This is a genomic window from Vibrio sp. Y10_XG_PY6 (assembly GCF_024181795.1).
GTDB lineage: Bacteria > Pseudomonadota > Gammaproteobacteria > Enterobacterales > Vibrionaceae > Vibrio > Vibrio diabolicus.
Map to the genome: position 1 here is coordinate 1 of NZ_JAMZAQ010000004.1, position 115,343 is coordinate 115,343.

The 115,343-nt window shown below is 43.6% G+C and carries 102 protein-coding genes, 3 tRNA genes and 1 pseudogene (1 of these 106 running past the window's edge); 49 read left to right on the plus strand and 57 right to left on the minus strand.

From position 1 onward, the window contains the following. The first annotated feature begins 32 nt into the window (after positions 1-32). Both NL644_RS18540 and NL644_RS18545 read left to right on the plus strand, forming a co-directional pair. A tRNA-Tyr gene (locus tag NL644_RS18540) sits at positions 33-117 on the plus strand. An 84-nt stretch (positions 118-201) separates the two neighbouring features. Next, positions 202-286 (plus strand) — tRNA-Tyr (locus NL644_RS18545). Positions 287-705: 419 nt separating this feature from the next. On the opposite strand, the gene NL644_RS18550 is transcribed toward NL644_RS18545, so the two are convergent. Next, complete coding sequence (locus NL644_RS18550; protein WP_114322546.1) at positions 706-1,578, minus strand: Tim44 domain-containing protein; 873 nt, start codon at positions 1,576-1,578, stop codon at positions 706-708. A gap of 378 nt (positions 1,579-1,956) precedes the next feature. On the opposite strand from NL644_RS18550, the gene NL644_RS18555 reads away from it, so the two are divergent. The 3 genes from NL644_RS18555 (at position 1,957) to NL644_RS18565 (ending at position 5,487) form a co-directional block, all read left to right on the plus strand. Further along, positions 1,957-2,547, plus strand: coding sequence for a TetR/AcrR family transcriptional regulator (locus NL644_RS18555; RefSeq protein ID WP_006743255.1), 591 nt, complete (start codon positions 1,957-1,959; stop codon positions 2,545-2,547). A gap of 13 nt (positions 2,548-2,560) precedes the next feature. Beyond that, entirely contained in the window at positions 2,561-4,435 is a 1,875-nt protein-coding gene (locus NL644_RS18560; protein ID WP_114322547.1) for an MFS transporter, read from the plus strand. 116 nt (positions 4,436-4,551) lie between these two features. After that, positions 4,552-5,487: a YeiH family protein gene (locus tag NL644_RS18565; protein WP_104974325.1), complete on the plus strand. Its 936-nt coding sequence runs from the start codon at positions 4,552-4,554 to the stop codon at positions 5,485-5,487. Here NL644_RS18565 and NL644_RS18570 read toward each other — a convergent pair. From NL644_RS18570 to NL644_RS18600, 7 genes are all read right to left on the minus strand, one after another. After that, positions 5,477-5,665, minus strand: coding sequence for a hypothetical protein (locus NL644_RS18570; protein ID WP_005390556.1), 189 nt, complete (start codon positions 5,663-5,665; stop codon positions 5,477-5,479). The two genes, NL644_RS18565 and NL644_RS18570, sit on opposite strands and share 11 nt — an antisense overlap. A gap of 100 nt (positions 5,666-5,765) precedes the next feature. Further along, positions 5,766-7,193 carry an o-succinylbenzoate--CoA ligase gene (menE, locus tag NL644_RS18575; protein ID WP_114322548.1) on the minus strand — a complete coding sequence of 476 codons (1,428 nt, stop codon included), beginning with the start codon at positions 7,191-7,193 and terminating at the stop codon, positions 5,766-5,768. Further along, on the minus strand, positions 7,178-8,167 hold the full coding sequence (menC, locus tag NL644_RS18580; RefSeq protein WP_114322549.1) for an o-succinylbenzoate synthase: 990 nt from the start codon (positions 8,165-8,167) through the stop codon (positions 7,178-7,180). The genes menE and menC overlap by 16 nt, the downstream gene beginning before the upstream one ends. Before the next feature lie 126 nt (positions 8,168-8,293). Beyond that, entirely contained in the window at positions 8,294-9,160 is an 867-nt protein-coding gene (gene menB / locus NL644_RS18585; protein WP_005390550.1) for a 1,4-dihydroxy-2-naphthoyl-CoA synthase, read from the minus strand. After that, complete coding sequence (gene menH, locus NL644_RS18590; protein WP_114322550.1) at positions 9,153-9,980, minus strand: 2-succinyl-6-hydroxy-2,4-cyclohexadiene-1-carboxylate synthase; 828 nt, start codon at positions 9,978-9,980, stop codon at positions 9,153-9,155. Before menH ends, menB begins: the two co-directional genes overlap by 8 nt. Continuing rightward, positions 9,967-11,685: a 2-succinyl-5-enolpyruvyl-6-hydroxy-3-cyclohexene-1-carboxylic-acid synthase gene (gene menD, locus NL644_RS18595; RefSeq protein WP_114322551.1), complete on the minus strand. Its 1,719-nt coding sequence runs from the start codon at positions 11,683-11,685 to the stop codon at positions 9,967-9,969. Before menD ends, menH begins: the two co-directional genes overlap by 14 nt. Further along, a complete protein-coding gene (locus NL644_RS18600) occupies positions 11,682-12,989 on the minus strand; it encodes an isochorismate synthase MenF (protein WP_114322552.1) in 1,308 nt (435 codons plus the stop codon). The genes menD and NL644_RS18600 overlap by 4 nt, the downstream gene beginning before the upstream one ends. 217 nt (positions 12,990-13,206) lie before the next feature. Here NL644_RS18600 and NL644_RS18605 point away from each other — a divergent pair, with 217 nt between their 5' ends. The 3 genes from NL644_RS18605 to NL644_RS18615 all read left to right on the plus strand — a co-directional run bounded on the left by NL644_RS18605 (position 13,207) and on the right by NL644_RS18615 (position 16,434). Beyond that, entirely contained in the window at positions 13,207-14,421 is a 1,215-nt protein-coding gene (locus NL644_RS18605) for a pyridoxal phosphate-dependent aminotransferase (RefSeq protein WP_005390543.1), read from the plus strand. Positions 14,422-14,511: 90 nt separating this feature from the next. Then, the gene (yfbR, locus tag NL644_RS18610) at positions 14,512-15,096 is read left to right on the plus strand and encodes a 5'-deoxynucleotidase (RefSeq protein WP_170892960.1); all 585 of its coding nucleotides are present in this window, start codon (positions 14,512-14,514) and stop codon (positions 15,094-15,096) included. Positions 15,097-15,111: 15 nt separating this feature from the next. Further along, positions 15,112-16,434, plus strand: a complete 1,323-nt coding sequence (locus tag NL644_RS18615; protein WP_005390538.1) for an anti-phage deoxyguanosine triphosphatase — start codon at positions 15,112-15,114, stop codon at positions 16,432-16,434. A gap of 6 nt (positions 16,435-16,440) precedes the next feature. On the opposite strand, the gene NL644_RS18620 is transcribed toward NL644_RS18615, so the two are convergent. Beyond that, positions 16,441-17,055 (minus strand): tRNA-uridine aminocarboxypropyltransferase, encoded by a 615-nt coding sequence (locus NL644_RS18620; RefSeq protein ID WP_114322553.1) that lies wholly within the window; start codon positions 17,053-17,055, stop codon positions 16,441-16,443. A gap of 3 nt (positions 17,056-17,058) precedes the next feature. On the opposite strand from NL644_RS18620, the gene rrtA reads away from it, so the two are divergent. Beyond that, on the plus strand, positions 17,059-17,610 hold the full coding sequence (gene rrtA, locus NL644_RS18625; protein ID WP_005390532.1) for a rhombosortase: 552 nt from the start codon (positions 17,059-17,061) through the stop codon (positions 17,608-17,610). A 98-nt stretch (positions 17,611-17,708) separates the two neighbouring features. Here rrtA and NL644_RS18630 read toward each other — a convergent pair whose 3' ends face one another. The 8 genes and pseudogenes from NL644_RS18630 to NL644_RS18665 all read right to left on the minus strand — a co-directional run bounded on the left by NL644_RS18630 (position 17,709) and on the right by NL644_RS18665 (position 27,100). Further along, the gene (locus NL644_RS18630) at positions 17,709-17,993 is read right to left on the minus strand and encodes a ComEA family DNA-binding protein (protein WP_031780151.1); all 285 of its coding nucleotides are present in this window, start codon (positions 17,991-17,993) and stop codon (positions 17,709-17,711) included. A gap of 224 nt (positions 17,994-18,217) precedes the next feature. Beyond that, positions 18,218-20,077: a peptidylprolyl isomerase gene (ppiD, locus tag NL644_RS18635; protein ID WP_253658706.1), complete on the minus strand. Its 1,860-nt coding sequence runs from the start codon at positions 20,075-20,077 to the stop codon at positions 18,218-18,220. A 201-nt stretch (positions 20,078-20,278) separates the two neighbouring features. Next, on the minus strand, positions 20,279-20,551 hold the full coding sequence (locus NL644_RS18640; RefSeq protein WP_005382341.1) for an HU family DNA-binding protein: 273 nt from the start codon (positions 20,549-20,551) through the stop codon (positions 20,279-20,281). Between the two features lie 191 nt (positions 20,552-20,742). Beyond that, positions 20,743-23,094, minus strand: coding sequence for an endopeptidase La (gene lon, locus NL644_RS18645; protein WP_114322554.1), 2,352 nt, complete (start codon positions 23,092-23,094; stop codon positions 20,743-20,745). A 129-nt stretch (positions 23,095-23,223) separates the two neighbouring features. Further along, on the minus strand, positions 23,224-24,504 hold the full coding sequence (gene clpX, locus NL644_RS18650) for an ATP-dependent protease ATP-binding subunit ClpX (protein ID WP_005390528.1): 1,281 nt from the start codon (positions 24,502-24,504) through the stop codon (positions 23,224-23,226). Between the two features lie 70 nt (positions 24,505-24,574). Then, complete coding sequence (clpP, locus tag NL644_RS18655; RefSeq protein ID WP_005382347.1) at positions 24,575-25,201, minus strand: ATP-dependent Clp endopeptidase proteolytic subunit ClpP; 627 nt, start codon at positions 25,199-25,201, stop codon at positions 24,575-24,577. Positions 25,202-25,306: 105 nt separating this feature from the next. Then, positions 25,307-26,614 (minus strand): trigger factor, encoded by a 1,308-nt coding sequence (gene tig / locus NL644_RS18660; RefSeq protein ID WP_114322555.1) that lies wholly within the window; start codon positions 26,612-26,614, stop codon positions 25,307-25,309. A 273-nt stretch (positions 26,615-26,887) separates the two neighbouring features. Next, positions 26,888-27,100, minus strand: a pseudogene (locus NL644_RS18665) (hypothetical protein). A gap of 40 nt (positions 27,101-27,140) precedes the next feature. Between NL644_RS18665 and NL644_RS18670 the strand changes: the two are divergent. The 3 genes from NL644_RS18670 to NL644_RS18680 all read left to right on the plus strand — a co-directional run bounded on the left by NL644_RS18670 (position 27,141) and on the right by NL644_RS18680 (position 30,549). Continuing rightward, complete coding sequence (locus tag NL644_RS18670; protein ID WP_114322556.1) at positions 27,141-28,946, plus strand: ATP-binding protein; 1,806 nt, start codon at positions 27,141-27,143, stop codon at positions 28,944-28,946. Positions 28,947-28,950: 4 nt separating this feature from the next. Continuing rightward, positions 28,951-30,288: a sigma-54 dependent transcriptional regulator gene (locus tag NL644_RS18675; RefSeq protein ID WP_005390512.1), complete on the plus strand. Its 1,338-nt coding sequence runs from the start codon at positions 28,951-28,953 to the stop codon at positions 30,286-30,288. Positions 30,289-30,366: 78 nt separating this feature from the next. Continuing rightward, positions 30,367-30,549, plus strand: coding sequence for a hypothetical protein (locus NL644_RS18680; RefSeq protein ID WP_041853050.1), 183 nt, complete (start codon positions 30,367-30,369; stop codon positions 30,547-30,549). Between the two features lie 42 nt (positions 30,550-30,591). On the opposite strand, the gene NL644_RS18685 is transcribed toward NL644_RS18680, so the two are convergent. The 9 genes from NL644_RS18685 to NL644_RS18725 form a co-directional block, all read right to left on the minus strand. Next, positions 30,592-31,953: a TRAP transporter large permease gene (locus NL644_RS18685; protein WP_047009484.1), complete on the minus strand. Its 1,362-nt coding sequence runs from the start codon at positions 31,951-31,953 to the stop codon at positions 30,592-30,594. A gap of 3 nt (positions 31,954-31,956) precedes the next feature. Continuing rightward, positions 31,957-32,631 carry a TRAP transporter small permease gene (locus NL644_RS18690; RefSeq protein WP_005390505.1) on the minus strand — a complete coding sequence of 225 codons (675 nt, stop codon included), beginning with the start codon at positions 32,629-32,631 and terminating at the stop codon, positions 31,957-31,959. A 70-nt stretch (positions 32,632-32,701) separates the two neighbouring features. Continuing rightward, positions 32,702-33,700, minus strand: coding sequence for a TRAP transporter substrate-binding protein (locus NL644_RS18695; RefSeq protein WP_005390503.1), 999 nt, complete (start codon positions 33,698-33,700; stop codon positions 32,702-32,704). A 212-nt stretch (positions 33,701-33,912) separates the two neighbouring features. Then, a complete protein-coding gene (locus NL644_RS18700; protein WP_150918332.1) occupies positions 33,913-35,382 on the minus strand; it encodes a protein adenylyltransferase SelO in 1,470 nt (489 codons plus the stop codon). Positions 35,383-35,558: 176 nt separating this feature from the next. Continuing rightward, positions 35,559-36,371 (minus strand): sugar transporter, encoded by an 813-nt coding sequence (locus tag NL644_RS18705; RefSeq protein WP_253658707.1) that lies wholly within the window; start codon positions 36,369-36,371, stop codon positions 35,559-35,561. Positions 36,372-36,544: 173 nt separating this feature from the next. Then, complete coding sequence (locus NL644_RS18710) at positions 36,545-39,529, minus strand: M6 family metalloprotease domain-containing protein (RefSeq protein ID WP_191907413.1); 2,985 nt, start codon at positions 39,527-39,529, stop codon at positions 36,545-36,547. Positions 39,530-39,885: 356 nt separating this feature from the next. Further along, positions 39,886-41,253: a TrkH family potassium uptake protein gene (locus NL644_RS18715; RefSeq protein WP_114322562.1), complete on the minus strand. Its 1,368-nt coding sequence runs from the start codon at positions 41,251-41,253 to the stop codon at positions 39,886-39,888. After that, positions 41,250-41,912, minus strand: a complete 663-nt coding sequence (locus NL644_RS18720; RefSeq protein ID WP_074191034.1) for a TrkA family potassium uptake protein — start codon at positions 41,910-41,912, stop codon at positions 41,250-41,252. Before NL644_RS18720 ends, NL644_RS18715 begins: the two co-directional genes overlap by 4 nt. A 253-nt stretch (positions 41,913-42,165) precedes the next feature. Continuing rightward, complete coding sequence (locus NL644_RS18725) at positions 42,166-43,374, minus strand: DEAD/DEAH box helicase (RefSeq protein ID WP_046874220.1); 1,209 nt, start codon at positions 43,372-43,374, stop codon at positions 42,166-42,168. A gap of 176 nt (positions 43,375-43,550) precedes the next feature. Between NL644_RS18725 and NL644_RS18730 the strand changes: the two genes are divergently transcribed. Then, positions 43,551-44,855, plus strand: a complete 1,305-nt coding sequence (locus NL644_RS18730; protein WP_012842026.1) for a hemolysin family protein — start codon at positions 43,551-43,553, stop codon at positions 44,853-44,855. A gap of 9 nt (positions 44,856-44,864) precedes the next feature. On the opposite strand, the gene NL644_RS18735 is transcribed toward NL644_RS18730, so the two are convergent. The 4 genes from NL644_RS18735 to NL644_RS18750 all read right to left on the minus strand — a co-directional run bounded on the left by NL644_RS18735 (position 44,865) and on the right by NL644_RS18750 (position 48,571). Next, on the minus strand, positions 44,865-45,605 hold the full coding sequence (locus NL644_RS18735) for a transglycosylase SLT domain-containing protein (RefSeq protein WP_079855598.1): 741 nt from the start codon (positions 45,603-45,605) through the stop codon (positions 44,865-44,867). A 220-nt stretch (positions 45,606-45,825) separates the two neighbouring features. Next, the gene (locus NL644_RS18740; RefSeq protein ID WP_114322563.1) at positions 45,826-47,070 is read right to left on the minus strand and encodes an NAD(P)/FAD-dependent oxidoreductase; all 1,245 of its coding nucleotides are present in this window, start codon (positions 47,068-47,070) and stop codon (positions 45,826-45,828) included. A 7-nt stretch (positions 47,071-47,077) separates the two neighbouring features. Next, entirely contained in the window at positions 47,078-48,145 is a 1,068-nt protein-coding gene (locus NL644_RS18745; protein ID WP_181869460.1) for a methyltransferase, read from the minus strand. Between the two features lie 27 nt (positions 48,146-48,172). Beyond that, the gene (locus NL644_RS18750; protein WP_005390458.1) at positions 48,173-48,571 is read right to left on the minus strand and encodes a hypothetical protein; all 399 of its coding nucleotides are present in this window, start codon (positions 48,569-48,571) and stop codon (positions 48,173-48,175) included. A gap of 77 nt (positions 48,572-48,648) precedes the next feature. On the opposite strand from NL644_RS18750, the gene NL644_RS18755 reads away from it, so the two are divergent. From NL644_RS18755 to NL644_RS18835, 17 genes are read left to right on the plus strand one after another with little or no spacing between them, the layout of a single operon-like run. Further along, positions 48,649-49,377 (plus strand): beta-ketoacyl synthase chain length factor, encoded by a 729-nt coding sequence (locus tag NL644_RS18755; protein WP_114322565.1) that lies wholly within the window; start codon positions 48,649-48,651, stop codon positions 49,375-49,377. Continuing rightward, positions 49,374-50,141, plus strand: coding sequence for a 1-acyl-sn-glycerol-3-phosphate acyltransferase (locus NL644_RS18760; RefSeq protein ID WP_006742871.1), 768 nt, complete (start codon positions 49,374-49,376; stop codon positions 50,139-50,141). The genes NL644_RS18755 and NL644_RS18760 overlap by 4 nt, the downstream gene beginning before the upstream one ends. Positions 50,142-50,154: 13 nt before the next feature. Continuing rightward, positions 50,155-50,415 carry a phosphopantetheine-binding protein gene (locus NL644_RS18765; protein ID WP_005382278.1) on the plus strand — a complete coding sequence of 87 codons (261 nt, stop codon included), beginning with the start codon at positions 50,155-50,157 and terminating at the stop codon, positions 50,413-50,415. A 15-nt stretch (positions 50,416-50,430) separates the two neighbouring features. Next, positions 50,431-50,688: an acyl carrier protein gene (locus NL644_RS18770; protein ID WP_005382279.1), complete on the plus strand. Its 258-nt coding sequence runs from the start codon at positions 50,431-50,433 to the stop codon at positions 50,686-50,688. Further along, entirely contained in the window at positions 50,688-51,248 is a 561-nt protein-coding gene (locus NL644_RS18775; protein WP_012842028.1) for a hypothetical protein, read from the plus strand. The genes NL644_RS18770 and NL644_RS18775 overlap by 1 nt, the downstream gene beginning before the upstream one ends. A gap of 4 nt (positions 51,249-51,252) precedes the next feature. After that, positions 51,253-52,653: an AMP-binding protein gene (locus NL644_RS18780; RefSeq protein ID WP_114322566.1), complete on the plus strand. Its 1,401-nt coding sequence runs from the start codon at positions 51,253-51,255 to the stop codon at positions 52,651-52,653. Positions 52,654-52,663: 10 nt separating this feature from the next. Further along, a complete protein-coding gene (locus NL644_RS18785) occupies positions 52,664-53,032 on the plus strand; it encodes a 3-hydroxyacyl-ACP dehydratase (protein WP_114322567.1) in 369 nt (122 codons plus the stop codon). Beyond that, positions 53,025-54,731 carry a glycosyltransferase gene (locus NL644_RS18790; protein WP_181869461.1) on the plus strand — a complete coding sequence of 569 codons (1,707 nt, stop codon included), beginning with the start codon at positions 53,025-53,027 and terminating at the stop codon, positions 54,729-54,731. The genes NL644_RS18785 and NL644_RS18790 overlap by 8 nt, the downstream gene beginning before the upstream one ends. Next, positions 54,715-56,268: a histidine ammonia-lyase gene (gene hutH / locus NL644_RS18795; protein WP_017448720.1), complete on the plus strand. Its 1,554-nt coding sequence runs from the start codon at positions 54,715-54,717 to the stop codon at positions 56,266-56,268. Before NL644_RS18790 ends, hutH begins: the two co-directional genes overlap by 17 nt. After that, entirely contained in the window at positions 56,268-56,714 is a 447-nt protein-coding gene (locus NL644_RS18800; RefSeq protein ID WP_005388315.1) for a thioesterase family protein, read from the plus strand. The genes hutH and NL644_RS18800 overlap by 1 nt, the downstream gene beginning before the upstream one ends. Continuing rightward, entirely contained in the window at positions 56,714-57,334 is a 621-nt protein-coding gene (locus tag NL644_RS18805; RefSeq protein ID WP_017819935.1) for an outer membrane lipoprotein carrier protein LolA, read from the plus strand. The genes NL644_RS18800 and NL644_RS18805 overlap by 1 nt, the downstream gene beginning before the upstream one ends. After that, positions 57,306-59,648 (plus strand): MMPL family transporter, encoded by a 2,343-nt coding sequence (locus NL644_RS18810; RefSeq protein ID WP_114322569.1) that lies wholly within the window; start codon positions 57,306-57,308, stop codon positions 59,646-59,648. The genes NL644_RS18805 and NL644_RS18810 overlap by 29 nt, the downstream gene beginning before the upstream one ends. Next, positions 59,645-60,256: a DUF3261 domain-containing protein gene (locus NL644_RS18815; RefSeq protein WP_114322570.1), complete on the plus strand. Its 612-nt coding sequence runs from the start codon at positions 59,645-59,647 to the stop codon at positions 60,254-60,256. Before NL644_RS18810 ends, NL644_RS18815 begins: the two co-directional genes overlap by 4 nt. Before the next feature lie 20 nt (positions 60,257-60,276). After that, positions 60,277-61,464: a beta-ketoacyl-[acyl-carrier-protein] synthase family protein gene (locus NL644_RS18820; RefSeq protein ID WP_114322571.1), complete on the plus strand. Its 1,188-nt coding sequence runs from the start codon at positions 60,277-60,279 to the stop codon at positions 61,462-61,464. After that, on the plus strand, positions 61,457-61,921 hold the full coding sequence (locus NL644_RS18825; protein WP_017634799.1) for a hotdog family protein: 465 nt from the start codon (positions 61,457-61,459) through the stop codon (positions 61,919-61,921). The genes NL644_RS18820 and NL644_RS18825 overlap by 8 nt, the downstream gene beginning before the upstream one ends. After that, the gene (gene fabG / locus NL644_RS18830) at positions 61,918-62,643 is read left to right on the plus strand and encodes a 3-oxoacyl-ACP reductase FabG (protein WP_114322572.1); all 726 of its coding nucleotides are present in this window, start codon (positions 61,918-61,920) and stop codon (positions 62,641-62,643) included. The genes NL644_RS18825 and fabG overlap by 4 nt, the downstream gene beginning before the upstream one ends. Next, the gene (locus tag NL644_RS18835) at positions 62,640-63,863 is read left to right on the plus strand and encodes a beta-ketoacyl-ACP synthase (protein WP_114322573.1); all 1,224 of its coding nucleotides are present in this window, start codon (positions 62,640-62,642) and stop codon (positions 63,861-63,863) included. The genes fabG and NL644_RS18835 overlap by 4 nt, the downstream gene beginning before the upstream one ends. A 44-nt stretch (positions 63,864-63,907) precedes the next feature. Here the strand turns inward: NL644_RS18835 and NL644_RS18840 are convergent, their stop codons facing one another. Then, entirely contained in the window at positions 63,908-64,498 is a 591-nt protein-coding gene (locus NL644_RS18840) for a membrane lipoprotein lipid attachment site-containing protein (protein WP_114322627.1), read from the minus strand. A 343-nt stretch (positions 64,499-64,841) separates the two neighbouring features. Between NL644_RS18840 and NL644_RS18845 the strand changes: the two genes are divergently transcribed. Next, the gene (locus NL644_RS18845; protein ID WP_140087470.1) at positions 64,842-66,164 is read left to right on the plus strand and encodes a site-specific integrase; all 1,323 of its coding nucleotides are present in this window, start codon (positions 64,842-64,844) and stop codon (positions 66,162-66,164) included. A gap of 191 nt (positions 66,165-66,355) precedes the next feature. Here the strand turns inward: NL644_RS18845 and NL644_RS18850 are convergent, their stop codons facing one another. Together NL644_RS18850 and NL644_RS18855 are read right to left on the minus strand one after the other, a co-directional pair. Beyond that, positions 66,356-67,684, minus strand: coding sequence for a type II toxin-antitoxin system HipA family toxin (locus NL644_RS18850; RefSeq protein ID WP_114322575.1), 1,329 nt, complete (start codon positions 67,682-67,684; stop codon positions 66,356-66,358). After that, positions 67,678-67,917 carry a helix-turn-helix domain-containing protein gene (locus NL644_RS18855; RefSeq protein WP_025787161.1) on the minus strand — a complete coding sequence of 80 codons (240 nt, stop codon included), beginning with the start codon at positions 67,915-67,917 and terminating at the stop codon, positions 67,678-67,680. Before NL644_RS18855 ends, NL644_RS18850 begins: the two co-directional genes overlap by 7 nt. Before the next feature lie 506 nt (positions 67,918-68,423). Here NL644_RS18855 and NL644_RS18860 point away from each other — a divergent pair. After that, entirely contained in the window at positions 68,424-72,077 is a 3,654-nt protein-coding gene (locus NL644_RS18860) for an ATP-dependent RecD-like DNA helicase (protein ID WP_114322576.1), read from the plus strand. A 1,145-nt stretch (positions 72,078-73,222) separates the two neighbouring features. On the opposite strand, the gene NL644_RS18865 is transcribed toward NL644_RS18860, so the two are convergent. Continuing rightward, positions 73,223-74,407, minus strand: a complete 1,185-nt coding sequence (locus tag NL644_RS18865; RefSeq protein WP_114322628.1) for a hypothetical protein — start codon at positions 74,405-74,407, stop codon at positions 73,223-73,225. Positions 74,408-74,512: 105 nt separating this feature from the next. Between NL644_RS18865 and NL644_RS18870 the strand changes: the two genes are divergently transcribed. Then, complete coding sequence (locus tag NL644_RS18870; protein WP_072612274.1) at positions 74,513-74,704, plus strand: AlpA family transcriptional regulator; 192 nt, start codon at positions 74,513-74,515, stop codon at positions 74,702-74,704. Between the two features lie 14 nt (positions 74,705-74,718). Continuing rightward, entirely contained in the window at positions 74,719-75,513 is a 795-nt protein-coding gene (locus NL644_RS18875) for a hypothetical protein (RefSeq protein ID WP_013571352.1), read from the plus strand. Between the two features lie 425 nt (positions 75,514-75,938). Here NL644_RS18875 and NL644_RS18880 read toward each other — a convergent pair whose 3' ends face one another. After that, positions 75,939-76,448 (minus strand): DNA repair protein, encoded by a 510-nt coding sequence (locus tag NL644_RS18880; RefSeq protein ID WP_229652707.1) that lies wholly within the window; start codon positions 76,446-76,448, stop codon positions 75,939-75,941. Between the two features lie 149 nt (positions 76,449-76,597). On the opposite strand from NL644_RS18880, the gene NL644_RS18885 reads away from it, so the two are divergent. The 3 genes from NL644_RS18885 (at position 76,598) to NL644_RS18895 (ending at position 81,391) form a co-directional block, all read left to right on the plus strand. Then, positions 76,598-76,828: a helix-turn-helix domain-containing protein gene (locus NL644_RS18885; RefSeq protein ID WP_074544459.1), complete on the plus strand. Its 231-nt coding sequence runs from the start codon at positions 76,598-76,600 to the stop codon at positions 76,826-76,828. Between the two features lie 189 nt (positions 76,829-77,017). Further along, positions 77,018-79,462, plus strand: a complete 2,445-nt coding sequence (gene hsdR, locus NL644_RS18890) for an EcoAI/FtnUII family type I restriction enzme subunit R (RefSeq protein ID WP_114322629.1) — start codon at positions 77,018-77,020, stop codon at positions 79,460-79,462. 651 nt (positions 79,463-80,113) lie between these two features. After that, positions 80,114-81,391, plus strand: coding sequence for a hypothetical protein (locus NL644_RS18895; protein WP_114322579.1), 1,278 nt, complete (start codon positions 80,114-80,116; stop codon positions 81,389-81,391). A gap of 38 nt (positions 81,392-81,429) precedes the next feature. Here NL644_RS18895 and NL644_RS18900 read toward each other — a convergent pair whose 3' ends face one another. Continuing rightward, on the minus strand, positions 81,430-82,104 hold the full coding sequence (locus tag NL644_RS18900; protein ID WP_114322580.1) for a site-specific DNA-methyltransferase: 675 nt from the start codon (positions 82,102-82,104) through the stop codon (positions 81,430-81,432). Positions 82,105-82,769: 665 nt separating this feature from the next. After that, positions 82,770-83,144 carry an elongation factor Ts gene (locus NL644_RS18905; RefSeq protein WP_114322581.1) on the minus strand — a complete coding sequence of 125 codons (375 nt, stop codon included), beginning with the start codon at positions 83,142-83,144 and terminating at the stop codon, positions 82,770-82,772. 74 nt (positions 83,145-83,218) lie between these two features. Here NL644_RS18905 and NL644_RS18910 point away from each other — a divergent pair, with 74 nt between their 5' ends. Further along, positions 83,219-83,368 carry a hypothetical protein gene (locus NL644_RS18910; RefSeq protein ID WP_017790133.1) on the plus strand — a complete coding sequence of 50 codons (150 nt, stop codon included), beginning with the start codon at positions 83,219-83,221 and terminating at the stop codon, positions 83,366-83,368. Positions 83,369-83,535: 167 nt separating this feature from the next. On the opposite strand, the gene NL644_RS18915 is transcribed toward NL644_RS18910, so the two are convergent. Beyond that, entirely contained in the window at positions 83,536-83,934 is a 399-nt protein-coding gene (locus NL644_RS18915) for a hypothetical protein (protein ID WP_025506819.1), read from the minus strand. A gap of 163 nt (positions 83,935-84,097) precedes the next feature. Between NL644_RS18915 and NL644_RS18920 the strand changes: the two genes are divergently transcribed. Genes NL644_RS18920 through NL644_RS18940 form a run of 5 tightly spaced genes read left to right on the plus strand, consistent with a single transcriptional unit; the run spans position 84,098 to position 90,846 of the window. Next, positions 84,098-85,588 (plus strand): N-6 DNA methylase, encoded by a 1,491-nt coding sequence (locus NL644_RS18920; RefSeq protein ID WP_114322582.1) that lies wholly within the window; start codon positions 84,098-84,100, stop codon positions 85,586-85,588. After that, complete coding sequence (locus NL644_RS18925; RefSeq protein ID WP_253658708.1) at positions 85,588-87,213, plus strand: restriction endonuclease subunit S; 1,626 nt, start codon at positions 85,588-85,590, stop codon at positions 87,211-87,213. Before NL644_RS18920 ends, NL644_RS18925 begins: the two co-directional genes overlap by 1 nt. 2 nt (positions 87,214-87,215) lie before the next feature. Then, positions 87,216-89,126 (plus strand): AAA family ATPase, encoded by a 1,911-nt coding sequence (locus NL644_RS18930; RefSeq protein WP_114322584.1) that lies wholly within the window; start codon positions 87,216-87,218, stop codon positions 89,124-89,126. A gap of 20 nt (positions 89,127-89,146) precedes the next feature. Continuing rightward, positions 89,147-90,148 carry a hypothetical protein gene (locus NL644_RS18935; protein ID WP_114322585.1) on the plus strand — a complete coding sequence of 334 codons (1,002 nt, stop codon included), beginning with the start codon at positions 89,147-89,149 and terminating at the stop codon, positions 90,146-90,148. 11 nt (positions 90,149-90,159) lie between these two features. Then, positions 90,160-90,846 carry a hypothetical protein gene (locus NL644_RS18940; RefSeq protein WP_114322586.1) on the plus strand — a complete coding sequence of 229 codons (687 nt, stop codon included), beginning with the start codon at positions 90,160-90,162 and terminating at the stop codon, positions 90,844-90,846. 111 nt (positions 90,847-90,957) lie between these two features. Here NL644_RS18940 and NL644_RS18945 read toward each other — a convergent pair whose 3' ends face one another. Both NL644_RS18945 and NL644_RS18950 read right to left on the minus strand, forming a co-directional pair. Beyond that, positions 90,958-91,905 (minus strand): hypothetical protein, encoded by a 948-nt coding sequence (locus NL644_RS18945; protein WP_098416155.1) that lies wholly within the window; start codon positions 91,903-91,905, stop codon positions 90,958-90,960. 48 nt (positions 91,906-91,953) lie between these two features. Beyond that, the gene (locus NL644_RS18950) at positions 91,954-92,145 is read right to left on the minus strand and encodes a hypothetical protein (protein ID WP_114322587.1); all 192 of its coding nucleotides are present in this window, start codon (positions 92,143-92,145) and stop codon (positions 91,954-91,956) included. Positions 92,146-92,933: 788 nt separating this feature from the next. On the opposite strand from NL644_RS18950, the gene NL644_RS18955 reads away from it, so the two are divergent. Beyond that, entirely contained in the window at positions 92,934-95,033 is a 2,100-nt protein-coding gene (locus tag NL644_RS18955; protein WP_021485392.1) for an AAA family ATPase, read from the plus strand. A 152-nt stretch (positions 95,034-95,185) separates the two neighbouring features. Here the strand turns inward: NL644_RS18955 and NL644_RS18960 are convergent, their stop codons facing one another. The 6 genes from NL644_RS18960 to NL644_RS18985 form a co-directional block, all read right to left on the minus strand. Then, entirely contained in the window at positions 95,186-95,824 is a 639-nt protein-coding gene (locus tag NL644_RS18960; protein WP_021485386.1) for a hypothetical protein, read from the minus strand. Next, on the minus strand, positions 95,821-96,621 hold the full coding sequence (locus NL644_RS18965) for a hypothetical protein (RefSeq protein ID WP_182019074.1): 801 nt from the start codon (positions 96,619-96,621) through the stop codon (positions 95,821-95,823). The genes NL644_RS18960 and NL644_RS18965 overlap by 4 nt, the downstream gene beginning before the upstream one ends. Before the next feature lie 226 nt (positions 96,622-96,847). Continuing rightward, positions 96,848-97,024, minus strand: a complete 177-nt coding sequence (locus tag NL644_RS18970; RefSeq protein ID WP_182019075.1) for a hypothetical protein — start codon at positions 97,022-97,024, stop codon at positions 96,848-96,850. 944 nt (positions 97,025-97,968) lie between these two features. After that, positions 97,969-98,754: a recombinase family protein gene (locus NL644_RS18975; protein ID WP_025555050.1), complete on the minus strand. Its 786-nt coding sequence runs from the start codon at positions 98,752-98,754 to the stop codon at positions 97,969-97,971. 373 nt (positions 98,755-99,127) lie between these two features. Further along, complete coding sequence (locus tag NL644_RS18980) at positions 99,128-100,003, minus strand: site-specific integrase (RefSeq protein WP_182019076.1); 876 nt, start codon at positions 100,001-100,003, stop codon at positions 99,128-99,130. 50 nt (positions 100,004-100,053) lie between these two features. Continuing rightward, positions 100,054-100,130 (minus strand) — tRNA-Arg (locus NL644_RS18985). A 203-nt stretch (positions 100,131-100,333) separates the two neighbouring features. Between NL644_RS18985 and folD the strand changes: the two genes are divergently transcribed. Continuing rightward, positions 100,334-101,194 carry a bifunctional methylenetetrahydrofolate dehydrogenase/methenyltetrahydrofolate cyclohydrolase FolD gene (folD, locus tag NL644_RS18990; protein WP_005396027.1) on the plus strand — a complete coding sequence of 287 codons (861 nt, stop codon included), beginning with the start codon at positions 100,334-100,336 and terminating at the stop codon, positions 101,192-101,194. Between the two features lie 68 nt (positions 101,195-101,262). On the opposite strand, the gene NL644_RS18995 is transcribed toward folD, so the two are convergent. From NL644_RS18995 to NL644_RS19010, 4 genes are all read right to left on the minus strand, one after another. Then, entirely contained in the window at positions 101,263-102,462 is a 1,200-nt protein-coding gene (locus tag NL644_RS18995) for a NupC/NupG family nucleoside CNT transporter (RefSeq protein ID WP_065645448.1), read from the minus strand. Between the two features lie 257 nt (positions 102,463-102,719). Next, complete coding sequence (locus NL644_RS19000) at positions 102,720-103,664, minus strand: LysR family transcriptional regulator (RefSeq protein WP_005396032.1); 945 nt, start codon at positions 103,662-103,664, stop codon at positions 102,720-102,722. A gap of 91 nt (positions 103,665-103,755) precedes the next feature. Continuing rightward, on the minus strand, positions 103,756-104,727 hold the full coding sequence (locus NL644_RS19005) for a lytic transglycosylase domain-containing protein (protein ID WP_047009509.1): 972 nt from the start codon (positions 104,725-104,727) through the stop codon (positions 103,756-103,758). A 48-nt stretch (positions 104,728-104,775) separates the two neighbouring features. Further along, entirely contained in the window at positions 104,776-105,057 is a 282-nt protein-coding gene (locus NL644_RS19010; protein WP_005382303.1) for a YcgL domain-containing protein, read from the minus strand. A gap of 197 nt (positions 105,058-105,254) precedes the next feature. On the opposite strand from NL644_RS19010, the gene minC reads away from it, so the two are divergent. Genes minC through minE form a run of 3 tightly spaced genes read left to right on the plus strand, consistent with a single transcriptional unit; the run spans position 105,255 to position 107,013 of the window. Beyond that, complete coding sequence (gene minC, locus NL644_RS19015; protein WP_005382304.1) at positions 105,255-105,917, plus strand: septum site-determining protein MinC; 663 nt, start codon at positions 105,255-105,257, stop codon at positions 105,915-105,917. Positions 105,918-105,934: 17 nt separating this feature from the next. Then, entirely contained in the window at positions 105,935-106,747 is an 813-nt protein-coding gene (gene minD, locus NL644_RS19020) for a septum site-determining protein MinD (protein ID WP_005388331.1), read from the plus strand. Positions 106,748-106,749: 2 nt separating this feature from the next. Beyond that, a complete protein-coding gene (gene minE / locus NL644_RS19025) occupies positions 106,750-107,013 on the plus strand; it encodes a cell division topological specificity factor MinE (protein ID WP_005396037.1) in 264 nt (87 codons plus the stop codon). 78 nt (positions 107,014-107,091) lie between these two features. On the opposite strand, the gene rnd is transcribed toward minE, so the two are convergent. The 7 genes from rnd to NL644_RS19060 form a co-directional block, all read right to left on the minus strand. Next, positions 107,092-108,210 (minus strand): ribonuclease D, encoded by a 1,119-nt coding sequence (gene rnd, locus NL644_RS19030; RefSeq protein WP_147269922.1) that lies wholly within the window; start codon positions 108,208-108,210, stop codon positions 107,092-107,094. A 79-nt stretch (positions 108,211-108,289) separates the two neighbouring features. After that, on the minus strand, positions 108,290-109,981 hold the full coding sequence (fadD, locus tag NL644_RS19035) for a long-chain-fatty-acid--CoA ligase FadD (protein WP_006743343.1): 1,692 nt from the start codon (positions 109,979-109,981) through the stop codon (positions 108,290-108,292). Between the two features lie 106 nt (positions 109,982-110,087). Beyond that, positions 110,088-110,942 (minus strand): alpha/beta fold hydrolase, encoded by an 855-nt coding sequence (locus NL644_RS19040; RefSeq protein ID WP_006743344.1) that lies wholly within the window; start codon positions 110,940-110,942, stop codon positions 110,088-110,090. 6 nt (positions 110,943-110,948) lie between these two features. Continuing rightward, positions 110,949-111,506: a Slp family lipoprotein gene (locus NL644_RS19045; protein ID WP_048626136.1), complete on the minus strand. Its 558-nt coding sequence runs from the start codon at positions 111,504-111,506 to the stop codon at positions 110,949-110,951. Positions 111,507-111,547: 41 nt separating this feature from the next. Next, positions 111,548-111,853, minus strand: coding sequence for a hypothetical protein (locus NL644_RS19050; protein WP_005396047.1), 306 nt, complete (start codon positions 111,851-111,853; stop codon positions 111,548-111,550). A 60-nt stretch (positions 111,854-111,913) separates the two neighbouring features. Then, on the minus strand, positions 111,914-112,615 hold the full coding sequence (tsaB, locus tag NL644_RS19055; RefSeq protein WP_114322591.1) for a tRNA (adenosine(37)-N6)-threonylcarbamoyltransferase complex dimerization subunit type 1 TsaB: 702 nt from the start codon (positions 112,613-112,615) through the stop codon (positions 111,914-111,916). A 29-nt stretch (positions 112,616-112,644) separates the two neighbouring features. Further along, the gene (locus tag NL644_RS19060) at positions 112,645-114,585 is read right to left on the minus strand and encodes an ATP-dependent DNA helicase (protein ID WP_005382210.1); all 1,941 of its coding nucleotides are present in this window, start codon (positions 114,583-114,585) and stop codon (positions 112,645-112,647) included. Positions 114,586-114,803: 218 nt separating this feature from the next. Between NL644_RS19060 and purU the strand changes: the two genes are divergently transcribed. Then, positions 114,804-115,343, plus strand: partial view of a formyltetrahydrofolate deformylase gene (gene purU, locus NL644_RS19065; protein ID WP_253658709.1) — the 5' portion only. The gene runs 294 nt beyond the window's last position; 540 of the gene's 834 nt are visible here — the first part of the coding sequence; its start codon is at positions 114,804-114,806; the stop codon falls past the right edge of the window.

The following is a 115,343-nucleotide window of genomic DNA, read 5'->3' on the forward strand; positions in this document are numbered from 1 at the left end:
TGGGAAACTATCTTTTAAGTATAAAACACCCTGGAGGGGTTCCCGAGTGGCCAAAGGGAGCAGACTGTAAATCTGCCGGCACTGCCTTCGATGGTTCGAATCCGTCCCCCTCCACCATATTCTTTCTTGTGTTTTTCCTTTAAACATAAGAACAACTTGGAAGCTAGGTTGGGAAACTATCTTTTAAGTATAAAACACCCTGGAGGGGTTCCCGAGTGGCCAAAGGGAGCAGACTGTAAATCTGCCGGCACTGCCTTCGATGGTTCGAATCCGTCCCCCTCCACCATATTGAAAAAGCCAGCTCATTGAGCTGGCTTTTTTCGTTTCGGATTCTTGATAAAGTAACAAGCCCTTCCTTATTTAACCCAGCTTCTTCGCTATTCTCCCTCTGTTTGGATCCTACTTTAACAACTGGGCCGAAGCGAATCTCCGATGGCCAAAGTTCGGATTTGGTCGTTATAATACAAACAACACTTTGTCCTTGTTTTATCGCAATGATCATAATGTGAATGCTAAAAACATTCAGTAAAGCACTTGAGGACTAGCTAGCAAAAAAGATATTCGGCAGAGTTAAGCGCGAGCTATGATGAAGGCTCCACCTGGAAGGTTTTATAAAAATATCTTTCGTAGATACAAACGACAGATACAAAAAATCCCGCAGGGGGCGCGGGATTTTTATTAGTGACTAAATTGGTTTAAAGGTGACTAGCCTTGAATACCGACAATTAACCATGGTGCATTAGGCACAGTCAGGTCACGCTCTAGGTGCCAGATATCTTCGATTTCTTCTTCAACACCTTCTACTGTGTCACGGTAACGACCGCTAAACTGTAGGCTAAGCTGTGCTTTATTTGCATCGTAATCGGCACGGACGATCTCTGCATCAACGTACATTACATCAGTATGCTGCTCACCGTCGAGCTTCGCGCGCTCTGCTTTCAGATCTTCAAACAAGCTTGGAGAAACATATTCTTCAATGGTTTCCAGTTGATTGTGATTCCACGCACCTTGCAGGATTCGGTAGTGTTCACGAGAGCCGTTAATAAACGCTGCTTGGTCAAAGCCCGGTGGGTAGTTATGTGGTACGTCCGTTTGAGCGCCGAAACCACCAAAGCCACCATTATTTGTGTTTGGCTGTTGCTCAAAGTTTTGCATGTTTGGTTGCTCAAACTTAGATGCGTTACCACCAAATGCAGGTTGCTGACGATGCTGGTTCATACTGCCCTGCTTCGCACCTAGCATACCGCGCATTAATTTATAGATGACAAAGGCAATCAAACCAATAATTAGGATATCCATAAATTGGATACCTTCAAAAGCACCGCCAAAGAATGCAGCAAGTAGACCACCAGCAAGAAGTCCGCCTAGCAGACCACCCATTAAGCCTTTTTTACTTGAAGACTTCGCCGTCTGATCTTTGCCGACCGTATTGGTGTTTTGTTGCTGTTGTTTTGGTGCCGGCGCTGTTTTGTAGCTCTTACCGAAAGACTTACTGCCACCAAACTTCTTCGCTTCCGCGATAGGCGTTACAGCAACGGTAAACATCAACAGAGCAACAATAGAAAATAAACGTTTCATCGTTATCCTTAAAGTTAGCTATCTAAGATTGTGCTCTATCAGACGAAACAACGATTGTTTCAAACAGTAGCACGCCAAAGATGATTGTTACGTCATCATACTCTGTATGCCTGTTGATGAAAACAGCTTACAGAAGCTGACATGTATCAGAATATTGCCAAAGATACAGACTGCTCTCGGTTAACTTCGAGATACTTGGTTCGTTTAGAAATGCTGGGAATGAACTCGCTACTACTCGGGGATGTTTTACTTGAATTAGAATCAGTGACACAGCTCAGAATCCTGGACCTTGACGTCACTTGAGTATATTGCCTTGTTGACGGTTAATAGGTAGCTGACTATCATATTGAACGATGTTCAATAAAGCAGTTTGAGAGTATGGCGCGCAGAAACGATCACACCAGAGAAGAGTTAGTGAATTTGACTTTAACAACAGTCAAAAACTTTTTAGATGAGAATTCTTACCACGAACTCAGTCTTCGTAAAATCGCTAACATGATTGGTTACGTGCCAAGCACATTAGTCAACATTTTTGGCAACTATAACCTGTTACTTTTACACGTAGTCGCGCAAACTTTAGACGAACTCTCCCAAGAAGCACTGAAGGCGACCAATAGCAGTAAAGACGCTCATCAAGCTCTATTTGAACTGGCTTATTGCTACCACGATTTCGCTCAAAAGCACCCTTACCGTTGGCAGTTAGTGTTCGAGCACAACATGAATGGTGCAGAACTTCCAGAATGGCATGCCAAACGTATCGACGGGATGACAGGAATGCTGGAGTCACTATTGGCTCAAATCGCACCACATCGTACCGAGTCCGAAGTGATTCAAGCGAGTCGAGTGCTTTGGTCTGGCGTACACGGTATTACTTTACTCAGTGTTGATGATAAATTTTTCTCTAGTGAACCAATTGATGGTAAAGAATTAATCAGTAACCTGCTTTCTAACTACCTCACAAACTGGTAACAAAGGATTATCCATGTCGTCCGACAGACAGCCGTCCTTACTTACGCAAAGAAAGTTCCTACCCTATTTCATTACTCAGTTTTTTGGCGCTTTCAACGACAATATTTTTAAAAACGTTTTGCTGCTGTTTGTCGCCTTCGCGGGATCCAGCGCACTACCTATTTCGAGCAACTTGTTCATCAATTTAGCGGCTGGCTTGTTCATTCTACCGTTCTTTCTATTCTCCGCTTCAGCTGGCGTATTAGCCGATAAATATGAAAAATCATGGTTTATTCGCAAGGTAAAGCTGTTTGAAATCGCCATCATGCTTTTGGGTGCCATTGGTTTTATAACCGAAAGTTATGGTGTACTTTTGCTGCTACTGTTCTTAATGGGCACACAGTCAGCATTCTTTGGACCGGTTAAATATGCCCTTTTGCCCCAAAAATTAAACGCGAAAGAGTTAGTGCCAGGCAACGCACTTGTTGAAGCTGGTACCTTTATCGCCATCCTTATTGGTACCCTAGGTGCTGGAATTATCGCCTCAGCAGACAACGCAAAATACCTTGCCGCATTTTGTGTCGTACTCTTTGCATTGTTGGGATACTTGTCGAGCCGATCAATACCCTTTGCAGCCGCCAGCGCACCTAATCTTTCTTTTCGTTGGCAACCGTACAAACAAACTAAACACACGCTATCCATCGCAAAATCAGATCGTGTTGTTTTTCAATGTATTATGGCGATAAGCTGGTTTTGGTTTTTAGGCGCCGCCTATCTAACCCAGTTCCCGAATTTCACCAAGATTTACCTAAATGGCACCGAGAGTGCGGTGTCTTTCTTACTTGCTCTGTTTTCTATTGGTATCGCGCTAGGGTCGCTACTTTGCAATTGGATCTCGAATCATCGTATCGAAGTCGGTATTGTGCCTATTGGCGCACTTGGCATTACGGTATTTGGGTACTTGATGGCAACCTCCATTCCAAGTGACCTACCTATCTTCCATAACTTTGTAGACTTCTTTAGATATGAGCCTTTTTGGCCATTATTTTTCTATCTATTGATGATTGGCGCCTCTGGCGGGCTGTTTATTGTACCGCTTTACGCATTAATGCAGCATAGAGCAAAGGAAACCGAGCGCGCACAAGTCATCGCAGGGCTCAACATCTTTAACTCTCTGTTTATGGTCGGCAGTGCTATCTTAGGTATTGTGTGCCTGAGTGTAATCAAGATGACAATTCCTCAGCTGTTTGCATTGTTAGCCATTTTGAATTTCTTGGTCGCCGCTTACATTTTTTTGCAAATACCGATATTCGTTGTCCGTTTTGTGGTTTGGATGCTAACTCATACTATTTATCGAGTGAAACATAAAAACCTACATAACTTGCCAGAACAAGGCGGTGCGTTGATCGTATGTAATCACGTGAGCTATATGGACGCCTTGCTACTTAGCGCAGTATGCCCAAGGTTGATTCGTTTTGTGATGGAGGAAGATTACGCCAACCTACCGCCACTAAGACGCTTTTTACGCAGAACTGGGGTAATTCCGATTTCAGCGAGTAACAGAAACTCCATCAGGCGTGCATTTAATGATGTAGAAAGCGCATTAAGCGAAGGGCATATCGTCTGTATTTTCCCAGAGGGGAAATTAACCTCAGACGGTGAAATGAATGAATTCATGCGTGGCATTGATATTATTCTGCGTCGCAGCCCGGTACCTGTCATACCCGTGGCACTCAAAGGCTTATGGGGAAGCTATTTCAGCCGCGCGAAAGGCCGCGCATGTTGTGGCTTACCGACTCGATTTTGGTCAAAGCTAGAAATTGAAGCCGGACAGCCAGTTCCACCAAATGAAGCAACGGCAAAAACGATGTTCGATAGAGTGCATCAACTCAGAGGCGACTGGCGATAAAAATACATTTGAACACATGTTTAGAATAACTGAACATGTGTTCAAATCATTAAGACAAACTGACCACACTTAGTGCGATATACTCGCGCTTTCATTCACAACAGCGAATAAAAACCTTGAATAGAAACTACCTCTTGTTTGGATTGGCGTTACTCTTTTGCTTAACCCCTTTTGTCTCCTCTCCTATTGCCCTAGTTATTGGTTTTCTACTCGCAAGTTTTGGTTTTGTGCCTTCAGAACTGCCCATTGCTTCTTTTACTAAAAAGCTGCTGTCCTACTCGATTATTGGTTTAGGCTTTGGCATCAACTTTGAGCAAGCACTCTCTGTTACATCGGATGGTATCGGTCTGATTATCGCCACGATTGCGGGCACACTGATCATAGGCACTATCATTGCCAGAATAATTAAGTTGGAGCGAGTAACCGCATACTTAATCTCGTCAGGTACAGCAATTTGTGGTGGTAGTGCAATTGCCGCGGTGGCACCAGCGATTAAAGCAAAAGACGAACAGATTGGATTAGCACTGGCAACGGTATTTGTCCTAAACTCCATCGCACTATTCGTGTTTCCTGTGGTTGGGCATGCTTTAGGGCTAGATCAACACACATTTGGTACATGGGCCGCGATTGCTATTCATGACACTTCTTCTGTTGTTGGGGCTGCCTCAGCCTACGGTGAAGAAGCACTAACTACAGCAACAACGTTAAAACTCGCACGAGCTTTGTGGATCATCCCTGTCGCACTGATCAGTGCCGTGATCTTTTCGAGAGACCAGAAAGAGAATGGGACGAAAAAGTTAGTTATTCCTTATTTCATTTTTTGGTACTGCGCAGCCATCGCGTTTAGCGACTTCTTCCCTCAATTTGAAATGGTCTATCACGGTATTTTCGTTGGAGCGAAACAAGCTTTGGTGGTGTGCCTGTTCCTGATTGGTTGCAGCATTTCAATTTCGAAGCTGAGGTCTGCTGGAGCTAAGCCACTGTTGTTTGGTGTAACTCTGTGGGTGTTAATTTCAACCACTTCTCTAAGTTGGTTATTGTTTAGATATTAGTGGTCTTCTCATCGTGTTGAGATGACGACGGCTCAAGTTTGCTGTTTTTGTATGTAACAACCAATGCGATAGCGATCAAAAAGGCCGTCAGCTCTGCAAGAGAGCGGGCGAGCCCTTCACTGCTTATTGCAATACCAATTTGTAGTGCTACCGCCGCAATTAATACTAGCTTTACCATCCTGAACCTTATGCCTTTTCTCTCTTCGAAGAAGCATAATTATGATTCAGAGTTATAAGGATACGAAATTCCCTTTCTGACTAATACATAGCAAAATTGACTAATGCTGAATTGATGGCAATAGCCACTCCTTCACTGCCTTCCGAGAAACTTTGATCCCACTTTCTAGTAGCACTTGTGGCATTAAATGGTATTCCACTGGCCATTTAAACTTCTCTAATCTGGGTTGCAAATGCAGGTCATATTCCGCTTTGCTGCGCAAATCATTGGTCTGAATCACAGCAACAGGGCGATGACCAAATTCCGCATCTTCGACTGGAACCACTATGCTCTGCACCACGCCATCAATTTGGTTCAATGCTGCCTCAATCTCTTCACAATGAATGTTCTCACCACCAGAGATAAATTGATTGTCGGCACGGCCGATGATCTTTAACTCGTCACCTTGCCACTCACCAAGATCCTTGCTGTCAAACCAGCCTTTCTCATCCAGAAACGGAGTAACATGACCTTGATGAAAATACCCTGCCGCTAATGTTTTACCACCGACAAAAATGCGTTGGTCAACCAACTTTATCTTACGATGATTCAATACGTGTCCAGCATTACTGGTACTGTCAATTCTCTTTGCGGTAACGGTAGAGGCTGCTTCCGTCATCCCATAACCTAACCACGCCTCAATCCCTCGTCCTGTTGCTCGCAACGCCAACTCGTGAGCAACGTGGCTGCCGCCCAATAGCACATGCGTCAATGACAAGTGAGCATCATCATCCAATAGCCGTTTGAGCTGCGTTGCAACCAAAGAGGCGTGTGACACGCCCTGAATATCTTCGACAAGTTTTCCTGTACCGATTTTCAATGTCGCTCCGACATATAGCCAACGATATACAATCGCCAATCCAGAGACGTGATAAAGCGGAAGCGACAATAACCAAGAATCTTGCTGAGTGAAAATGAACTCTTGCAGCAAGCCTTCTGCGGATGCAAGGTGTTGTCGATGTGTATGAACCACAGCTTTAGGCTCTCCTGTCGAGCCAGAGGTAAATACCACTGAAGCGAGCCTGTCATGGTGATAGGCATCTTCAATCACCGCATCACGCTCTTGTTGTGAAACTAAGGGCGGTGAAAGCAATGTTGCCTTGAGTTTTTGTGTATCATGTTCAGAAAAGGTCGAAGCGCACTCCTGAGCAAACCAGATAAACCGAGTTTGTTCAGGTTTATAAAGGGTCGCAAGTTTACTCTGTAGCGTATCGAGTGGTTGTACCATGGTCAGCGCGGCAAGTGCGCCTAACTGCTTGGAAGCAAGATAAAACAGCAGAGTTTCGACTTGGTTTTTACCTACCAAAGTCAGCACATCTCCCCGCGTTACGCCCAAGTCATTCAAATAGTGAGCGTATTGGTCAATACGTACTGAGAGTTGTTGCCAGTTTAATGTTTCTGTTGGTGTCTTGAGTGCAATAGAAAAAGGGCTCGTTTGAGCCCAATATTTCCACGGTGCCTTCGCAACATTATCTATGCAGAATGCCACACAATCTCCTGATCTTTCAGAGGAAGAACGGGAAGTTCACACTTAGGCCAGCCTTGCTCTAACTGAGCTTTGAATAGGCCAATCGTATCCAAACCTGGAACTTCATCAGGCAGCTGCCATTGGGCAAAGCGCGCTAATTGCGTTAAACCGAGACTGGATTCAATGCTCGAGCTAATAACCGCTTTCATCCCCAGTGACTTCGCCTTCTCTATCAGTGTAATACAAAAATCCACCGAACCAATGAGTGTGGGTTTGATGATGATCGTTTTCACACCAGTTAGATCTTCAAGACGGAAATCCTCTCGACGAACCGCATCTTGCAACGTTTCATCCCAAGCAATCGCAATACCAGTATTGATAGCAAAAGAGAGACTATCGCCAGGAGAGCGGCACGGCTCTTCCAAAAAGGTAATGCGCTGACGCAGAGACGGAGTAATGTATTTAGCAAACTGCTGCGCTTTTTCTGGTGTCCAAGCGCGGTTTGCATCAAGTCGAAGCGTTAATTGAGGGATAGATTCAAGGAAAAGGTTCACAAGCATGCCATCGCGAATTGGCTCATAAAGCCCGACTTTTACTTTCGCGACTTTCTCGCCTTCCATTTCGTTCAGCTTTGGAATGAGCTCGTCTGGGTCACCAGTACACAGCGGCGCTGTTTGATACTTACCTTGTTGGGGTAAGCCACCAGCTAACTCTAACTGTGCCATCGATAAACCAAACGCGACCGATGGATACATGTTGGTGTAATCCACATCCAATCCTGCTACCCAACGCTCCGCTTGTTCCTGTAGCTGAATACCAGCATCTTCAGTGCTCTCTAAACTAAAACCAGGAAGAGGAGCGACTTCTCCAAGCCCTATTTGGTCACCTTCAGAAAGCGCAACAACATAACCAACACGTTCAGTTAGCTTATTGTCTCGCAGGATGACACCACTATCCATGGGCAAGATATAACGATAAATTTTCGCTTCACGCATAATTCGAGTCCTATGTAATGCCGTATATTTGAGCGTTCTGGCGAGCAATCCCACCAGCCTCCCAGAGGGCGAGGCGCTCAGGAAAAATGGAACAGAGGAGCTGAAACACTCCTCTTTTTATACGGATTATGGGTTACGAGGGAATTTGTCGAAGTCTGGGCGACGTTTCTCGTTGAATGCGTTACGACCTTCTTGGCCTTCATCGGTCATGTAGAACATCATCGTTGCGTTACCCGCAAGCTCTTGAAGACCTGCTTGACCATCACAGTCCGCATTCAATGCAGCTTTCAGGCAGCGTAGCGCCATTGGACTATGCTGAAGCACTTCACGACACCAACGAACAGTTTCTTTCTCTAGCTCTTCTAGCGGCACAACCGTGTTGACCAAGCCCATGTCTAACGCTTCTTGCGCGTTATAGAAACGACATAGGAACCAGATTTCGCGAGCTTTCTTCTGGCCTACGATACGAGCCATGTAAGACGCGCCCCAACCACCATCAAATGAACCCACTTTAGGGCCCGTTTGACCAAACTGTGCGTTGTCCGCTGCAATTGTTAGGTCACACATCATGTGCAGTACATGACCGCCGCCAACAGCCCAGCCGGCAACTGATGCGATCACAGGTTTTGGACAAGTTCGAATATCGCGTTGGAAGTCCAATACGTTTAGGTGGTGTGTACCTTGCTCATCTTTATAGCCGCCGTAGTCGCCACGGATCTTCTGGTCGCCGCCAGAACAGAATGCGTCTTCACCTAGACCTGTCAGAATGATCACGCCAACACCAGAGTCATAACGCGCATCTGCCAACGCATCAATCATCTCTTTTACTGTTTGAGGGCGGAATGCATTACGCACTTGTGGGCGTGCAATGGTAATTTTCGCGATACCATCTTCAGATTTATGGTAGTGAATATCCTCGTATTTCTCGCTGCAATCTTTCCATTGAACCGGAGCGTAAAGTTCTTCTTCAGAAATGCCTACTGTTTTAGCCATGGTGATTCCCATTGTTCTCGTTACTCTCACCAAAGTGAGATTGAATTATTTGCTTAATATGCATCGCAAATTGTTGGGGCTGCTCTTGATGAACGTTATGTCCTGCGCCTTCAACTTGTCGATACGCCAACCCGCTACGTTGTGCCAGTTGGCTAAATTTTTGGTCTTTCGCGCCACACAAGTAATACATCGGTATATTCTGCTTTTTCAGTGTGGGCAACAAATACGCCTGCTTGGCTAACGATGTTGCCATCAGCATGCTCGCGACCGCCGAGCCAAGATTATCACTTCGCTTCGCAATTAATGTTTGTCTTTGCTCATGGTTTAGTGAAGAAAACACCGCTTGCTGATACCAATCGTTCAAAACACGTTCAAGTGGTTCTGTTTTGAAACGCTTTGCCCAGCGAGCATCATTCTCCAATCTCACCTGTTTCTCTGACTCAGTTTGAAGCCCGAAGTTTCCCCCTTCAACAATTGCGCCCACAATATTGAGATCTGAGAAGCATTGATTGGCAATACCATGCATCGCAATACGGCCGCCCATCGAGTAACCAATCAAAATAAGTGGTTGTTGCGGAGGAAATAATAAAGATAGTGTGGAATTAAGAAGTTTGCAGCAATCATCGAGATCGTTGCACTTTGTAAACTGACTGCGACCATGACCAGGAAGGTCTATAACGACTCGTTCAAACTGAGTCAGCTCATCCAAACAAGCTTGCCAATCAGCACCATTTCCTAAAAGGCCATGCAAAAACACCAGAGTGGGAAGATCACCACTTTGGTGTTTTTCAGTTGGAGAGAAACGCTCAGAGTGAAGCATGCAGGCTCTTATTAAATGCCTTTATCAACTCTGCGGCTTGGCTTGGTGGGGTTTTAACTTCCACCAGCAGTGTGCCTTGGCCGCTCGACAGGTGCTCGGCAACCATTGCTTGATACATTTCTAACGTAGTTGGCTTCTCATACTTTAAACCAAACTGTTTGGCTGCATGTTCAAACTGATAACCGTGGGGCATTTGGTAGTACGCAGTGCGATGCTCATGAGGCACCGGTAACATATCGAAAATTGCGCCACCATCATTGTTTGTGACCACAAGCACCGTCGGCAGTTTATTGTGAGAAAACAGCGCTAGTGAATTGAGATCATACAGTGCTGATGTGTCACCAATATACATCAGTAACGGATTACCTCTTGCTCGCTGCACACCTGATGCGGTAGCAAACAAACCGTCAATTCCTGACGCGCCTCGGTTAGTGAACACTTCTACATCATCAAGTTTGCCGTACATATCGACAAGTCGAACAAACAAACTGTTACCCAAAAAGACATCAGCGTTTTTAGTGCGCTCGTTGATGTCTGCTGCCAACGCAATTTCGTCAATGGCAGACGCTGAATCAGATAGGAAAGCTTCTTCGATACGTTGATGAACTCGCTTAACTCCATTCGCTAACCTATCAGCCCACCCAGCAAATATTGGCTTCTCAAAGCTAATGCGAGAAATCCAAGTTTGAGGAAGCTCAACCCAGTGCATTTGCGCCAGATGATTTTGGTTATTACGGTCCATACGCGGCGAGATATACCAGTATTGAACGTCTTTATCTTGTTGACTCTGCGAAACTTGTTTATCAATCCACTGGTTCAAACGTTTGGAGATGATTCGGCTACCAAATTGGATAATAAGTTCACAAGATTCAAGCTCGTTTGCGAACTCGGGAAGTTGAAGCCATACATCGTAATGCGCCCAATCCGAACTGAGACCACTTTGCGGGTCTGCAAGTACTGGCCATCCCATCTTTTGTGCAAATGCCTGCGCCGACTTCGCTTGTTCAAGCGGTAAGCTGCCAATCACAACCAAGCCTTTTTTATCCGCACAAGACGGGATTTTCGCCTGTGACAAGTGGCTAAAACGCTGGGTATAACTACCACTTCCTTTTCGCCATCCGGCTACCGAGTCTAAGTAGGTTTGATAATCCGCTTTTGCACCATTGGAATACAAAGGTTCTGGAAATGCACAGTTAATATGAACAGCACTGCCTTTCAGCTGCTGAGTAAACATCACTTCGTCAACAGAGGTCAGCAACCAATTAAGCGATGTTGTTAAAGTTGGGCTTGGTAAATTCAAGCTGGCCGAGACATGATGTGAAAAAATACCCAACTGGTTAATCGCTTGGTTTGCGCCACAGCCAACGAGCTCCATCGGACGATCCGCAGTGAGCAGCACCAGCTTTTCACCAGTAAGCCTAGCCTCCGCAACGGCTGGTAATAAATTCGCCACTGCCGTACCAGAAGTAACGATGATTGCCACTGGCTCCTGGGTAGCTTTCGCTAAACCAAGAGCCATAAAGCCGAGACCACGCTCATCAAAGTGAGTATGAATAGAAAAATTGGACTGTTCTGCCGCCTCTAAAGTTAAAGGAGTAGAACGAGAGCCAGGAGCGATACAAACATGCTTAACGCCAAATCGCTGAAGCTCAATCAATATGGTTTCTGACCAAATTCGATTGAGCACCGCTTGGTCATGATTCATGATGCGACTCCCAACGGAGGGTGATCAGAAATAAGCGTAAGTAACGTCGACATTTTCTTATCAAGTTCCGCCCACTCATGCTCTGCCACAGAGCCTGGCACAATACCTGCGCCCGCAAACAGTTGTACTTGGTCACCGAGCACAAGCGCGCTTCTGATCGCGACACAAAACTCTGCTCGTTCATGGCTTATGTAACCCATTGACCCCGCGTACCAGCCGCGTGCAAAGGGCTCATTGTCCAGAATAAACTGCATGGATTCTTGTCGAGGTAAGCCAGCAACCGCGGCCGTTGGCTGAAGCGCCGATAACAACTGAACACCGTTTATTCCCGTCTTTAGGCTCGCGTGAATATTTCGCTTGAGGTGTTGCACTTTTCGTAGCCTAACCAAACTTGCCTCGGCCTCCACTTCAACCGCTTCGGAATGCGGTGATAGGCGATCAATAATGTCATCAACTACGTATTGGTTTTCGTTGAGGTTCTTTTGGTCTTGGGATAACCAATTCGCCAACTCCATATCGTGAGTGGCATTGTCCCCTCGACCAATCGTGCCTGCTAACGCTTCGGTATGAAGTTCATGCCCTACGCGAGAATACAAACGTTCTGGCGTAGAACCCATAAAGCTGTGTTTGCTGTCTAAGCTCAGCATGAAATGGAAACTATGATGGTTATTTAAGTAACTCGCTTTCAGCAATTGTGCAGCACTTAATGTGTTATCAAGCTGCACGGTAGAGCGACGCGCCAATACCACTTTCTTAAAATCATCATTCTCTATACCAGTCAAAACCCTATGAACTAACTCATTCCATTGAGGCTGACTTGGCGTATGAACAATAGAGCGGATGTGAGAAGAAATCGGAGCTAAGGTCGCGACCTCACAAACCAGTTTATTCAGTCCTGCTAGGGTTCGTGCTTTATCTTCTGAAATATTAACTGCGAGAGACCATTGTTGGTCAAAACGAATTAACTCAATTTGAGGCAAAAAGAAGAAAGAAGGCATACAGCGACGATTCTTCTCATGCTGGCCGTCAAAAGAGCGTCCGCCCCAGACTCGTTGCCCTTCACCTAGAATGGTATAAGCAGGGCCTGGCTCAACAAAAGCGTGTAATTGCCCTAGTGCAACGACCTCTTCACGAGTATCGCGGGACTGCCAGTAGAATTTAGGGAAAAGTGGTTGTGCATCAAGCCAATCAATAAATGAGAAATTAGGTTTCTCGCTCAGGGGCTCGACCAGACGTGTTTGATTGCCTTCCGCTTGCTGAACTCGCTCGATAATTCTCTTTACGGCTTGATGGAACTGTGACAAATCAACCTCGTAGTATGTGAGGATAAATGGTAACTGACGGCTACTCTAAGTTTAGACCCAAAGCAAATCAAGGTCGTATGCGATCTTTTGCAAAATCCTGTGATAGCAAACGAGCAAAACTTAACCAGCAAACAGATAATTTACAGATATATATTCTAATAAAAAACAAATTATTGTATTTTAATAAAGAAATTAACGAATTTTTAGGAATTATACAATGCAAAATATCGGGATGTCGTCAAAACTCGATAATGTCTGCTACGACATTAGGGGTCCTGTACTCAAACATGCTAAGCGCATGGAGGAAGAAGGGCATAAAATCCTAAAGCTAAACATTGGTAACCCTGCCCCATTTGGTTTTGACGCCCCTGATGAGATTTTAGTCGACGTGATTCGTAATCTGCCGACTTCTCAAGGCTATTGTGATTCCAAAGGCATTTACTCTGCTCGTAAAGCCGTGGTTCAACACTATCAACGTAAAGGTATCCGCTCTCTAGATGTCGAAGATGTGTATGTGGGTAACGGCGTGTCTGAGCTGATCGTGATGGCCATGCAAGCGCTGTTAAATAATGGCGACGAAATGCTAATCCCAGCTCCCGATTACCCGTTGTGGACAGCTTCAGTTGCACTATCAGGCGGTAAGCCGGTTCATTACCTATGTGATGAAGGTGCAGACTGGTACCCAGACCTTGAAGACATCAAAAAGAAAATCACACCAAAGACACGTGGCATTGTTCTGATCAACCCGAACAACCCGACAGGTGCGGTATACAGCCGTGACTTCCTACTCGAAGTGATTGAGATCGCGCGCCAGCACAAACTGATCATTTTCGCAGATGAGATCTACGACAAAGTGTTGTACGACGGTGCAACACATACCTCAGTCGCCACACTCACTGAAGATGTGCTAGTCATGACATTCAATGGCCTTTCAAAAGCCTACCGTGTTTGTGGTTTCCGTGGTGGCTGGATGTTCCTAACGGGACCTAAACACCTAGCTCAAGGGTACGTGAATGGCTTGGAGCTGCTTTCATCGATGCGTTTATGTGCAAACGTACCAATGCAACATGCGATTCAAACCGCGTTAGGTGGATACCAGAGTATCAATGAACTGATTTTACCTGGCGGACGCTTATTAGAGCAGCGCAATAGAGCGTATGAACTGATCAATCAGATTCCTGGTGTTTCTTGTGTCAAACCTAAGGGTGCGATGTACCTCTTCCCGAAAATCGACACAAAAATGTACAACATCAAGAACGATCAGCAGATGGTTTTAGATTTCTTAAAACAAGAGAAGGTCTTACTGGTGCAAGGTTCCGGCTTCAACTGGCCGAAACCAGACCATTTCCGCATCGTGACACTGCCGCACGTTGAAGATCTAGAAATCGCCATTGGACGTTTTGAGCGATTCCTATCAACCTACAGCCAGTAATGAATCACTGGTAGTAATTAGTGCTGATCTCTCATATGCTTAGAGGAACTCCTAGTGAGTTCCTTTTTTACACCAGAAACGGAGAAAGCCATGAAAGAAAGCCATTTTTTCGCTCACCTGGCTCGAATGAAGCTGATCCAACGCTGGCCTTTAATGCGGTCCGTCTCACCAGAAAACGTTTCAGAGCATAGCTTACAAGTTGCTTTTGTCGCTCATGCCCTTGCCCTAATTAAAAACAAAAAGTTCGGCGGCAACCTTAATCCAGAACGCATCGCGATTCTTGCTATGTACCATGACTCCAGCGAAGTATTAACGGGTGATCTTCCAACCCCAGTGAAGTATTACAACCCTGAAATTGCCAAAGAATATAAGAAGATAGAATCGGCAGCGGAACAAAAATTGCTTTCAATGTTACCGGAAGAGTTCCAAGATGACTTTGCCCCCTACCTTCTTTCCCACTCTGCACACGGAGAGGACGCAAAAATCGTCAAGCAAGCCGACTCCATCTGTGCCTATTTAAAATGTCTCGAAGAACTAAGCGCCGGTAACCATGAGTTCGCTCTGGCAAAAAAACGCTTAGACATCACTTTGCAAGAACGTAGAACGCCTGAAATGGATTACTTCCTCAATACCTTTGCCCCAAGTTTCGAATTATCGTTAGATGAAATCAGTTAGCTTACGGAGATAATCGTGTCGTTTGAATTACACCCGCAATGGCAAGAGCGCCATGATGATGAGCATAAAATACGTCGTGACGACCATCGAAGCCCGTACCAAAGAGACCGAGCGCGCATTCTTCACTCGGCTGCATTTCGACGCTTACAAGCAAAAACCCAAGTACACGGCAATAGCTTGGAAGACTTTCACCGCAGCCGGTTAACACACTCCTTAGAAGCGTCGCAACTCGGGACCGGTATCGTCGCCCAGTTGAAGAAAAAACAACCAGAGTTTCGTGATCTATTGCCATCAGACAGCTTAATTGATTCATTATGTTTGGCGCACGACATCGGGCATCCTCCATACGGTCATGGGGGAGAAGTCGCTCTAAACTACGTAATGCGCGAACATGGCGGTTTCGAGGGAAACGCCCAAACCTTTCGTATCGTCACTAAGTTAGAGCCTTATACTGAGCATTTCGGAATGAATTTATCACGCCGCACACTGCTTGGTTTGATCAAGTACCCTGCCCTTATTAGTCAAACACGCTCCGTCAAGTTGCCTCAACCAGCCGAGCATCAACGCAAACTAAAAGCCAAAGATTGGAGCCCAGCGAAGGGCATTTATGATTGTGACAAAGACTTATTTGATTGGGTAATTGCACCGCTTTCTGACAACGACAAGGCATTGCTTAGCTTAATGCGCTCAAAACCAGAATCGGAGTTTGAGCACAGTAAAACGCGTTTTAAATCACTCGATTGCTCAATCATGGAGCTAGCGGACGATATCGCCTACGGCGTTCATGATTTAGAAGATGCAATCGTGCTTGGTATGGTGACACGTCAGCAATGGCAAGAAGGCGCAGCAAGTCAATTAGCGGACTGTGGCGACCCGTGGTTTGAAGCACATATCGATTCCATCGGACAGATGCTATTTAGTGGTAAGCATCATGAACGGAAAGATGCCATCGGTGGTATGGTTAACGCCCTCCTGACCAGCATTTCAATCAAGGCGGTGGATGAGCCTTTCAATAATCCATTACTGTCTTGGAATGCGTGTTTAGAGCCACAAATGGCACGAGCACTTGACGTACTCAAACACTTTGTCAGTACTTTTGTTATCCAAGTCCCGCAGGTCCAGATCGTTGAATATAAAGGTCAGCAAATTATTATGGACATTTTTGAAGCGTTAACAGCGGACCCAGAGCGCTTGCTGCCTGTTCATACAAAAGAACTGTGGTGCCAAGCGAAAAGCGAGAGCAATAAGATGAGAGTCATCGCCGATTACATTTCTGCTATGACCGATGGACACGCGCAAAAGCTTCACCGTCAGCTATTCTCTTCCATCGTTCTTTAGTCACACTCAACCTTTCAAGTAATTCTTTTCAAATACGCCCGGCGGCATCTGGGCGATTTGGAATTCGATCATCTTTTCAAAGGCATGCATAAGCGGTGTAAAGTCTCTCTCGGGTTCAAGCAAACGAAGCGAATGATAACCCGCCTCGACTGTCGATAAGCTATTCTCAGAGGGCGCCTTACGAATGGTGTAATGCCCTTGCAATTGCTTCGGTAATTGCACGGTTGGGAGTGGATGTAAATTGCTAGAAAGCTGCCACATTTTGTACGCTTTTTTCCACGTCCCATCGAGCAAAATCAAACGTATTTTCTTAGATACACTACGACTCGCTTGATTGATTTCAGAAATGCATCGTGACTGTTCCGATGGGTAAAGAACAAAATGTTGATATGATTCATCCGCCAACAAGTGATTTAAGACATTATCACCAGAAAAGTCCTCTCCTATCAGACAAATACAGTTATCTAAACTCAAATTGAGAATCCGTGCCGTACCAAGCGGACGATGTTCTTCACTCGTGTGCTGAAGAATGATAAGTTCTACCTCGCTTGCCAACGGTACAATCCATTGGCAAATACACGCTTTTTGCGATTTTCCACAACGAGAACAATAACGAGACATAGAGTGAACCTTTATACCTTGCTGAGTATTATCAGCGTGATCTGTTTGATACTTCAATTCGAACCAATGGCAAGCCTAACCGAGTGGCACAGCTACAATATACGCCATGGCGAATGGTGGCGAATCGTAACAGGAAATCTCACACATACCAACTTTGCGCACTTAGGGATGAACCTGGCAGGATTGTGGATCATTACTTTTATTTTTCGTCCAAGCACTCGCAACTTCCTTATCGTTTTCTCACTCTTGTGCGCATTTGTTGGCGCAATGAATTTGTTTACCAACATGTCGGTGTACGTAGGATTATCTGGCGTACTACACGGACTATTTGGATTCTGGGCACTCAGAGAAGTCTTTGAAAGCAGAAGAAGCAGCTTGTTGTTGGTCGGCGGGCTTATTGCCAAAGTAGCATGGGAGCAGATCTATGGTCCATCAAGCAGCACTGCTGCGCTTATCGGCGCAAACGTTGCTATTGATGCTCATTTATTTGGCGCACTCGGTGGGTTAACAATGGCTCTAATGGAAAAAGGCTTTCGCCGTCGTTTATTCGGTTAAAAAATCCCGAACCACGAAAGAGGGGTTGGTTCGGGAAAGCAGTAATAGGGAAACAGATATTGTTCTGAATTCAGACTCAATATCTGAAATACATCAAGCTACAGTAAAATGCGGTCTTCGTTTTTCTTAACTGTCGCTTCACCAATGCCTTTTACGCTCTTCAAATCTGCTGCCGTTTTAAAAGGGCCATGCTCCTCGCGGTAGTCCACGATACTCTGCGCTTTCTTCTCACCAATACCTTTCAACATGGTCGCTATTTCTTCAGCAGAGGCCGTGTTGATATTTACGGTAATTTCAATTCCTTCATATTTGTCAGTGGCTGAATCCGCAGCCATGCTAAAAGGCGCAAAAACAAATAAGCACAATGTCAAAATCCATTTCATATTGAACATACAATCTCCAAAATAGTAGGCTAAAACTAGTCATCGGGAGCAAGTCACTATCAGTTAACAAACCTAGATGACCCGATATTCGCAATGACTGGTATCACTTAAACGCGCACTAATTTAAGTAATGCTTATTGATGATTGAAGTTAATAAAGACAAAAATAAAACGGACCGCTTATGCGGTCCGTTTTAGTTAACATGCAAATTACACTAATTGTGCTTAGTTGCTCACAATAAAGTACTCAATGTCAGTGTTTGCGCGCAGTACTGCTAGCACAGATGATAGGTCTTGCTGAGAAGATGCACGCTGCATTTGCATCGCAACTTGCTCTTCTAACTCACTATCTAGCTCAGCATTTACAGCATCAAGCTCGATGATAACAATGTTACCTTCAAGATCTTTAGACTGACCATATACTGGCTTACCATCGACTGGTTTTGCCATCGCGAATACCGTTGTTGCCAACGGAGAACGGCGATCTACTGCCTCTTGTTCACCAAATGCAAGGTTGTTTTCAGTAAGCACATCTGTCTTACCTTCTTTCAATGCAGCAACAACCTGTGTACCAAGTTCCATCGCATCTTGCTCACCCTTAACGCGAGAAAGCTCTGCAATAACCTGATCTTTCACTTCTTCTAGTGGAAGAACCGTCTCATCACGTGCATCTTCAACACGAACCACAATAATATGTTCAGGTGCAACTTCGATAGCTTCAGAGTTTAAGCCATCTTCTTTTACTTCTGGGCTAAGGATAGCTTGCATTACCGCAGGGTTACGAAGCACTTCAGGTGCGTCAACTTGAGAAATAAAGTCCGTTGTCTTCACTTCTTGGTTAACCGCTTGAGAAGCGTCATACAATGAGTCTGGGTATTCAAACGCTACGCGCTCAAGCTCACTTTGTAGCTCGTAGAATTGATCAACCGCTTGTTGGTCAACCATTTCTTGTTTGATTTCAGCGGCTACTTCTTCAAATGGCTTCGCCACAGAGTCTTTTAGCTCTTCAAGCTTGATAATATGGTAACCAAAGTCCGACTTTACTAGACCTGACGTGTCGCCTGGATTCTTCAACGCGAATGCCGCTTCTTCAAAAGCAGGGTCCATCACATCACGCTCTATCCAACCTAAGTCACCACCGTTTTCAGCGCTGCCAAAATCGTCAGATTTCTCTTGAGCAAGCGTCGCAAAATCTGCACCCGCATTTAGCTCATCTAGGATAGCCTGCGCTTTTGCTTCATCGTCCCCTTCTACAAGAATATGAGCGACACGACGCTGCTCTTCTGAAGAGTATTTGTTTAAGTGCTCTTCGTAGTACTTTTTCACCTCAGCATCAGAAACATTAACTTGTTCCTTTAGCGCTTCAGCAGACAGTTCGATATAAGCGACTTTAACCTGCTCTGGGCGAGTAAAGTTGTCAGGGTTTGCTTTGTAGTACTGTTGAATTTCTTCGTCAGTCAATTCAATGTTTTTCGCAAACTCTGCTAAGTCGATTTTAATCGTGCGAATATCACGAGTTTGAGTGAACAGCTTACCTTCTGCCTGTACTTCACCTGGCAGAATAAATTCACTGTTTTGTAGTGCATTCAGCAGTTGTTCACGAACCAATTCACGACGCATGTACTCAGCAAAAGAGTCTGGCGAAAAGCCTGCACGACGCAGAGAAGCTTGATAGATCTCTTGATCGAACTGACCATTAGATTGGAATTGAGGCATGTCTAGAATCATGCTACGAACTTGGGTGTCGCTGATTCGCAGACCTAAAGCTTCTGCTTGTTGGTCAAGCAACACGTCATTGATCATTCGATCTAAAACGGATTTGCGGAAAGATTCAACATATGCAGGGTCAGCCAGCATTTGAGAGAAGTAGTCACCCAACTGAGCTTGCATACGGTTACGCTCATTTTGGTATGCCATCTCGAACTCACCACGAGGAATCTCAGTGTTACCGACTTTCGCTGCAGAGTTGTTGTTACCACTAACGATGTAGCTACCTACACCTGCAAATACGAAAGACAGGATGATAAGCCCAAGGATAATTTTGACCGCGATGCTATTCACGCCTTCGCGTAGTCGATCCATCATAATTTAACTGCTCTCCACAATTGAAGCCTACTGCTTCTATCTAATAGAAATAATGGCGCAATAATATCAGAAAAAGAAATGCGCATCAGTATGATGCGCATAATTTAAGAAAGTTCGGCTCGAAGTTTGTAAATTTTTGTTCGAAACTTATTGTTTGAGCAAAAGTTAAGCAAATGGCCGGTTACAGAATTAACGCTGTGATTAGTTACAAGCGTCTTTCAGTGCTTTACCAGCTTTAAAAGCTGGTACTTTTGCTTCTGCGATTTGGATTTCTTCACCAGTTTTTGGGTTACGACCAGTACGTGCAGCACGAGTACGAACGCTGAATGTACCAAAGCCAACTAGAGCAACTTGATCACCAGACTGAAGAGTGCCGCTTACTGCTTCGATGAATGCATCTAGAGCACGACCCGCTGACGCTTTAGAAATGTCTGCATTTTCTGCGATTTGTTCTACTAACTGAGTTTTATTCACTGTAATTTCCCCTTTGTGTCATCTGTGATTATTTTTGTGATGACTTTCGTTCCATTGTTAAGAAAATATGCTCCATCCCTTATTCGTCAAGGGCTGGCAGCTATCGAAACTAACTTAGCGCCCAAAAAAAACGCTGACAAGCCTTTTTAGACTTATCAGCGTAAACTTTTACTTATTTTTGCTGCACATCACTATTTTTGAGACTCAAACTCAACGCCCGTCGGGTCTCGCTCTAGTGCGACTTTCAGTACTTCATCAATCCACTGTACAGGGATGACTTCCAGATCAGCGATAACATTATCAGGAATCTCTTCCAAATCACGCTCGTTGTCTTTTGGAATTAGCACAGTCTTAATGCCGCCACGGTGTGCCGCAAGTAACTTCTCTTTTAGGCCACCGATAGGTAGGACTTCACCACGCAGTGTGATCTCACCCGTCATCGCTACCTCTGCTTTCACAGGGTTACCTGTCAGAGCAGAAACCAAGGCAGTACACATTGCAGTACCCGCACTTGGGCCATCTTTTGGCGTCGCGCCTTCCGGTACGTGCACGTGAATATCTTTCTTCTCGTAGAAGTCAGTATTGATACCCAGTTTTTCTGCACGAGAGCGAACTACTGTCATTGCGGCTTGGATAGACTCTTGCATCACGTCACCAAGAGAGCCCGTTTGCGTCAGCTTACCTTTACCTGGCATAGATTGAGTTTCAATCGTTAGCAGATCACCACCCACTTCTGTCCAAGCTAGACCTGTCACTTGACCAATTCGGTTACTTTCATCCGCTTTACCGTAATCGAAACGTTGAACACCCAAGTACTCTTTTAGGTTGTCCATCGTTACCGTTACTGACTTGATGTCTTTATCCAGCAAGATGTTCTTCACGGCTTTACGGCAGATCTTAGAGATCTCACGTTCTAAGTTACGGACACCCGCTTCACGAGTGTAATAACGGATGATGCCAATAATCGCAGAGTCTTCAATGATGATTTCATCCGGTTTTAGACCATTGCGCTTCACTTGCTTATCAACAAGGTGACGTTTTGCAATGTTCAGCTTCTCATCTTCGGTGTAACCAGATAAACGAATAACTTCCATACGGTCTAACAATGGGCCTGGAATGTTCATTGAGTTCGAGGTTGCAACGAACATAACGTCAGAAAGGTCGTAATCCACTTCTAAGTAGTGATCGTTGAACGAGTTATTCTGTTCAGGATCAAGTACTTCTAGTAGCGCTGATGCCGGATCGCCGCGCATATCTGAAGACATTTTGTCGATTTCGTCCAATAAGAACAATGGGTTCTTCACGCCAACTTTCGACATCTTCTGGATTAATTTACCTGGCAATGAGCCAATGTAAGTACGACGGTGACCGCGGATTTCTGCTTCATCACGTACACCACCCAGCGCCATACGAACGTACTTACGACCTGTAGCAGAAGCAATTGAACGACCAAGAGACGTTTTACCCACACCTGGAGGACCAACAAGACAAAGGATTGGACCTTTTAACTTATTGATTCGGTTTTGAACCGCCAAGTATTCAAGAATACGCTCTTTTACGCGCTCTAGACCGTAGTGGTCTTCATTAAGAATCTCTTCTGCTTTCGCTAAATTTTTCTTAACTTTTGAGCGTTTAGCCCAAGGCACGCTGACCATCCAATCGATGTAGCTACGAACCACTGTTGCTTCGGCAGACATTGGAGACATCATCTTAAGCTTTTGCAGCTCTTGCTCAGTCTTTTCACGTGCCTCTTGAGGCATTTTTGATTCGTCAATCTTCTTCTGCAGCGTTTCGAACTCGTCTGGTGCGTCTTCCATCTCACCAAGTTCTTTCTGAATCGCTTTCATTTGCTCATTCAGATAGTACTCACGCTGAGATTTTTCCATTTGCTTTTTAACGCGACCACGAATGCGTTTTTCAACTTGCAGCAAATCGATCTCTGATTCCATCTGGCCCATTAGGAATTCCAGACGCTCAGTGACATCAACAATTTCAAGTACTTGCTGCTTATCCACCAGCTTCAACGGCATATGAGCTGCAATAGTATCCGCTAAGCGAGCCGCTTCGTCGATACCGTTGAGTGAGGTTAAAACTTCTGGTGGAATCTTCTTGTTTAGCTTAATGAAGCCTTCAAACTGATTAATCGCACTGCGAACAATCACTTCTTGCTCACGCTCATCCAATTCTGGCGTAATCACAAATTCCGCTTCCGCTAGGAAGAAGTCACTCTCTTTAAAGTGATTAATTTTCGCACGTTGCTGGCCTTCAACCAGTACTTTTACTGTGCCATCCGGAAGCTTCAGTAGCTGGAGAATGGTGGCTACCGTACCTACTTCAAATAGGTCGTCAACCGTAGGCTCATCAGTATCAGCTTGCTTTTGTGCCACAAGAAGAACTTGTTTGTTGGTTTCCATCGCCGTTTCTAAACAGCTAATCGATTTCTCACGACCAACAAACAATGGAATAACCATGTGCGGGTAGACCACTACGTCACGTAGAGGTAGTACCGGGATCTCGATACGCTCGGAACGTTCCAAGTTCATATAATTCTCTCTTCCGCTTTCACGTTTACGTATTACTTATCGATTTATATGGGGGCTAATTGTTTGGATTCAATAAGAGAAATAAAAAAAGGAGGTAATTACTTACCTCCTTTTTCATTACGGCTGAATTTATTCTGCTCCAGCGGCCTGATTGTCTGAGTTGCTATAAATAAGCAATGGCTCTGACTCACCATTGATGACGGACTCATCAATCACGACCTTACTTACGTCTGTCGCAGATGGCAGTTCGTACATGGTTTCCAGTAATACGCCTTCAAGGATCGAGCGTAAACCACGAGCACCTGTTTTACGCTCCATTGCTTTCTTAGCGATAGCGCGCAGCGCATCTTCTCGGAACTCAAGTTCAGCGTTTTCAAGCTCAAACAATGCTGCGTATTGCTTGGTTAATGCGTTCTTCGGTTCACATAGGATCTGAATCAACGCTTCTTCATCAAGCTCAGTCAGTGTTGTTGTCACAGGAAGACGACCAATGAATTCTGGAATGAGTCCGTACTTCACTAAATCCTCAGGCTCAACCTGAGTAAATAGCTCACCCACGGTCTTCGATTCGTTTTTAGAACGAACTTCAGCACCGAAGCCAATACCTGTACCTGTTGCAACACGCTGCTCAATCACCTTATCTAGGCCAGCAAATGCACCACCACAGATGAACAGGATCTTCGACGTGTCCACTTGTAGGAATTCTTGCTGAGGGTGCTTACGACCACCTTGAGGTGGAACCGATGCAACCGTACCTTCGATAAGTTTTAGTAGAGCCTGCTGAACACCTTCACCAGATACGTCACGCGTAATAGATGGGTTTTCAGCTTTGCGTGAAATTTTATCAATTTCATCAATGTAAACGATGCCGCGTTCAGCTTTAGCTACATCGTAATCACATTTTTGCAGAAGCTTTTGGATGATGTTTTCAACGTCTTCACCCACATAACCAGCCTCGGTTAGTGTGGTTGCGTCTGCCATTGTAAATGGCACATCCAAGAATCGAGCTAATGTCTCAGCAAGTAGTGTTTTACCGCTACCTGTTGGGCCAATTAGAAGGATGTTACTTTTACCAAGCTCCACACCTTCACTCGTTGTATCACCATTGCGTAAACGCTTGTAGTGGTTATATACCGCAACTGCGAGCACTTTTTTCGCGTAATCTTGCCCGATCACATAGTCATCAAGGTGTTCACGGATCTGTTTTGGCGTTGGTAACGCTTCAGATTCTTTCTTAGGGAGAACATCCTTGATTTCTTCGCGAATAATATCGTTACATAAGTCGACACACTCGTCGCAAATGTACACTGACGGACCTGCGATTAGCTTGCGAACTTCGTGCTGACTTTTGCCGCAGAAAGAACAGTACAGCAATTTACCGCTGCCACTTTCTTTGCTTTTATCTGTCATTCGCTAACCTCTTAGCCTTTACTCTTCATGAATGAGTGTATATCAATTTTTGCCAAAATGCGCTGGCTAATTACTCGCCGCGGTGGCTTAACACTGCATCCACGATACCGTATTCCACAGCCTGCTCTGATGACATGAAGTTATCACGATCAGTATCGCGCTCAATGACTTCAAGAGGTTGGCCAGTATGTTCTGCTAACAACTTGTTTAGCTTCTGCTTAATGGTCAGAATTTCCTGAGCATGGATTTGGATATCAGAAGCTTGACCCTGGAAACCACCCAATGGTTGGTGGATCATTACACGAGAGTTAGGCAGTACGTAACGCTTACCTGGCGCACCACCCGCTAACAGGAAGGCACCCATTGAACATGCTTGACCCATACATACAGTGCTAACATTTGGCTTAATAAACTGCATAGTATCGTAGATAGACATACCAGCTGTTACGCTGCCACCTGGCGAGTTGATGTATAGGAAAATATCTTTATCTGGATTTTCAGATTCTAGGAAAAGTAGCTGAGCCACGACAAGGTTTGCCATGTGGTCTTCCACTTGACCCGTTAAAAAAATCACGCGCTCTTTCAGCAGACGTGAGTAGATGTCGTAAGAGCGTTCGCCGCGGGAAGTTTGTTCAACCACCATTGGTACTAGCGCGTCCATAATTGGCGACATTGCATTTTTTTCTTGGTAGCTCATATTCTTATGTCCCTAAAATAAATGGCCCGGATGATGACTATCATACGGACCATTGTTAGCAGAATAGTTAACGTTAAGTCAACCTTCTACGCAAGATATTGCTTATTAAGCAGCAGGTTGTTGTTGGTTAAGTAGCTCGTTGAAGCCTACTTCTTTCTCAGAAACCTGTGCTTTAGCGATGATCGCGTCGATTGCTTGCTCTTCTAGAGCTACATTGCGCATGTTGTTCATCATTTCTTCGTTTTGCTCGTAGTAAGCAATAACTTCTGATGGATCTTCGTATGCAGTAGCCATTTCTTCAATTAGAGCTTTAACTTTCTCGTCGTCCGCTTTTAGCTCTTCAGACTTGATTACTTCACCTAGTAGAAGACCAACTACTACGCGACGTTTAGCTTGCTCTTCGAACAACTCACGTGGAAGCTGAGCAGCAGCTTCTGGGTTACCACCGAAGCGTTGTGCAGCTTGTTGACGTAGAACTTGGATTTCTTGCTCGATAAGTGCTGATGGTATGTTGATGTCGTTTTGCTCAACTAGACCGTCAATCGCTTGCTCTTTGATGCGGTTCTTAACAGCTTGCTTAAGCTCGCGTTCCATGTTTTTACGAACTTCAGCTTTAAGTGCTTCAACACCACCTTCAACAACACCGAACTTAGCAACGAACTCGTCGTTTAGTTCTGGTAGTTCACGAGCTTCAACTTTGTTCACTTTGATTGCGAACTTAGCTGCTTTACCTTTTAGATTTTCAGCGTGGTAATCTTCTGGGAAAGTCACGTCGATGTCGAATTCCATACCAGCAGTTTTACCTGCGATACCGTCTTCGAAACCAGGGATCATGCGACCAGCGCCCATTTCTAGTGGGAAGTTCTCAGCTTTACCGCCTTCGAACTCTTCACCGTCGATAGAACCAACGAAGTCAATGCTTACGCGTTTGCCATCTTCTGCTGCTTCTTCAACTTCAACCCAAGTAGCTTGTTGCTTACGTAGAGTATCGATCATCTCTTCTACGTCTGCGTCTTTAACTTCAGTTAGCGGTTTTTCAACAGTGATGTTTTCTAGGCCTTTAAGTTCAACTTCTGGGTAAACTTCAAAAGTTGCAGTGAAAACTAGGTCTGAACCTTCTTTGTTTTCTACAGGAGCGAAAGTTGGAGCGCCAGCTGGGTTGATTTTCTCTTTAACGATAGCTTCGATGAAGTGGCGTTGCATAACTTCACCAAGAACGTCTTGACGTACTGCTTTGCCGTACATCTTAGCAACCATTTTTAGAGGCACTTTACCCTTACGGAAACCATCGAAACGACGGTTTTTAGCGATGTTGCGTAGTTCAGCTGTTACAGCGTCTTCGATGTTTGCAGCTGGAACAGTAATGTTTAGACGGCGCTCTAGGCCCTCTAGCGTTTCAACAGTAACTTGCATTATATATAAACCTCTAAAGTGGCTCGGTTTTCCGAGCGTATGAGCGAAACTCAGCGGAGCTTACGCTTCATCCTTGTGTAGTGTTCTGTCCGAACACCTAATTTAAATCGAGTATCGATACTGTTTGTCAGTACCGGACTAATCAGTGATATCTTCGATAAAATTACCAAAGGTATCTCCTATTAGCCTCAGGACAGAATTTTTAGACGCGACATTCTAGCGATCTGTCGCAACCCTGTCGAGCCAATAGCCACTATGTGGACATTGTCTGCGCTAAATTCTCGAATGCTGACCCATTTTTTCTTCAAAAATGCGATTCAAACACCGTCTAAGTATCGTCAGCATATCTAGAATGGGGACAATAGCGACTTTTTCAAGAGAATCGACCGGTTTTTTTATCGAAAAGCCTAAAAAGAGATCTTGCTCTTGTTTTACTCCACAGAGTTGAAAACTAAATCCCTAATCCTCCCTACAAACTATTAACATTTTCTTACGTGACCAAAGGAAAGGTTTAAGGAGTGTAAGGATGTCGCAAAAAAACCGGATTCTGCTGACTTTTTTTGCCTTCTATTTCCTTTGCGCAATCATAGGTGGTCATTGGGTTTGGCAGACTAGTTATCAATCATTGCTTGATAAACACCAGTCCCAACTTGAGCAATTTTCTAGTCATATTAAAAACAAACTCGATAAATACGCCCATATCCCTAATCTTCTGGCTAAAGATGACCCTCTCCATCAAGCGTTACTGCATCCAAATAACAGTGCCCAACTGGAACTCACCAATCGGTATTTAGAATCCGTTAATGACGTGATTGAAGCGGCAGATACCTATTTAATCGATCAATGGGGTACAACGATCGCGGCCAGCAACTGGCGTAAAGAGCGATCTTTTATTGGACGAAATTTTGCGTTCCGCCCTTATTTCAAACAAGCAATCGTTGGGGAACGAAGCCAATACTACGCGCTGGGTTCGACTTCGGGTAAGCGTGGCTACTACTATTCTTATCCGATCATATACGCGGGCGGCGTCCTTGGTGTGGTCGTGGTTAAGATGGACTTGAGTAAAATAGAAGACAACTGGCAGCAGCCAAATAGTGTGTTTGTCGCGAGCGATCCGCACGGGATTGTTTTCATGAGTAGCCGAAGTGATTGGCTACTCAAAAGCTTACAACCGCTGACTGAGAATGAAAAAAAGCAAGTTTGGGCAAGCCGACAATATCTTGATGAGCCAATTGAAACCCTAGGACTGGTGGGCAATGTGGAGGAAACGCATTCTGAGCTAAAACAAGGTTACCCATATAACAAAGGGACCTTGGTGGTCTCTTCGTTGCCCCTACCAGAGCTCAAGCTGACCATCCGTGTACTATCTCCTAAGCAGTCTATCGTCTGGCTCACAATGGGTTACATTTTTGTACTTACTCTTGCATTCACCGTGTTGTTTTTAATTGGCCAGCTCATCTATCACCGTCAACAACGCCACTTACAACTTGAGAGAATTCAGCAAGAGGCAAATCAAAAACTTGAATATCAAGTCATGGCTCGCACCGCAGAATTGCAAGCAGAAATCGCCCAGAGAATTGAAACCGAACAAACACTTCGCCTAACGCAAGACGAACTCGTTCAAGCTGCGAAACTAGCAGTATTGGGGCAAATGTCAGCCAGTATCAGTCATGAACTGAATAATCCACTTGCGGCCATTCGTAGCTTTGCTGAAAACGGCAAGCTGTTCCTCCAAAAAGAAAAATATGAGCGAGTGGAAGATAATCTAACTCGCATCTCAGCCCTCACTGATCGTATGGCAAACATCAGTCAGCAGCTTCGTTCTTTCGCTAAAAAAACCAGTGGAAACGAGCTGGCTCAATCTCGTTTGTTTCCAGTAATTGCCTCAGTCAAAGAGCTGATGAAACCCGCACTTAAATCTGCACGTGTCACGCTAGAAACGCAGGTACCAGAGCACGATGTTGAAGTTCAGATCAATATCATTCAACTTGAACAAGTGTTGGTTAATTTACTGACCAATGCGATAGAGGCTCTCAAAGAGCAACAAGACAAACAAGTACAGTTATCCATAGAGCAAGACGAACATGCCGGTTTGGTTTGGATTCATGTAGATGACAATGGTCCAGGGCTTGGAGATTTCTCACTTTCGGACTTATGTGAGCCTTTCCTAACTACCAAACAAAATGGGTTAGGTTTAGGACTCTCTATCTCGCAACAAATCTTAGCAAGTATGAACGGAAGATTATGTGCCCAAAATCGAGAACAAGGCGGAGCTCGATTTTCATTGTGTTTACCTATCGCTCCTAACAACACAGAACAATCAAAAGGATGAGATCATGTGTCAGGTGTTTTTTATTGATGATGAAGCCGATCTTAGACTGGCAATAGAACAAACGTTTGAATTGGCAGATATCGATGCCACATTCTTTCCAGACGCTGAATCTGCCTTACTCGCCATTAAGCAGGGAGCCGAGCCAGGTGTGGTGATTACCGATATTTGCTTACCCGGTATTTCAGGGATGGATTTACTGAATACCCTTGTGCGAAAAGACACCCATCTTCCCGTGATTATGATTACTGGTCATGGCGATATCTCAATGGCGGTTAATGCGTTACACCAAGGAGCGTATGATTTTATCGAAAAGCCATTCCCACCTGAGCACTTAGTTGAAACCGTCAAGCGCGCCATTGAGAAGCGCCAATTAACGGTTGAAAACGAGAAGTTACGCTTGTCTCTCAAGGCAAGTAAAACGCTCGGACCTCGTGTTATCGGAGAAACGTCTAGCATTCAAATGTTACGCGAAACCATTGCTCACATCGCCGATACTGATGCAGATATCTTATTGTTTGGCGAGACTGGTACAGGTAAAGAGTTAATCGCCCGCTCTTTGCATGAGCAAAGTTCTCGACGGAACCAAAACTTTGTCGCAGTAAATTGTGGTGCAGTACCAGAAAATTTGATTGAGAGCGAACTCTACGGGCATGAAAAAGGCGCATTTACTGGCGCAGAAAGCCGCCGTATCGGTAAGTTTGAATTTGCTCAAGGCGGTACACTTTTCTTGGATGAAATCGAGTCAATGCCAATCCAAGCCCAAATCCGTTTACTGAGAGTACTGCAAGAGCGTGTGATTGAGCGTGTCGGCTCGAATGAACTCTTGCCCTTAGATATTCGAGTAATTGCCGCAACCAAAGTCGATTTGAAACGCGCTGCTGAAGAGGGAACCTTTCGCCAAGATCTTTACTATCGACTGAATGTGGTTACCTTAGATCTCCCGCCACTGCGTGAACGGAAAGAAGACATCCCTGCCCTCTTCCATCATTTCCTATTGGTAGCGGCTTCACGTTACGGTAAAAGCTCTCCCAGTTTGTCATCCCACGACCTCGCCCAACTGATGAACCATGACTGGCCAGGCAATGTTCGCGAGCTGAGAAATGCAGCAGAGCGTTTCGTGCTATTGGGTAAATTAATTCAGTTAGGAGAATCGACTCCGGTTGCCAAGCCTTCTTCAAGTCTTGCAGAACAAGTTGCAGAGTTCGAGAGAGCAGCCATTGAAGGCGCATTACTGGAAAATAACGGCAGCATTAAACAGACAATGGCGCAATTGAATGTGCCTCGAAAAACTCTGTATGACAAAATGCAACGCTATCAAATAGATAAAGAGCTCTATAAATAAAACGATTCTCAAGGATTGGTATTATATCCAACTTGAATCATAATTTTTAATAACTGATTCATCATGATTGTTACGGATATGAACGAGAAAGTGAGAATACCGATCATTACAGATACCGTGATGGTAGACGGGCAATATCAAGAAGAGAGACGTTCAGGCGAGGAGCGGCGCAAGAATAAAAAGAAGTGGCGAAGCTACGAGCGGCGAGTCCACCCAGACCCTCGTAGGCCTAGCTACAAACCCATAGACGAAGAGGTGTGAATCATCACACCTCTTTTGTTTTTCTTCAAATATCTGGTGCCATTACTTAGTAATGATTTCTGGCCCCATCAAGGTCGTTGGTAACCAAGTCGACACCCATGGCACGTACGTTACAATAATGAGGAATAGGAACATCACCGCCACCCATGGCAGTGCGGCTTTTACTACATTCATCATCGACATTTTGGCGACACCTGCAGTAACAAACAAGTTAAGCCCAACAGGTGGTGTTATCATACCTATCTCCATATTCACCACCATCATAATACCTAAGTGAATTGGGTCGATCCCCAGTGCTATCGCAATTGGGAACACCAGTGGTGCAACAATGATCAATAAGCCTGATGGCTCCATAAATTGACCACCAATCAACAGCAATACGTTCACCACAATCAAGAAGGTGATTGGTCCTAAACCAGCTGACATCATTGACTCTGTGATCATTTGCGGGATGCGCTCTTCCGTGAGAACGTGCTTCAAAATTAACGCATTGGCAATAATGAAAAGCAGCATGATGGTGAGTTTACCCGCTTCATACAGCGTGTGTTTGGTGTCTTTATGAACAAAGGTTTGGAAGATTTTAACGAGCGCAGGTTTAGTGTTTTTCTTGTCTGCAAATGGCCCCATGTCTTTGTATACAAAGTTGGCAATAAAGAACGAGTACACAGCAGCAACTGCAGCGGCTTCTGTTGGGGTGAAAATACCGCCATAAATACCACCGAGAATGATCACCACCAGCAACAAGCCCCAGCTTGCATCCTTAGCTGCATCAAACGTCTCTTTCCAACCGACAAATGGTTGTTTTGGCAGGTTCTTAATACGGGCAGCAATATAGATCGCTATCATCAACATGACACCCGCTAGCAAACCGGGAATCACACCACCGAGAAACATGCGTCCAACTGACACATCGGTCGCGGCAGCGTAAACTACCATAACGATAGACGGCGGAATCAAAATCCCTAGCGTACCTGCGTTACAAATTACGCCGGCCGCAAACTCTTTTGAGTAACCGTTTTTGATCATACCTGCGATAACGATGCTACCTATGGCAACAACCGTTGCTGGAGATGAACCTGATAGCGCGGCAAACATCATACACGCGACAACCGAAGCCATCGCTAAACCACCACGGAACCAGCCTACAATCGCAATCGCGAAACGAATGATCCGTTTTGCTACACCACCTGTCGACATAAAGCTTGAAGCTAAAATGAAGAATGGAATTGCTAATAGAGTGTAGTGTCCAGCAAATGCATTAAACAACGTTTGAGCAACAGACGCCAAAGACGCATCCGAATGAATCAAAAGGAAAAGAATACTGGAAAGACCCAGAGAAACTGCGATTGGCACGCCGACAAGCATGAAACCAATCACCATCAAAAATAGAAATAAGATATCCATGGCTTATTGCTCCTTGCTCTTAGAATTGTCTGAGGCCTTTGGAGCCATAAGATCACCGGCATCACTCATCTCTTCTTGAAGCGCCTCTAGCTCTTCTTCCGCTTCATGCCCTGCAATCAGTCGGTCGAGCTTTCCGGTAGCAATTTGCCATGTTGCCTGAGCAAATCTCAGCGTTAGCAACGCCATACCAAGCGGTAAAGCGAAATAAGGAATAAAACGTGGCAGCTTTTCGTAACGCTCTCCCTCGTTTAACCAATCCGCCATAAACTGAAGCATTTCCGGCATTGGAATATCATCCGTTTCATACCACGCTCGGTCTGTGGCGAACGGATACCAGTAGTTCCAAGAGCCAATTAAAAGCAAAATAGAGAAGGCTAAACAGCATATTGCAGCGAATAACGCCAAGGCTTTTCGTTTGCCCTCTGGCACTATGTTGATAATCACATCAACACCAATATGAAAGTGTTTTTTCACACCGTAAGAAGCGCCGACCAACACCATCCATGCGAACATAAAGACGGTGAGCTCAAGCGCCCAAAGAATATTGTCGTTAAAGACATAACGAAAGATGACATTGGCAAAGGTTAACAAGGTCATGGCACCTAAGAAGAAAGCAATCAAAGTCTCTTCAATGGCATCGGTGATTCGTCCAGCCTTGGCAAAAAAAGTCTGTTCCATAATTACATCACGTCGTCTGTAGGGGAAAAGAGCCCCCTCTAATCGAGAGGGCTAAGCGTGCTAGGCGTTATTATTTTTGGTTAGAAGCCAAAGCGGCTTCAATTAGGTCAGAACCAATGTCTTTTTCAAACTTCTTCCATACTGGCTGAAGTGCAGTGACCCATTCTTGGCGCTGTTCTGGCGTTAACGTGCGAACCACACCACCAGCTTCGATGATGTTGTTTTTGTTCGCAAGGTTCACTTTGGTCGACTCAGCATTACGCTGCGCTGTCACCTCTTGGATGATTGTGTTTAGCTGCTCGCGCTGATCGTCTGGTAAGTTTTTCCAGAAGTCATTTGACGTCACCACTAGGTAATCCAGAATCCCGTGGTTCGTTTCCGTAATGCCATCTTGAACTTCGAAGAACTTTTTGCCGTAGATGTTTGACCAAGTATTTTCTTGACCATCAATAACCTTAGTTTGCAGGCCACCGTACACTTCTTTGAATGACATTTTTTGCGGGTTTGCGCCTAGCTGTTCAAACTGAGCAACGAGAACGTCAGAAGCTTGAACACGGAACTTAAGCCCTTCAGCATCGGCTGGAGAAATGAGCGGCTTGTTGGCTGACATTTGCTTCATGCCATTATGCCAAAACGCAATACCTTGTAGGCCACGTCGTTTCATTGAGTTTTTCAGCTTTTCACCGGCTTCAGAGTTTTGGAAGCGGTCAACAGCGTCGACATCGTCGAATAAGAAAGGCAGATCGAAAAGGCGGTACTTTTTGGTGAATTTCTCAAACTTAGAAAGAGAAGGTGCAGCGAGTTGAACATCACCATTTAGTAGTGCTTCCAACACCTTATCATCATCGTAAAGCGTTGAGTTCGGAAACACCTGCATACAGACTTTACCGTTCATCTCTTCGTTAACGCGTTTTTCAAGTAACGAAGCCGCAATACCTTTTGGGTGTTTGTCCGCATTCGTTACATGGCTGAACTTGATGACCGTTTCACCTGGGTCACAATTCGCGGCAGCGTTAAAGCTCGTTACAGCAAGCGCAGAGACAGATAGTAGAGTTAGAGGCTTAAACATTATTATTCTCCTTGTTGAATCACATCCCATCCCGTCCATGAATAACTAGGTATTAGGCGATGGGTACGGATGTTCAACAAAGAGCAATTAATGGACCATGTTAAAATTCATATGCATTTCAATAAATTAACAAAGACCATTAACGTGAACACAGAGTATAACGAGTGAATTCCACCCAAGAAAAAGATTCAAATGGGTGGGAAATGACCCATTTATGAAGAACAGCTTATCTCCATTTTCTTCCCCCATTCCGGTGGCAATTTCGCGTAATCATCAAACTCGGGTTGCTCATCAAATGGGCGCTTTAACAGTTCGGCCAATCGGTGTAATTCACTAAAGTCCCCTTCTTCCGCTTTATCAATCGCCAACTGAGCCAAGTAGTTACGCAAGATGTATTTGGGATTGGCTTGACGCATCTGTTCGCACCGCTGTTCGGCTGAAATCAGCTCCCCTAGTTCATCAACCTCTAGCTCACATCGAGCTAAGTACAGATCAAGCCAAGCTCGCGCAGCTTCTCGGTCGAGAAACAAGTCGATTACGGCTTGAGAAGAATCAGTATCAAGATTTGAAAGCGTTCTAAAGAAGCGAGTGTAATCCGTGTTATTTTGGTGAAGGAGCTCAAACATTGCTTCAAATAAACGTCCATCTTCCGCGATCTTGGTTTTTAAACCCAACTTCTCACGCATTAGGCGGCTGAACTGCTGACTCAACCGGACTTCAAATTGGCTCAACGACGCTTCTAAATCTTCTCGCTCAACGAGTGGCGATAGCGCATGCGCGAGTGCTGAGAGGTTCCAAAGCGCAATTCTTGGCTGTTGGTCAAATGCATAACGGCCTTGGTAGTCGGAATGATTACAAATATATCCCGGCTCATAATCATCAAGAAAACCAAACGGGCCGTAATCAAACGTTTGACCAAGGATCGACATATTGTCGGTGTTCATTACCCCATGAGCAAACCCATACGCTTGCCAATAAGCAATCATGTCCGCTGTTTTCTGAACAATTTCACCAAACATTGCAGCGTATGGCTTCTCTGCCGATGCACAATCAGCAAAGTGCCACTCGATCACTTTGTCCGCCAGCAACTTCTGCTCTGCCAATTGATTGGTATAGAAAAAATGCTCGAAATGGCCAAAACGCACGTGGGTCTCCGCCATACGAATCAACATTGCGCCGAATTCTGTTTTCTCGCGATAAACCGGCGTGTCACTGACCATCATGCCAAGAGCACGAGTCGTCGGGATCCCAAGCCCCACCATGGCTTCACTACATAAATACTCACGAATGGTTGAGCGCAACACCGCCCTGCCGTCCCCCATTCGCGAGTAGGGGGTTAGCCCCGCGCCTTTAAGGTGAATATCAAACCAAGTGCCATCTTGATGCTCAATTTCCGCCAACAGCAATCCACGTCCATCGCCCAAGTCTGGGTTGTAAACGCCAAACTGATGTCCTGCGTATTTCATCGCCAAAGGACGAAACGGTTCGAATTCGCTTTGCCCAGAAAAAACCGCCAATAGCTCATCGCTTTGCTCTGCTGGTAAACCAAACTGCTGCGCAAACTCACTATTCCAAGCGACCCAACGAGTATTATCCAAGGGTTGCGGCTCGACCAAAGTATAGAAAGCTGACGGTAATTGACTAAAGCGATGGGTGAAACTGACCCGTTGCCAAATGGACATGTGGGGTTCCTTAATAAAAAGAAGTACTGCTGTCAGTATACGTGTGAACGTCACTGTCATTCAGCCATGAAATGGGCATGGGTATTTTGCGTGAATAACGCGAAGGCGATAGGAAGGTATTAACCCGCTGCATACCACCTCACAAACGGAAGTGGCATGTAAAAGCGATCAAATGATTAAGCGGAAAACTCTTCACCCGTTTTTGGTGGCTCTGATGGTGTATCAAAACGAGCGCGTTCAATATCCACGACCGTTTTATAGCTCAACGATAACAAAGCCAACTGGTACGCACCGAAAATACCATAGGCAACACCCACAAGACTCAGCATGAAGAGGTTAGTAAAGTGACTAAAGATAAGCTGACTGAGCAATCCCGCGCCCAATGGAATTAAGCCCATCAAAATGAATACTTGTTTGTTGTATGGTCTGCTTTGGTTCCACGAACGACGCAAGCTGCGCGGCTGATGATCCATTGCGGTCGCTGGCAACACGAACGACCAGCGCGCCATCACCCAATAGCCCGGAATACTTGCAACCGTTGTGATAAACGCCATGGCAACAAAATCGGGTTCACCACTTTCTGCAATATAGAGAAACGACAACACAAAGGTTGGGATACCAATGACGAGCATCATCATCAACCCAAATAATATCCACCAGCCAATGAAACGGAATTCTCTGGCTGACAAGCGAAATACATCCAACGCTGAGTGCATGTAATCGCCAACCAAATAAATTCGGTGTACACGCACAGCCGCCATCGCGGCAACAAGTGGGTATAAAATGATTGTGACGAAATAAAATCCCGCGATGTTTCCTTCTTGAGCGTTCGCTTGATCTTGCCCCGTCATTTCAGGATACATAAACACAAAAATTGAGTGCACGATGATCAATGGAATACAAGCAATGACAATTGCGAGTAGGTTCCTTCTGACCATAACTGCTGCTTCTCGGCATATTGCCGAAACAGAAAAGTCCTCGGTTGACATACAACATCCTTAATTTATAAAAATCTGCCCATAGGGTACCCGCTGAATAGAAAAATCGCTTTAAAAATAATGAGAAACACATCTCATAAGATAATGAGAGGTACTAGGAAGCAAAACGGGTACAAAAATAAGCCACTCAATGTGAGTGGCTTATACGGTAATTCGATATCGTTTTAGACGCGGCGTCGCCAGCCCAATGCAACAAGTAACATCAGAGCCCAATAAGAAACACTGCCACTACCTTCAGAGTTCTTGAATGTCGTTGTTTTCAAAGAAGCGACAACCGTCACGGTCACTTCACCTATTGCGGTAGCACCGTTGCCATCTGAAACCGTATATTGCAGCTTGATGTTATCAACCGCACTATCCGGAGCTTGAAAACGAATTTTGCCATTTTCTACACTCGCACTTCCCACGCCCGTTAGGTTCTGTACGCTTTCTACAACCAGTTTATCGCCATTCACATCCGAATCATTGCCAGCAGCATCAATCACAATGCTTTCACCAACGGCAACGGTCGCCGTATCTGCTAACGTGACTGGCGCTGCGTTTTGCATGGTTAAATTGACGGTAGCACTGGAGGTTTCATTACTTGGATCAGTAACGGTTAGACGGAATGTCAGAACCTCACCCGCTTTTATACCTTGAGGCACTGTAAAGCTTGCCGTAGCACTGGTCGAATTTCCGATAGAAACTGAAGTACCAGCCAATTGCTCCCATCGGTAGTTCAACACATCGCCATCCGCATCTGTGCTGTTTGCCGCCGACAATGTTACTTTCTGTCCAGCAGTAATCTTTTGGCTATCCACATCGATGAGCGCTTTTGGTGCTTCATTACTACCAAGTACTTCGACCTGCACGCTCACAACCGAAGACGAATACACGCCGTCCGTAGACAGCAAACGATATTGGAAGCTGTCCAAACCAACGAAGTTAGCTTCAGGTTGGTATTGGTTGCCAGAAATGGTGCCGTGCTCAGGCTTCTGCACAATGTCCACATTGAACTGATATCCTATGGCCATGAAATCATTGTCCATCAAGTTCAGATCGATTGGCGTATTCTTATCGGTTTGCAGTGAGTCAGCTTTCGCTTCAACAATGTTATTCGCCTCCACATTCAAGAGTGCTGCAAACGGAACATAAGAGAACCCGGCTTGCTCTAAACCAAACGTACCTATCTCATTGTAATTACCAGTCCACATTACAGGCAGGGATGATTTTTCAGTTTTTAGTAAGCGGCCAAAGTCAAAGTTCGATTCAAATTCACCGCCTTCTAATTCCACTACTAACAGGTGCTGACCCGCACTTAATTGGCTCGGTTGAGGGAATAAAATTCGGGATGGCTTTTGGAAGCTACCTTGCTGTAAAAGTTCAGCATTGTTCTGATCCAATATTAATCGGTAGCCCACGTTACCTGAGAATGGGAATCGCCATACTCGATAAGTCATGTCACTTTGAGCGCTATTGCTTTGCGCGTAAAGTTGAAGACCATCAAGCTTTGTCTCAGCATTCAAATCCAATGATACCGCCAGGGTGTTACTGCCACTTGCGTACACATAACCTTGGTGAAGAGAGTTCAACCATGCCGATTTATTTGGCTCGTTTATATGCTCAAGAGAAAAACTGCCGCCGTTGGTATTGCTGGCAATGTTGGAAATACGAACCCCAGTATCAAACCCGGCGATCGCTCTCAGACCCGGGGTCGATGTATCTGAAATGACATTGCCACCATTAGGATACAAATCGCCGGCATCACTGCTTCCATCACGTTCTAACTCATTCAGACCATCGGCCTGCATGATTTGAACCTGCATCGCGCCAACATCGTTAAAGCGATTTTGGACATTAACCGACGTCGCTAGTATGCCTTCTGCCGCCAATGATCGGTCGTAACCGCTAAAGGTACGGTTTTCCAAATAAACGCGTGGGCCAAACTCTTTCAAGTATGGGTCGAGATACACCAGTTTGACATCGTCGTTATTCACGGAAATAGGCATCGGGCTTTCATGAGTGATCGTTGGTACAACGAAACCAGCGGCGTGTTTACTCCACGCGCTCATGTTCACTGGCGTGTCTCCTGCGTATGAGTCTCCCGGTTTCTGTGCCCATGAACCACCACCCATCACGCCCCAAGAACCGATCGAGGCATCACTGTTCCTTGCGTACAAATCCGGCAAGCCAAGCATTAAGTGGCCAAGCTCATGTACGATCACGCCTAACGTCGCTTGATGATCAACTTGGTAGTCAGCAAACACACAATAATCGGCAATTTTTTTGCCATCTAGTGTCACATCGTCGTGAGAGAATTTATGAGGCCAAATAGAAGGACGATCAAGGAATCCGGTTGAACGGTCGCCACCCGCAAAAATAAACATAACTGAGAGTTCTGACGGTTCTACGGTACCATTTTGATTGCTGTCGTAAGCCGAAAGATTAAAGTACGGATCCAGTTTTTGATACGCTTCGGTGAAGACCGCATTCAACTTGGCAGTACAAGTCTTGTCAGTTGAGCTAGAGTGGCAATTTGGGTGGCTTTGCGCCACGGTCACATTGATCACACCATCATTCGCGGTACCATAACTCTCAATCGCAGGGACAACTTTGAATTTCCCTTGAGAGTTTTTATCAAAATAATCGACAACGCTTTGGCCATCGGTATTAAACACACGTTGTTCGAAGTCATGCACCATCGCTTGATCATCAAAGGAGACTTGCACAACCAACAGTGGTTGCTGCTTCACCGATGAGCTACTCATCGCCTGATAACCTTGCGCCGAACGCAATAGATTTTGGCGCGCCATCGGTTCAATGGTTTTTAGAGAAGATAACTGCGGCTTAACTTGTAGATCCGGGCGAAACTTCGCCGATTCAGGCGCATCACTCGATTGAGTTTTAGCAACACCCGTCGAGCGTAACGTTGGGATGTCTGACTCGCGCTGAATCTGTGCAAAAAACCAAATGCCATCTTCATGAACCAAGGCATTACCTTGTTTATCTTCAAACCAGTGGAAATCGGCAGTGCCGCGTAAAATTGCCTCACTAGAGGTACCATCGCTCAACGCAATAGTATGCCAAACTGGTGATGGCGGAGTAGTTGCCATGCTCTTACCTGCAAGAAGCGCAGTTAGCATAGTCAAGGCGAGTGTGTTGAATTTCAAAGTACGGCTCCATCTTTTCGATTCGTTTAATACCAAGCACAGCCAGTACACAGTAACCCATAAACATAGAATGAGGTTGAGTGGCTAACGACTAAGGCTGGTATCAATTCGCTCAGATAACACAATATTATTTAGCATCACGTTACAAAAGCGTCGGATGCCCAAATACTTTTGTAAGTGTGGCTTCCGAGGGTATAAATTGAGTGAATGAATAGTATCGAAACAAAAGGAAGAAGAAATAAACTTCTGCGACTTTGTAGATAAAATTGGGCAACGTCCCACATATTTTATAAATGTACGAGCACTGCTATTAATCAGTGCTCGTTATGGTCGGTGGGGTGCAGATAAACGCTACTTTAACCTGTAAGAACGGCGTCTTCTGGGTATTTGATTAAGGTAGGCTCAGGGCGGGCCAACATGTAGGCAAGCGTGAGAGGCCCGATACGACCAATGATCATCACCACGATCATAATGTACTTGCCAGGTTCAGAAAGCTCTGCCGTTAAACCAGCGGTAAGTCCTACCGTCGCAAATGCGGAGATGGTTTCAAACATGACCTTATCAAAGCTTGCCTTCTCTGTGAGCATCAATAAAAACATCGCGCTTGTCAGAATGGCGCCACTCACAACGATAATGGCGAGTGACTTAGTCACGGTTTGCCAGTTTACGGTTCGTTTAAACATAACCACGTGTTTCTTTTGGCGCAAAAAGGTCCACGTAGCCATGAACGCAACGGCAAATGTGGAAACCTTAATACCGCCCCCCGTTGAGGTGGACCCAGCACCAATCAACATCAGAACAATCATGATCAATAACGCTGGCTGGGTAAACTGCGCCAAGTCGACACTGTTGAACCCGGCCGTTCGAGCACTGGCGGATTGGAAGAATGCCGCCAACCATTGACCCGCCAAAGGTAACGATTCAATTGTATTTGGATTACTCCGCTCGAGTAACCAAAACATCACCGTCCCAACGAGGAGCAATATCGGTGTCGCGATAAGCATGATTTTGGTATGAAGATGCAAAAAGTGGAAACCTTTACGCCAGTTCAGCCAGATGTCTCCGACAACAGTAAAACCAAGCCCACCAAAAATGAATAACCCGGCCAGGGTAAAGATGACCAGCGGGTCATTCACAAAGCTCATCATACTGTCTGAAAACAGAGCAAACCCTGCGTTGTTAAACGCAGAAATCGCATGAAATAACGCGTAAAACATGCCGGTTTGCCAGCCCATTTCAGGAACCCAACGAACGGAAAGGAAAATAAACCCAATAGATTCCGCGACAAGCGCAAAAATCACAATCCGCTTCACCAGTCGGTTTAAGTTGACCTGTCGATCTTGCCCTAGCGCTTCTTTCGCTAACGCTTGCTGGCGTAAGCTTAAACGCACACCAAACATATAGAGTAAAACCGCCGACAACGTCATCTGCCCCAATCCACCGATTTGCATTAAAAACATCAGCAAGATCTTCCCGGCTAACGTAAAGTGCTGCCCGGTATCGACAACACCAAGCCCTGTCACACTGATGGCGGATGTTGCGGTAAACAAAGCGTCCGTTATCGAAAGGCCTGTAACAGAAAAAACTGGCAAGGTTAACAGCACGGCAGAAGGCAGCAACACACCGAGAAAACTCAGCAATATAATCCGCGGCTCGTTACCCTTGGCTTTTTCTCGTTTACCATCTGGCGCGTAAAAAACGCCTTTTTGATGAAACTGCGTCATAGTGATTTTAATTTATTTGCCAGCGCATCTTGCGGGCCAACCACAATAATGAGATCGCCAATTTCCAGCTTGGTATTAAGGTCTGGCGCCTTGGTAATTTCTGGGCCTCGTTTAAACCCGAGTACTTGCACACCGTCGACTTTGCACAGTGCTAGGTCACTTAATGTCTTACTCATCCAACGAGATCCAATCACAAACTCCGTCATGGCTAAGCCACTACCTAAAGGGTGGAACTCAAGAACCCGTTTATCGAGCATTTTACGCGCGACACGTATCCCCATGTCACGTTCAGGCATGATAATGTGGTCCGCACCAATCTTTTGCAGGACACGCGCTTGAAATCGATCGTTGGCTTTAACCCATACTGACTTCACTCCCGCTTCTTTGGCGATCAGTGTGGCGAGAATACTAGCGTTAACGTCCGCTCCGATAGCAATCATCACCATGTCGTAATCATCAAGCTTAAGCTCAGCAACCGTCTCTTCGTGAGTACAATTAGCCACAATTGCCTGACTAACAAAACTGGCAGCTTCTTTAACTCTGTCTTCGTTGATATCAACCGCTAAAACTTGAGCTCCTGAATCTTGTAGCTCTTTACACACTGCCAAACCAAATCGGCCAAGACCAATAACGGCGAATTGCTTATCACCTGTTTTCATTTATGCCTCATCTTATGCATTCACTAGCAAGCAAAAAAGTCTGCGCCCATTCCTAACCTTGTGCAAACCTGAGGACAGAGAATTGACAAAAGCTTTACGAAAGCTGACTCACTTTGAGTGTTAAGCGTATGACATAAATTAACTTTTTTCCTCATTACGGCATAAAAGCCAACACTGTCAACCCATGAGTGAATCTCCCTAAAACGCAAAAAGCCGCAACAATGCGGCTTTTGGATCGTAGAGATAAAACAGGCTATTTTGATTCGCGCTTATCGTGCGGTTTACGCTTGTTCTTAGGTACGTAATTTAAAATAGAAATCGGCACTGGCTTTCTTGGTGCAAAGCCGTCAATTTCCACTCGCTCTAGCAAGTGCCCTAAACGGCTCTCGATCATACAAAGGTTTTTAAAGTCATCTTTTGAGACTAATGAGATCGCTTCACCTTGTGCGCCAGCACGACCAGTACGACCAATACGGTGTACATATTCATCTGCTGGATACGGTAAGTCGTAGTTAATAACAACGGGCAAGTTATCGATATCAATACCGCGCGCTGCAACACCAGTTGCGACTAGGTACTGGATTTCACCGGCTTTGAACTTTTCTATTAATTCCTGGCGAACACGCTGATTACGGCCACTGTGAAACGCTTCAGCCACAATGCCACGCTTTTCAAGTTGGCTAACAAGCTTGGCAGCACCGTGTTTGGTTTCAATAAATACCAGTACTTGCGACCAGTCGTTTTCTTTGAGCATGTGACTTAACAGCGACGACTTCATGTCCTTATCGACGGTGGTGATCCACTGCTTGATGTTCGACTTAGATGCACTGTGTTTTGCAATCGTGATCTCTTCAGGATCAATAATCGCGTTTTTCGCCAAATCACGAACAGGATTAGATAGCGTTGCCGAGAACAGCAGACTTTGAACATGTTCTGGCATGCAATCAACGATCTTATCGATCGCATCGATGAATCCCATGTCCAACATTTTGTCCGCTTCATCAAGCACTAGCATTTCCACTTCATCAAAGTGAATAGCGCGTTGACCGTACAGGTCAATCAAACGTCCCGGCGTACTTACCACAATATCGACACCCTCGATCAAGGCTTGTTTTTGTGGCGCATAATCCACACCACCAAACATCGCCATTGAGCGCAGCGGTAAGTTTTTACCATAAGCTTCAATGCTTTGATGAACCTGAAGCGCAAGTTCGCGTGTGGGCGTAAGAATAATAGCGCGAGCGCGTTTTTTACGTTGCGTTTCGCCTTGACTAAGCTTTTCTAAGATTGGTAGAACAAAACTGGCCGTTTTACCTGTCCCCGTTTGTGCTGCAGCAATTAAGTTGCTACCACGCAGTACGATTGGAATGGCTTTTTGTTGGATAGAGGTCGGTTTTTCATAACCTAGCGCTTTTACTGCATCAGTAATCGATGCGCTTAAACCAAGCTTAGAAAATGGCATAGAAACGTCTCAACAGAGGAAATGGGCGCGTAGTGTATCAGAATCCCAGTGAAGTAACAGAAGGATTCATGCACGTAGAGCCCGATATTAGAGCGCTGCATGATTTACTCGCAACATCACATTTCTTGCGCGTGAATCTAGTTATGCTGCTAACGTGTACATTACTGGGAAACGTTATGGACGTATTACTGCTGGTTGGATTAATCGCACTCAATGGCGCGTTTGCGATGTCAGAGATCGCTCTAGTCGCAGCCAAAAGCGGAAGGCTAAAATTAATTGCAGAACACAACGCCTCTGCCGCTTTAGCGCTCGAACTTAAAAACAATCCGACTCAGTTTCTTTCCACGATCCAAATAGGCATTACCGTCATCGGGCTATTAAGTGGTATTTTTGGTGAAGCAACGCTTTCAGTACCATTCGAAAATTGGTTAGTAACCCAAGGGCTAGAAAGAGAGATAGCCACGGTACTTTCAACGATGAGCGTCGTGCTCATGATCACCTACTTCGCGATTGTGGTGGGAGAACTCGTTCCCAAGCGCTTTGCACAAAACAACGCAGAAACCATCGCTATTATCGTAGCTTATCCGATCCACTGGCTCGCCAAGCTCACCACTCCTTTTGTCTTCTTATTGACGTTTTCAACCGATACTTTTCTCCGATTATTGCGCCAAAACGACAGCAACGGTGAGATTGTTACCGAGGAGGATATTTTTGCTATTGTTAGCGAAGGCTCTGAGTCCGGTGCGATTGAGCCACAAGAGCAATTGATGATTCGCAACTTACTCCACCTTAACGATCGTTTAGCATTATCGTTAATGACACCACGGTGCGATATCCATTACCTGGATGCCAACCAACCTATTGATGTCATCCTTACTGACCTTCGCCAAACCCAACACTCCGTATGGCCAGTCTGTAAAGGTAGCTTGGACAATATTATTGGCACCATTTCATCCAAAGTCCTGCTCGATGAATATGACGAATTGTCTATCAGTAAACTGGCTAAACAGCTCAAGCGTCCGCGTTTTGTACCCGAGTCCATGAAAGGGTTACCTCTCCTTAACTACATGCAACAAACCAGTGCGGAAATGGTCTTTATTGTCGATGAGTATGGTGATGTACAAGGCCTAGTAACCCTATACGACTTGTTAAAGTCGATTGCTGGAGAACTGGGCATGGCGCCACAGCAAGTGTGGGCTAAGCAACAAAAAGATGGCAGCTGGTTGATGGACGCGTTGATCCCGCTCAATGAGCTCAAGAATAAACTCGAACTGAGCAGCATAGAAGGCGAAGAGCGAGAAGGCTTTCAAACATTAAATGGGCTTTTGACATGGCTTTATGGTCGAGTCCCAAATGTTGGGGAGCACATTCACTACCAAGGTTGGCGATTTGACATACTCCTCGTTAAAAAACATCGCATTATGCAAGTCAGAGTCACCAAAGACACCGATACACCAACCAACAATAGCGAAGTGGAATAAAGCGCGGCCCTATCCCATCAAATTGGGCTGTAAACCTTTCTCTAGTTTTTTCCTCACTTTATAGGAAACATCATTAAGCGTGATTTTTCCTGTATTGTGACGATCGATACCCGCATTTTGTCGGTATGCAATCGAGCCTTGCTTGAACAAAACGAAAGAAGACGGTTTGCCAATCGCAGCAGGATAGAGAATTGCCATATACGCATCTTCCAGACTATTGATTTTATGGCGATATGGCCAGTAATAGGCTTTTACATAGTCAAGTTGCTCGACCGCGCTCATCCTCGCAAGAGTTTTCGTACTCACTCCTAATGACTCAGCGGTAGAGGGCATAAATTGAATTAACCCTGTCGCCCCACTTCCTGAACCATTTTTGATGCTTGGACTGAAGGTTTCAGCGGTTTCAAATGCCATGCAGGCCATCAGATGATTAGGGTTGATCTCCAGCTCTTCACTAATACGAATGACTTTGCATTTGAACTCTGGAGAAACTTTGCCTCCCCACGCCACCGCGTTCTCGGGATCAACAACCGAAGAGACTGTTGACGCGTCGTGTTCTTTGACAATTCGAGAAAGTAAAGGAAGTGTTTGGCGCAGTCGATGGTTCGAACTCACCAAGCGAATTGATTTGGCAAGAAACTTATCTTTTTTTTGGTGCAGTTTTTGGAACTTTACTAATTTATACAGTTGCTTATAAACCGTTTTCACAACGAAGCCGGATTTAGGGAACACTCCCAAAATGTAATCCATTTCCTACACGTTTAATATAAATATCAGCAACAATGAGTATGTATGTGATCATAATCACTATAAATTTTCTCAAATTCGATACACCTCGAAACAAGTGGTCAAGATGTCTCCAGTAAGCTCGAAGTACAAATAAAAAGGTATTGTCGAGAATAAAAAAGGTCTTACCTATTTCTCGGTAAGACCTAGGTTTACGCATCCTCAGCTAAGAGAATTTATACTCTTACAGTTCCGCTTCTCGAACCAGCTCAGCGAGCGTCGACAAACGTTGTTCGCTTTGTTTTACGTAAGGGTTGTTTGTATCCCAAGCGTATCCAGCCAAAATCGCGCTAATCATCTGCTTAATACGTGGATTCGGGTTTTGATAGAAGATCACATCTTGCAATGTTCCGCTGTACCACCCCTCTACATAAGTGCGAAATGTATTCACACCCACCATCAAGCGTTCCGAATACTCTTCTTGCCAGTCAACCACTTCACCATTTAATTGACGAGCTACGCAATCGGCCGCAAATTCCGCCGATTTCATGGCGATAGTGACACCCGATGAAAATACAGGATCAAGAAACTCACCGGCATTACCAAGCAACGCGTAGTGCTCTGTCGCTAAGCGTTTGACGTTCGCTGAATAGCCACCCAACTCGCCTGCTGGATTTGGGTAATTCGCATTGCGCAACAAAGAAGCCAACCCCGGCTCTTCATTCGCCAACTGCTGCAAAGCTGCAAGCTTATCCTCTGGGTATCGCTCAAAAAACTCAGGCTCACCCACCACACCAAACGAACATGTACCATTCGAGAATGGAATTAGCCAGTACCACACATCGTGATTTTCAGGATGCACGGAAATCAGAATTTTATTACGATCGTACTCTGGCTCTTGTGGAGAGATACGATCTTCAATGTGAGTAAATATCGCTTTTCTTGGAGGAAGACAAGAAGGCTCTTCAAGATCCAACAAGCGTGGCAAAACACGGCCAAAACCACTCGCATCCAAAACAAAGTCTGCTTCGATTTGATAGGCCTGTTTATCCGGACCAACAACTTCTAAGCGCGATTTTTTGCCTTCAAACGCCAAGCTAACTAGCTCATGTTGATAACGAATATCGACGCCCTGCTCTGCGGCACTGTCGGCGAGCACTTTATCAAAACTGGCACGTTGCACCTGAAACGTCGTACCCGGCCCTGGGGTATATTTGTCCGTAAAATCGAACTGGGTGTAAACACCATTGCGACGAAATGCAGCGCCATCTTTATATTGGAAGCCAAACTGCTTTACCGCATTGGTCATTCCGGCTTGCTCGACAACTTCCATACATGCAGGAAGCAGGCTTTCTCCGATAGAGAAACGTGGAAAGGTGGCTTTTTCTATGACAACGACATCTATGCCACGCGATTTTAATAACGCAGAAACGGTGGAGCCAGATGGGCCCGCTCCTACGACGACAACTTGCTTGAGCTCTGTTTTCATTCTGAATTTAGTTTGCTTGTAGTTTTAATAAGGTGTGACCAAGGCCAATGTTGTCGGTTCTTTCGACGACAGATAAACCTGCCGCTTCGACAATTTCTAAGAAATCATCACTGCGATAAAAACGACTATTGCCGTTGGCTAAACAGGTAAAGTAGAGAGAGGTTGCATTAAGGCTATAAGAAGCACCCGCGTATTTTTGGGCATCCCAAAATAGCTCCAATACGTAAATAGTATCTCCCTTCGTTAACTGGGCTTTGACTTTTTTAAGGATATTTAGGATCTCAATTGGTGAAAAGCAATCCAAGAACTGGCTCATCCACCATACGTCAGCATGCTCAGGCAATGTTTGTGCTTTATCAAGCATGTTGGCAGGGTATGGACGTACACGCTCGGCGAACTGGTTTTCAGAGACATTTGACATCGCCACTTCTAATTGCTGCGGCAAATCGACAATAGTAACTTCAACATCAGGATCATGCTTACAACACTGAATAGCCCATTTCCCGGTATTTCCACCAATATCCACTAGGTGCTTTGGCTTGCTTGCAAACACTTCTTTAAGCAGTAATGGAAACGAGCGATCCGAATAGAAGTGATCGAACTTAAACCAACTCTGTTTGGCTTGGTCTGGCAGCGTCGACAGACCTTGATAAATCGTCTCCCAATTGCCCAACTCTTTCAAACCTGAAGGCTTACCTTCTTGAATCGCTTCCGTCAAATGCATCATCGCGGCGTAACAGACATCAGCCGTAAAATCCATGTTTGCGTTCGTCATACCATCGTGAAGAAGGTAAAAACCAAGGTTCGCAAGCGAATAGTTAGGTCTTTCCCATAAAACAATATGTGCGCTAATCGCCATATCCAACAATACTTTGACACCATATTCTGACACGCCCGTTTTCTCGGCAATGTCCGTGGCACTCATGCCTTGTGGACCGGCGCTGTCTAGCGCGGCTAAAATACCTAAATCTCGGAGCGTTCTGGCGGTCTGGAACACGATTGGTGCAAAAGATAACTTCTGAGCTTCTGTTTTTGCTTCAAAAGCATTAAAAGGGTCATTATTTTGATTTAACACGGAAAAACCTAACTGCAATTAATATTTTTATTGTTTAGACTGAGAGCCTAACAATGCAATAGCTCGTTGAATATCAACATTCAAGTTGTTTATCCAACGATTGTAATTGCGATGGATTTTGCCATCACTGGCTTTTAGATTTACTGAGTTGAGATAAATAATTGAGTAATATTTGTTGTTATATGGAATTTTTACTTCTGCAAAGTGTTTACGAACGTGAATTTTTGCAATAAGAACGCCTGGGCTTACTTCTTCAATCGTCCAACCTCGGTTGGTTGCCGATTGCACAATGGCCATTTTTACTTGTTTATTTTGAAGATCATAAGCAACTGGAGTATCCTCCACATTCATTACAGGTTGTACTCGTCCACAACCGACAAGAAGCAAAGTTAATAATAACGAGACATACAGCTTAAAACGCGACATGATAATTTCCTTTTTTATTATGACTTTGGGTAAAGCCCAATTTGTATCGAGCTGTAAAATAAACAATTTAACCCAATATGCCAAACTCGAAGATCAACATTTCGTTCAATATTGATGCGTGGACAGCGAATTCATTCGGTTTATCCGAATCCAATGAATGGAAACAATGGGCAACAGAGATAACATGGCCAGAAGATGGCAAAATCAATGTTGCAGATATTCCTGCGATGATGCGCAGAAGAATGAGTCCACTTAGCAAACTGGCAGTGCAAACGGCAATCGAATTGCTTAATCAACATCAGGTTGATTACCTCGTATTTTCGAGTCGTCATGGCGAATTGCATCGCAGTGTTGCGTTAGTTAAAGATATTATTAACGGAGAAGAAGCGTCTCCGATGGCTTTTTCTCAGTCCGTGCATAATACCGCCGCAGGGCTTGCCACTATTGCAACCAAACAGCCCATCCCCCTAACTTCGATCGCTGCGGCAGAAAACACATTCCAAAGTGCAATATTAGAAGCATGGCTGTTTTTATCTGATAATCCTGATAAAAAAGTGCTGCTTGTTGACTTTGATGAACCCATGCCTGACTCTTATTTAGAGTATGAAAACCAACAATACCAAGGGTTTGGACTCGGTTTGATACTTTCTCATGGAGATGGCTTCACGGTGCAAAACGGCATCAGTGCAAAATGCTCAAACCACCCGTTGCCACAAGGCTTAGCGTTTTTGCAACACTACTTGTCAGATGAAAATCAGTGGACTATTCACGCTCCGAAACAAATTTGGGAATGGCACAAGCAATGAGTCGCTTAAATCAGTATTGGCGTGTGCTAGCAACCGGCTTTTGTTTTTCAGTATTTGGGTTAGGTGGTTTAGCACTGAGCTTCATTGTTATTCCGACCATTCGTATTTTCGTTTCGGATCAAACCGAACGTGAATATAAAGTTCAAGGTGCGATTCGATATTCATTCAACACCTTTTGTAAATTGATGAAGTTAAGTGGAGCAATCGATTACGAAATTATTGGTGCCGATATTCTTCAACAAGATCGTAATTGTTTAATTGTTGCCAACCATCCGAGTTTAATCGATTACGTTCTCATTGCTTCACAATTAAATCGCTGCGACTGTTTAGTAAAATCGGCAATATGGTCGAACCCTTTTATGAAGCACATCGTAAAAGCAGCCGGATATATTCCCAATGAAGCGCCGGATGATTTATTAGCACTTTGTGATGAACGATTTAACAAAGGCAACGTGTTGCTTATATTTCCTGAAGGGACAAGAACAACACCAGGTGTAGAACCAAAATTACAACGCGGCGCTGCGCAAATTGCGGTAAGAACAGAACGAGATTTAAGGGTTGTCCATATTACGGTAACGCCAAGTTTCCTCACAAAAGAGAAAAAATGGTATCAAGTACCGGCAACAAAGCCTTTTTTCAGGGTTGAAGTTAAGGATAAAGTTGAGATTGACCCTTTTATAAAGCAAACTACGTCGCCGACAATAGCGGCGCGACGCTTACAGCAGCACCTAGCTGAAAACATTTTTCCAGAAAACTTTTATTAATAAGCAGGTCCCAGTGGAACAGTTACACAACGACATTAAGCAACTTATTATTGATGCTTTAAACCTTGAAGATTTAACCGTAGATGATATTGAAACGGATGCACCACTTTTTGGTGATGGACTTGGCTTAGATTCTATCGATGCACTTGAGCTTGGACTCGCAATTAAAAAACAATACAACATCGTTATTGATGCCGACGACTCAAACACGCGCGAACACTTTGCTTCTGTAGCAAACCTAGCGAAATACGTTTCTTCTCAAACTAATGAATAAGTTGTAGGTATATTCATGACTGATGTAAATAAAGATCAAGTATTTGAACAAGTTAAAGATGCGCTTGTTGAGCTGTTCGAAATTGACGCAGCCGACATTCAGTCAGATGCGCACTTATACCAAGATCTCGACCTTGATAGCATTGACGCCGTTGATTTGGTCGTACACCTACAGAATGTCACTGGCAAAAAAATCAAGCCAGCAGAGTTTAGTGCTGTAAGAACCGTTGACGATGTGGTTAACGCCGTCACTGAGTTATTGAAGGAAAGTTAATGCGCCAATTGCTGACTGGTCTGTCTGCAATTGTACTGTTTGCCTACCCCTTCGCTGTCTATTTCGGTATAGATAAATTTGGCTTGAACTTAGTCGGGGGCTTGTTAATTGCTGCGTTACTTTTGCGTGTTTTCGTCGCAAATAAGACCCCACTAAAAGAGTTTAAATTCTTGGCGCTCGCTACGGGCGCTGTTGGCATTGTTCTAATTACACTTGGCATGGTGTTTAAACAACACGGGTGGCTTCACTTTTACCCTGTGGTTGTCAATGTATGTATGCTGTGTGTCTTTGGACTGAGCTTAAAACAGCCGCAATCGATCATAGAGAGGCTTGCTCGCTTGCAAGAGCCCGACCTTCCAGCTAGTGGCGTGGCTTACACACGCAAAGTGACGATGGTTTGGTGCGTTTTTTTTACGCTCAATGCTGCCGTTGCGCTCTATACCTGTTTCCTACCAGTAAAAATATGGACGCTTTATAACGGCCTCATCAGCTACTTACTTGCTGGTGGCTTGTTCGCTGGAGAATGGATCGTGCGTCAATTTGTTCGAAAGGAACACTAATCGTATGAATACAACGTATTCGAGCTTTACCTCCCTAGCGACCTTGTTCGTCGCAGAGAGGCTTGAGCAATCCCCTGTCTCTTACGATCGCGACACAGTTATCACTTGGGGTGATTTCCAGCAGCACGTCGCAACGCTTGCTCAGCAGTTAGAAACCCAACCAACGCAAAACATTGCGTTGTGTTTTGGCAACAGCTACCTGTTTGCCGTTGGCTTTTTCGCTTGTTGTTATGCAGGAAAATCCATTGTATTACCTGGTAATTACCAACCAGAAGCACTCAAAGAGCTCAGTGATCACTACGATTTGTTGCTGCATGATGCCGATGTCTCGGTTCCAGAACTGGTGAGCTCGCTTTTGATCGAAGCTCAATCATTGCTAGAAATCACTGTGATTAACGAGCCAAAAGCCAAACAACCTTATGTTTGGCGTGAATTGAATCTGGCACAAATACCAGTGACGCTATTCACTTCGGGTTCAAGCGGCAAACCAAAAGCCATTGCAAAAACGCTGAAACAGCTCGATATCGAAGTGTCTATTCTAGACAACCTATGGGGCGACACGGTTGCCAACACACGCGTTGAAAGCACCGTCTCTCATCAACACATTTACGGCTTGCTGTTCCGCGTATTGTGGCCTTTGTGCTCTGCACGTCCATTTTCAGCACACAACCTTGAGTTCCCAGAGCAAATTGTCCATCACGCCGATGCTGACACCACGCTAGTAAGCAGCCCTGCGTTACTAAAACGACTTAGTGAAGAGCATAATCCGGTTGCGATTCGGTGCGTATTTTCTTCTGGTGGCCCCTTGCCAAACCAAGCGGCGCAGCACAGCCAGCAGTTGTTTGGGTCACTTCCTATTGAAGTTTTTGGCAGCACAGAAACCGGCGGCATCGCTTACCGTCAGCAGCACGTAGCCAGCACTCCTTGGACGTTATTCCAAGGTGTTGAAGCAAAGCTTAACCATGAAAATTGTTTAAAGCTCCGCTCGCCACACATTGATGAAAACACTTGGTACCAAACTGCGGATGAATGCTATTTCCATGATAGTATTTCTTTTGAATTGCGTGGACGCACTGACCGAATCGTCAAAGTCGAAGAAAAGCGTATTTCCCTTGTCGAAGTGGAAAAACGTTTAGAGCAATTGCCGTGGGTTCAAGAAAGCGTGGTGATCCCAATGGAAGAATCTGGTCGCCTCACGTTAGTCTCGATCATCGTACTTAACGATAAAGGCAGCGATGTGCTTAATGAACTTGGTAAAGGCAAATTTTGGCTTGAGCTTCGCAAGGCACTGCGCAATTGGCTAGAACCGATCGCTATCCCGAGAAAATTCCGAGTGGTCGACGAAATTCCATTGAACAGCCAAGGCAAACGCCAAGTTGCTGAAATTGAAAAATTATTCCAATAAAGCTAGTAACATGGAAAAAAGAAAACCAACTATTCAGAATATTGAAGTGAGTGACCACACCGCGGAGCTGTCGCTGCGTGTGGATGCTGACATCTTAGATTTCCAAGGTCATTTCAGTCACTTCCCTCTTTTACCCGGCGTCACTCAAATTGACTGGGCGTTGTTCTACGCCGTTCAATATTTGAATACTCCCAAGGTATTTAAAGGAATGGAAGTCATCAAATTTCAAGAGCCGATTCTGCCAAACACCGACGTTTGTCTCTCACTCTCTTGGGACAATGAGCGTGAGAAATTGACCTTTAAGTACACATCGAAAAGCGGTGAAACCTTGGTGACTCACTCGTCAGGAAAAATGAAACTGGGTGAGTCACGTGAGTGATTACCGTCCCTGCTTTTTAATTCCTTGCTACAACCACGGCAGCACAATTGCAGACGTGGTTGCGTCGTTATCCTCTTTCGCTTTGCCAATGCTGGCCGTTGACGACGGCAGCAATGAAGACACCAAACAAGCGCTTTCTGCTTTGAGTGAACAAGGGCTAATAAAACTGATTAGTTTGAGCGAAAACCAAGGCAAAGGTGGCGCGGTAATGGCAGGCCTACATCAAGCTCACCAACTTGGTTTTACGCACGCCATTCAAATCGACGCAGATGGTCAGCACGACCTAGAAGCATTGCCGAAATTGCTCAGCGCCAGCGAAACAAAACCAGATAACCTGATTTCGGGCCAACCGATATACGACGAGAGCGTACCTAAATCCCGTTTGTATGGTCGCTACGCTACGCACGTTTGGGTGTGGATAGAAACCTTGTCACTGTCTATCAAAGACAGCATGTGCGGTTTTCGCGCCTACCCAGTGGCGAAAACGGTCGCCGTGTTGAACAAGTACAACATCGGCAAACGCATGGATTTTGATATCGAAATTCTGGTGCGAATGTATTGGGAAGGCGTCGATATTGATTTTGTTCCAACGCGCGTGCTCTACCCTGAAGGTGGCATTTCCCACTTCGACGCATTGTGGGATAACGTCAAGATAAGCTGGATGCACACTCGCCTATTTTTTGGCATGTTGCCGCGCATCCCTTCACTACTCGCCAGAAAGCGCCGTCATACAGACGACAGTAATGCCCACTGGTCGAAACGAAAAGAACAAGGCACGATTTTAGGCATCAAAACCTTACTCGCGGTTTACCGCTTGTTCGGCAGAAAAGCGTTCGACCTGATTTTGAAGTTAGTCATGCGCTACTACCACTTCACGGGTAAATCTGCCCGCGAAGCGTCTGAGATTTACCTGCAAAACTTACAGCACTACGCAACGCAGCAGAACATCGCACTGCCAAAACAGTTGGACAGCTATCATCATCTGCTTTCTTTTGGGCGTACCATGCTCGATAAACTGGCAGCATGGCAAGGTGACTTTAACGTCGATAACCTAACCATTCACGGCCAGCATCATTTCGAAGAGATGGCGCAGAAAAAACAAGGCGTGCTCATTTTAGGCTCGCACCTTGGCAATATCGAACTCTGCCGCGCGCTTGGTCGTCGACACTCTCATGTCAAAATCAATGCCTTGGTATTTACCCAACACGCTGAACAATTTAATGCGGTAATGAAGGCGGTAAACCCAAATTCGGAACTGAATTTGATTCAAGTCAGCTCAATGGGACCAGACACCGCGATTCTACTTCAACAAAAAATCGAGCAAGGCGAATGGGTAGTGATCGTTGGCGATCGCACTTCCACCAGCAAAGAAAATCGTGTCGTTTGGGCAGATTTTCTTGGTAAACCCGCACCATTCCCGCAAGGCCCATTCATGCTAGCCTCGGTATTAAAAGCGCCGGTTTACCTACTCTTCGGCCTACGCGACGACGAAGCAAACACTCCGCATTTTAATGTGTACTTTGAACACTTTAGTGACCAAATCACGCTACCACGCAAGGAGCGTCAGCAGGCACTAGAACGCGTTGTTCAACAGTACGCACAAAGATTAGAACACCACACACTGCACGCGCCGTTACAGTGGTATAACTTTTTTAACTTCTGGACTTTAAGTAATCAGCCACATGACAAACAACAATAATCACAACATCACTTTTGGTGCCCAATCTTTAACCATCGAAGATGTCGTTGCCATTGCTCAAGGTGCAAAGGCAAACATGAACACCTCGCCAGAATTTACCGCGAAAATCGATCGTGGCGTGGCGTTTCTGGAACGATTACTGAAAGAAGAAGGCGTTATTTACGGCGTGACCACGGGTTACGGCGATTCATGCACTGTGGCGATTCCACCCGCGCTTGTAGATGAACTTCCGTTGCACCTTACGCGCTTCCATGGCTGTGGCTTAGGTCAAATCCTTTCTCATGAGCAAGCTCGTGCGGTGTTGGCAACCCGTTTATGTTCATTGTCGCAAGGCGTATCTGGCGTGTCTCACGATCTGTTGAACCAAATCGTTACGCTTATCAACCACGACATTGCGCCGCGTATTCCACAGGAAGGCTCGGTGGGCGCAAGTGGCGATTTGACGCCTCTGTCGTACCTAGCGGCGACCTTAATTGGCGAGCGTGAAGTGCTTTACAAAGGCGATGTGCGACCAACACAAGAAGTGTTTGCAGAGCTGGGCATTGAGCCAATTCGCCTAAAACCAAAAGAAGGTTTGGCGTTAATGAACGGTACATCCGTGATGACTGCCCTCGCCTGTCTTGCCTACAAACGCGCAGAATACCTAGCGCAGCTTTGCACCAAGATTACCGCGATGGTCTCTGTGGGTATGCAAGGTAATGACTTCCACTTTGATGAAGCATTGTTTGCGGTAAAACCTCACCCTGGTCAACAGCAAGTTGCGGCTTGGCTGCGTGATGATCTTAATGCTGAACGTCCGCCACGCAATAGCGACCGACTGCAAGATCGTTACTCGCTGCGTTGTGCGCCACACGTAATTGGCATGGTGCAAGACTCACTGCCTTGGCTACGTCAATTGATTGAGAATGAACTAAATAGTGCCAACGACAATCCAATTATCGATGGCGACAACGAGCGCGTTCTGCACGGCGGTCACTTCTACGGTGGTCATATCGCAATGGCGATGGATACGTTGAAAGTGAACATTGCCAACTTAGCTGATTTGCTGGACCGTCAGATGGCGCAACTGATGGATTACAAGTTCAATAACGGCCTGCCGTTTAACTTAACCGGTGCAGAAGGCGAGCGTAAACCGATCAACCACGGCTTTAAAGCGGTTCAGATTGGTATCTCAGCTTGGACGGCAGAAGCGTTGAAAAACACCATGCCAGCGAGCGTTTTTTCTCGCTCAACCGAATGTCACAACCAAGACAAAGTGAGCATGGGCACCATTGCGGCTCGTGATTGCTTACGCGTACTTGAGTTAACAGAGCAAGTTGCTGCGGCTTCACTCCTAGCAAGCGTTCAAGCGGTTGAGATTCGTCGCCGTCATAACGAATTGGACGAACACCACATGAGTCAGAGTTTACGAGTAATTCGTGACGCCGTGCTGAGCGAGTTTGAGTTTGTGATTGAAGATCGCCCATTGGAACAAGATTTGCGTCATTTCATTGAACGCATTCAGCAACGTCATTGGCCACTCTACGCGGAGGTATAATGCAAGAGCAGGTTCTCTACCCATTAGAAGCGGAGGTGACTATGGTCACCTCATTCCAAGATGCTGACCCGATGGGCGTGATTTATCACGGCAACTTCTTTCGGTATTTTGAAGAAGCGCGTCGTGTGCTGATGGAGAAGATCCAATACAGCTATCGCGATATGCAAGACTCTGGGTACATGTGGCCGATCATCGACACGCGCGTTAAATACGTGAAGGCGATTCCGTTTAATCACACCATTCGTATTACCGCGCAACTCACTGAGTGGGAAAACCGCTTGCGTGTGGATTACGTGATTTACGACGCCGAAACGAATCAACGTATGTGCAAAGCGCATACAACGCAAGTCGCCGTATCCATTGAAAAGCAAGAGATGTGCTTTGTTTCTCCAGCTGTTTTTTTAGATAAAGTAGAGCAATGGCACAACCATGGGAGCCTGAACTAATGCAAAAGTGGTTACTCTCTTTTTTGCTGATATTTTCTGTTCCAGCACTGGCCACACCGACTGCAAACGTAACGGATTTGGCATCGCTTCAGCAGCAGTTGTCTCAGCATGAAATCGTACGCGGAGATTTTACGCAGCAGCGTCATCTGGAAATGTTTAGTCAACCTTTAACCTCTAAAGGTCAGTTCACACTGAGCAAAACACATGGCCTGTTGTGGCAACAAACAGAACCTTTCGCAGTCAATTTGGTATTGACGGAAAACAAACTTCGTCAGACTTTTGCCGACCAAGCACCGAAAACGATCTCTGCACAAGAAAACCCAATGGCGTTCTACTTTAGCCACGTGTTTTTATCCGTGTTCCACGGGGATACTTCTGCACTGCAAGAACAATTCACACTCGATTTTTCAGTTGAGAACAATCAGTGGCAGCTCGTTTTAGTGCCAAAACAGTCGCCATTAAATGCGGTGTTTAAAGCCATCACCCTTTCCGGTAAAACGCATATTGATCGCCTAACCCTGCAAGAGCTGCGCGGCGATAAGACCGAAATCACGTTTACGAACCAGACCTCTCTACCTCAGGAACTCACGGATGCCGAAGACGCTCAATTCCGTTTCTAAACTCAGTCTTGGCACTCATACCTTTGCTCTGGTTTGGCTCAATCTCGTTGTTTTAGCGGGCGCGTTGCTACTCAAACAATGGGTTTGGAGTGCAGAATCTCCGATTGAGACCAACATTTTAAAACTGCTGCCTAAGAACCAACAAAACCCGGTGGCTGAGCAAGCCTTTGAGTCGGTCTCGGCAAGTATGAGCGACAAAGTCATTTTCGTGATCACAGCGCCGGACAAAAACGCCCTTTTTGCAGCGGCTGCAGAGTTTGATAAGGAGTTACGCCAAAGTAATCATTTTCGCGATGTGGTGGGAAAAATCTCACCTCAAGAGCAGCAAGCTTGGGCGAGTTACTACTTTAAGCACCGCTTCCAATTGCTGACGCCTGAACAACGAGAGCGTTTAAGCCAAAATCCAGAACAGCAAGTTCAGCATGTGATTCAGTCTCTGTACAACCCGTTTTCCGGAGTGACCGGGCAAGAGTTACAAAATGACCCTTTCTTGCTATTTCGTGATTATTTAAGCCAAGTTACCCAGCAATCTTCCTCTTTCCGATTGGATAACGGCTATCTATCCGTCGAAAAAGACGGTGCTCAATACTTGCTTATTACTGCCGAACTAAAAGACTCACCTTATAGCCTAACTGGACAGCTTGCAGTCCCTGATATTCAAGCACTAGAACAAAGCGTCGCGCAGAAATATGGCGCTGAAGTCGCACATACTGGCGTTCTATTTTACGCCGACTTTGGTACGCAAAGTGCAAAGTCGGAGATCAGTACCATCGGTGTGTTCTCTCTGCTCGGTATCATTGCATTGTTCGTATTGGTCTTTCGTAGTGTGATGCCACTGTCTCTGGCACTGCTTTCCATCACCATTGGTTTGCTCGTTGCGTTGTCCGTTACGACGTGGATTTTTGGAAAAGTCCATCTGTTCAGCTTAGTGTTTGGCGCAAGTTTAATCGGTGTGTCTATCGACTACGCATTCCACTACCTAACGGAACGTCTTGCGGCGGGAAATGAATGGGATAGCGAGCAAGGGTTAAAGCATATTTTCATAGCGATCACACTGGGCTTAATCACCAGTTTGATCGGCTATTTGGGCATGTTGGTGGCACCGTTTCCTGGTTTGCAGCAGCTTGCGCTGTTTTCATCCATTGGTCTGATTGCCGCTTACATCACCGTGGTGGCTTGGTATCCGATACTGGCTCGTAACCCATCGCGATCCATTTCGAACTTACCAGGACAATCATTGTTGGTGAAATGGCTAACGCTTTGGAATCAACCTCGAATTAAAGTCGGATTGCCGATGTTATGTGTGGTTGTGAGTGGCTTTTTCTTGCTGCAATTGAACTACGATGACGACATTCGTCTGCTGCAAACGATGCCGAACGATCTCAAGCAGCAAGAAACCTTGATTACGACGCTCAGTGGCATGCAATCTTCTCAGCAAATGTTGGTCGTTACCGCCGACGATGACGAAAACCTAATGAAAAAGCTGGAGTCTTTGACACCAACTTTAGAAGCGTGGAAAGCGGACAGCACCATCGAAAGCTACCAGAGCCTGAGCCGCTACTTGAGCTCAGTGGAACGTCAGCAACAAGACTATCAGTTGATTCGCGATCTTTACGCGACACAATCCAGCCCACTTGCTTCCGGGCTGGGCTTAAGTAAAAAGCCCAAAATGGACGCCGACTTTATCCCTGTTGCGGTTGAACAGTACTTGCAAAACCCGGTATCAGCGCCTGTACGTTTTCTTCATTTGGGTAAAATTAAAGAAAAATCGGCAACGGTAGTGGTATTAAACCAATTGCAAGACTCCGCCGTTGTTAAGGCATTTGCCAAATCGCAGCCTGACGTTGTCTACCTAAACAAAGCAGAAGAAATTTCCTCCCTATTTGGTGAATACCGAATCAAAATCATGGAGCTATTGGTAGCCGCCAGTGCTGTGATCTTTCTGGTGTTAATCAAGCGGTACGGTCTGCAACACAGTTGGCGAGTTTTACTGCCATCATTGATTGCTTGCGCGTGCGGTCTGGCAACGGCTGTCGCGATGGGAACAACATTAAACCTGTTCAACTTGCTTGGCTTGGTGCTCATTCTTGGTATCGGCATCGATTACACTCTGTTCTTTGCCGAGAAAGCCCGCAGTGTGAGCACACTATTGGCGATCACCCTTTCGGCAATAACCACTGTGCTGTCATTTGGGTTGCTGTCACTAAGCCAAACTCACGCGATTCACAGTTTCGGCATTACGGTGTTAAGTGGTATTTTTGTCGCTTGGCTACTCTCTCCGATTGCGATTAAAACAGAGGAAACGACGTCATGATTTTTAACCATGCTTTTCGCTGCGCGATGTTAATCGCACTGAGTCTGTTTTTAGGTGCATGCAGCTTAGTACCTCACCAATCGACGCCTCAGGTCGACATTGCCGAGCACACCCAAGTTAGCTTGCCCACTCCCGCCAGCTTGGGCTATCAGTTGTCTGCCAGTCAGTTGATTACGGCTTCTTGGGCAATAGATGGTAAAACCACATCTGAGCAACTTCCGGTACAACTGCAAGTGACCAACAACGAAGTGGTGCTGGCAGGCTTCTCATCCTGGGGGACAAGAGTACTCTCACTGTCTTACGATGGAGAACAAATTCAAACCGAAGTGCTCAACGGTTTACAAGGTTCGCTACCGCAGCCAGAACAGGTATTATTTAACCTGATGATCACGCTCTGGCCGAGTTCCGCTTGGGAAGGGTCGTTAAATGAGGTAAGGTGGCGAATTATTGATAAAAATAATTCTCGCGCCATCTTTGATAGCGACGGTGAAAAGATCATTGAGATTCAATACAGCTCTTCGAACAAGTTAGAGGGTAAGATTGATTTTCATCACCTCAAACATCAGTTTTCAATTTCTATTCAAACACTGCAACATCAGATTAATTAAGAACAATTTAGAATAACAATATGCCTATTCGCTCTTCTCAACCTTTGTATATTCAGGCCTGTGGCTTTCACTCTGCCATGGGACAAGATGACGCGCTCATCCACCAGTGTTTATCGGGAGCGAAGCCATCCAACATGTTGGTTGACCAAGATATTTTAAATTCAGGCCGCCAAACAGTAATCGGTCGAATTGCACAGACGTTACCGCAATTACCGACCGCACTCAGCCAGTTTGATACGAGAAACAACCGCCTCGCACTTTCGGCTTTACAGCAAATCGAAGGCGACGTGCGTGACGCCATTGCTAAATATGGCCGTGACCGTATCGCAGTCGTGATCGGCACCAGCACATCTGGCATTTCAGATGGCGAAATCGCATTTGGCGAAAAGCTGGCAAACGGTAATTTTCCTGCCGACTACCATTACACCAAACAAGAGCTTGGTAACTGCAGCGATTTTATTGCCGCCTACTTTGATTTGAGCGGCCCACATTACTCAGTTTCAACCGCCTGTTCTTCTAGTGGCCGTGTCTTTTTAACCGCGCAGCGCCTGATTCGCTCTGGCATTGTTGATGCGGTTATTGTGGGTGGTGTAGATACCATTTGTCGCCTCACACTAAACGGCTTTAACGGTTTAGAAGCTCTATCCGATACTCTTTGCAAACCATTTGACCAACATCGTAACGGCATCAATATCGGCGAAGCCGCAGCATTAATGTTGCTAAGCAAAACACCTGCACCCGTTGCTCTTCTTGGAGCTGGCGATAGCTCAGACGCGCACCACATTTCCGCACCACACCCAGAAGGGTTAGGCGCAGAAGAAGCGATGAAAAAAGCGTTGGCCAATGCAGGACTTACAGCGCAAGACATTGGTTACATCAACGCGCATGGCACAGCAACGCCGTTAAACGATGCGATGGAAAGCAAAGCCATTCATCGCTGCTTTGGAGACTCCGTTCCCGTAAGCTCGACAAAGCCACTCACCGGACACACATTAGGCGCAGCGAGTGCAACGGAAGCCGCGATCGCTTGGCATATTCTCAAGTACAACCTTGATTTGCCAATACAACACTGCGAAACCAAGGCAGACGATATCCATATATCGTTAGTTGAGACGCCAACCAAACTGGGTAACAAAGCGATTCTCAGCAACTCTTTTGCTTTTGGTGGCAATAATATTAGTCTTATTTTTGGTTACGCTCATGACTAAACTTCCTCCCATCGAACAACTTTTGCCACACGACAAACCAATGATCTTGGTCGATCGTGCTTTAGATGTTCAACAAGATACGATTCACTGCCAGGTTGATATCGCAGAACACAACCCGTTCTTCGACTCGGCCTCTCAAACTGTGCCAGCTTACGTTGGCATTGAGTTTATGGCGCAATCTGTCGCGGCGTGGTCTGGTTACCACGCATTAATGAAAGAACAAGCGCCACCGATTGGCTTTTTACTTGGTAGCCGTCGATACACGTCTGAATGCGATACGTTTTCTCGCGGACAGGTGCTCGATGTGTATGCTGAAAAAGTTATGGAAGATAACGGTATGGCGGTTTTTTCAGCCCGTATTGAGCTACAAGGAACTGTTGTAGCGACTTGCCAATTGAACGTTTACGTTCCATCAGAAGAAAAATTACAAGAAATGAAAATCAGGAGTCAACAATGACCCGACAAGTCCTCGTTACAGGTGCCAGCAAAGGCATCGGTAAAGCCATTGCCGTTCAATTAGCCAAAGATGGTTTCCAAGTCATTGTCCATTACATGGGCGATCAACAAGGCGCGCAAGACACCCTAAACACTATCGAACAGCATGGTGGTAGCGGTCGTCTTATCCAATTCGACATCAGTGACCGTGCAGATTGTCGTGAGAAGCTAGAAGCCGATATCGCCGAACACGGCGCTTACTATGGCGTCGTAAACAACGCTGGCATCACAAAAGATACCGCTTTCCCTGCGATGACCGAAGAAGAATGGGATGGCGTGATTCATACCAACCTAGATAGCTTCTACAACGTTCTTCACCCTTGTGTTATGCCTATGGTGCAAAAGCGTAAAGGCGGCCGAATTGTTACGCTTGCATCAGTCTCTGGCCTAATGGGGAATCGTGGTCAAACTAACTACAGCGCAGCGAAAGCGGGCGTAATTGGTGCAACAAAATCACTCGCGCTTGAACTGGCAAAACGCAAAATCACCGTCAACTGCGTTGCTCCAGGGCTTATCAACACAGGCATGGTAGATGAACACGTAAAAGAACACGCGATGCCGCAAATTCCTTTGCGCCGCATGGGAGAGCCACAAGAAGTTGCTGGTTTAGTCAGTTACCTTATGTCTGACATCGCAGGCTATGTAACTCGCCAAGTCATTTCGGTAAACGGAGGCCTAGTATGAGCCGTCGAGTTGTTGTAACCGGAATGTCGGGTGTGACTGCGTTTGGTAACGATTGGCAGTCTGTCGAACCAAAACTGCGTGACTGCCAGAACGCGACGCAATACATGCCTTCTTACGAACAGTATGATGGCTTGAACACCAAGCTCGCGGCACCCATTTTAAATTTTGAACTCCCAAAGCACTACAAGCGCAAACAAGTACGCGGCATGGGGCGTGTTTCCAAATTAGCGACCGTCGCAACAGAAAACGCACTAAGCCAAGCAGGTTTGATTGGTAACGACGTGCTAACCAACGGTCAAACGGGTATCGCATACGGCTCATCAACAGGCAGTACCGACGCAATCGGCGCATTTGGTGTCATGCTGAATGAGAAAACCACTAAAGCGATCACCGCAACGACTTACGTGCAGATGATGCCGCATACTACGGCAGTGAACGTTGGTCTATTTTTCGGTTTGAAAGGCCGAGTGATCCCAACCAGCAGTGCATGTACCTCTGGCAGCCAAGCAATCGGCTATGCCTACGAAGCGATCAAACACGGCTACCAAACGGTAATGGTTGCTGGTGGCGCTGAAGAATTGTGCCCAACGGAATCCGCTGTCTTCGATACCCTTTTTGCCACCAGTCTGAAGAATGAAGACCCGAAAAGCACACCAAGACCTTATGACTCCGATCGCGATGGTTTGGTGATTGGTGAAGGTGCGGGAACGCTGGTTCTGGAAGAGTACGAACACGCCATCGCTCGTGGCGCGAAAATCTATGCAGAAATCATCGGTTTTGCCAGCAACTGTGATGCCGCACACGTCACTCAACCACAGATGGAAACCATGCAAATCTGTATGGAAATGGCTTTGCAAAACGCGGGCATTCCTGCGGAGAAGATCGACTATGTATCTGCTCACGGCACTGCCACCGACCGCGGTGATATTGCAGAAAGCAACGCAACAGCGAATGCTCTGGGCAAAGTGCCAATCAGTTCACTCAAGAGCTACTTTGGCCACACACTAGGCGCGTGTGGCGCAATTGAAGCGTGGCTAGGTTTAGAAATGATGCACACGGGTTGGTTCAACCCAACGCTCAACCTAGAAAACCTCGACGAGCAATGTGGCGATTTAGACTACATCGCCGGACAAGGCCGAGAGCTGGACGTGAAATATTTGATGAGTAACAACTTCGCCTTTGGAGGCATCAACACCTCCATCATCTTTAAAAAGATGTAATGCCCTTAGTAAATGCAAAAGCGCTGGTTAGCCAGCGCTTTTTGTTAGTTGAAGGCAACTGAACGGTGCTTGCAACGATAGATATCAGCAGAAACAGATGTTGGAGTTTGTCCTTCAGACTCAATAATATTAGTCACATGATATCGATTACCACCCGCCATGTAGACTTGGTTAGACAACTCATCAAAAAGAGAGCCTTTCTGGCTTTCTGATACAACTTTGTTTCCAATCACTTTGCACTCATTGTTTTCGACTTCTGCAAACGAGATGGGTTGAACTTCATTTGCACCAGGTAGTAATTTAACTTTCTCAGCTTCTAAACTGATTTTGGCAACCTGGCAGTCATAAAGCTCCGCAACAACACTAGATGGGCGTCCACGGCTAGTATCTAGAACAGTTGCAATATGGTATCGGTTTCCACCAGATGCGTAAGTTTGATTCTTAAGTATACGATCTACATTGTTTGGATGAACATCCTCGATCGTGTAAGAGTCAACCATTCTGCAATTAAGGTTTTTAATTGCAATATCAGTAATTGGGGTAATATTTATAGCTTGGGGTAAAACACGAACTTTGCGTGTGACACACCCACTTAAAAGACTAACAATCAATGCAGTCAAAATTATTTTTTTCATGAGTTTAAGCATCAAAATAAAGCTCATGTAACAGAGCTAAGTTAATACATTTGAGACAAGATCGACAAAGCCCCGACAACTCAAAGAGTTATCGGGGCTTTTGAATAAATGGCACGCCCTATTGGATTCGAACCAATGACCATATCCTTAGAAGTGATGTAGTCACAGGATTACACACAATTACCTAAAGTTACATTGCCATTTAAAATCAACGATTTAATGACAATAAATAAGATAACAGTATCACTTATAGTTACATTTGGCTACACTAGACTAAACAGTAACCCGACTACATAGCCGACTACGAAGTTTAGCTAATAGCAGTTCATTCAAGGTAACTAATATGTTAACTGTAAAGGAGATAGAAGCATTTCCTGCAAAAAAAACTGCTTACTATAAACCAGATAGTACAGGCGAAAGAGGAACTGGGCGCTTAACTGTTCAAGTAACTCCCGCAGGTTCTAAGATCTTCAAGTTCAAATACCATAAAGAGAAGAAAGAAGTTTTCATCGCTTTGGGTAAGTTCCCTGCTCTAACTTTATCTAAAGCACGTGATCTAGCTAACGAGTACAGTGAAATGCTCTCTAAAGGATTAGATCCAAAAAATGAGCTAGAAAGGCAGTCTGAAGAGAAGAAAACAGCAGAACGTGAAAAAGATCAATTAGGCACCTTTGAGCAACTTATTGAGTTCCATAAGCAGAACAAACAAGATAATGGAAATCGTAGTCACGAAGACGAATATCAGCTCATAGTGAAAAATGTGTTCCCTCATCTCGACATACATCGAAAAGCGAAAGATTTTGAAACTGAAGATTTTTTGGACATATTAGCAATCCCAATTGAAGAAGGATTTGTGGACAAGAGTAATAAAATTCGCTCCATTCTGCATGCGGCATTCAACTTCGCTTTAGGGTACGAAAATAACCCTAAATTCAGAAAAAGAGAAACCAAATTCGCTCTTGACCACAATCCGATATCGAAAATACCAAAACAACCTGAAAAAATTGGTTCACACTTCCTATCTTGGAATGAAGTAACCCAATTACTTTATGACATGGAACATAGATTTGATGATTTAAACCTTGCATACCAAACCAGACAAGTGCTAAGGCTTTGTTTTTACTTGGGAGGGCAACGACCTCACGAAGTGGTAACGATCAAATGGTCGCACATAAATTTTGATCAAAAAACTGTTCTTGTCAGCGAAGCTTTCCAAAAAACAAAGAAAAATCACATGCTTCCTCTGACTAACTCTGCAATCCAAATACTAGAAGAAATCAGAGAACAAACGGCTACTATTGGTAGCCCATTTGTTTTCTTTAAGAAAACAAATTCAAATGAACATATGCCTACCAACACTATTGCTCAAGCACTGCTAACTTACAAAAAAGTTACAAAAATTAGGCCTTTTGTCGCTAGGGACTTTCGGAGAACAGTAAAAACATTGGGAGGGGAAATCAAGATTCCCAAAGAGTACCGTGATCGTATACAGGGGCATGCTATCAATGATGTATCTGGTAGGCACTATGATATGTATGAGTACATTGATGAAAAACGATTGGGACTTGAACTATGGGAAAAGGCGCTCAATTCACGCCTTGAAGATTATAAGCTAGTATTTTTTGAGAGAGAGCTTCCTTGGAAGAAAAAGAGCCTTACCTCCTAATACAACTAATTTTATCTACGATAAGTGCCAAGAAAGACTCGATAGCTCAATCACAACCAAGCCATTGCCCTTTCGAGTTACAGGCGTGGCTGACAACTAACAAAGCGAGCGGTAGCTTGACCATCCCCAAAAATATCAAAACAGTCGTGTAATAACTTGCACGACTGTGAGGCTTTTCTTTAAATACTGATTTATTTTTTTGTCAATTGAATCTTCTTAACTGTCTTTAAGACACCGTTAAATATCTTATCTCTTACGCTTTCATTGATATCAGGTGGTAGCGAGTTTCCGACAGAATCAATCACCGCCCTTGCCGTCGATTCAAACTCATCAAGCAATAAGCGAACCTTTTCTCGCCTTATGTTCGGGACGTTCATAGTGTGAAAGGTATCTTCGAAATGGCGCGGTTGAAGTTGGTGCCACTTCCATTTTCGCCCACTAGTGCCACGTAAGCTCATTGCCATCTTGATCTTACGCTCACTCAAACCACGCCCACCTGTCAGTGGATGTGCCGAGATAATGTCATACAGTGGTGCAAGCTGATATCGACCAGATGCGGCTATACTTACAGAGAAATTCTTTCCATGCCCGTCAATGGCAGCTAGTAGCCAAAACAATATCTGAGAACGTGCAAAAGTAACGGTATCGTTGATTTCGTATGAGTATCGCAAAATATCAATAGATTCTTCTATGCCGATACCACCGTCAATTTCATATTTTCTAGCTGAGGGAATCCCTTTTGCCTGGCAAAAATCCTCATGGGGCAAGCGCAAGTAATAGCTGTTATCAGAAGATAATTTTCGGTCAAATCGCTCAACAGACAAGGCACGAACATCACCAGCACGAATAATGTCACAGTTTGCCGTTTGAATGCCGAACGCCTTTGCTAGCCTCATACAAATCAACTCATTATCTACACTAGCAGACAAATCAATAACATTGTTCTGAGAAACAATTTCACCTATTGGCAGCTTGATAATATGCGTAGTTGGAGTCATTCCCTGTGGTAGCATCCATCTTCCATCGTGAAACAGTAAGGCTGTCTTTTCCTGCGCTCCCGCTATCGAGATCCTAAAATCATCTTCCTCTTTCAGCATCCCCAAAGGAGCGCCCTCCATATATCCCTTTAGGATTCTAACCAATTCCTTTTCGGATAACGCCTTTGCGGTTATGGTTCGATGATCATCTACATCAAAGCCCTCTGGAACTAGCGTGATAGCACCTACAGCATCTCGACCAACCTTAGCTAATAGGTCGAATGGCTGTTTAGTATCTGCTTTATAGCGAGCAGCTATTCTATCTCGTATCTGTTGATTATCTGGCAGTAAGTTATCAAAGAAGTTAATAACCTCACTGCCAGTATACGCATCCTTCCTGAGAGGCATAGAAAGCGAGATAGGACGACCATTTGGTGCTAAAACCCAACCCGAATCGTAAGTGAAAACATGTGCGCCGTTTGTGCGCTTTTCAAGTACCCCAACCTTTACGCCATTCATGTAAGCATGAAGTCGATTCACCATTCGTCAACAGCCCCTTTAGTTTCAATAATGTGCTTGCCTTTCGGCACAATATGCATTTCTAGTCCATTGATAGACAGGAGCTTGAACAATGTTTCTATCGTGGATTTTTCAGGGTTGCTTTCAAAATTAGATACTGTTGCTTGTCGCAGACCAAGATCTGTTTGCTTTAGGCCGCTTTCCTTTCGGGCTTCGCGTAACGCATTGCCGAGAGCTGTCGGTGTGTTGACTAGCATTATGATACCCTTAGTTAGATATGAAGATAGTATGCATCATATACCCCATAAAGTATATGGCGCAAATATACTTTATGGGGTATATTAAAACAATATACTTCACAGAGTATATTTGATTTTTATACTCCAAACAGTATATGAGCAGAAGTTAGTCAGAAATCTTTCCAAAGCACATATCCTCCAAGAGTTTCAAGTAAAATGACTTAGTGAAATAGACCTGTCGTAAAAAGGTCAACTAAATTGTTTGCGATATCTGGTGTAATGCTAAAGCTCAAGAGCGCACTATGGTTCGCAACTCGGAAGAAATCCTTCTCGGTTGCCTAAATCACCTTTGCCCCAAAGCTTCTTAGCCTAAGACTCTAGGCACTGTTTTCCTGCTTCGCATTGACCTACATTTGCTAATGTTAGATTATGCACTTAGATCGATATACTTTATTATCAAAACGTTGATAGAAATTGAATAATTAAAATATGATGAGAAATGGATTTTTTGAAGGGGACTATTAATGGTTGAAACAAATAAATTAAAAATAAGCCATGTGCAACACTTTTCAACAAGAATCCCATGGAAAGACAATGATTATACTGGTCGAATAGATGATAACCCTCGGTATAATGTTGCTGCTCAAGTAATTCCAAATATTGCAACATCACGTGACTTGGATTTTGAGCAAAAAAATAATGGAGAACGTTACGAGCAAGTAGGGTCAGTAAAAATGCAAAGCTGGATCACCGAAAATGCAGCATTTATGAGTGATACCAAACTTTATCTTAAAATGAATCATCCATATAAAAGTGGAAATGATAAGTTCAAGCACTTTGAAGAAACAACTTTTGAGGTCGAGCCTTATTCATTCTTATTACGTCCTTTTTCATGGACTTTAAAAGACAATGCAAATCAAAAACAAAAGTATCACAACTTTTATTTTGACTTAGAAAAAACAGAAAGAATGTTAAACTGGTCAAGTTCATGGGTATCACATGGCAAATCACAAAAAGGTATTTTCGAATATTTTTTCTCAGGAGTTAGCCCTAATAATTCATTGATTTTTCCATATTACAAACAAGTTCCATTTATCGATGATAATAGACGTGTAATAGCTGGAATAGGAAATATAATAGCGAATGTTGAAATTCATGAGTATGCGTCTGATGAGAGTAGTAGTGAAAAAAATTATATTTGGGAAAATAATACTCCTCATTCAATAAGAGTTAATGGCAAAGATGGTTTTTTAATGCCATATCATGAAATTTCTGATTATGTTAAAGAACACCCTGACTTTGATGTGTCAACAGTCACACTGTTTGAAGCGGCGGGTTTTAGATCTGAATTTTCTTATGCAGCTGAATGGGTTAGTTACGATGCAGCTATTGATGTGCTAAATCAAGCGAAAACTGCATTAAATAATATAGCTAAAATCAAGCTAAAAAAAGCCAATCATGAATGGGCTAATGTTCAACTTGAATATATTGACAATCAATTACAAAGTGTTTGGAATCAACGTGGTATATTCCCAGGGTTAGGTTCCATTTTATCAGCTTTCGGTGTTAGATATGGTTTTGATGTTGCTAAATTTATTGACACTTCTGAAAATGATTTGATTTCTGAATTGAATTTATACTTTTCAGGTGAGAAAGAAACTGGAAACGAACAATTGGATAACAGCTTGGCTGATAAAGAGGATGAGTTCTATGGTTTACTAATGGATGAAAACAAAACTCAATTCTTTGAGCTTTTATCCCGATTGAACCTTTCTATTGAACAAGCGATTTTTGTTTGGACTAATCTGAAGAGCTGTGCGGAAGAAATTGTTGGAAACCCATATCTTTTATTCGAACTTACGCGAAAAGAGAAAGACATTCATCAAATTACAATTTCTCAAATCGACAATGCAATGTTTGTTAATTCTTTGGTGAATAATAAGTATCCACTCAATAAACCAACAAAAATGAGAACTAATAGTGATAAACGCCGATTTAGAGCTATGGTGATATTTGTTTTAGTCCAAGCTGCAAATCAAGGGCATACTTTACTTAGTTATGATCAACTTGTCGAAAAAATAAATAATTTGCCATTAGATAATAAAACAGATTTTCAAACAGAAAAGATTGAAGGTGTTCTAAGGTTCTTGCAGGAAGGTGAGTTGTACATTGATGTAGAAAACGAATACATAAAACTAAAAGAATATCAAGATTATAAACAAGTGGTAGTCGATATAGTGAGTAGCCGTTTAGGTACTAGCTTACCAACTAATCAAAACTGGAAAGAAGTCATTGATGGATTATTTGGACAACTCGAAGAAAATAATAAAGAAAAAGATGAACAGGCTCGTAATGAAAAGGCGACAGCGTTAAGGACTCTCGAATCATCTAAGGTATCTGTCTTATTGGGAAGAGCAGGAACGGGTAAAACGTCAGCATTGGGAATTTTTGCTTCCTCTAAAGAAGTTAATGCAGGTGGAGTATTAGCATTGACTCCTACTGGGAAAGCAAGAGTTCAACTCGAGAATTCGTTTAAGAAGAATAATGTTATAGCTGAGTTTATGACAGTGGCACAGTTTTTAATTCGTTCAAATGGTTTCAGCTGGAACACAATGGCTTATGAAATGCCGAGCCGACCTAGTTCGAGTGTTGCCAAAACAGTAATTATCGATGAAAGTTCAATGCTTACTGAAGATATGTTTGCTGGCATATTAAAGCTTGTTGATCCTCATGCTCAAAGAATTATTTTTATAGGAGATCCAAGTCAATTACCTCCAATAGGAGCAGGACGTCCATTTGTTGATTTTATTAATTATTTAGATACTTCATATCCCGAAAATGTTGCAACATTGAAAACAGAGATGAGGCAAGGCTCAGGTGGAGATGATTTATCATTTGCTCAAATATTCTCTAGTTCGGACTCAGTGGATAAAGATGTAATTTACCGTATTCAAAACAAAGAAACAGATAGTCGCCTTAAATATATTCAATATTACAATTTAGATGAGTTGGATAAATTGTTATTAAAAGAGTTAGTTGAAATTGCAGACATGACAGATGAATGTGATATTGATGGATTTAACAAAAGCTTGGGAGCTACTGTAGATAAGTATACAAATTATCCAACCAGTAAATGTATAGAAAACTGGCAAATTTTATCTCCAACAAAATTCATTGGTACGGGAAGCTATTATTTAAACAATCAAATTCATCAGAAATATCGTCAAGATATTGTTGATAAATGGAATTCATACGCTTGGTCAAAAAACAACCCTCAATCCGTTCAAAATATTGTTTATGGAGATAAAGTTATATCTAATGTAAATGGTGAGGTAGATTTTTGGGATGGATCATCGGGAAAAGAATATATTGCAAATGGTGAAATTGGTATTATGGCAAGTTACCCAAGTCACTATGGCAAAACAGATAGAAATACTAAATGGTATAAGTTCCGTTTTGGTTCATTTGAGGGGAAATTGTTTTCTTATACAAAAAGTGATTTTGGTGGTGATAATAACGACTCTAAGTTAGAACTTGCTTATGCTCTTACTGTTCACAAATCTCAAGGTTCTAGTTTTGGCAAAACTATGGTAGTCGTTAATGGTAAAAGTTCATTTGTTACAAAGGAACTTTTGTATACTGCGTTGTCTCGGCAAAGAGAAAAATTGACTGTATTAAGTGATTTGTCAATCCAGGAATTAGTCCAGTATACAAATGATTGGTATTCGGATACCAAACAACGATATACAGACTTATTTGAAACTCCAAATATTATTGAGATAGAGTTTAATAAGCAAAAACGATACTTTGAAGAAAAATTGATCCATAAGACGATTCGTGGTGAGATGGTTAGATCAAAGTCTGAAGTAATCGTGGCTAATATTCTTGCTATGATGAATATAGAGTATTTTTATGAAAAGCCATTAAATGTTCGTGGAAAAACCTATATTCCTGACTTTACTCTTCGACACCAAGGAAGAATCGCTTATTTAGAGCACCTTGGAATGCTAAACGATAAAGCATATGAATATAATTGGAGTAAGAAAAAGGAGAATTATGAAAGTGCAGGAATATCAGAGGTTCTTGGGAATCTTATAATTACTGAGGATGGACTAAATGGAAGTTTGGATGCAAAGTCAATAGAGAGTAAAATCCATGCATGGATGAATAATGGCTAATATATAGTTATTCCACTTACGGAGATGTTTTATTTTGGTATAGAAATCTTGCTCATGGAGTAAGGGTTTTTCCATATCTACTGTATTTTGCTACATTAATTAAAAATTCTAAGATGGCTCTGCCCAAAAGCTTCCATCTCAGGTACTGCGAACAGCGGTGCCTGATTGCGTTTTGGGATACGAAAAGTTATTCATGGGTAGCTAAATTAGAAGAATCACTGACACATTTCTGTCCAAAAAAGAGTTTGAATCTAGGCTAGGATTAACTGACTAACGAAGTAGAGCAATGTTCACTCTTAATAGAAAAGCTACAGAGCTAAGCTCTGTAGCCTAGCTAACTCTGCGCCAATAGATAGGTAACTCTGAACAGGTGGGGAAATAGGCACTACAGTGCTTCTAGTGAGATCAATACAAAATTAAATCGTTATCGGTATTATCAAGAACACTGTTCTCGTAAATTTATAACTACATTAACTTTTTTGTTTTTTGTTTTTTTGCTTTTTAATATGAAAAAACAAGTTATGTTTGAACACTGTTCTGAACATTTTCAGTCCTGAACTTACCTATTTATATCCCTAAAGTAATACTAGTCACCCTTATGGATAAAGGCTTTCTGGAAAAAATAAACTACTTTAGTTATCCCTAAAAATCCGATGAAGAGCAAAGCGGATTTTTTCGATGCACGAAAATTACATTGCAGACGAAGCAGACAAACGTCTCTGCACGAAAGCTTGCGCTACGTGCGAACAAATAAAAAAGTGTCACACGAAGCACTAAAACTGTCTTTTGCGACACAGCAATTGCGCTCTGCGACAACAAAAAAAAATCAACAAGAGTAAACTTTGCTCATTTATTTTTAATTTTTCGGTCTTGCTCCTTATATTAAAGCTATAACCGTTATAATAGTTATAACAGTCATAATAGTTATAACATATTTTTTTGAGGGAATGTAGCCTTATTTAGGTCCAAGGATTAATAACCAATGAATAAAAACGACAATATAAAAACAATTATTATTCAAACAAGAAAACTCAAGGCATTTAATAGAGACACTATTCCACGAAAAATCATGCTGCTTGCCAGCATGAATACATTTAGTTATTTACCTATTTGACAATCAAATTATTATAGTTGACCTTCTAGTGCTAAATAATTTTATTCTTCAATTTGTATACAGCAGTTCGTGACACACCTAATATTCTCGCAATCTCATTCATCGTAAGAGATGGGTCATCATCTCTTTCTTTTAATAGCTGTTTCAACTGTTCACGCTTCGCTATGTTAGGATTGGTGCCTTGTTTCGCTCCGCTTAAAACGGGGAAATTATTAACTATCATAAACGCTTCATATCTGCGTATACAGTTTAGGAGTGTCAACGATTTTTGAATGTTATTCGCACTCTTTAACCAGATCAGAGCATCCTTAATTTTCCACAAGTTTGCCTCAACGTCCCCTCCTAGCACCCTTGCAACGTTTACAATCCAATCGTCGTAGCAAGAAGTAATGTTGTCGATATCATTAATTTGCTCGTAAGCATGTGGGTAATGCTCCCGTGCAAATGCCAGTATAGCTTTCGCATAGCTTTGCCAGCCTGCGTTGTCTCGATCCAGTTTGAGTAGCTCAGACATCACCAATCGCGGCTCTACTGAGAATAAGTTAAGCCAAGAATAAAGAGTTCTTGCATCCAAGCGTTCTTTACCTTGTTTATAGTCTTCTAGCTTACTTTGCGCATCTTCATCATCACTATGGCGATAGACGGCAGAAATCAATCTTCTTGTGGCTTTCTTATATGCTAAAGCACTCCTAGAAGAGTGATGATCTCGACAATAGTATGGAGACTGATTCACTCGTTTGTAGCAAAGCGCACAGAAAGGTAAAGCCAAAGTAGTGTGTTTTGTTTGAGTATTGTCAGATGATGGCCTTTGAGGTGTCAATCCCTTCGCTTTAACGAGCATTTGCTCAATCACATCAATGTATTCGATAACTTCATCGTTTTGATCTTGAAGTAATCCTTTTGGTGAGAGATTCGATGTTGGGGTTCTGAAGCTAATAAGCTTATCAATTGATGCAGACAACCCTCCTGCAAAACGAACGAACTCCTTAATGGTATTCGGCTTTCGATCCGCAAAAGTCTTAAGAAAACGAAGATTTAACATTAACACTTCAGACACTTCTAACTCTAAATCAACATCAAATGCTTCAATAACAGATATACCATTTGGACTCTTCTTTTGAGTTAGCTTTTTGTTTTCACTTCTAGATCGTGCTTCAAGTTTCTTAAGGTTGTCCTCCAGTTTCTTTTCAAGTACTACCGCAGCTACCTTATCCATCAGTGTAAACCCCATTATGTCTTTTCTTTAATCTACAACACTTGCGTTTGTTTTCATACGATTACATCAAACAGAAACATAAAAACAAAAATGAGAAGAATAAAAATGATAGATAGTAATTTTATAAGAGTTAGTGAGTTGGCTACGTACTTGAGCATAAGCAAAGTAACAGTCTGGCGTTGGAGAAAAGAAGGTCGTCTCCCTGCGGCTTGTGCAATCAGTCCAAGAGTTGTCGGATGGAAGCGTGAAACTATTGAGTCATGGCTCGATGAACAAGCAAATAACCAATCGTACTAGGGGTATGTAAGTAAATGAATATTGATACTAACTTACAAACTAACGCAACTGACTTACTTCCAAAAGCAAAGCTAAAGTTCGAGCATGATCTAATTAACATCGGGCAAAACCCTGAAAAAGGGAAACCTTTTGAACTGTTCTATGAAAAATACAGTCAAGCAATAGCGGAAGGAAAGCCCTTCCAGAACCCCGCACAATTGCAAACGGCCGTCGGCGGTAGATACTTAAAAGCACAGATCGCTTTTAATGTGTTGGAGTCTCAACAATCTAACCTCGATCATAAATTGCGAGAAGTTCCTGAATGGTTTACTGCGCCCCTTGAAGCGGCTCTAAAGCTTGATATTACTGCTCTATGGCAATCAGTCGAACAAGACATTGCGACTGTAGTCGAAAATCGAGTGAAGATAGCAGAACACCTTTCTGAGCAAAGGAAACAACAAGCAATCCAATCAGGTGAGCTAGTAGAAGAACTACAAGACAAGCTAGCAGAGCTACAAGAACTTCCGCGACAATTAACTGATCTCACAAGTGATAATGATCGCTTAACTGTCGAAGTAAAAAAGTTGAAAAACAAAGTCTCTGAGTTACAGGATAGTGCCGATGCATCTTTCAGTTACCAGCGCGACAATGCTGTATTGGAAGACAACAATGCGAAGCTTAAATCTGAAAATCAGAATATGAGAAAAGAACTTGAGAAAACTGCTGCCCTTCTACAAGAAACGCTTATCAAGAAAGCCCATTTGGAAGGTCGATTAGAAGAACGCGGCGAGTTTTCTAATACTACCAGCGAAAACGCGCCCTCAAGCTAATTCTGAATCACGATGAGCCATTCCCAATCGTGGGAATGGCTATACAATATTACCTAAAATCGAAATTTAATGCACAGAATGCTGTTCAGTGCGATCGCAAAGGTCAATTTTATGTGGACATTGTAATGAACAATGTTCGCGCTATCATTAACAGCGAGAAGACTCATATCTGGTTTATCTGTCGCTATTCCCACTACATCGACATCTTAGACTCAATTCTCGAAGCGTTTGCAGCCGAACAAAGCTTAGTCATTGAAAGCAGAGAAAATTCCCCCACAAATTAAAGCAAGATCCCATAGCACCTCACAAATCACTATCGAACCGCTGACTCATTCCCACGCATGGGAATGACGACAAAGAGAGTCCAACTACGAACTGGTTCCTAAAGTGCAGACCGCGAGTTAAGAACCACCCTTTTTACAAGCTTAGCGCCTATCTTGACTAATAATCTTCTCCAAAATTTCTTTTTTATATTCAGTAAGTAATGCTTCACTCTCTAGCTTTTCTATTTCGTTGTTCAAATGTTCACCATGAACTGGAAACAGATCCAACAGTTCTTTATGTGCGACTATTTGAACATTAATTTCAACGATTTTGGTGTTTAACTGATCTTGGTATTGTCGCTCTTCGCTAACAGGCTCTGGCTCTAAATACCCTTGGCCGACTCTATGCTTTTCTTGTGTGACTTTTTTGCCCCCGACGGCAACAAATTGAGCGTTATTTATTCGAGGAGGGCTTAATCGCACAACCTTTCCTTCTTGTTCGAGTATTTTCAAAATTCGATAAGACTGATTATTAAATCTCTCAATTTGTTCATCAGTACAGTAATACTCATCAAGCATCGGTTTAAGCAGTGCTTGGTAGCTATACAGGTCAAAATATTCGTCAGTCTCAAAAGACTTAAGGCTTTTGAGGCCGATTTTGTATAACTGCATTGTCCCAACTCTCATACATAAACACCTGCTGTCACTTAAATATTGGTATAATATATTATACTAGGATTATTTGGTCAATCAGTTGTTAGATAGCGTATAAATATGGAGTTATGTACACTTGATAAAGTAGTAATGAAAAAGAATAAGAAATGAACAATCTGGCAAAAGAAATATCAAAAAACATTGCAGCTCAGAGACAGAGATGTGGTTTATCAAGCACTGAAGCAAGCTTAAAAGCGGGATTTAGCAGAAGCTACCTAAGTAAAGTTGAGAAAGATGGTGTCAGAATCACAATTGAAAAGCTTTATCAGCTAGCTCGAATTCTCGATTGTGAGGTAACTGATCTTTTACCAGTAGACCGTCCAGACTTGTTAGAATAGATGAAGCTTAAAGCCTTAAGCTTTCACGAACAACTACACTGCTCTCGCAGTGTAGATTTCTACCTGTGTAGTTCCTTTGCCTATTTTAGAAAAACACCATCCACTTCACTGATAAGTCAGTATCTTTTCTGCTTTTATGCATCCTTTGGTATAGTCATGAAATGCATTTGTACTGAGCTGGCTAGTAGCATGGGATCGACAATCAATAAATCAAAGCTATCTGAAACCGACATCATCACGAAATTCATTCTTCCTGCTATCAAAGATGCAGGATGGGATGATATGTCTCAAATCCGTCAAGAAGTTAAACTGCGTGACGGTAAGGTCATTGTTCGTGGTCAGGCAGCGGCGAGGAAAAAGGTTAAGTCTGCGGACATCGTCCTTTACCATAAACCGAGCATGCCTCTAGCCGTTGTCGAAGCAAAAGCGAATAAGCATGAAATCGGCAAAGGTATGCAACAAGGTCTAGATTACGCCAGCTTACTTGAAGTCCCTTTTGTCTTTGCCTCAAATGGCGACGGTTTTATCTTCCACGACAAAACCAACCCAGCTCAACTCGAAACTGAAATTCGACTTGAAGACTTCCCGACACCTCAGCAACTATGGGACAAGTACTGCGTTTGGAAAGGCTACAAAACCGAGCACCTTCCAGTTATTACTCAAGATTACAATGATGATGGTAGCGGTAAGTCTCCGCGCTACTATCAGCTACAGGCGATAAACAAAACTGTGGAGGCGGTCGCAGCAGGACAAAACCGTGTACTCTTGGTTATGGCAACAGGTACGGGCAAAACTTACACTGCATTCCAGATTATTTGGCGACTGTGGAAGTCCCGAGCCAAAAAACGCATCCTATTTCTAGCAGACAGAAACGTTCTGGTCGATCAAACTAAGAGGAACGATTTCCAGCCGTTTGGCCCCGCTATGACTAAAGTCACTGGTCGAACAGTCGATCCCGCTTACGAAATCCACCTAGCTCTGTATCAAGCTCTGACTGGCCCAGAAGATCACCAAAAAGCATACAAACAGGTCGATCCTGATTTCTTTGATCTTATTGTCGTTGACGAGTGCCATCGTGGCAGTGCCGCTGAGGACAGCGCATGGCGCGAGATTCTTGAGTATTTCGGTTCAGCGACTCAAATAGGGTTAACCGCGACACCGAAAGAAACCGATATCGTGTCTAACACCGAGTACTTTGGCGATGCCACTTATACCTACTCTCTAAAGCAAGGTATTGAAGACGGTTTCTTAGCCCCTTACAAAGTTGTGCGTGTAGATATCGATGTAGATTTACAAGGTTGGCGACCAACCAAAGGACAAGTCGATAAACATGGTGAAGTCATCGAAGACAGGATCTATAACCAGAAAGACTTCGACAGAACTATGGTCATTGATGAGCGAACAGAACTGGTTGCACAGACCATCACCAGCTACCTCAAGCGCACCGACCCGATGGCGAAGACCATTGTGTTCTGCAATGACATTGACCATGCAGAACGTATGCGACGAGCGCTGATCAACTGCAACCCTGAGCAAGTTGCTAAAAATGAAAAATACGTAATGAAAATCACTGGTGATGATGAAATCGGCAAAGCTCAGCTTGATAACTTCATCAGCCCCAAAAAGGCTTACCCTGTTATCGCAACCACCTCAGAACTTATGACTACAGGTGTCGATGCAAAAACTTGCAAACTGGTTGTTCTTGACCAGGGCATTCAGTCGATGACCAAGTTTAAGCAGATTATCGGTCGCGGTACTCGTATCGATGATCGTTACGGAAAGCTATGGTTTACCATTCTCGACTTCAAAAAGGCGACTGAACTGTTCGCTGATGAGCGCTTTGATGGTGTCCCTGAGCGAGTTAAAGAGACAAAACCAGAAGACTTCGATACCGATGATGGACTCGATGAGATCATCGATGGTGAGGATGAACTTGAACAAGATGATCCATTTGAAGGGGAAGATATCGACCCTGAAAGCATCCATGAACCAGAGGCTTTATACGACTCAGGTTCATCTCCTTCTGACGGTAGCAATTCCGATGATGATTGGCAGGATGAAAACCGAGTTAGAAAGTTCCATGTCAACGGTGTAACGGTGAAAGCCATTGCCGAACGTGTTCAATACTACGATGCCGACGGTAAACTCGTAACCGAGTCGTTCAAAGACTATACCCGCAAGACGATGGCAAAACAGTTCACCTCAATGGATGACTTTGTTAAGCGCTGGCAAGATGCCGATAAAAAGCAAGCAATCATTGATGAACTGGCAGAGGAAGGCATCATCTGGGAAGCATTAGAGCTGGAAGTCGGCAAAGATCTCGACCCATTCGACATGATTTGTCATGTCGTGTATGACCAACCAGCACTCACCAGAAAAGAACGTGCAGACAACGTCAAAAAGCGCAACTACTTCACTAAGTACGGTGAAACGGCTCAGCAGGTGTTGAACAACCTACTGGACAAGTACGCAGACGAAGGCGTTCAAGAGATTGAGAATATTCATGTACTCAAAGTTAAGCCTTTTGACGAGATGGGACGCCCTGCTGAAATCGTCAAAAAGTGCTTTGGTGGTAAAGAGCAGTACTTAGAAGCTATCAGTGAACTAGAGTCGGAAATCTATCAATCGGCATAGCTCGTGAACCACAGCTAAATACAAAAATACACAAGAGATGTTTTAGATGTTACCTGGTTCCATATGGTTGGAGTTGTCTGTCTTCAACATACTACTGTAGAGAGCTACACAATATGTTTAAAGACGTGATTCCTATAGTTCACAAGCCTCCTAACACCTCTACATTGGACTGGATAGATCAACATTCCCGCCACAATAAGACCACCAGTCCTAACGACTTTACAGACAATGCAGTGATATTGGTATCCCAACTTTTGGGGTTAGTCAGTTAGCCTATCAATACCAGATAACATTTCCGTGGCATAAACCATAATATTAACAGGCGATTGTTATAGAGCAGCAATTTATAATCAGTGCAAATTTTAAAGCTTATCTACACCTTGCAAGTTACGTCAATTCCATTAAATTACAGCACATTAGACAAAAAGCGTGCATGTGAAGAAAAAATCTCCAAGACCCGAGATGAGATACAGTTTGAGGCATTTTTCTATATCCAGTGTTTATCCAATCCAAGACGAAATACTTGTGCAACTATCGGTCTGATCCAAATGAGTACGAAAGGCCATTTTGATAACGTTGATGGAGTATCGACATGCTGTACGCACACTAACTACATTGCTTGGCGAAAAGTGCCTGGAAGGAACAACATCTATGATAAACATATCTGACAGCATACAATTTGGTTTTGATGTTGCAACTAGTATAACAATCATCGCTACTGCCCTAACTTGGGTTTACACAAAGCGGCAGGAAGATAAAGATAATATAAAGCGCGATGTTGATGAGAAAGTACGCTCTAGCGCATTGATGACTATTAATGAAAGTATAAAGGAGTTGGAGCCATTTTATGTAGATTGCGCAACAGCAAGCACTTCTCTAAGAAAAAGTGTCGATAACATCATTGACAAGCCTATCTTCGAAATGAACTCAATTGAAATAGAATTGTTAATTAACACATTGAGTGAAATGGTAGATAAAGAGCAAAAATTACAATCTGCATACCAAGAGTTTCGAAAGAAAATGATATATCGATTGTACTTTATTCGGCCTGTTTTACTTTCAATGAGTGATTCACGTGAGATACTGATTTCCCTTGAGCAATCAGTAGACTCAAAAAACCTTGATGACTACACTAGCTGCATCCAGCCTCTAATTAAAATTGCAGAAATCGTAAAAGCTCACATCGATGAGAGCAAACATGTAAAGTTTGATACGAATAACGACATCAAGCTTAATGCCAAGCTAAGTTTTATGTTATCTGACGAGCAGAAGAGAATAGCATCAACTCAATACAAACATGATTTAGTTGAACACTTAAATGTTCTTTTTAATTACTGTAAAGAATCACTTTTATGTTTAAGCGCTGTTAGCGGGAAAATGTTAAGCAAAGACAGCCGAAATCTTGGTGAATGGAAGCAGCAAATTGATAGTCCTGATGGAGGACAATGGGCTGTTGAAGACTTTTCTGAGATGTTCCATAGTTTTTGGCAGACAAGTGAGAACTTACGACTTAACACTGTCCTCAAGACTTTCGCTTCAATGTTAACTTTGCGAAACGTCACACTAGTGTCTGTACCTGTAATTACTTACACATTATACGCCAGAGCTACTAAACAAAATGTGACCATTGAAGAGTATATAAGTGGTCTAAGCCCCTCAAATTTTACAAACCCTAGCGATTTATTCATCCACATAATTTTCCTACCTTTGCTGTATGCGATCATTTCTTTACTCCTCGTACGCACACTTGTATTACGCCGTAAAAAATTGAAAATTATAAAATGGTTATCTAAAAGAAGTGACTCTGAAGTTATAGCTATCAATAAGAGTTTCAGTAGTAGCCATCTGTGCAATCAGCCTTCTTTCAAAAAAATATACAAAGATATATTCAAGAAGATTGGTAAAAGAAACTTTTATGACACTTATTAACACAGATAGAGCACACCAAAATACAACCTTTCAATGGCTTAGCTTAGCGATCTCTTATGAAACTTCATACGCTGACGAATATGTTCATGGGCAGACGAGGAAATATCGTTTCCTTTGCACTGACGATTCAAGTTCTTAGCTGCAACCAAGGTCGAGCCAGAGCCAAAAAACGGATCAACAACTAGCTCGCCTTCTCTGCTACTTTGAGCGACCAGAACTTCCAAGAGACTTACTGGCTTTTCAGTTGGATACCCTCTATAGACCCGTTTATGAGTCAGTATGTCAGGTATGCTCAAATCATTAAGCTTTCTCTTGCCCTTTTCAAAAAACAGTATGTATTCGTGTCGAGCACGGTAATGGTAACCCATACCAATACTAACCTTATCCCAAATAATTGGTTTCCAGAATCTAAAACCGACTTTTTCCGCAATCGGTTTAATGACGAACATCGTTTCTTGATCGCAGAAAAGATAGAAATGCGCATTCTTCTTGAGCACACGATAAACTTCGCGCAGTAGCTCTTCAAATCTTGCATTTGGGAATATCTCAAACCATTGATTGCTTGAGGACTTACTGACTTTAAGTCTTGTTGTCGTACCGATCTTTCGGTGTTTCTCTAGAGATTCATAAGGAGGATCTGTTATTAGCAAATCAACGCTCGCAGAATCGAGCATTGATAGCCAGTTTACTGCATCATCTTGGGATAAATTCATTCGATTCCTAAACAAGACTACTGCACGTTTTTCCATTCATATATGTATGAGATAGCTCACCTTTATTTAGGCGGCGACAATCGATACAGTAGCTCTGGTAGCCTTCGGGGTTCCTAGCCGTCACTCTAGCAGGAGTTTTGCCAAAGGACGATGGATAGGGATGAAAAACATGCTCTCCTCCATTTGCATCAGAACAATGGGGGCAGGACTTAAATTTTTGGCCCGTGTGGGGATCTCTCTTGTGTATCATTCCTACGTTCAAACGTTTGTTACAACAACTGCAAGTCATGCAAAGCACCTCTTTAAGTATCATAGACGCTTTATGATACGGGATGCTTATAAATCAAACAGTGAGGAAAGCAACAAAGTTCGTTTTAGCTGCATAGCAAGGTAACTTTCTAGTCCTTACAAATTAGCATCCGCTTGGTTTCCTCGATAGAGATAAGACCCCAGCCTAAATTCTCATTAATTACGATCAATTTTGTATCAGGCAAAACGCTCATTGCTTCATCTATAGCCAACTTTAATGAGTCGAAATCAAGGCTCATAGCTCTAAGATCCGTTCTCTCTTTTCCCACAACATCGTACCAATGCCCCTTGTACACAGCGTCTCCCTAATATTCCCCACCTAAAACAATTTCATAACTTGAACATTATTTAACATATTAAACATCTATGCATTCATTTTCATTATCTAGTGTGTTGGAGATCTCGGAAAGCCCATCTATAAGGCATTGATTTAAACATGTGTGTCCTACGTATTTAGGCACAACAACTCCCAATCCCAAAGCAATAAACTCTGGGTGTTCTGATACGATTTTTACGTACTGTTGTAGCCTATCTTCTGGTGTAGAAGGACGTTGAAGTTGCTTTTTTAACGTCTGTTGAAATTTGCTCACAGCCTCGGGATCTACATCATGAAGCTCCTCATAATCAGAGCAATAAAGCTCTTCATATAATACATCGGCCAGTTGCTTATGGCTCCAGCCTAACGCATCCAACATAGTTCGAATTTGCTTTTGTTTTTGGGTTGTCCCCATTTGTCCCTACCCTACTAGTTACTATGCAATGGTCTCAGCGGAGACAATCATTCATAAACGAAAAGGAAAATATTATGTCTAAAAACAAAGCACCAATGACCCCTGAAGCCGCTGCTCGTATTCAAGCGAATCAAGCAAAACAAAATGGCGGACAAGTCTCTAAAGATTCATTCGCGGCTCGCGCTCAACGCGCTGCTGCCAACAACCAAAAACAAGGTAAATAGGAGTAACCATCATGGCAAAACCAAGTTCTGCACCAAAAACTGCGCCGAAAGGTAATCCAAACTACCCAAGCACAACTGGCAAGCCTTCAGGCAAAGGTCGTGGCAACACACCTAAACGCTAAGCACATTAGATATAAATGAGGCAGTCTAGCTGCCTCATTTTTCTATTATGAACAACTTCTAGCATTCAGCTTGAAGTTACTCAAAAACAAGTTTTGATCAGATTTGTAATCGGAATACGGCACAGACTTTTCCGTTTGTGAAAGAGCGCATAAACACGTTTCTCGCTTACTCTCATACCAACTCACCGACACCATATTTTTTGACGAGTTTATGCAGGTATCAACGATGGCATACTCTACTTCTAATGGGTAACGCTCTTCATCAAAAGCACCATTCACCTTATAACCACCAACCACGCCCACGACCAATGCCGTACTGGCAGACACCAGTTTCCGTTTACTAAATTTAAAGCCTTTGAAGCTTTTTTCGCACTTCTCACACGAGATATGCTCTGCATATTCAATAACATTGTCAGTGTGACAATGGGGACACTCAACCTTCATTTTCTAGACAACCTGGTTATATTTTTTATTGTTTCATTTATATCACTGATTCATTATTAAACCACAATCACAAACATAGTTTCATAGCGATAAGTTCATTTTCTTCGATCCAATTCTGCTATAATCCACCCCAATATTTTCAGTCAGTTAGTAGTAGAACTCCATGTCAATCAGTTCAGTTATCAAGTCTATTCAAGACATCATGCGTAAAGATGCGGGTGTTGATGGTGACGCGCAGCGTCTAGGCCAAATGTCGTGGCTTTTATTCCTTAAAGTGTTTGATGCTCAAGAGGAAGAGCTAGAGTTCGAGTTAGATGATTACCGCGAACCCATCCCAGCGAAATACCTATGGCGTAACTGGGCGGCAGATAACCAAGGCATTACGGGTGATGAGCTGCTGGAATTCATCAATGATGACCTATTCCCTACGCTAAAAAACCTAACCGCACCGAAAGACACAAACCCACGCGGTTTCGTGGTGAAAGAAGCCTTTAGTGATGCTTTCAACTACATGAAAAATGGCACACTACTGCGCCAGGTGATTAACAAGCTCAACGAAATCGACTTTACTGACTCTAAAGAACGTCACCTGTTTGGTGATATCTATGAACAAATCCTACGCGACCTACAAAGCGCAGGTAATGCAGGTGAGTTCTATACCCCTCGTGCAGTGACTCGTTTTATCGTCAACAGACTGGATCCAAAGCTAGGTGAACAAATTATGGATCCCGCTTGCGGCACGGGCGGTTTCTTGGCTTGCTCATTCGATCACGTCAAAGAGAACTACGTGACCAGCGCAGCCGACCACCAAACACTGCAAAAGCAAATCCATGGTGTAGAGAAGAAACAACTGCCACATTTGCTGTGTATCACCAATATGATGCTCCACGGCATCGAAGTCCCTGTGCAGATTAAGCATGGAAACACGCTTAACAAACCGCTTTCAAGTTGGGATAGCAATATCAATGTGATTGCGACTAACCCACCGTTTGGTGGCACAGAAGAAGACGGGATTGAAAAGAACTTCCCTGCCGAAATGCAAACCCGCGAAACCGCCGATTTGTTCTTACAGCTTATTGTCGAAGTATTGGATAAAGATGGTCGCGCTGGTGTGGTATTGCCTGATGGCACCTTGTTCGGTGAAGGCGTAAAAACCAAAATCAAAAAGATGCTGACGGAAGAGTGTAACCTGCACACGATTGTTCGCTTACCTAATGGCGTGTTCAACCCATACACAGGTATTAAGACCAACATTCTGTTCTTTACCAAAGGCCAACCGACCAAAGAAGTGTGGTTCTATGAGCACCCTTACCCAGAAGGCGTGAAGAACTACAGCAAAACCAAACCAATGAAGTTTGAAGAGTTCCAGCAGGAGATCGATTGGTGGGGTAACGAGGCCGATGGATTCGCTAGCCGTATCGAGACCAAGCAAGCTTGGAAAGAATCGATTGAAGATATTATCGAGCGCAACTTTAACCTTGATATTAAAAACCCGTATCAGGACGAAGTCGTCAGCCATGATCCTGAAGAGTTACTGGCGAACTATCAGCAGCAACAACAAGACATTAAAGCACTGCGTGACCAACTGAAAGGCATTCTCGGTGATGCGCTTAGCTCTACCATTCAAGGTAAAAAGCAAGGTGGAGAGCAATAATGGCAGTCGAAAACCTAATCACCGAGCATATTGATATTTGGACTTCGGCAGTAAAGACCAAATCGACCTCTGGTCGAGGTAGCAGCAAAAAGCTAGAACTTTATGGTGTTAAAAAGCTGCGTGAGCTAATTCTGGAGTTGGCTGTTCGAGGCAAGCTTGTGCCTCAAGATCCTAATGATGAGCCTGCTACAGTGTTGCTTGAGCGTATTGCGCAAGAAAAGGCTCAATTGATAAAAGACAAGAAGATCAAAAAAACAAAGCCTCTATCAAGCGTTAAAGAGCAGGAAAAGACATTTGATATACCAAGAGGTTGGTCGTGGACTCAAATCGGCTTAATAACAACATTTGTTAATGGCTTTGCTTTCAAGAGTTCGAGCTTCCAAGACTCTGGAGTAGGTATAGTAAAAATTGGTGATATTTCATTTGCTGGTGAGCTTACACCCAACACAATGTCTCGAGTTGATACTAGTGTAATCAAGGATCTTGACCCATCACTTCGAGTTAATCGAGGCGACATGGTTATTGCAATGTCAGGGGCAACTACTGGTAAAGTAGGTTTCAACACAACAAATGAAGTATTCTACTTAAATCAGAGGGTTGGAAAGTTCATCCCGCATCAAATTGATTTGGATTATCTGTTTTTTCCATTAACTACAAAAATTGCAGAAAATCTAGAAAAATCACTGGGTAGTGCAATTCCAAATTTAAGTACAGGACAGATCAATGACATCGTAATTGCTCTGCCTCCACTTCAAGAGCAACACCGCATCGTTGCCAAAGTCGATGAGCTAATGACACTCTGCGACCAGCTTGAGCAACAAACCGAAGCCAGTATCGAAGCGCATCAAGTGCTGGTAACGACTCTGTTGAACACACTCACCAACTCCGCCGATGCTGACGAGTTAATGCAAAACTGGGCGCGAATCAGTGAGCATTTCGATACCTTATTCACCACCGAAGAGAGTATCGACCAGCTCAAGCAGGCTATCCTACAACTGGCGGTGATGGGTAAACTCGTATCCTTTGGCAACTCTCGAAAGACAATGCTTAAGGAGCTTCTTAGTTTTGGGCCAAGAAATGGTTTATCTCCAAAAGAAGCACCAAGTAGGACTGAACTCAAGGTTCTTAAACTTGGTGCGACATCGTATGGTTCTCTCGATCTAGAACAATCTAAGTATATTGATGTCGATATTAAGGACAAGCCTTACCTATGCCTCACTCGTGGAGATATACTAATTCAACGAGGAAACTCTGCGAACTTTGTAGGCTCTAATGTCTTAATACAAGAAGACTATCATAACTATATTTATCCCGATCTAATGATGAAGCTACGCGTTAATCAGCTAATTTCCCCAGAATTTCTTTCTCTAGTTCTATCAGCTAATGCATCCAGAGAGCACATGTGGAAACAAATGACGGGGACTTCTGGAACCATGCCTAAAATAAGCAAGAAGGTTGTAGAGGGTTTACCTGTTACCTTTCCAACAAACAAAAACATTCAAGTTGAGGTCGTCAGTCAAACGAATAAGCTTATTGCACTCTGTGATAAGCTGAGAACTCGTTTGACTGGCTGCTCCGAAACCAAGGCAACTCTATGTGACGTCATGACACAACAGGCTTACTAACGATGCGTTTAAAATCTATTTTTATCAGTGAATATAAAAACATTAAGAACCTAAACTTGGACTTTGAAAATCCTAGTTTTCTGGAATTATTTGTGGGGAAAAATGGCTCTGGAAAATCTAACTTTTTCGAAGCATTACTTGAGATATTTAGGCATGTTTATGAAAGTAAGATTAAGAACTCACGTGAACCATTTGCTCCAGGTTTTTCGTATCAGATCACATACTCTATTAACTCAGCAGAGGTAGTTTGGAGCTACGATGGCGCTGTCCTTTCCAGCAACTTAGATGAGGTGAATAGTACTTTCTTTCCAGACAATGTCCTCATCTATTACTCTGGTCAAAATTTCAACATCTCTGCTTTGTTAGACAAATATGAAAAGAATCATCGTAGAAACATTGATCAAGCAGAAATAGATGACAGCCGCGTTTTCATTGGTATGGGCTCGGAGTACAAACAACTGTTACTTTCTATCATCACCTTCCTACCCGAAGATAACCAAGCAAGGCAGCTTGTTTACGAAAAACTTGGTTTAAAAAACGAACAAGCATCTATCAAAATAAAATTAAAAAGGCCAAGAAAGACATATGCAAGAGACGTCTCAATTGAAGAGTTTGATCAACGAACGCATTTTTGGGGCCTTAAAGCACTACCAAGAGAGTTTGTTGATCGCCTCTTGAATTGCATTCGCGGTGAGTTTCAGCACAGAGACATCTACAATAATGCAGAGCAATGCTATGAACTTAACATTGATATCGAATTGTTTAGACAAGAATTCAAAGAATTAGATCCTGCAAGTTTGTTTGGCCTCTTTGACAATCTTAAAACCTTAGAAATGCTTTATGATATTCATGCGGAGTTAACACTTTTGGATTCAACTAAGGTAGGGCTGGACTTCTTCAGTGATGGACAATTTCAATCAGTATACATTTACTCTCTAACCGAACTCTTCAAATCAAGAAACTGTTTAACACTTCTAGATGAGCCAGATTCTTTTTTACATCCAGATTGGCAATTTAACTTTCTTACACAAATAGACAGTATTTCCAATTCAGCAGAAGCTACCAATCAAGTACTAATGGCTACCCATAGTGCTGCGACTTTGATGACCACAGCTACGCAAACTCTTAACAGCATCCAACGCTCTGAAAATGGAGACTCTCAGATTGTCAGTATACATAAGAGTGACGCCATCAAGTCTCTATCAGGCAATAAAATAACCCTTGCCGAAAATGAGACAGTAATGAGCATTTCTACTTATCTAAGAAACTCTGATCAACCCGTGCTCTTTACTGAAGGTATCTCTGACGAATACATATTGGATATAGCATGGAAAAAGCTATTTAATGAAGAGCCTCGCCCATTCTGTATCCACAACGCATTTGACCGTAATTTCCTAAGAAACTTAATGTCTAGAGATGAACTAAGACAAAATCATCCTGAACGTAAGTTTTTTGCCTTATTCGACTTTGATGAGGCATTCGATGATTGGAATGGTCTATCAAGCAGGAATAAGGGACTAGACATCGAAACAAACGCCTTCAAAGGTTTAGCTAGGCAGCTAAAAAGAAGCAACTCACCTGTTAACCAATATGTGATGCTCTTACCCGTTCCCGACATTGCTGCTATCAAGAAACAGGCTTTAAAAGCTGACAATACTCCATGGGGAAGAGGGTCAGATTCACATATAGCCATAGAGATCTTGTTCTATAAAGAAGAACTGTTGGGGACTTACTTTCAAAAAGAACCTACCTCTTGTGGGGGAGAACGAATCGTGTTCTCTGGTGACAAAGTTCATTTTGCTAAAGACTATGTGCCATCATTATCCCAAGAGGAGTTCGAAATATTCAGACCAATGTTTAATTTGGTTTCTCGCTTGATCAATGACGAAGAGGCTTCTACGAATGCAGCATAGAGAGTGGATAAGGGATTCTTTTGAGTTTATATAACATCGCTGATAAAAACCTCACTGCACTGACACCGACCACCTTTGCAGCCGAAGGGCTGCAAGAGCGGCACGATTTACAAGAAGCGCTGAAAGGCTGTATTGATGCCATCGCACCAGATTGTCTGGTGATATCAGAAGAGTTTTCAGACTGGGAAGACAGCCGTCGCCGTATCGACCTGTTAGCCATCGACAAGAATGCCAACTTAGTCGTTATCGAGCTTAAACGTGATGAAGTCGGTGCGCATATGGAGCTGCAAGCGCTACGCTATGCCGCAATGATCTCTACCATGACGTTCGACAAAGCGTGTGACTACTATGCCCAATACTTGAAGAAAGAAGGTCAAGAAATTGATGCCCGCGAAGCCATTCTAGAGTTTGTCGATCTTGATGAAAACAGCTTAGATGACTTTGGTAACGATGTTCGAATCGTTTTAGCCTCAGCAGACTTCGGTAAAGAACTCACAACTTCTGTCTTATGGCTGCGTGATAAAGGCATCGATATCAGTTGTGTGCGCCTCACGCCCTATCGCTACAAAGAAGATGTACTGATCAATGCCGAACAGATCATCCCTGTACCCGAGGTAGAAGAGTACCAGGTGAAGTTCCGCGAGAAGCGTGCTGAACAGCGCACAAGCGTTCAAAAAGGCGAAAAAGATTACTCGGAGTACCGCTATAACGGTCATACCTATAAAAAGCGTCACCTCGCACTAGCGTTAGTCACGGACTGGATCGAGAAGCATCAGCCACAAAGTTTAAATGAGGTACTCAACGCATTTAACGAGCCAGTAAGACGACGTATAGCCATCCTAGCGGATGATATCCCTCAAGGTAGAATTCGCCGCTTCCACAGCGATGAAGACATGTTGATTACGTTACCTAACGATGAAGTGATAGCCATCACCAACCAGTGGAGCCTAAGCAATATCACTCGATTGATTCACTTTGCAGAGCAAAGTGGCATGGTTATAGAAAAAGTTAGTAATATCTGATGGAGAGACCAATGGGCTTTACCAGACTCAAGGAAATCATTAGCAAAAACAAAATAGTAATCTCTATCGCTGCGCTATTAACTGCCACCTCTTATGTTTATGAAGCAAAAGATACGGGGATGCGGTTTGTGCAAGATATAAAACAGATTATTGGGTATGAGCAGCCGACCCTCGTAACGGTACAAGGTGACGGTGCTGTGGAAAAGCGCTTAAAATTAGCCAAGTTGGAAGCATCTAACTACAGTATTCCAAGTAGTTCCGCCGCTGTGATTAAGTTTCTTTCATTGCCATGGCTGAACAGTCCCCAGTCGCACATTGCTAAAACTGAGCACGACTATACATTTGCGATCGTGACAACCGTTTCTCCAATATCTTCGACATCAAGTGAACACGTTTTTGATGGGGGAGATTGCCGCCTAGGTGTCAGAGCATCGAATATCGAGAAAGATAAAATGATAGCCACTTTTGATATAGTAAGCCTATCTTGCACTGATAACGCTGGGTATGCTTATAGTATTGAGCCAGACTACCCTATAGGCTATATATCAGCTCTAAGTACCCCAGGTATCAACAAAGTTAAAATCGTGGACAATGATAGTTATTTAACAATAGATCCTGAGAAAAACTATTATGCGCAACTTTATCACCCTCTAGAAAAAATTGATAAACTGGGAGTTTCTTTCGTCGGCAGATTTTAAACTTCCACTAGTAGTGTCCGCGTCGATGTAAAAATATCCCACCTGATGCAAACTATCCGTTCATTACATGAAGGAAACAGACGGTAAGTAATTGGCTTTATAGCAGGCCACTCAATCTTCCTTTGACCTGAATAGCTCATACTGGTCTAAGTTGTGAATGTGTGCATGTACTATTTCGCGGTACGGTAGCGAGACCAAGTATGGGACAAATTCATCCAAGTCATCTACTTCTGATGAATCTAAGCTGAGGCTTGGATATTGTTGAAAGAGTTCGTCTATCTCAGCTTCAGTATACTTCCCCTCGTGAAGAAGCATATTTTTAAATTCAATGTTCTCCTTTACTCTTAACTCTTGTACAACATCTATGTATCGAGTCACTACTTCAAGTTTATTTTTATCTTTGCTCCTATAGCCGCTTACTAAAGGAATGACCAATAAATCGTTAATTGTTGCTCCTCCCGTTATCTCATACGGATAGCCGATGTAAACTTTACTATCGGACATGGTAAAAAGTATAGGAAGTGATAATTCACTAGCTTTATCTATTAGCCTTGAAAACTCTGGGCTTTCTACATCGGACAGGAACTCTTTTCTCAGCTCATCATCTTTTTGAATCTTAATTTTGCTCTTGAGTTCTGATAAGCGGTGATTTAATGAACTTGCCCACTTGAAAGCGATTAGTTTATTTTTAAAACTATTGTAACATCCGAAACTTGCGAGGAGGATATGTACCTTCGGTAAAGAGAAACCAAGGATTAAGGTGATCAAACTAATATTGAACAGCGCTACGTCTGCACTCTTAGGGGTAATAAGCAAAGCCTTTGATAAGGCCCAATAGCCTAAATCATGCTCAACTCCCATAATACGACCGCAATACTGGATGATAATATGGATAACAGAAGCGAATACAAATAAGAGCAAACCAAAGGCTGTTGACTCGAAAAAAGTATGATAACCAATAGTTCGTTTTAATTTGAAATGGTACTTAGATAGGCCATTAAGAAAGAAATATCCTGATATTCCGAGTATCAATAAAAACAATACAGTTGGCTTAATCATCCCTACTCTCTAATTAGAAATGCCACACCTAATGGTATGGCATTTAACTCAAGCCTCTAAAGGTACATTTTTGGATGCAGCGATCTGTGCCTTAACAACTTGATTGCGCTTGACAGAAGCTGTATCTAGACGAAGAACATCACCATCAACCAGCTCATACTTAATACCTTTAGTTGTCCTTTTACGCGCTTGAAACTCTTCATAACGTTCTTTAAGAACATCTTGTTTAGTCTTGGCCATAATTTCTCCAGTGCATCAAAATCAAAAGGCTAGCATGATACAAGTAAGTTAATAATTGTACATTTATCCGACAATGTCGACATTTTCTTGCAAACAGTGTTTCTCATTGTGTCAATTCGAGACATTGCTTCTTCTGTAGTAACCAGATCGAGGGAACCCAAGACTCTATACCCAAACACAAGTCCTATTAGGCTTCTTTATGAAGTGTATGTTTGAAAAGGGGCTGATTTGCATGTTGAGTTTCAAATACCTAGCAGCGAGAAGCAAGCGAACTTATGCATTTATTACAGATGATTACATTAAGCTACAAGCTTAACCGACTACTTAGCCGACTATAAACGCCCAAAACGACAAAGGCCTGACAACTTAATAAGCTGTCAGGCCTTATAGAATATGGCACGCCCTATTGGATTCGAACCAATGACCACATCCTTAGAAGATAAAAGGTCTGTATGTGGGCTAGTGTCAAACTAGGTACTACGAGCACAGTCGCTTGTGCAAGATCATATTACTCTGTGCCAATCCAGTCAAACCAAACCTATAAATGTGCATCAACCGTTTTGAACCAGAGAGACTAGTGTTACTAAAATTGCTAGTTCTATAACTACGTGGAAGCTTAAGCATAATTTGCGTTATACCACTTTTTTAAGTAGCAAGCGGATTACTAGCTTGAAATTATGTAATACATTGACTAATGGTTATCTTTAGGTCACTCAAGGTGCAACCAATCTCATACCTTGTAAGTTGAAAGTGTAGCACTCCATATTTGAACTTAAGGAAATAATCTGATGCAAATTGACATTGCTAATTGCAACAACATTGATAGAGCTCGCTTAAACATAGAGAAAGGTAAATTAAATATAAAGTTTGCCCCTAATGGGACAGGCAAGAGCACAATAGCTAAAGCACTAATCTATCATACTGACGATGAAAAATTGGCAGACTTAGTGCCATTCAAACTAAGAAGTGAAAACCCAGAAAATTTAAAACCTGAAGTCCACATCACCCCTGAGCTTAATTCTGTGTTGTGTTTTAATGAAGCTTATGTAAGTCAATTTACATTTCAATCCGACGAGCTTCTAAGTAATAGTTTTGATATCTTTATTCGAACTGACGCATATATAGAAACGGAAAAAGAAATTGAAGCAATAGTTCAAGATATCAAGAACATGTTTGCCGATAATATTGAATTAGAGACTTTAATTACCAACTTAAAAGAGTTAGGGGCAACTTTCAAGCTTACGAAGACAGGCATATCAAAATCTTCAACAGGGATGAAAGGATTATCAGCAGGAAATAAAATTGAACACATTCCCAACGGGCTAGAGGTTTACCAACCGTTTATCCGAAGTCCAAACAATGTTAGTTGGATAGATTGGCAGACAAAGGGACAGAAGGAATTTTCTGAACTTTCAGACAGTTGCCCGTTTTGTTCATCTGATACGCAAGACAAAAAAGAGCAAATTCAAAAAGTTGGCCAAGAGTATGACAAAACAGTAATAAAAAACCTAGTCGGTATCATATCTATCATAGATAAACTGGGAGATTACCTGTCTGAAGATACTAAACAGAAGTTAACAACAATCACCTCTTTACCAGAAGGACTAGAAAAAGAACACGAACAGTTTCTAAGTGAAATAAAGACACAGATCGATACACTTATTGAAAAACTTGAACTGCTTAAGACACTCAATGGCTTTGACTTTAAACAAGGTGAAAAAGTTAATGAAAAGCTAGATAAATTCAAACTAGACCTGCAATTTTTCTCTATCATCGATTCAGAGAAAACCCAAGCAGCAATTATGTCTATCAACAAGTCCATTGATGAAGTAAGCAAGCAAGCCGGAATACTGCAAGGTAAAATAAATATTCAACGCTCAGGTATGCAAAAACTGATCGCCAAGCACCAAACAGACATCAATAATTTTTTATCATATGCTGGCTATAAGTATGCTGTTGAAATTTCGGGCGAAGATGATAAATCACGATTAAAATTAAGGCATGTTGACCATGATGAGTTCGTAAGTGGGGGAAATCAGCACCTAAGTTTTGGCGAGAGAAACGCTTTCGCAATAGTGTTGTTTATGTACGAGTGCTTAGCCAAAAAACCAGATTTGATTGTTCTAGACGATCCCATATCATCATTCGACAAGAACAAAAAATATGCAATTTTAGAAATGTTGTTCCATAGAAAAACGCAAGATTGTTTGCAAGGTGATACTGTTTTAATGCTAACACACGATGTTGAACCAATAATCGATACAGTTAAAGCGGTATCAGAACAGTTTAACAATAAAGTAAGAGCTTACTACCTTAAGTATTCTAATGGTGAGTTACTTGAACAGGAAATATCCAAGAACGATATCAAAACATTTTCTCAAATTTGTAATAATACTATTAAAAAAGACCGAGACATCATTTTAAAACTTATATACCTAAGAAGGAATTATGAGATTTTGGATGACAAAGAGGATGCATATCAAGTTCTATCGAACTTATTTCACTTAAGAGATACCCCTATAGACAAACGAGAACCAGAAGGTGAAGATGGATATCCTGATATGAACCCAATAAAATTTGATCGCGGATGTTCTCATATTACAGATAAAATAACTGATTTTGATTACGACTTAATTTTAAATCGCCTAAAAAATCAAACTGCTCTAAAAGAGCTTTACGAAAGCTGCCAGAATGGATATGAAAAGCTTCAGGTTTTTAGATTATTTGGTATAGACGTCAAAAACTCCGTAATACAGAAATTCATCAACGAAACATATCATATTGAAAATGAATACATATGCCAACTTGACCCATCAGAGTTTGATCTTATACCTGAATATGTAACACTAGAATGTGACGACTTCTTAAATAATGTTATATCGTCATAACTACTAATTAAAGAGTTAACATAATAATTATTGTTCGCTTTTAAAATACACAATGCCCAATAACGATTTAATGGGCATTGTTAAATGCTCTTACGATTCGTTGTACCATACTACTAATAAGACCAAATAATTTATAAGTGGGTAAAGCTCAACTAAATATCCTGAGCCTCCAAGCAAAGTCGTTGTAAGGTCTCATAATTCATCATGTTTTCTAAATGGGTTAGCTGAGCAAGCTTACCATAGGCGCACTGTTGTTTTAGCAATTTCTTGTATGTCAAAAGCAACCTTTCTAATTCCTTGCATCTTAGATGTAGACGATAGCAATAGGCGTCTTCTGGAGTTGAGAAGTAAATGATGGTTTGCTTGCTACGCCCAATAGTTTTAATGCGGTATGGTTTTTGTTTAGCTGTGTGATCAATACATACCCCTTGTGGCAACCCAAACTCTTTTGCTTTGTCCCTACTTTTCTTGGGCTGACAGTTGCTTAAAAAGGTGTTGATAGCTGGAGGTAAAAACACGCATGTTTGAGGTGAGTAAACCAAGCCATCAATGGCAAGTAAATCCTTATCCATGACTAGTTGCTCGATGTCATAACCTACCGATGCTAATTGCTTCTCCTTAAAATTATACCATTGGTTGAATCGACTGAAAGCTAACCATTCATTGCAAACTAAAGCACCATTATTCTTCTTATAGCAACGCTCAAGCATTTTTGTCCATCTGCGATAAGAGGGCAGCTTGTAGCCGCCCTTCACATCATTTAGACCCACGCCATAAACTAACTTACTCATAGCTCAACCTCACTAACAGGAACGTTGATAGCACGGTTATTGAAGCCTTCAAGTACGCTCTGAAGAGGGCTTGAAAAATCACCCGAGTAGGTATTAACGTCAAAGCCCGTTGTCATACCCTCACGGCGAACATCATCCCCACGAACCATTTCAAAATGAGTTAGTTTCGGTTTCTTTTTGTCTTGAACACGGCGCAATGCTTCCTCTTGAAGCTCAGCCTTAACCGATTCATCCCGTTCGTTCATAAGTTGCACCATAAGCTCCAACTCATCTAATTTATGGTATTGCGCTTTTCGTTCTTTACGTGCAATAAGGATTTTCTGAACTAATTGGATGTTTTTGTCACGACAGAAATATTGAGCCTTATCTTTATACTCTTTGATATCTGATAAAAACGACTCTAAGTGTGATTTACTGGCCTCGATTACTTCTAAAATATACGATAAATAACTGTCTGAGTTATCATTTACCTCAACACCGAAAGCCACCTCTCCCTCTAAATTCGACCACCAACTAGATACATAGGCGAGATTCTGAGTATCTGTTTCAAAAGTAGAGTATTCAGGGTGCATTGTTAAACGACCAGCAGGGTTATAGTAAAAGTCTTCAAACGTGTATGCAGGTACTAAATCAATACGCTCTAATTCCATTGCTTGTGCCTCTGTTACATCAGGCAGTTCCTTTGTATTAACGAGCTCCTTTGCATCGTCATAACGACCTTGCTTTATTGCTTCAATAAGAAATGTTAGCTCTTTAGCTGTCATCTTTTTAATAACTTCATTGTTTGCTTTTTTCATTGTTGTAACTCCTCATATTCGGGTACACCTTAGTCCACCCTATTAGCCGACAACTGAACGGAATTACGCGACCAATAGCTAAGGTGTACTCAGATATACAGTTGATTTGAAAAATAAATTGCCTGTGGATGGCGACATTAGATTGATAGTTGCTGTAGTAGAAACAAATGGCAGAACAAACGAGCGAGCAAGCGCCTTTCAGTTACCTGAATATAACTTAAGACCTTTACGCTTCAATATATCCATAGTTGCCACATGGTAGCTTAACTCTCTTGAAACGCTTTTTACGCTCCATAGCGGGCTCTTGAACCTTTATTGCGTCTCTAGAAACATCCCTTATTTGAGTCTGTCTACGCCACTCGGTCTCAGAGATGCCTGCATTAGTTCCTGCGAATCTAGACATATAAAACCTCCTTTATATTAAAATCATGATTAGTTATTTGAGTGAAGTTGAGTTAATTAATTAAATCAATGAGCAATAGATAGATGCTCAGAATTAAAATGATTAGAAGTTGCTAATCAGTCTTTCCGAAGGATTTAAGGCCTTATTGATATAAAATGGCCTAAAGAAAAAGAGGTCAGTTAGCTAATCGATAGCTCAGGGAAGGATGGTTAATTGTAGTTTTTAATAGAACTTAAAGGTACAAGAGAAACTGGCTAGCCATATTTTCACTTATGCCTTTCATGGCCTTTACTTTCTATCTTTTTATTATCTTAAATACTAGAGACCTTATTGTGGTCTCTATAGACCACTTATTTATTTCTTTTCTAAAGAAAAGGAAAATAGATAACTAGTGCAACTAGAAGACCTTATAGTGGCCTCCTTAAAAATGGTTCCACGTGCTGTCAGGGTAGCCCAAGCCCAGACAGATGGATCTCTCCAACATCATCAGTAACCTTTCTCTTGCATCTTGATATGTAGGGCTATCAACCAAGTTTTATAGCAAGTTAGTGAGTTAAAGTGGATTGTCATTCAAGACAGTTGGCGAGGTCAGCTCGTCGATGGTGAGCCAATCCATGTTAATCAATTGTGAGATGCTTTTATTCTCTCTTCTATAGTGCAACCTAAATACGAAAATTAACAAATGAAACACTTCCAACACAGAACAAACTCACCAGCTAGGCACTCACTTAGGCTGAGAGATCTTCTTCTATAGTGCAACCTAAATGCTCACCATTTAAAGTAGTATCCTAGATAAATGCACAACCCAAAAATGAATAAAACATCCACTCACAAAAATACAAGTCTGGTTTACTAGACACTCATAATTCGATTAACAACCTCACCAGCCCCTCTATAGTGTTAACTAACAGAAGGTATAAATAGCAAATCAGCTAATCTGTTTATCAAGCAGTTTTATTATCTCGAATCCAACGATAAAGAGTAGCAACACCAATCCCTGCGGCTTTTGCTGCTGCTTCTTTGCTTAGACCTTTACCTAGATATTCCATTGCCTTCTGACATGCATCTATGGTTTTCTGGGTTTGCTGTTTACCTTTGAATTTACCTTGAGCTTTAGCACGGTCTACGCCTAATTGTGTTTTTTCATTTTGTATTTCTCGTTGCATCTGTCCTACTGCGGCTAATACTGTAAACATCAGCTTACCCGTAGCCGTCCTTGTATCTACAGGTGAACCTCCTAAGTTTTGAACAACTAAGCCAATACCACGCTTTGACCAATCATCCACCAGCTCTAATAACTCTTGAGTATTACGACCAAGGCGCGATAAATCATAAATGATAACAGTATCGCCCTCTTGAAGCTCTGAGTTGAGGTGCTCAAAGCCCTTACGTTCAAGTGTCTTACCTGACGCCTTATCGGTGATTACTTTTGCTCTAGGATAAGCACCTTTCAACACGTCAAGTTGAGAGTCTAAGCTTTGCTTTGCTGTAGAGACACGTGCATAGATAAACTCACGTGAACTCATAGGGCTTGTAGTTGAGCATTCAGTATCTAATAACTCAAGCTTGTTACGCATTGTAGACGCATCATGTATCCATTCCTCACCGTTAACAACAGCCTTAAATGAACCACTTGGTAACCTAGTTAGATTTACACGCATACCATTACCTAGAACAGCCGTTATCACATCTCCAACCTTGACACCTTTCGCATTAAAATATTTAGCCATGATTACAATCTCCGTTACGGCAACAGACTATCATTTAGATAGGTATAAGATAATCCTATCATATAACCATGTCAACAAGATAAGTGATAGAAAACTATCAAGAAATCAATTAACCATGGTTAAAAGATAGAACAGATAGAAGGAACAGAGACCGTAAACGAGATCAAAGACTAGAGCGAACACTATCCAGCACTACCCCTGCTATGCTGGACGGACGTCTAGATTTCTATTGTTGTTTATCTTAACTAAAGTGGGGGGTATACGGGGGAAATATAAGAAACGGAAACGCAATATAGCCCTCGCACAAAACCAGAATATTTTTAGGTACTTGATAACAAAAAAAAAGGTAGACCTTTCGGCCTACCCTTTCTATTTAATCAAATAACAAACTAGCTAAATTCGTTGCATCTAGCTTTACATACCTATTTAACATACGATGGTCTTTATGACCTGACACTTTCGAAACAAGGATACTGTCATGCCCTGCTCCTATTAGTTTAGATAGTCGATAGTGCCTTAAGGAATGCAATACAAAGTCAGACAAACCTTCTTTATCAGCCGCCTTCCTGAATTGCTTACTTACAAATTCAGGCATAACAGAAAATAACGGATAAGTCTCAGCTTTACCTTCAATCAGGTCGAGCCGTTTAGATAACACCGCCATCGCAGGATTGGACAGAGGAACCCTTCTATCTTCGCCGTTCTTCGTATCGTATAACTGAATATACCGCTTATCTAAATGTACGTCTTGAATCCTAAGCTTGAGTATCTCATTGCGCCTACATGCGGTTTCACTTAGCAATAGACAAATATCTTTTAGCTCATCCGTTGGCAAGTTACCAATAACCTTGTAAACCTGCTCATCCGTGGGAACGAATTGCCTCACTCCATAATCTTTGGGAATTCGGATTTGCTTAAAGATGTCAGGAATTTGCAGCCCTATATCTCGCCTTAGCCAATTGATCATAGCCTGCAAAGTAGATACATCTTTGCGAACGGTTCCCGATTTAACCACCTTTAAACGCGACTCAATAAAGCTATTGATATGCTCTCTAGCGTTAGGGCTGGTGGTAAGGTCTCGAACTTGGAAAGATGCAAAGTGTTTGCTTATACGATCTAGGCGATAACGTATCGTGCCTAGATAGCTTTTGTGGTATTGGGCTTTAACCTCTACATAGAATGAGACACAAATAGGAATCGGTGTGTTTAAAGTAGGGTTAGGAATAGTGACGGGAGTCAAGGTTTGCAAAGCACAGTCCTCTCATTAATCAACAAGAAAGACTGTGCTCGCAGGAAGAATGGCACGCCCTATTGGATTCGAACCAATGACCACATCCTTAGAAGGGACGTGCTCTATCCAGCTGAGCTAAGGGCGCGCTACAGGGACAGGATTATACGAGTTCAAACGGGTAAATCAACGGGTTTTCATAACATTCTGATCTGAATGCCTAAAAAAAGTCCATCAAAACGCTTAATGTTCAAAAACACCACAAAGCAAACGTTTGCGTATGGATGTTAATAAAAAATTCTGCGACAATGCGCCGCAGATAATTTGCCTTCTTAATTTATAAGGAAAGTCATGACTGCTCAAAATATAGACGGAACTCTCATTTCCCAAACTGTTCGATCCGAAGTGGCAGCACGTGTTAAAGCTCGTGTTGAAGCTGGGCTACGTGCCCCTGGTTTAGCAGTGGTTCTAGTTGGTGAAGATCCTGCTTCTCAGGTTTATGTCGGTAGCAAACGCCGCGCATGTGAAGAAGTTGGGTTTGTTTCTAAGTCTTTTGACCTTCCTGCGTCTAGCTCAGAAGAAGAGTTACTAGCGCTGATTGATGAATTAAACAACGATGATGAAATTGACGGCATTCTAGTGCAATTACCCCTTCCTGCGGGCATCGACACAACACATGTTTTAGAGCGCATTCACCCAGAGAAAGACGTGGATGGCTTCCACCCTTACAACGTTGGTCGTCTTGCGCAACGTATTCCAAAGCTTCGCTCTTGCACGCCAAAGGGCATCATTACCCTACTAGACCGTTACAACATAGAGCTTCGTGGCAAACATGCTGTTGTGGTTGGTGCATCAAACATTGTTGGTCGTCCAATGACACTTGAGCTGCTGCTTGCGGGCTGTACAACGACAACATGTCACCGTTTTACCAAAGACCTAGAGAGTCATGTGCGTCAAGCTGACGTTGTCGTAGTTGCGGTTGGTAAGCCAAACTTCATCCCTGGAGAGTGGATTAAGAAAGGTGCAGTGGTTATCGATGTCGGCATTAACCGTCTTGATTCAGGCAAGCTAGTTGGCGACGTGGAATACGATAAAGCACGTGAAAGTGCGAGCTTTATTACTCCTGTCCCTGGTGGTGTTGGCCCAATGACCGTCGCAAGTTTAATTGAGAACACTATGCTCGCTTGCGAACAGTTCCACACGGACAAATAACGTAAGACTTCCGATACGAAAAAGGCTCCGCAAGGAGCCTTTTTGCTAATTGTTGATATCTATTTCAATTACAGACTTAAAATCACGCCCGCAATAGAAGCGCTCATTAAATTCGCCATGACACCAGCGATAATCGCACGGAAACCATGCTTAGAAACAAATGCACGCTTTTCTGGTACCAATGAGCCCAACCCACCAATCAGCATCGCCATGCTTGAGATATTTGCAAAGCCACATAAAGCAAACGTTACGATAGCTTGAGAGTGCTCACTGAGTTGAGACTTCACTTCTGCAAGCTGGATGAAAGCGACGAACTCATTCACCACAATCTTGTTACCAATCAGCGAGCCTGCTGTGGTTGCTTCTTGCCATGGTATACCCAACAACCAAGCGACTGGCGCAAACACAAAACCTAGGATGAGCTCAAAACTTAATGGTGTCCCAACAAGGTCACCAATCCAACCTAGCATGCCATTTAACATTGCAATGACACTGATGAACGCCAATAGCGTACCACCTACCGATACAGCAATGCGTACACCCGCCATGGCACCATCGGCTAATGCTTCTACTACGTTGGTTGCACGTGGAATTTCAACTTGGCTAATGTCGATATCTGCTGCTTTATCCGTATCTTCTGGCATTAAAATTTTTGCCATCAGCAAGCCCGCAGGTGCCGACATAAATGCAGCAGCAATAAGATAGTTAAGGTCGACGCCCAGTGACGCGTAACCGACCAACGTTCCACCAGCAACAGAAGCCAAACCACCTGTCATCACCGCAAAGAACTGCGAGTCGGTCATGTGCTTTAGGTATGGCTTTACCATCAATGGCGCTTCAATGGTGCCAACAAAGATATTCGCCGTAGCAGACAAAGACTCTGCACGACCGATACCCAGCAGCTTTTGAATACCACCGCCGATAAAGTTAATGATTTTTGGCATCACACCAATGTGATAAAGACCTGAGATAAGAGAGGAGAAGAAAACGATGATACCCAGAACATTGATCGCAAAGGTGAAGCCCCCTGTCGCCAAATTACCGAATAAAAACGCAATGCCCTCTTGACCATAGTTGATCAAATTCGACACTACGCTGCTCACTGAATTCAGCGCATCTCGTCCTGCTGGTACATATAAAACCAACAACGCAAACAGTACCTGCAAAGCAAACGCAAACGACACTGTTCTCAGCTTTATATTTTTTCTATTTGTAGAAAGTAGCCATGCTACGAATAGTATGGCTACGATACCAATAATTGAGTTCATAAAATGAATCCGACAGAAGGGGGATATGGAAGGCACCGGATTGTATAGCGGACTCAAAATGCTGCAAGTTGAGGATGTTAACAGTGTGAAAAGTTTAAGCGCCCAATAATTGACCTTAATCATAAGACATTGAATTATATAAATATAAACGTTTGCTTATTTTTATTATTTCCATATGGAAAAGATGTTTCTAGTTCTGGAAAAACTTTTGTGAAGTGAATCACCTTATGTGCCGTTCAATAACGTCATTGATCCTGTTACTTAGGAATAGATATGTAAGGCGCTAGACGTTGATCCCAATGACACGGGTTACCGATCTTCTGTTTGATGAAGTTAATCACTGCGGATATTTTTTTGGGCATATGTTGGCGGCTTGGATACACCGCATAAAACGGCATCGACTGGCTTGCTTTCCAGTCCGGTAACAACTGTATTAACTTACCCGTTCTAAACTCATCACCCAGTAAGTAAGTGGCAAGGTAGGCAATGCCCCAACCTGCAATAGCGGCATCCCGAACGGCTTCTGCCAGATCCACTGAATAGTTGCCCGAAACTTTTACGTTCAACTCCTGCTGATCTTTAGTAAATGCCCACCCCGTATAGTCACGCTCCCAGCTTCTGTATATAAGACAGTTGTGAGAAGACAAGTCATCCGGCTCTGTTGGCGTATCATGTTTCAATAAGTAATCTGGTGATGCCGCTACAACAAACTGGCAATCCGTCAAACGCTGCGCAATGTAGCCTTCAGGTAAATGCTCGTTGTTGGTTACCCATAAATCGAGCCCTTCGGCTAACATATCGACCTTATAGTCAAACAGATGTACTTCCACTTGAAGTTGAGGATACAGTTCGCGTAACTCTTGAATCGCTGGGATAATGTGTAAGGTACCAAATGATTGCGACAATCCAAGACGTACCAAACCTGCCACTTCATCCCGCTGGGTCTCCATCTCTAATGTGGCGCTGCTCACCGCTTGTACCACTTGCTCACAGTGATGAAAAAAGGTTTTCCCTGCCTCAGTCGGCGTAAAGCTTCGCGTAGTGCGTTGAACAAGCTTGATACCAAGAGACGCTTCTAGCTGACTCAACTGCTTACTCACATGAGACACCGACACGCCTAAGCTCTTTGCAGCAGCAGTGAAACTTTTATGTTTAAGAAGAGCGGAGAAGATCACCATTTGTGCAGCACGTTCAGATAACACGCTTTACCTCGATTTGATTATAGGAAAAACAAAGGACTCCGAAGAGCCCTCATATTGAATACTGGATGCCAAGTGATTATTTTATAACAGCTCAGTATTTAATTCGGTCAGCCAAGTGACTCACGGCGAGTGCGAAGTAGTAAGAGCGGTTCCACTTCATCAGTACGTTGTAGTTATTGTAAACCAGATACGTACGACCATTTTCGTCGTCCGGCATGATCAACCAGGCTTTGATGTCTTCATCCAGTTTTGGCAACGGACTACCGTCATATTTTGTGATGCCAAGTTTGCTCCACTCCTGAAGGTATTTACCTTTTTCAGCCGTGCGCCCTTCTAAGCTACGATCAATGCCTTTAGGGACTTTCACTTGGCGACCCCAAGTGTATTTGTCATCCCAGCCGGACTTGCTCAAATAGTTAGCAGTTGATGCAAATACGTCGGCTTCAGATTGCCAAATGTCTTTTTTACCATCCCCGTTGCCGTCAGCGGCAAAACGAAGAAAAGAGCTTGGCATAAACTGACATTGCCCCATCGCACCAGCCCATGACCCCTTAAAGTTTTCTAGTTCAATATGGCCTTGATCGAGGATCTGCAATGCCGACATGGTCTCTTTACGGAAAAACTCTTCACGACGACCTTCAAATGCCATTGTCGACAACGCGTCAATCACTTTGAAGTTACCCGTAAATTTACCAAAGTTACTTTCTACACCCCACAGCGCCACGATAAAGCGAGGCTGCACACCGTACTCATCGCCTATACGCTTTAGCTCGGTGTAATGCTCTTTATAGAGTTGTCTTGCTTGCTTCACCTTCCATTCGGGCACCGCGCGAGGAATGTATTCATCCAACGTCAGTTTCTTCTCTGGTTGGTTTCGGTCCGCTTTTACTGCTCGAGGCTTGTACTCAACATTCGCAAAAGCAGCACTAATGACCTGCTCTGAGATACCTTTATCACGCGCTTCAGCACGCAGCTTATTCAAGTATTCATCGAAACCCTCGCTACTTGCAAAAGCCGAGGTACACACACCAACGCTAAGCATGGTAGCCAGTATTTTTTTCATATTGCCCTCCTTGAGCAAGGCAGAAATCCCAGATGAAAAACGATGACGTTATTCGCCTTTCTGCTGGGCTTTTTGTTCTTTGTACTTTTCTAGTAGGTTCTCCGGCGGAGGCGGAACCTGCAAAAAGAAGCCATCATTTTGCAATGAAGCCTTCACTTTTTCGATATCAACTTGTGCCAATTTACGGCCATCAAGTTTAATCGTCATAACAGCGATAGGCTTACCGAACATCTGCATTAAGGTGTCAGGAACCTGTGAAAAATCATCCTTTTTCGGAATATAGAGATAAGTACCTTCTTTTTTCGAGCTTTTATAAATAGAACAAAGCATGACACGCCTTTTATGCTGATTTAGCCGCGTTGAGTGCGGATTAGGTTGAAAACGTCAAATTCTCGCAAACTTAATAGCAAATTTGAGATTAATTCACCTATTTGCCCACGAGAGAACTTGCTGCGTCAAAGGATGAAATATAACATGACAGACCTAGTTTAAGGCAACGCTCTTTCAATAAAGGCAAGAAGTCCACGATGACCCATTCACCAGACCTTAAAGGTAGCAGTTTTACATTGTCAGTTTTACACCTTTCTGACAATGAGATCGCAAAGACTGTCGAATTTTTGCAAGAAAAAGTTTCTCAAGCACCTTCTTTTTTTGCATCCGCGCCTTTGGTAATCAATATAGCAAAAGTACAAGGCGACATTGATTTCCCTAAGCTTAAACAAGGCATCTCAGATGCTGGTTTTATTCCGGTCGGTGTAACGGGCTGTAAAGACAAGCGTGTACAAAATCTTGCTTCCGAAGCTGGCTTCGCCATTATGTCGGCAAGCAAATCACCAAGCCAGGCGCCAGCCAAAATGGCACCAACGAAAGTAGTTCGCACGCCTGTTCGATCAGGACAACAGATCTACGCGAAAGATGGTGATTTGGTGGTGTTAGCGCACGTAAGTGCTGGTGCTGAAGTCATCGCTGACGGCTCTATTCATATCCATGGCACACTTCGAGGCCGTGCGATTGCAGGCGCAAGTGGTCAGCAGGAAGCGCGTATTATTTGCCACGATTTACAAGCAGAACTGGTATCCATTGCGGGTGACTACTGGTTAAGCGATCAAATTGAAAGCGAGTACTGGCAAAAGAAAGTAATGATCAGTAAAGCCGATGAATCATTACATTTAGAAGTTCTCGCGATTTAATCTAAAAAGGAAAAAAAATGGCACGCATTATTGTAGTAACGTCTGGTAAAGGTGGCGTTGGTAAAACCACTTCAAGCGCAGCCATCGCCTCTGGTCTAGCTCTGAAGGGAAAAAAGACCGCGGTGATCGATTTTGATATCGGTTTGCGTAACCTCGACCTAATCATGGGCTGTGAGCGCCGTGTCGTGTATGACTTTGTAAACGTCATTAACGGCGAAGCGACATTAAACCAAGCGCTGATCAAAGATAAGCGCACGGACAACCTATTCATTCTTCCTGCTTCTCAAACTCGTGATAAAGACGCACTGACAAAAGATGGTGTTCAGCGCGTATTCGGCGAACTTGATGAAATGGGCTTTGATTTCATTATTTGTGATTCACCAGCAGGTATCGAACAAGGCGCATTGATGGCCTTGTACTACGCCGATGAAGCCATTGTCACAACGAATCCAGAAGTCTCTTCTGTGCGTGACTCTGACCGCATTCTCGGTATTTTAGATTCTAAGTCCCTGCGTGCAGAACAAGGGCTAGAGCCAGTAAAACAGCACCTGCTACTGACTCGCTACAACCCATCTCGCGTCACTCAAGGCGAAATGCTAAGCGTTGAAGACGTAGAGGAGATCTTACATATTCCACTACTGGGCGTGATTCCAGAAAGCCAAGCCGTGCTTAACGCGTCAAACAAAGGTGTGCCAGTCACTTTTGACGATAACACCGATGCGGGCATGGCTTATTCTGACACCGTTGATCGCTTATTAGGCAATCAGGTTGAATTTCGTTTCCTTACTGAGGAGAAGAAAGGACTCTTTAAACGACTCTTTGGAGGCTAGACATGTCATTATTAGAATTTTTCCGCCCACAGAAGAAAACTTCTGCGAATCTAGCTAAAGAGCGTTTGCAAATCATTGTTGCTGAGCGCCGCAGCCAAAATGATCCTGCGCCTTCTTACTTGCCTCAATTGAAAGAGGACATCTTGAAGGTGATCAGTAAGTACGTGGCAATTGATCCAAATATGGTTGACTTAACATTTGAGCACAAAGACGACGATATCTCAGTTCTTGAGCTCAATGTGAAGCTACCAGACGACGAGAAATAAACCACTTTTCCTCACGAGATTGAATGCTCAGATTAGAATGAAAAAGGTTGGCACCGAGGCCAACCTTTTAATCTTTTATTACTTTAATGCTTTGTTCATCTTGTCGCCGAGCAGATCCAAACGCCATCCCTGCATCAAGTCAGGCAACACTTCTGGATCGCGATCTTTTTTCCACACCCAACTGATCAGCTGATTAATCTGCTTTTTAGAAGCAAGGAACTCCGTCGCTAAGCCAGACTTCTGCGACGCCGATTTCACTATGTCTTTCATATTTTTGAAGACTTGTTTGTAACCTGGATAATCCATTAAGCGTTCAATTTTTGCTGGATACTCTTCAGAAGGTGTTTGCTTCGCTTGTTTAACAATAGCGGCAATCTTCGCGCCATGGCGGTTAATCGCTCGGATATCAATATCTTCCGCCTCCATCTTCTTAAAGTTAGTTAAGCCAAGACGAGCGACTGTTAACAGGTCACCTTCTTTGAAGATAAAGTTCAGCGCTAAATCTCGTTTGATTGCTTCACGGTAACGCCACATCGCTAGAGGCTTTAAAATGGCCAGCTCAGAAGGTTTTAACTGCCAAGCACCTTTAATATCAAGGTAGGCATTCTCTTCATTAGTGACGCGAATGCGTTTTGAAACCAACAAATCACTTTCTTGTTGTACGGCTTCCCACCAACCTGCTTGCGTCACCTTATCGAACAGCTTCTCGTATAACGGTAGCAAGTAATGCACGTCTGCAGCAGCATAGTCTAATTGCTTTTGCGTCAACGGTCGGGCCATCCAGTCAGTACGTGACTCACTTTTGTCTAGCTCAACACCTAAATATTCTTCCACCAGCGTTGCAAAGCCTGTTGATAGACCGTGGCCAAGAAAGGCCGCCATCAACTGTGTATCTACCATAGGGAATGGAGTGCAACCAAATGCGTTTTGGAAAACTTCTAAATCTTCACCACATGCGTGCAGCACTTTTAGCACAGAAGTATCTTTTAATAGCGCTACGAACGGCGTCATATCCGTTAATTCGGTCGGATCAATCAGCGAGAGGCGATTACCATCGAAAAGCTGAATCAGACCTAACTGCGGGTAGAAAGTGCGAATACGGACGAATTCGGTATCCATCATCACTACATCTGCCTCTCGGGCGTGAATGCAAACTTCTTCTAGGTCTTTGTTTTTGGTAATAATTTGATAATTCACATACTTCTCGCTATAAAAAATGCCAGCAAAACGCTGGCATTCTATCATTTTTTAAATCTCTCGACTCGACGAAATCGGCTTATGCGCTTTTCTTCGCGAGTTCAGCGTCGTTCTCTTCACGCAGAACACGACGCAAGATCTTACCGACATTGGTTTTAGGGAGGTCTTCACGGAACTCAACCAACTTAGGTACTTTGTAGCCAGTTAAGTGCTGACGACAATGCGTAATCACTTCATCTTTGGTCAAGCTCGGGTCGCGCTTCACGACGTAGATCTTCACTAATTCACCAGAGACTTCGTGCGGTTGACCAATAGCAGCCACTTCAAGGACTTTGCCGTGTAGCGCTACAACGTCTTCGATTTCGTTCGGGTAAACATTAAAGCCTGATACCAAGATCATGTCTTTCTTACGGTCAACGATGTGCAGGAAGCCTTCGTCATCGAACTTAACAATGTCGCCGGTTGATAGCCAGCCGTCTTCGTTGATCGTATCTTTCGTTGCTTCAGGTCGTTGCCAGTAGCCTTGCATAACCTGAGGGCCACGGACTTGAAGCTCACCAGTTTCAGTATTCGGAAGCGCATTGCCTTCTTCGTCCACAATGCGAACTTCCGTTGATGGCACAGGCAGACCAATCGATCCATTGTATTCAACAAGGTCATGCGGGTATGCCGCAACCAATGGAGAACACTCGGTTAGGCCGTAACCTTCTAGTAGGTAACAACCCGTGGTCTTTTGCCATCTTTCTGCTACTGAGCGCTGCACTGCCATGCCGCCGCCAACGGCTAAACGTAGGTTACTGAAATCCAACTCGTGGAAGTCTTCGTTGTTGATCAAAGCATTAAATAAGGTGTTCACGCCCGTAATCGCAGTAAACGGATGCTTTTGTAGCTCTTTCACGAACCCAGGAATATCTCTAGGATTGGTAATAAGTAGGTTACGGCCACCCATTTCGACAAACAGTAAACAGTTTACGGTAAGAGCAAATACGTGATACAGCGGTAGCGCTGTCACGACCAATTCACGGCCTGGAGATAAAACCGGCCCGTACGCGCCTTTCGCCTGTAAAACGTTCGCAATCATATTACGGTGTGTAAGAATCGCGCCTTTCGCGACGCCTGTCGTACCGCCCGTGTATTGCAGGAATGCGATGTCATCCCCAGACATAAACGGTTTAACGTATTGTAGACGACGACCTTTACGTAGAGCCTGACGCATTGAGATTGCACCAGGTAAATCGTACTTAGGCACCATGCCCTTAACGTACTTCACGACAAAATCGACAATCGTACCTTTCGCTCGTGGCAGCATTTGACCAAGGCTGGTTAACACCACGTGTTTAACTGGTGTTTTATCGACGATTTGTTCTAGCGTGTTCGCAAAGTTAGACACAATCACAATCGTCGTCGCACCTGAGTCATTCAATTGGTGTTCAAGTTCACGAGGAGTGTAAAGTGGGTTAACGTTTACGGCGATACAACCTGCACGCAAAATACCAAACAACGCCACTGGGTATTGCAGTAGGTTTGGCATCATCAGAGCAACACGGTCACCCTTTTGCAGTTTTAACTCGTTTTGCAGATACGCTGCGAATGCGCGACTACGCTCTTCCAATTTACGGAAGGTCATAACCGAGCCCATGTTCATGAATGCTGGTTGGTCTGCATATTTTTGTACAGACTGCTCAAACATTTCTACCAAAGACTCATATTGCTCTGGATTAATGGTTTCAGGTACGTCACTTGGATAACGTGAAAGCCATGGTTTATCCACGATGTTACTCCTCGTTTATAACTGGCTAAAAAATAGCGTCCTTTTTATTTTGAAAGCTATTACAGCACAGCGAACGTGCTTGAGCACGCAACTCTCAAACACTTGTTTAAATTTTGTTAACTACACCAAGAATTCGCGTTGCGACCTCGAGTATTTGCTCTAAATGACAGTGATGACCACCCTTGACAGAAACCACTTGCGGCGGGTTCTCTCCCCAATCAGCTTGGTTAGATGGTAAATTCTGAAATCCTTGATCGCCTAATACGATCAAATGAGGACAACGTATTTGGCTGGTAATCGAGTTAGCATGCGCTTGCGCCATTCGGTAAAGCGACGCACATTTTAACTTGGCATCATGCCGCCAATACCATTTATCTCCTCGCTGCTCCGTTCCTCGCTCGACTATCGGCAGAAGCTGCTCAGCGGTTAATTGGTTGGCTTGCACGCGTAATTTTAACGCCAGATCGAAGGAGGCAATGGCTCGCTCTGGCTTGTTTTGCTGTCTTATTCGACTTAAAACGCCATCGCGAAGACGAGGCAAACTGTTAGTAGGATCTTCAGTAAGAGGTCCTGCTCCCTCAATTTGCACAAGAGCTTCGACCTGCTCTGGAAACGCAGCACTATAGCAACTTGCGATTAAAGCACCAAGTGAATGCCCTACTAATATCAGTCTGTTTGGCGATAATTCGTCCAACAACTGATATAAATCGGCAATATAGTCGTGAAAGGGGTAATAGTTATCGTGAGATTTATGACTCGATAAACCGTGACCAAAATGATCGATGGCGAGGAGGTGTAAGTGAGGATTAAGTTGGTTCAACTGCTCCATGAGCGCTTTAAAGCTGCCCGCATTATCTAACCACCCATGAAGAAAAACGACTGACAAGTCAGCCGTTTTCTCGTTCCCTATCTCAAGGGCTGCCATTTTGCCGGCAGGAAGCTCGAATTGACGCTCATGCATCGCAGATTATTTGACCTGTTTTATCACTTTACCGTCTTGTGGGAAATCATTACGCCACATGCGGCAGTTAATCGAGTAACATGGGTAAAAGTAGGTTGGCGAGTCATACATGCGTACACGTTCTTCAATTTTCCACAAACGGTAGCCTTGCCCCTTAATGATCGGGAATACGTATTCGTGCTCACCAATCTTTCCTTCTTCTTCTCCGGCGCCTTTACCTACAACCGTCAACAAGCGGCCTTCACTAAAGGCGACGGGCTCTAAATAGCCATCAAAATAGGCGACAAAACGTCCCGTTGGCTCTTCATCAATATCCGGTTTACCAGATTTACTGATTGGTAGGTTTACGATTTCTAGACGGGTTTTATCTTTGAAGTTATCCACTTTAGCGATGATTCCACCAAGACGAACATCTTCACTCACTTGCCCCTGAGACTCAGCGAAAGCTTTATAATCAGTAACGACTTGTTCTGTGCTGGCATTTAACTCCTCTGGCAACGAGCTACACGCAGACAAACCAACCGTAGCAAATAATGCGAGAAAAAACCGTCCAAAAACCTTCATAAACCACCTTTCAATATTAGTAACCCCAAGCTGGGGAGATCTCACACGTAAATATCGACACCAAGTAATTGAGCCAGTTCCTCTTTTTTAGTTCGATTCATGACATCCATGTACTGCTCCATTGCTTTACGTGCGCTCCCTTCAGGAAGGTCATATTGCACTTGAGCTCGGTGAATTTGGGACTCATCCACGTGTTTTATGGAGTGCGCCACAGCGTTAGCAACCTTTGAAGGCTGACCTACAGGCTGCTTTGTTTGTGATTTATCTACCTGCTTCTTTTTGCTAACTTTATTAGTGCGATTTGCACCGGGAATCAAAGAAGGAGGCAAGCCATTTATCGACGCCATAGCACTCCATAAAAATACAGGGCAAACGCCCTGCTTTTTGTCAGGTTAATGAAAAACGGACTATTCGCGACCAGGAAGTTTTTTCCATGTCACATTATCGCGTAGATAAACTGGGCTAGAATCTTCTACCGGCACAGTATTACCCTTTTTAAATTCTTGTTCAGCAAGAATCACGATGTCTTGTGAATCAGGGTACAGAACGTCACCATGCGTCAAATTAAACGGTAGGTCTGCTAATACTTCTTGGTAGACATCCCAACCAGTACCTGCTGTCGTCCACGTTTTGTCGTCTGCTTGTGCTTCTTCAATTAGACGTGCTGGTGGAATTACGCACTCTGCATCCCTCCCTGCCCACTCACCGTTTGCTTGGCGAGTGTAACGTGCCCAGTAAACTTCCCCCATACGTGCGTCAATAGCCACAGCGACATCGGTCACACCATGTAAGCGATAGCTACCTTGAGCCATTGCAGACAGGGTTGAAACGCCGATCATAGGCAAGTCAGCGCCGAACGCCAAACCTTGTGCGATACCAATACCGATACGAACGCCAGTAAAGCTACCTGGACCACGTCCAAACGCTAACGCATCTAGCTCTTGTAGAGTCAGGCCAGCTTCTTTTAGTACTTCATCAACCATTGGCAGTACTTTTTTGGTGTGATCGCGTGGTGCAACCGCGCTACGTGAAATCACTTGATCATTAGCCAACAACGCAACTGAACAGTTTTCAGTCGCTGTATCGATAGCAAGAATTTTTGCGCTCATTTAACTCTCTACAACTCTCATTTATTGGGTTATGCCTCAGCACTTGCGTCTGTGACAGATTGTTCTGCTTTCAGGAATGCTTTGATTCCATCTAAGTCTCGCGTTCTTGGGATAGGTGGTAGGCTTCCGAGGAAAATACCACCGTAGTCTCGCGTGACAAGGCGATTATCACAAATGATCAACGCACCGTGATCCTTCTGATCTCGAATTAATCGTCCCACTCCCTGCTTTAACGTAATCACTGCATCCGGGATTTGTACTTCAGCAAATGGTTCACCGCCACGCAATCGACAATCCTCGATACGGGCTTTGAGTAATGGATCGTCAGGGGCGGTAAACGGTAATTTGTCGATAATAACACAGCTCAGCGCATCACCTCTAACATCAATCCCTTCCCAGAATGCACCTGTCGCCACGAGTAAAGCGTTACCCAGTTCCATAAACTCCGCCAAGGTTTTCTGCTTACTCATCTCCCCTTGCATTAACACAGGCAGCTCAAGTACTTCTCGGAACTTCTCACCGAGCTCACGCATCATGCTGTGCGAGGTACATAAAAAGAAGCAGCGACCATCATTTTCTTCAATCACCGGAGCAAGCATTCGGACTAACTTATCCGCTAAGCCGTTACTGTTTGGCTCTGGCAGATACCTTGGCACACAAAGGCGCGCTTGTTTTTGATAATCAAAGGGGGACGGCAGAGAAAATTGCTTTGTAGGCTTGAGGCCAAGGCGCTCAGTAAAGTGCTTGAAGTCGCCCGATACCGCTAGAGTTGCTGACGTGAAAATCCACGCGCCTTGTTTAATCTCTATTTGCTCATGGAACTTGTCCGCGACAGAAAGAGGCGTAATGTGCAGAGCGAAATGACGAGGCGAGGTATCATACCAGTATGAGTAACCAGTAATATCGACATCACATACCCGGTCGATGCGGCCTTTGATCAAATTGGCTCGTTCAAAGGCGGTATCCAGTAATTGACTGCGCCCTAAGGCTATTTTGAGAACATCAATCGCCAGTTCGAGGCTATCAGTTAAGCGCAACAATTCTCGCTTAATAGAGCCTGATTGCAACGCCTCACGCCAGTTGCCACGAAAGCCTGGCTCACCCAGTACAATCCGCATGTCCATTGCGCTTTGCATGAGTTTGTCACCCACTTTTTGCAATTGGCGCATGTCTTTTGCTTCGGTGCGATAGGCTATTTCAATGTCTTTGGCAAGATCGTGAATTTGGCGGCTTGAAACTGACTGGCCGAAATATTCGCTCGCAATATCTGGCAACTGATGAGCTTCATCAAAAATAAACACATCGGCTTCTGGAATCAGTTCGCCAAATCCTGTTTCTTTGATCGCTAAATCAGCAAGAAACAAGTGATGGTTCACCACAACAATGTCGGAATCCATGGCTCGCTTACGCGCTTTCAATACAAAGCAATCGGTGTAGCTCGGACACTCTTTACCTAAACAGTTATCATTGGTTGAAGTGATGGTCGGAATGATCATGCTGTCTTCTGGCAGATCATCACAATCACCAAGGTCACCTGTTTTGGTTTCTGATGACCAAGCACGCACTTTAACCAGTTGAGTTAATAACGTCGGGTCAGATTCATTAGTGTGGCTTTCGACCATTTGGCGGCTCAAACGATCCAAACACAGATAGTTAGAACGCCCTTTTAATAACGCCACTTGACCATAAAAACCAAGCGCATTGACCATGAGCGGTAAGTCACGATGGTACAACTGCTCTTGCAAGTTTTTCGAGCCTGTACTGATGATCACTTTTTTACCGCTCAACAGCGCTGGGACTAGGTAGGCGAAGGTCTTACCGGTTCCGGTTCCAGCCTCTACCACCAACTGGGTTTGATCTTTGATCGCACTGCTGACGGCTTCCGCCATATCGATTTGTGGCTGACGAGCTTGAAAGCCCGGAATGGCCTTACCTAACGCGCCATCAGAGGAAAAAGTTTTTGCGATCATGCTTGGTATTGAGTTTGAAAAATTATCGAGAGTATATCAGAGGAATAGGAGTGACATCAGCCCACAATCTGGCCAGCTTGCGGCGACGCACGGATATTTTGTTGAAACCAACGTAAGAATAGATTATTTATGGTGAAACATGGCAGTACAGTTACACCCGCCTGGGAATAATAACAAATTCGTACGCTAAAATATTAATGCATGGAAGTACCTGATTTATGGAAAAGAAAACACTGTTGACCCACTGTTCTGACGCCCCGGGTCTCATCTCGAAAATCACTAATATCTGTTACAAGCACCAACTCAACATCGTTCACAATAACGAATTTGTTGATAATACCAGTGGCCACTTTTTCATGAGAACGGAGCTGGAGGGATACTTCAACGATCAAACGTTTCTTGCCGATTTGGACCAAGCACTCCCGCAAGGCGCTAAGCGTAAATTGGTTGGCTCTCGCCGTAAGCGCATCGTCATTCTCGTCACAAAAGAAGCGCATTGTTTAGGCGATATTCTGATGAAAACCTACGATGGAAGCCTAGACGTTGAGATCGCTGCTGTGGTGGGGAATTACGACAAACTGCAAACTCTCACTGAGCGCTTCGACATTCCTTACCACCACGTGACCCATGAAAACCTTAGCCGTGAAGAACACGAGCAGAAGATACTAGAAGTGATCGACCAATACGATGCTGACTTTTTGGTGTTAGCTAAATACATGCGCGTATTGACGCCGACGTTTGTTGAGAAATACCACCAC

What these genes read in the sequence shown, in the direction of transcription:
- NL644_RS18925 (WP_253658708.1), top strand. Translation starts at nt 85,588, where the DNA reads ATGGCAGTCGAAAACCTAATCACCGAGCATATTGATATTTGGACTTCG.
- NL644_RS18880 (WP_229652707.1), bottom strand. Translation starts at nt 76,448, where the DNA reads ATGCAGTTATACAAAATCGGCCTCAAAAGCCTTAAGTCTTTTGAGACT.
- NL644_RS18815 (WP_114322570.1), top strand. Translation starts at nt 59,645, where the DNA reads ATGATTTTTAACCATGCTTTTCGCTGCGCGATGTTAATCGCACTGAGT.
- NL644_RS19005 (WP_047009509.1), bottom strand. Translation starts at nt 104,727, where the DNA reads ATGAAAAAAATACTGGCTACCATGCTTAGCGTTGGTGTGTGTACCTCG.
- tig (WP_114322555.1), bottom strand. Translation starts at nt 26,614, where the DNA reads ATGCAAGTTACTGTTGAAACGCTAGAGGGCCTAGAGCGCCGTCTAAAC.
- NL644_RS18605 (WP_005390543.1), top strand. Translation starts at nt 13,207, where the DNA reads ATGCAAAATATCGGGATGTCGTCAAAACTCGATAATGTCTGCTACGAC.
- ppiD (WP_253658706.1), bottom strand. Translation starts at nt 20,077, where the DNA reads ATGATGGATCGACTACGCGAAGGCGTGAATAGCATCGCGGTCAAAATT.
- NL644_RS18780 (WP_114322566.1), top strand. Translation starts at nt 51,253, where the DNA reads ATGAATACAACGTATTCGAGCTTTACCTCCCTAGCGACCTTGTTCGTC.
- hsdR (WP_114322629.1), top strand. Translation starts at nt 77,018, where the DNA reads ATGGGATCGACAATCAATAAATCAAAGCTATCTGAAACCGACATCATC.
- yfbR (WP_170892960.1), top strand. Translation starts at nt 14,512, where the DNA reads ATGAAAGAAAGCCATTTTTTCGCTCACCTGGCTCGAATGAAGCTGATC.
- clpP (WP_005382347.1), bottom strand. Translation starts at nt 25,201, where the DNA reads ATGAGCTACCAAGAAAAAAATGCAATGTCGCCAATTATGGACGCGCTA.
- NL644_RS18760 (WP_006742871.1), top strand. Translation starts at nt 49,374, where the DNA reads ATGAGTCGCTTAAATCAGTATTGGCGTGTGCTAGCAACCGGCTTTTGT.
- NL644_RS18680 (WP_041853050.1), top strand. Translation starts at nt 30,367, where the DNA reads ATGAACGAGAAAGTGAGAATACCGATCATTACAGATACCGTGATGGTA.
- minE (WP_005396037.1), top strand. Translation starts at nt 106,750, where the DNA reads ATGTCATTATTAGAATTTTTCCGCCCACAGAAGAAAACTTCTGCGAAT.
- NL644_RS18725 (WP_046874220.1), bottom strand. Translation starts at nt 43,374, where the DNA reads ATGCCATTTTCTAAGCTTGGTTTAAGCGCATCGATTACTGATGCAGTA.
- minD (WP_005388331.1), top strand. Translation starts at nt 105,935, where the DNA reads ATGGCACGCATTATTGTAGTAACGTCTGGTAAAGGTGGCGTTGGTAAA.
- NL644_RS18720 (WP_074191034.1), bottom strand. Translation starts at nt 41,912, where the DNA reads ATGAAAACAGGTGATAAGCAATTCGCCGTTATTGGTCTTGGCCGATTT.
- NL644_RS18755 (WP_114322565.1), top strand. Translation starts at nt 48,649, where the DNA reads ATGCCAAACTCGAAGATCAACATTTCGTTCAATATTGATGCGTGGACA.
- tsaB (WP_114322591.1), bottom strand. Translation starts at nt 112,615, where the DNA reads ATGAGCGCAAAAATTCTTGCTATCGATACAGCGACTGAAAACTGTTCA.
- NL644_RS18620 (WP_114322553.1), bottom strand. Translation starts at nt 17,055, where the DNA reads ATGTCTCGTTATTGTTCTCGTTGTGGAAAATCGCAAAAAGCGTGTATT.
- NL644_RS18705 (WP_253658707.1), bottom strand. Translation starts at nt 36,371, where the DNA reads ATGTCAACCGAGGACTTTTCTGTTTCGGCAATATGCCGAGAAGCAGCA.
- NL644_RS18995 (WP_065645448.1), bottom strand. Translation starts at nt 102,462, where the DNA reads ATGAACTCAATTATTGGTATCGTAGCCATACTATTCGTAGCATGGCTA.
- NL644_RS18630 (WP_031780151.1), bottom strand. Translation starts at nt 17,993, where the DNA reads ATGAAATGGATTTTGACATTGTGCTTATTTGTTTTTGCGCCTTTTAGC.
- NL644_RS18670 (WP_114322556.1), top strand. Translation starts at nt 27,141, where the DNA reads ATGTCGCAAAAAAACCGGATTCTGCTGACTTTTTTTGCCTTCTATTTC.
- NL644_RS18730 (WP_012842026.1), top strand. Translation starts at nt 43,551, where the DNA reads ATGGACGTATTACTGCTGGTTGGATTAATCGCACTCAATGGCGCGTTT.
- folD (WP_005396027.1), top strand. Translation starts at nt 100,334, where the DNA reads ATGACTGCTCAAAATATAGACGGAACTCTCATTTCCCAAACTGTTCGA.
- NL644_RS18900 (WP_114322580.1), bottom strand. Translation starts at nt 82,104, where the DNA reads ATGAATTTATCCCAAGATGATGCAGTAAACTGGCTATCAATGCTCGAT.
- NL644_RS18785 (WP_114322567.1), top strand. Translation starts at nt 52,664, where the DNA reads ATGGAAAAAAGAAAACCAACTATTCAGAATATTGAAGTGAGTGACCAC.
- menH (WP_114322550.1), bottom strand. Translation starts at nt 9,980, where the DNA reads ATGCTTCACTCTGAGCGTTTCTCTCCAACTGAAAAACACCAAAGTGGT.
- NL644_RS18685 (WP_047009484.1), bottom strand. Translation starts at nt 31,953, where the DNA reads ATGGATATCTTATTTCTATTTTTGATGGTGATTGGTTTCATGCTTGTC.
- NL644_RS19010 (WP_005382303.1), bottom strand. Translation starts at nt 105,057, where the DNA reads ATGCTTTGTTCTATTTATAAAAGCTCGAAAAAAGAAGGTACTTATCTC.
- NL644_RS19050 (WP_005396047.1), bottom strand. Translation starts at nt 111,853, where the DNA reads ATGGCGTCGATAAATGGCTTGCCTCCTTCTTTGATTCCCGGTGCAAAT.
- NL644_RS18940 (WP_114322586.1), top strand. Translation starts at nt 90,160, where the DNA reads ATGGGCTTTACCAGACTCAAGGAAATCATTAGCAAAAACAAAATAGTA.
- NL644_RS18715 (WP_114322562.1), bottom strand. Translation starts at nt 41,253, where the DNA reads ATGACGCAGTTTCATCAAAAAGGCGTTTTTTACGCGCCAGATGGTAAA.
- NL644_RS18850 (WP_114322575.1), bottom strand. Translation starts at nt 67,684, where the DNA reads ATGGTGAATCGACTTCATGCTTACATGAATGGCGTAAAGGTTGGGGTA.
- NL644_RS18845 (WP_140087470.1), top strand. Translation starts at nt 64,842, where the DNA reads ATGTTAACTGTAAAGGAGATAGAAGCATTTCCTGCAAAAAAAACTGCT.
- NL644_RS18560 (WP_114322547.1), top strand. Translation starts at nt 2,561, where the DNA reads ATGTCGTCCGACAGACAGCCGTCCTTACTTACGCAAAGAAAGTTCCTA.
- NL644_RS18740 (WP_114322563.1), bottom strand. Translation starts at nt 47,070, where the DNA reads ATGAAAACAGAGCTCAAGCAAGTTGTCGTCGTAGGAGCGGGCCCATCT.
- NL644_RS18915 (WP_025506819.1), bottom strand. Translation starts at nt 83,934, where the DNA reads ATGAAGGTTGAGTGTCCCCATTGTCACACTGACAATGTTATTGAATAT.
- NL644_RS18870 (WP_072612274.1), top strand. Translation starts at nt 74,513, where the DNA reads ATGATAGATAGTAATTTTATAAGAGTTAGTGAGTTGGCTACGTACTTG.
- NL644_RS19060 (WP_005382210.1), bottom strand. Translation starts at nt 114,585, where the DNA reads ATGATCGCAAAAACTTTTTCCTCTGATGGCGCGTTAGGTAAGGCCATT.
- NL644_RS18840 (WP_114322627.1), bottom strand. Translation starts at nt 64,498, where the DNA reads ATGAAAAAAATAATTTTGACTGCATTGATTGTTAGTCTTTTAAGTGGG.
- fabG (WP_114322572.1), top strand. Translation starts at nt 61,918, where the DNA reads ATGACCCGACAAGTCCTCGTTACAGGTGCCAGCAAAGGCATCGGTAAA.
- NL644_RS18905 (WP_114322581.1), bottom strand. Translation starts at nt 83,144, where the DNA reads ATGGGGACAACCCAAAAACAAAAGCAAATTCGAACTATGTTGGATGCG.
- NL644_RS18800 (WP_005388315.1), top strand. Translation starts at nt 56,268, where the DNA reads ATGCAAGAGCAGGTTCTCTACCCATTAGAAGCGGAGGTGACTATGGTC.
- NL644_RS18810 (WP_114322569.1), top strand. Translation starts at nt 57,306, where the DNA reads ATGCCGAAGACGCTCAATTCCGTTTCTAAACTCAGTCTTGGCACTCAT.
- NL644_RS18955 (WP_021485392.1), top strand. Translation starts at nt 92,934, where the DNA reads ATGCAAATTGACATTGCTAATTGCAACAACATTGATAGAGCTCGCTTA.
- NL644_RS18570 (WP_005390556.1), bottom strand. Translation starts at nt 5,665, where the DNA reads ATGGTAAAGCTAGTATTAATTGCGGCGGTAGCACTACAAATTGGTATT.
- NL644_RS18770 (WP_005382279.1), top strand. Translation starts at nt 50,431, where the DNA reads ATGACTGATGTAAATAAAGATCAAGTATTTGAACAAGTTAAAGATGCG.
- NL644_RS18555 (WP_006743255.1), top strand. Translation starts at nt 1,957, where the DNA reads ATGGCGCGCAGAAACGATCACACCAGAGAAGAGTTAGTGAATTTGACT.
- NL644_RS18690 (WP_005390505.1), bottom strand. Translation starts at nt 32,631, where the DNA reads ATGGAACAGACTTTTTTTGCCAAGGCTGGACGAATCACCGATGCCATT.
- NL644_RS18910 (WP_017790133.1), top strand. Translation starts at nt 83,219, where the DNA reads ATGTCTAAAAACAAAGCACCAATGACCCCTGAAGCCGCTGCTCGTATT.
- menD (WP_114322551.1), bottom strand. Translation starts at nt 11,685, where the DNA reads ATGAATCATGACCAAGCGGTGCTCAATCGAATTTGGTCAGAAACCATA.
- NL644_RS18750 (WP_005390458.1), bottom strand. Translation starts at nt 48,571, where the DNA reads ATGTCGCGTTTTAAGCTGTATGTCTCGTTATTATTAACTTTGCTTCTT.
- NL644_RS18695 (WP_005390503.1), bottom strand. Translation starts at nt 33,700, where the DNA reads ATGTTTAAGCCTCTAACTCTACTATCTGTCTCTGCGCTTGCTGTAACG.
- NL644_RS18875 (WP_013571352.1), top strand. Translation starts at nt 74,719, where the DNA reads ATGAATATTGATACTAACTTACAAACTAACGCAACTGACTTACTTCCA.
- NL644_RS18860 (WP_114322576.1), top strand. Translation starts at nt 68,424, where the DNA reads ATGGTTGAAACAAATAAATTAAAAATAAGCCATGTGCAACACTTTTCA.
- menC (WP_114322549.1), bottom strand. Translation starts at nt 8,167, where the DNA reads ATGCGTGAAGCGAAAATTTATCGTTATATCTTGCCCATGGATAGTGGT.
- NL644_RS18835 (WP_114322573.1), top strand. Translation starts at nt 62,640, where the DNA reads ATGAGCCGTCGAGTTGTTGTAACCGGAATGTCGGGTGTGACTGCGTTT.
- NL644_RS18975 (WP_025555050.1), bottom strand. Translation starts at nt 98,754, where the DNA reads ATGGCTAAATATTTTAATGCGAAAGGTGTCAAGGTTGGAGATGTGATA.
- NL644_RS18825 (WP_017634799.1), top strand. Translation starts at nt 61,457, where the DNA reads ATGACTAAACTTCCTCCCATCGAACAACTTTTGCCACACGACAAACCA.
- NL644_RS18945 (WP_098416155.1), bottom strand. Translation starts at nt 91,905, where the DNA reads ATGATTAAGCCAACTGTATTGTTTTTATTGATACTCGGAATATCAGGA.
- NL644_RS18820 (WP_114322571.1), top strand. Translation starts at nt 60,277, where the DNA reads ATGCCTATTCGCTCTTCTCAACCTTTGTATATTCAGGCCTGTGGCTTT.
- NL644_RS18675 (WP_005390512.1), top strand. Translation starts at nt 28,951, where the DNA reads ATGTGTCAGGTGTTTTTTATTGATGATGAAGCCGATCTTAGACTGGCA.
- NL644_RS18920 (WP_114322582.1), top strand. Translation starts at nt 84,098, where the DNA reads ATGTCAATCAGTTCAGTTATCAAGTCTATTCAAGACATCATGCGTAAA.
- NL644_RS18960 (WP_021485386.1), bottom strand. Translation starts at nt 95,824, where the DNA reads ATGAGTAAGTTAGTTTATGGCGTGGGTCTAAATGATGTGAAGGGCGGC.
- NL644_RS18885 (WP_074544459.1), top strand. Translation starts at nt 76,598, where the DNA reads ATGAACAATCTGGCAAAAGAAATATCAAAAAACATTGCAGCTCAGAGA.
- hutH (WP_017448720.1), top strand. Translation starts at nt 54,715, where the DNA reads ATGACAAACAACAATAATCACAACATCACTTTTGGTGCCCAATCTTTA.
- NL644_RS18775 (WP_012842028.1), top strand. Translation starts at nt 50,688, where the DNA reads ATGCGCCAATTGCTGACTGGTCTGTCTGCAATTGTACTGTTTGCCTAC.
- NL644_RS18805 (WP_017819935.1), top strand. Translation starts at nt 56,714, where the DNA reads ATGCAAAAGTGGTTACTCTCTTTTTTGCTGATATTTTCTGTTCCAGCA.
- minC (WP_005382304.1), top strand. Translation starts at nt 105,255, where the DNA reads ATGACCCATTCACCAGACCTTAAAGGTAGCAGTTTTACATTGTCAGTT.
- clpX (WP_005390528.1), bottom strand. Translation starts at nt 24,504, where the DNA reads ATGACAGATAAAAGCAAAGAAAGTGGCAGCGGTAAATTGCTGTACTGT.
- NL644_RS18950 (WP_114322587.1), bottom strand. Translation starts at nt 92,145, where the DNA reads ATGGCCAAGACTAAACAAGATGTTCTTAAAGAACGTTATGAAGAGTTT.
- NL644_RS18895 (WP_114322579.1), top strand. Translation starts at nt 80,114, where the DNA reads ATGATAAACATATCTGACAGCATACAATTTGGTTTTGATGTTGCAACT.
- NL644_RS18865 (WP_114322628.1), bottom strand. Translation starts at nt 74,407, where the DNA reads ATGGATAAGGTAGCTGCGGTAGTACTTGAAAAGAAACTGGAGGACAAC.
- NL644_RS18735 (WP_079855598.1), bottom strand. Translation starts at nt 45,605, where the DNA reads ATGGATTACATTTTGGGAGTGTTCCCTAAATCCGGCTTCGTTGTGAAA.
- lon (WP_114322554.1), bottom strand. Translation starts at nt 23,094, where the DNA reads ATGAACTTGGAACGTTCCGAGCGTATCGAGATCCCGGTACTACCTCTA.
- NL644_RS18855 (WP_025787161.1), bottom strand. Translation starts at nt 67,917, where the DNA reads ATGCTAGTCAACACACCGACAGCTCTCGGCAATGCGTTACGCGAAGCC.
- NL644_RS19045 (WP_048626136.1), bottom strand. Translation starts at nt 111,506, where the DNA reads ATGAAGGTTTTTGGACGGTTTTTTCTCGCATTATTTGCTACGGTTGGT.
- NL644_RS18930 (WP_114322584.1), top strand. Translation starts at nt 87,216, where the DNA reads ATGCGTTTAAAATCTATTTTTATCAGTGAATATAAAAACATTAAGAAC.
- NL644_RS18700 (WP_150918332.1), bottom strand. Translation starts at nt 35,382, where the DNA reads ATGTCCATTTGGCAACGGGTCAGTTTCACCCATCGCTTTAGTCAATTA.
- NL644_RS19040 (WP_006743344.1), bottom strand. Translation starts at nt 110,942, where the DNA reads ATGCATGAGCGTCAATTCGAGCTTCCTGCCGGCAAAATGGCAGCCCTT.
- menB (WP_005390550.1), bottom strand. Translation starts at nt 9,160, where the DNA reads ATGGCTAAAACAGTAGGCATTTCTGAAGAAGAACTTTACGCTCCGGTT.
- NL644_RS18550 (WP_114322546.1), bottom strand. Translation starts at nt 1,578, where the DNA reads ATGAAACGTTTATTTTCTATTGTTGCTCTGTTGATGTTTACCGTTGCT.
- NL644_RS18970 (WP_182019075.1), bottom strand. Translation starts at nt 97,024, where the DNA reads ATGTCTAGATTCGCAGGAACTAATGCAGGCATCTCTGAGACCGAGTGG.
- NL644_RS18965 (WP_182019074.1), bottom strand. Translation starts at nt 96,621, where the DNA reads ATGAAAAAAGCAAACAATGAAGTTATTAAAAAGATGACAGCTAAAGAG.